The sequence below is a fragment of the Pseudomonas triticifolii genome (assembly GCF_014358015.1).
Taxonomy (GTDB): domain Bacteria; phylum Pseudomonadota; class Gammaproteobacteria; order Pseudomonadales; family Pseudomonadaceae; genus Aquipseudomonas; species Aquipseudomonas triticifolii.
The window spans coordinates 1-115343 of record NZ_JACONV010000005.1 but is presented as its reverse complement, the minus strand read 5'-3'; the positions used below and the strand labels follow the sequence as shown (position 1 = coordinate 115343).

108 protein-coding genes and 1 pseudogene (1 of these 109 running past the window's edge) are annotated in these 115343 nt (G+C 58.9%); 36 read left to right on the top strand and 73 right to left on the bottom strand.

Annotated features, from left to right (window positions below; translation table 11 throughout):
* The 5 genes from mtnC to aroC all read right to left on the bottom strand — a co-directional run.
* Nucleotides 1-77, bottom strand: partial view of an acireductone synthase gene (gene mtnC / locus H8S56_RS10725; RefSeq protein WP_187518618.1) — the start only. The gene continues 616 nt to the left of window position 1, outside the view; only the first 77 of its 693 coding nucleotides appear in the window; the start codon lies at nucleotides 75-77; its stop codon lies off the left edge, out of view.
* Nucleotides 78-104: 27 nt separating this feature from the next.
* The gene (locus H8S56_RS10720; RefSeq protein WP_024688137.1) at nucleotides 105-650 is read right to left on the bottom strand and encodes a 1,2-dihydroxy-3-keto-5-methylthiopentene dioxygenase; all 546 of its coding nucleotides are present in this window, start codon (nucleotides 648-650) and stop codon (nucleotides 105-107) included.
* An 86-nt stretch (nucleotides 651-736) separates the two neighbouring features.
* Nucleotides 737-1351: a methylthioribulose 1-phosphate dehydratase gene (locus H8S56_RS10715; RefSeq protein WP_187518617.1), complete on the bottom strand. Its 615-nt coding sequence runs from the start codon at nucleotides 1349-1351 to the stop codon at nucleotides 737-739.
* Nucleotides 1348-2511 carry an MFS transporter gene (locus H8S56_RS10710; RefSeq protein ID WP_187518616.1) on the bottom strand — a complete coding sequence of 388 codons (1164 nt, stop codon included), beginning with the start codon at nucleotides 2509-2511 and terminating at the stop codon, nucleotides 1348-1350. Before H8S56_RS10710 ends, H8S56_RS10715 begins: the two co-directional genes overlap by 4 nt.
* Nucleotides 2512-2541: 30 nt before the next feature.
* Nucleotides 2542-3633 (bottom strand): chorismate synthase, encoded by a 1092-nt coding sequence (aroC, locus tag H8S56_RS10705; RefSeq protein WP_024688134.1) that lies wholly within the window; start codon nucleotides 3631-3633, stop codon nucleotides 2542-2544.
* Nucleotides 3634-3776: 143 nt separating this feature from the next.
* On the opposite strand from aroC, the gene H8S56_RS10700 reads away from it, so the two are divergent.
* Both H8S56_RS10700 and H8S56_RS10695 read left to right on the top strand, forming a co-directional pair.
* Nucleotides 3777-4784 carry an alpha/beta hydrolase gene (locus H8S56_RS10700; RefSeq protein WP_187518615.1) on the top strand — a complete coding sequence of 336 codons (1008 nt, stop codon included), beginning with the start codon at nucleotides 3777-3779 and terminating at the stop codon, nucleotides 4782-4784.
* 112 nt (nucleotides 4785-4896) lie between these two features.
* Complete coding sequence (locus H8S56_RS10695) at nucleotides 4897-5697, top strand: hypothetical protein (RefSeq protein WP_080266906.1); 801 nt, start codon at nucleotides 4897-4899, stop codon at nucleotides 5695-5697.
* Between the two features lie 36 nt (nucleotides 5698-5733).
* Here the strand turns inward: H8S56_RS10695 and prmB are convergent, their stop codons facing one another.
* Entirely contained in the window at nucleotides 5734-6642 is a 909-nt protein-coding gene (prmB, locus tag H8S56_RS10690) for a 50S ribosomal protein L3 N(5)-glutamine methyltransferase (protein ID WP_187518614.1), read from the bottom strand.
* 247 nt (nucleotides 6643-6889) lie between these two features.
* Between prmB and H8S56_RS10685 the strand changes: the two genes are divergently transcribed.
* The 5 genes from H8S56_RS10685 (at nucleotide 6890) to H8S56_RS10665 (ending at nucleotide 9989) form a co-directional block, all read left to right on the top strand.
* Nucleotides 6890-7480 (top strand): cysteine hydrolase family protein, encoded by a 591-nt coding sequence (locus H8S56_RS10685; RefSeq protein WP_024688131.1) that lies wholly within the window; start codon nucleotides 6890-6892, stop codon nucleotides 7478-7480.
* Nucleotides 7481-7615: 135 nt separating this feature from the next.
* The gene (locus tag H8S56_RS10680) at nucleotides 7616-7936 is read left to right on the top strand and encodes a hypothetical protein (RefSeq protein ID WP_024688130.1); all 321 of its coding nucleotides are present in this window, start codon (nucleotides 7616-7618) and stop codon (nucleotides 7934-7936) included.
* Between the two features lie 45 nt (nucleotides 7937-7981).
* Nucleotides 7982-8539 (top strand): Smr/MutS family protein, encoded by a 558-nt coding sequence (locus H8S56_RS10675; RefSeq protein ID WP_024688129.1) that lies wholly within the window; start codon nucleotides 7982-7984, stop codon nucleotides 8537-8539.
* A 458-nt stretch (nucleotides 8540-8997) separates the two neighbouring features.
* Nucleotides 8998-9543 (top strand): GTP cyclohydrolase I FolE, encoded by a 546-nt coding sequence (gene folE / locus H8S56_RS10670; RefSeq protein ID WP_024688128.1) that lies wholly within the window; start codon nucleotides 8998-9000, stop codon nucleotides 9541-9543.
* Nucleotides 9544-9617: 74 nt separating this feature from the next.
* The gene (locus H8S56_RS10665) at nucleotides 9618-9989 is read left to right on the top strand and encodes a glutathione S-transferase N-terminal domain-containing protein (RefSeq protein ID WP_032610752.1); all 372 of its coding nucleotides are present in this window, start codon (nucleotides 9618-9620) and stop codon (nucleotides 9987-9989) included.
* A 19-nt stretch (nucleotides 9990-10008) separates the two neighbouring features.
* On the opposite strand, the gene H8S56_RS10660 is transcribed toward H8S56_RS10665, so the two are convergent.
* From H8S56_RS10660 to H8S56_RS10650, 3 genes are all read right to left on the bottom strand, one after another.
* Nucleotides 10009-10395 (bottom strand): lysozyme inhibitor LprI family protein, encoded by a 387-nt coding sequence (locus H8S56_RS10660; RefSeq protein WP_024696040.1) that lies wholly within the window; start codon nucleotides 10393-10395, stop codon nucleotides 10009-10011.
* Nucleotides 10396-10485: 90 nt separating this feature from the next.
* On the bottom strand, nucleotides 10486-11088 hold the full coding sequence (locus tag H8S56_RS10655) for a glutathione S-transferase family protein (RefSeq protein ID WP_024688125.1): 603 nt from the start codon (nucleotides 11086-11088) through the stop codon (nucleotides 10486-10488).
* Nucleotides 11089-11133: 45 nt separating this feature from the next.
* The gene (locus H8S56_RS10650) at nucleotides 11134-12300 is read right to left on the bottom strand and encodes an aminotransferase-like domain-containing protein (protein ID WP_024688124.1); all 1167 of its coding nucleotides are present in this window, start codon (nucleotides 12298-12300) and stop codon (nucleotides 11134-11136) included.
* A gap of 81 nt (nucleotides 12301-12381) precedes the next feature.
* Here H8S56_RS10650 and H8S56_RS10645 point away from each other — a divergent pair, with 81 nt between their 5' ends.
* The gene (locus H8S56_RS10645; RefSeq protein ID WP_024688123.1) at nucleotides 12382-12852 is read left to right on the top strand and encodes a MarR family transcriptional regulator; all 471 of its coding nucleotides are present in this window, start codon (nucleotides 12382-12384) and stop codon (nucleotides 12850-12852) included.
* Between the two features lie 129 nt (nucleotides 12853-12981).
* Entirely contained in the window at nucleotides 12982-14175 is a 1194-nt protein-coding gene (locus tag H8S56_RS10640) for a benzoate/H(+) symporter BenE family transporter (RefSeq protein WP_187518613.1), read from the top strand.
* A 19-nt stretch (nucleotides 14176-14194) separates the two neighbouring features.
* Here the strand turns inward: H8S56_RS10640 and H8S56_RS24855 are convergent, their stop codons facing one another.
* The 3 genes and pseudogenes from H8S56_RS24855 to H8S56_RS10630 form a co-directional block, all read right to left on the bottom strand.
* Complete coding sequence (locus tag H8S56_RS24855) at nucleotides 14195-15058, bottom strand: methyl-accepting chemotaxis protein (protein ID WP_408003805.1); 864 nt, start codon at nucleotides 15056-15058, stop codon at nucleotides 14195-14197.
* Nucleotides 15056-15280: pseudogene (locus H8S56_RS24850) on the bottom strand (HAMP domain-containing protein); the annotation flags it as partial. The gene H8S56_RS24855 and the pseudogene H8S56_RS24850, both read right to left, overlap by 3 nt.
* A 1062-nt stretch (nucleotides 15281-16342) precedes the next feature.
* Entirely contained in the window at nucleotides 16343-17278 is a 936-nt protein-coding gene (locus H8S56_RS10630; RefSeq protein ID WP_187518611.1) for a S66 peptidase family protein, read from the bottom strand.
* Between the two features lie 226 nt (nucleotides 17279-17504).
* On the opposite strand from H8S56_RS10630, the gene H8S56_RS10625 reads away from it, so the two are divergent.
* The gene (locus H8S56_RS10625) at nucleotides 17505-18515 is read left to right on the top strand and encodes an NADP-dependent oxidoreductase (RefSeq protein WP_187518610.1); all 1011 of its coding nucleotides are present in this window, start codon (nucleotides 17505-17507) and stop codon (nucleotides 18513-18515) included.
* Nucleotides 18516-18689: 174 nt separating this feature from the next.
* Here H8S56_RS10625 and pyrF read toward each other — a convergent pair whose 3' ends face one another.
* A complete protein-coding gene (pyrF, locus tag H8S56_RS10620; protein WP_187518609.1) occupies nucleotides 18690-19388 on the bottom strand; it encodes an orotidine-5'-phosphate decarboxylase in 699 nt (232 codons plus the stop codon).
* A 274-nt stretch (nucleotides 19389-19662) separates the two neighbouring features.
* Here pyrF and eat point away from each other — a divergent pair, with 274 nt between their 5' ends.
* Nucleotides 19663-21027 (top strand): ethanolamine permease, encoded by a 1365-nt coding sequence (gene eat, locus H8S56_RS10615; protein ID WP_024689425.1) that lies wholly within the window; start codon nucleotides 19663-19665, stop codon nucleotides 21025-21027.
* Nucleotides 21028-21153: 126 nt separating this feature from the next.
* Nucleotides 21154-21321 carry a DUF2897 family protein gene (locus tag H8S56_RS10610; RefSeq protein WP_032610734.1) on the top strand — a complete coding sequence of 56 codons (168 nt, stop codon included), beginning with the start codon at nucleotides 21154-21156 and terminating at the stop codon, nucleotides 21319-21321.
* A 52-nt stretch (nucleotides 21322-21373) separates the two neighbouring features.
* Here H8S56_RS10610 and H8S56_RS10605 read toward each other — a convergent pair whose 3' ends face one another.
* Nucleotides 21374-22201 (bottom strand): substrate-binding periplasmic protein, encoded by an 828-nt coding sequence (locus tag H8S56_RS10605; protein ID WP_024689426.1) that lies wholly within the window; start codon nucleotides 22199-22201, stop codon nucleotides 21374-21376.
* Between the two features lie 256 nt (nucleotides 22202-22457).
* On the opposite strand from H8S56_RS10605, the gene H8S56_RS10600 reads away from it, so the two are divergent.
* Nucleotides 22458-23000 carry an exonuclease domain-containing protein gene (locus H8S56_RS10600; RefSeq protein ID WP_024695918.1) on the top strand — a complete coding sequence of 181 codons (543 nt, stop codon included), beginning with the start codon at nucleotides 22458-22460 and terminating at the stop codon, nucleotides 22998-23000.
* A 101-nt stretch (nucleotides 23001-23101) separates the two neighbouring features.
* Complete coding sequence (ppnP, locus tag H8S56_RS10595; RefSeq protein WP_024689428.1) at nucleotides 23102-23383, top strand: pyrimidine/purine nucleoside phosphorylase; 282 nt, start codon at nucleotides 23102-23104, stop codon at nucleotides 23381-23383.
* 54 nt (nucleotides 23384-23437) lie between these two features.
* On the opposite strand, the gene H8S56_RS10590 is transcribed toward ppnP, so the two are convergent.
* Entirely contained in the window at nucleotides 23438-25216 is a 1779-nt protein-coding gene (locus tag H8S56_RS10590) for an ABC transporter transmembrane domain-containing protein (RefSeq protein WP_187518608.1), read from the bottom strand.
* 307 nt (nucleotides 25217-25523) lie between these two features.
* Here H8S56_RS10590 and H8S56_RS10585 point away from each other — a divergent pair, with 307 nt between their 5' ends.
* Nucleotides 25524-25700, top strand: a complete 177-nt coding sequence (locus H8S56_RS10585; RefSeq protein ID WP_032610735.1) for a PA1571 family protein — start codon at nucleotides 25524-25526, stop codon at nucleotides 25698-25700.
* Between the two features lie 91 nt (nucleotides 25701-25791).
* Here the strand turns inward: H8S56_RS10585 and pdxB are convergent, their stop codons facing one another.
* From pdxB to rlmM, 3 genes are all read right to left on the bottom strand, one after another.
* Complete coding sequence (gene pdxB / locus H8S56_RS10580) at nucleotides 25792-26934, bottom strand: 4-phosphoerythronate dehydrogenase PdxB (RefSeq protein WP_187518607.1); 1143 nt, start codon at nucleotides 26932-26934, stop codon at nucleotides 25792-25794.
* A 69-nt stretch (nucleotides 26935-27003) separates the two neighbouring features.
* Nucleotides 27004-27258 carry a sulfurtransferase TusA gene (tusA, locus tag H8S56_RS10575; RefSeq protein ID WP_024689431.1) on the bottom strand — a complete coding sequence of 85 codons (255 nt, stop codon included), beginning with the start codon at nucleotides 27256-27258 and terminating at the stop codon, nucleotides 27004-27006.
* Between the two features lie 50 nt (nucleotides 27259-27308).
* The gene (gene rlmM, locus H8S56_RS10570; RefSeq protein WP_187518606.1) at nucleotides 27309-28391 is read right to left on the bottom strand and encodes a 23S rRNA (cytidine(2498)-2'-O)-methyltransferase RlmM; all 1083 of its coding nucleotides are present in this window, start codon (nucleotides 28389-28391) and stop codon (nucleotides 27309-27311) included.
* A gap of 188 nt (nucleotides 28392-28579) precedes the next feature.
* On the opposite strand from rlmM, the gene acnA reads away from it, so the two are divergent.
* The 5 genes from acnA (at nucleotide 28580) to H8S56_RS10545 (ending at nucleotide 35792) form a co-directional block, all read left to right on the top strand.
* Nucleotides 28580-31324: an aconitate hydratase AcnA gene (gene acnA / locus H8S56_RS10565; RefSeq protein ID WP_187518605.1), complete on the top strand. Its 2745-nt coding sequence runs from the start codon at nucleotides 28580-28582 to the stop codon at nucleotides 31322-31324.
* Between the two features lie 102 nt (nucleotides 31325-31426).
* Nucleotides 31427-32218 (top strand): CPBP family intramembrane glutamic endopeptidase, encoded by a 792-nt coding sequence (locus H8S56_RS10560; protein WP_187518604.1) that lies wholly within the window; start codon nucleotides 31427-31429, stop codon nucleotides 32216-32218.
* 98 nt (nucleotides 32219-32316) lie between these two features.
* Nucleotides 32317-33882, top strand: coding sequence for a methyl-accepting chemotaxis protein (locus tag H8S56_RS10555; protein WP_159372205.1), 1566 nt, complete (start codon nucleotides 32317-32319; stop codon nucleotides 33880-33882).
* Nucleotides 33883-34180: 298 nt separating this feature from the next.
* Nucleotides 34181-34840: a hypothetical protein gene (locus tag H8S56_RS10550; RefSeq protein ID WP_187518603.1), complete on the top strand. Its 660-nt coding sequence runs from the start codon at nucleotides 34181-34183 to the stop codon at nucleotides 34838-34840.
* Nucleotides 34841-35264: 424 nt separating this feature from the next.
* Nucleotides 35265-35792 (top strand): hypothetical protein, encoded by a 528-nt coding sequence (locus H8S56_RS10545; RefSeq protein WP_235986768.1) that lies wholly within the window; start codon nucleotides 35265-35267, stop codon nucleotides 35790-35792.
* A 66-nt stretch (nucleotides 35793-35858) separates the two neighbouring features.
* Here the strand turns inward: H8S56_RS10545 and H8S56_RS10540 are convergent, their stop codons facing one another.
* On the bottom strand, nucleotides 35859-37670 hold the full coding sequence (locus tag H8S56_RS10540) for an autotransporter outer membrane beta-barrel domain-containing protein (RefSeq protein WP_328803386.1): 1812 nt from the start codon (nucleotides 37668-37670) through the stop codon (nucleotides 35859-35861).
* Nucleotides 37671-38468: 798 nt separating this feature from the next.
* On the opposite strand from H8S56_RS10540, the gene H8S56_RS10535 reads away from it, so the two are divergent.
* The 3 genes from H8S56_RS10535 (at nucleotide 38469) to H8S56_RS10525 (ending at nucleotide 42876) form a co-directional block, all read left to right on the top strand.
* Nucleotides 38469-40349, top strand: coding sequence for a hypothetical protein (locus H8S56_RS10535; RefSeq protein ID WP_187518602.1), 1881 nt, complete (start codon nucleotides 38469-38471; stop codon nucleotides 40347-40349).
* A 49-nt stretch (nucleotides 40350-40398) separates the two neighbouring features.
* On the top strand, nucleotides 40399-42306 hold the full coding sequence (locus tag H8S56_RS10530) for an Ig-like domain-containing protein (protein WP_187518601.1): 1908 nt from the start codon (nucleotides 40399-40401) through the stop codon (nucleotides 42304-42306).
* Nucleotides 42307-42417: 111 nt separating this feature from the next.
* Nucleotides 42418-42876 carry a hypothetical protein gene (locus tag H8S56_RS10525; protein ID WP_024689477.1) on the top strand — a complete coding sequence of 153 codons (459 nt, stop codon included), beginning with the start codon at nucleotides 42418-42420 and terminating at the stop codon, nucleotides 42874-42876.
* A 1-nt stretch (nucleotide 42877) separates the two neighbouring features.
* On the opposite strand, the gene H8S56_RS10520 is transcribed toward H8S56_RS10525, so the two are convergent.
* Nucleotides 42878-43555: an alpha/beta family hydrolase gene (locus H8S56_RS10520; protein ID WP_187518600.1), complete on the bottom strand. Its 678-nt coding sequence runs from the start codon at nucleotides 43553-43555 to the stop codon at nucleotides 42878-42880.
* A gap of 565 nt (nucleotides 43556-44120) precedes the next feature.
* Between H8S56_RS10520 and ccoN the strand changes: the two genes are divergently transcribed.
* From ccoN to hemN, 10 genes are all read left to right on the top strand, one after another.
* The gene (gene ccoN, locus H8S56_RS10515; protein WP_187518599.1) at nucleotides 44121-45566 is read left to right on the top strand and encodes a cytochrome-c oxidase, cbb3-type subunit I; all 1446 of its coding nucleotides are present in this window, start codon (nucleotides 44121-44123) and stop codon (nucleotides 45564-45566) included.
* The gene (gene ccoO / locus H8S56_RS10510) at nucleotides 45563-46171 is read left to right on the top strand and encodes a cytochrome-c oxidase, cbb3-type subunit II (protein WP_187518598.1); all 609 of its coding nucleotides are present in this window, start codon (nucleotides 45563-45565) and stop codon (nucleotides 46169-46171) included. Before ccoN ends, ccoO begins: the two co-directional genes overlap by 4 nt.
* 5 nt (nucleotides 46172-46176) lie before the next feature.
* Entirely contained in the window at nucleotides 46177-46359 is a 183-nt protein-coding gene (locus H8S56_RS10505) for a cbb3-type cytochrome oxidase subunit 3 (protein WP_187518675.1), read from the top strand.
* A complete protein-coding gene (gene ccoP, locus H8S56_RS10500) occupies nucleotides 46356-47333 on the top strand; it encodes a cytochrome-c oxidase, cbb3-type subunit III (protein ID WP_187518597.1) in 978 nt (325 codons plus the stop codon). Before H8S56_RS10505 ends, ccoP begins: the two co-directional genes overlap by 4 nt.
* Before the next feature lie 64 nt (nucleotides 47334-47397).
* Nucleotides 47398-48813: a cytochrome c oxidase accessory protein CcoG gene (gene ccoG, locus H8S56_RS10495; protein ID WP_187518596.1), complete on the top strand. Its 1416-nt coding sequence runs from the start codon at nucleotides 47398-47400 to the stop codon at nucleotides 48811-48813.
* Nucleotides 48814-48823: 10 nt separating this feature from the next.
* Nucleotides 48824-49363: a FixH family protein gene (locus H8S56_RS10490; protein ID WP_187518595.1), complete on the top strand. Its 540-nt coding sequence runs from the start codon at nucleotides 48824-48826 to the stop codon at nucleotides 49361-49363.
* A gap of 1 nt (nucleotide 49364) precedes the next feature.
* Nucleotides 49365-51815, top strand: a complete 2451-nt coding sequence (locus tag H8S56_RS10485; RefSeq protein WP_187518594.1) for a heavy metal translocating P-type ATPase — start codon at nucleotides 49365-49367, stop codon at nucleotides 51813-51815.
* Nucleotides 51794-52012 carry a cbb3-type cytochrome oxidase assembly protein CcoS gene (gene ccoS, locus H8S56_RS10480; protein WP_187518593.1) on the top strand — a complete coding sequence of 73 codons (219 nt, stop codon included), beginning with the start codon at nucleotides 51794-51796 and terminating at the stop codon, nucleotides 52010-52012. Before H8S56_RS10485 ends, ccoS begins: the two co-directional genes overlap by 22 nt.
* Nucleotides 52013-52020: 8 nt before the next feature.
* A complete protein-coding gene (locus H8S56_RS10475; protein ID WP_187518592.1) occupies nucleotides 52021-52704 on the top strand; it encodes a sulfite exporter TauE/SafE family protein in 684 nt (227 codons plus the stop codon).
* 105 nt (nucleotides 52705-52809) lie between these two features.
* On the top strand, nucleotides 52810-54192 hold the full coding sequence (gene hemN, locus H8S56_RS10470) for an oxygen-independent coproporphyrinogen III oxidase (RefSeq protein WP_187518591.1): 1383 nt from the start codon (nucleotides 52810-52812) through the stop codon (nucleotides 54190-54192).
* A gap of 13 nt (nucleotides 54193-54205) precedes the next feature.
* Here the strand turns inward: hemN and H8S56_RS10465 are convergent, their stop codons facing one another.
* Nucleotides 54206-54673 carry a chemotaxis protein gene (locus H8S56_RS10465; RefSeq protein WP_187518590.1) on the bottom strand — a complete coding sequence of 156 codons (468 nt, stop codon included), beginning with the start codon at nucleotides 54671-54673 and terminating at the stop codon, nucleotides 54206-54208.
* Nucleotides 54674-54824: 151 nt separating this feature from the next.
* On the opposite strand from H8S56_RS10465, the gene fnr reads away from it, so the two are divergent.
* Nucleotides 54825-55559: a fumarate/nitrate reduction transcriptional regulator Fnr gene (gene fnr / locus H8S56_RS10460; protein WP_187518589.1), complete on the top strand. Its 735-nt coding sequence runs from the start codon at nucleotides 54825-54827 to the stop codon at nucleotides 55557-55559.
* A 62-nt stretch (nucleotides 55560-55621) separates the two neighbouring features.
* Nucleotides 55622-56170, top strand: a complete 549-nt coding sequence (locus H8S56_RS10455) for an adenine phosphoribosyltransferase (protein ID WP_024695941.1) — start codon at nucleotides 55622-55624, stop codon at nucleotides 56168-56170.
* 74 nt (nucleotides 56171-56244) lie between these two features.
* On the opposite strand, the gene H8S56_RS10450 is transcribed toward H8S56_RS10455, so the two are convergent.
* The 50 genes from H8S56_RS10450 to H8S56_RS10205 form a co-directional block, all read right to left on the bottom strand.
* Entirely contained in the window at nucleotides 56245-56646 is a 402-nt protein-coding gene (locus H8S56_RS10450) for a DUF2802 domain-containing protein (RefSeq protein ID WP_024689492.1), read from the bottom strand.
* Nucleotides 56647-57126: a chemotaxis protein CheW gene (locus H8S56_RS10445; protein ID WP_003370201.1), complete on the bottom strand. Its 480-nt coding sequence runs from the start codon at nucleotides 57124-57126 to the stop codon at nucleotides 56647-56649. It abuts the gene before it with no gap.
* Nucleotides 57127-57182: 56 nt separating this feature from the next.
* On the bottom strand, nucleotides 57183-58052 hold the full coding sequence (locus tag H8S56_RS10440; protein ID WP_187518588.1) for a CheW domain-containing protein: 870 nt from the start codon (nucleotides 58050-58052) through the stop codon (nucleotides 57183-57185).
* A gap of 102 nt (nucleotides 58053-58154) precedes the next feature.
* Nucleotides 58155-58943 (bottom strand): ParA family protein, encoded by a 789-nt coding sequence (locus H8S56_RS10435; protein ID WP_024689494.1) that lies wholly within the window; start codon nucleotides 58941-58943, stop codon nucleotides 58155-58157.
* A 45-nt stretch (nucleotides 58944-58988) separates the two neighbouring features.
* On the bottom strand, nucleotides 58989-59876 hold the full coding sequence (gene motD / locus H8S56_RS10430) for a flagellar motor protein MotD (RefSeq protein WP_187518587.1): 888 nt from the start codon (nucleotides 59874-59876) through the stop codon (nucleotides 58989-58991).
* A gap of 6 nt (nucleotides 59877-59882) precedes the next feature.
* A complete protein-coding gene (locus tag H8S56_RS10425) occupies nucleotides 59883-60623 on the bottom strand; it encodes a flagellar motor protein (RefSeq protein WP_024689496.1) in 741 nt (246 codons plus the stop codon).
* Nucleotides 60623-61786 (bottom strand): protein-glutamate methylesterase/protein-glutamine glutaminase, encoded by a 1164-nt coding sequence (locus tag H8S56_RS10420; RefSeq protein WP_187518586.1) that lies wholly within the window; start codon nucleotides 61784-61786, stop codon nucleotides 60623-60625. Before H8S56_RS10420 ends, H8S56_RS10425 begins: the two co-directional genes overlap by 1 nt.
* Before the next feature lie 51 nt (nucleotides 61787-61837).
* Entirely contained in the window at nucleotides 61838-64117 is a 2280-nt protein-coding gene (locus H8S56_RS10415; RefSeq protein WP_187518585.1) for a chemotaxis protein CheA, read from the bottom strand.
* A 32-nt stretch (nucleotides 64118-64149) separates the two neighbouring features.
* Nucleotides 64150-64935, bottom strand: coding sequence for a protein phosphatase CheZ (locus tag H8S56_RS10410; protein ID WP_024689499.1), 786 nt, complete (start codon nucleotides 64933-64935; stop codon nucleotides 64150-64152).
* Between the two features lie 19 nt (nucleotides 64936-64954).
* A complete protein-coding gene (locus tag H8S56_RS10405; RefSeq protein ID WP_161627625.1) occupies nucleotides 64955-65329 on the bottom strand; it encodes a chemotaxis response regulator CheY in 375 nt (124 codons plus the stop codon).
* A gap of 263 nt (nucleotides 65330-65592) precedes the next feature.
* Complete coding sequence (gene fliA, locus H8S56_RS10400) at nucleotides 65593-66333, bottom strand: RNA polymerase sigma factor FliA (protein WP_002554271.1); 741 nt, start codon at nucleotides 66331-66333, stop codon at nucleotides 65593-65595.
* Entirely contained in the window at nucleotides 66330-67163 is an 834-nt protein-coding gene (gene fleN, locus H8S56_RS10395) for a flagellar synthesis regulator FleN (protein WP_003412391.1), read from the bottom strand. The genes fliA and fleN overlap by 4 nt, the downstream gene beginning before the upstream one ends.
* Nucleotides 67164-67278: 115 nt before the next feature.
* Nucleotides 67279-68607 carry a flagellar biosynthesis protein FlhF gene (flhF, locus tag H8S56_RS10390; protein ID WP_122695970.1) on the bottom strand — a complete coding sequence of 443 codons (1329 nt, stop codon included), beginning with the start codon at nucleotides 68605-68607 and terminating at the stop codon, nucleotides 67279-67281.
* An 11-nt stretch (nucleotides 68608-68618) separates the two neighbouring features.
* Nucleotides 68619-70748 (bottom strand): flagellar biosynthesis protein FlhA, encoded by a 2130-nt coding sequence (gene flhA, locus H8S56_RS10385; protein ID WP_187518584.1) that lies wholly within the window; start codon nucleotides 70746-70748, stop codon nucleotides 68619-68621.
* A 247-nt stretch (nucleotides 70749-70995) separates the two neighbouring features.
* Entirely contained in the window at nucleotides 70996-72132 is a 1137-nt protein-coding gene (gene flhB / locus H8S56_RS10380) for a flagellar biosynthesis protein FlhB (RefSeq protein ID WP_024689502.1), read from the bottom strand.
* A gap of 1 nt (nucleotide 72133) precedes the next feature.
* Entirely contained in the window at nucleotides 72134-72910 is a 777-nt protein-coding gene (fliR, locus tag H8S56_RS10375; protein WP_187518583.1) for a flagellar biosynthetic protein FliR, read from the bottom strand.
* A 15-nt stretch (nucleotides 72911-72925) separates the two neighbouring features.
* Nucleotides 72926-73195: a flagellar biosynthesis protein FliQ gene (gene fliQ, locus H8S56_RS10370; RefSeq protein ID WP_024689504.1), complete on the bottom strand. Its 270-nt coding sequence runs from the start codon at nucleotides 73193-73195 to the stop codon at nucleotides 72926-72928.
* Nucleotides 73196-73220: 25 nt separating this feature from the next.
* Nucleotides 73221-73973: a flagellar type III secretion system pore protein FliP gene (gene fliP / locus H8S56_RS10365; RefSeq protein WP_024689505.1), complete on the bottom strand. Its 753-nt coding sequence runs from the start codon at nucleotides 73971-73973 to the stop codon at nucleotides 73221-73223.
* Complete coding sequence (fliO, locus tag H8S56_RS10360; RefSeq protein WP_187518582.1) at nucleotides 73973-74410, bottom strand: flagellar biosynthetic protein FliO; 438 nt, start codon at nucleotides 74408-74410, stop codon at nucleotides 73973-73975. The genes fliP and fliO overlap by 1 nt, the downstream gene beginning before the upstream one ends.
* Nucleotides 74411-74872: a flagellar motor switch protein FliN gene (fliN, locus tag H8S56_RS10355; protein WP_024689507.1), complete on the bottom strand. Its 462-nt coding sequence runs from the start codon at nucleotides 74870-74872 to the stop codon at nucleotides 74411-74413.
* A gap of 62 nt (nucleotides 74873-74934) precedes the next feature.
* Nucleotides 74935-75903 (bottom strand): flagellar motor switch protein FliM, encoded by a 969-nt coding sequence (gene fliM / locus H8S56_RS10350; protein ID WP_024689508.1) that lies wholly within the window; start codon nucleotides 75901-75903, stop codon nucleotides 74935-74937.
* Nucleotides 75904-75912: 9 nt separating this feature from the next.
* Nucleotides 75913-76413: a flagellar basal body-associated protein FliL gene (fliL, locus tag H8S56_RS10345; protein ID WP_024689509.1), complete on the bottom strand. Its 501-nt coding sequence runs from the start codon at nucleotides 76411-76413 to the stop codon at nucleotides 75913-75915.
* Nucleotides 76414-76737: 324 nt separating this feature from the next.
* Nucleotides 76738-78156: a flagellar hook-length control protein FliK gene (locus tag H8S56_RS10340; RefSeq protein ID WP_187518581.1), complete on the bottom strand. Its 1419-nt coding sequence runs from the start codon at nucleotides 78154-78156 to the stop codon at nucleotides 76738-76740.
* A gap of 92 nt (nucleotides 78157-78248) precedes the next feature.
* Nucleotides 78249-78605 (bottom strand): Hpt domain-containing protein, encoded by a 357-nt coding sequence (locus H8S56_RS10335; RefSeq protein WP_187518580.1) that lies wholly within the window; start codon nucleotides 78603-78605, stop codon nucleotides 78249-78251.
* A gap of 43 nt (nucleotides 78606-78648) precedes the next feature.
* Nucleotides 78649-80346: a SpoIIE family protein phosphatase gene (locus H8S56_RS10330; protein ID WP_187518579.1), complete on the bottom strand. Its 1698-nt coding sequence runs from the start codon at nucleotides 80344-80346 to the stop codon at nucleotides 78649-78651.
* 3 nt (nucleotides 80347-80349) lie between these two features.
* Nucleotides 80350-80652 (bottom strand): STAS domain-containing protein, encoded by a 303-nt coding sequence (locus H8S56_RS10325; protein WP_187518578.1) that lies wholly within the window; start codon nucleotides 80650-80652, stop codon nucleotides 80350-80352.
* 60 nt (nucleotides 80653-80712) lie between these two features.
* Nucleotides 80713-81162, bottom strand: coding sequence for a flagellar export protein FliJ (fliJ, locus tag H8S56_RS10320; protein WP_024689513.1), 450 nt, complete (start codon nucleotides 81160-81162; stop codon nucleotides 80713-80715).
* A gap of 6 nt (nucleotides 81163-81168) precedes the next feature.
* Complete coding sequence (fliI, locus tag H8S56_RS10315; protein ID WP_073166593.1) at nucleotides 81169-82527, bottom strand: flagellar protein export ATPase FliI; 1359 nt, start codon at nucleotides 82525-82527, stop codon at nucleotides 81169-81171.
* Entirely contained in the window at nucleotides 82517-83347 is an 831-nt protein-coding gene (gene fliH / locus H8S56_RS10310) for a flagellar assembly protein FliH (RefSeq protein ID WP_187518577.1), read from the bottom strand. The genes fliI and fliH overlap by 11 nt, the downstream gene beginning before the upstream one ends.
* 15 nt (nucleotides 83348-83362) lie before the next feature.
* The gene (gene fliG, locus H8S56_RS10305) at nucleotides 83363-84379 is read right to left on the bottom strand and encodes a flagellar motor switch protein FliG (RefSeq protein ID WP_024689516.1); all 1017 of its coding nucleotides are present in this window, start codon (nucleotides 84377-84379) and stop codon (nucleotides 83363-83365) included.
* On the bottom strand, nucleotides 84372-86156 hold the full coding sequence (fliF, locus tag H8S56_RS10300) for a flagellar basal-body MS-ring/collar protein FliF (RefSeq protein ID WP_024689517.1): 1785 nt from the start codon (nucleotides 86154-86156) through the stop codon (nucleotides 84372-84374). Before fliF ends, fliG begins: the two co-directional genes overlap by 8 nt.
* Nucleotides 86157-86171: 15 nt before the next feature.
* Nucleotides 86172-86501 (bottom strand): flagellar hook-basal body complex protein FliE, encoded by a 330-nt coding sequence (gene fliE / locus H8S56_RS10295; RefSeq protein ID WP_024689518.1) that lies wholly within the window; start codon nucleotides 86499-86501, stop codon nucleotides 86172-86174.
* A 241-nt stretch (nucleotides 86502-86742) separates the two neighbouring features.
* Nucleotides 86743-88161: a sigma-54-dependent transcriptional regulator gene (locus H8S56_RS10290; protein WP_187518576.1), complete on the bottom strand. Its 1419-nt coding sequence runs from the start codon at nucleotides 88159-88161 to the stop codon at nucleotides 86743-86745.
* Nucleotides 88161-89375, bottom strand: a complete 1215-nt coding sequence (locus H8S56_RS10285) for a sensor histidine kinase (protein ID WP_408003793.1) — start codon at nucleotides 89373-89375, stop codon at nucleotides 88161-88163. The genes H8S56_RS10290 and H8S56_RS10285 overlap by 1 nt, the downstream gene beginning before the upstream one ends.
* A gap of 121 nt (nucleotides 89376-89496) precedes the next feature.
* A complete protein-coding gene (gene fleQ / locus H8S56_RS10280) occupies nucleotides 89497-90972 on the bottom strand; it encodes a transcriptional regulator FleQ (protein WP_024695952.1) in 1476 nt (491 codons plus the stop codon).
* Between the two features lie 182 nt (nucleotides 90973-91154).
* A complete protein-coding gene (gene fliT / locus H8S56_RS10275) occupies nucleotides 91155-91451 on the bottom strand; it encodes a flagellar protein FliT (protein WP_187518575.1) in 297 nt (98 codons plus the stop codon).
* Nucleotides 91452-91480: 29 nt separating this feature from the next.
* Nucleotides 91481-91870 (bottom strand): flagellar export chaperone FliS, encoded by a 390-nt coding sequence (gene fliS, locus H8S56_RS10270; RefSeq protein ID WP_187518574.1) that lies wholly within the window; start codon nucleotides 91868-91870, stop codon nucleotides 91481-91483.
* 131 nt (nucleotides 91871-92001) lie between these two features.
* Complete coding sequence (fliD, locus tag H8S56_RS10265; RefSeq protein WP_187518573.1) at nucleotides 92002-93474, bottom strand: flagellar filament capping protein FliD; 1473 nt, start codon at nucleotides 93472-93474, stop codon at nucleotides 92002-92004.
* Nucleotides 93475-93557: 83 nt separating this feature from the next.
* Nucleotides 93558-93950: a flagellar protein FlaG gene (locus H8S56_RS10260; protein ID WP_024695954.1), complete on the bottom strand. Its 393-nt coding sequence runs from the start codon at nucleotides 93948-93950 to the stop codon at nucleotides 93558-93560.
* Nucleotides 93951-94022: 72 nt separating this feature from the next.
* Nucleotides 94023-94871, bottom strand: a complete 849-nt coding sequence (locus H8S56_RS10255) for a flagellin domain-containing protein (RefSeq protein ID WP_187518572.1) — start codon at nucleotides 94869-94871, stop codon at nucleotides 94023-94025.
* Nucleotides 94872-95180: 309 nt separating this feature from the next.
* Nucleotides 95181-96107 carry a ketoacyl-ACP synthase III gene (locus H8S56_RS10250; RefSeq protein WP_024695956.1) on the bottom strand — a complete coding sequence of 309 codons (927 nt, stop codon included), beginning with the start codon at nucleotides 96105-96107 and terminating at the stop codon, nucleotides 95181-95183.
* A 308-nt stretch (nucleotides 96108-96415) separates the two neighbouring features.
* Nucleotides 96416-99319 carry a glycosyltransferase gene (locus H8S56_RS10245; RefSeq protein ID WP_187518571.1) on the bottom strand — a complete coding sequence of 968 codons (2904 nt, stop codon included), beginning with the start codon at nucleotides 99317-99319 and terminating at the stop codon, nucleotides 96416-96418.
* A gap of 125 nt (nucleotides 99320-99444) precedes the next feature.
* Nucleotides 99445-103026: a glycosyltransferase gene (locus tag H8S56_RS10240; RefSeq protein ID WP_187518570.1), complete on the bottom strand. Its 3582-nt coding sequence runs from the start codon at nucleotides 103024-103026 to the stop codon at nucleotides 99445-99447.
* Nucleotides 103027-103117: 91 nt separating this feature from the next.
* Entirely contained in the window at nucleotides 103118-104731 is a 1614-nt protein-coding gene (locus H8S56_RS10235; RefSeq protein WP_024689530.1) for a flagellar hook-associated protein 3, read from the bottom strand.
* Between the two features lie 13 nt (nucleotides 104732-104744).
* Nucleotides 104745-106805, bottom strand: coding sequence for a flagellar hook-associated protein FlgK (gene flgK / locus H8S56_RS10230; RefSeq protein ID WP_187518569.1), 2061 nt, complete (start codon nucleotides 106803-106805; stop codon nucleotides 104745-104747).
* Nucleotides 106806-106815: 10 nt separating this feature from the next.
* Nucleotides 106816-108051, bottom strand: coding sequence for a flagellar assembly peptidoglycan hydrolase FlgJ (gene flgJ / locus H8S56_RS10225; protein ID WP_187518568.1), 1236 nt, complete (start codon nucleotides 108049-108051; stop codon nucleotides 106816-106818).
* Nucleotides 108052-108061: 10 nt separating this feature from the next.
* Entirely contained in the window at nucleotides 108062-109171 is a 1110-nt protein-coding gene (locus H8S56_RS10220) for a flagellar basal body P-ring protein FlgI (protein WP_024689533.1), read from the bottom strand.
* Nucleotides 109172-109184: 13 nt separating this feature from the next.
* Nucleotides 109185-109901: a flagellar basal body L-ring protein FlgH gene (gene flgH / locus H8S56_RS10215; protein WP_187518567.1), complete on the bottom strand. Its 717-nt coding sequence runs from the start codon at nucleotides 109899-109901 to the stop codon at nucleotides 109185-109187.
* 84 nt (nucleotides 109902-109985) lie between these two features.
* Nucleotides 109986-110774 carry a flagellar basal-body rod protein FlgG gene (gene flgG / locus H8S56_RS10210; RefSeq protein WP_187518566.1) on the bottom strand — a complete coding sequence of 263 codons (789 nt, stop codon included), beginning with the start codon at nucleotides 110772-110774 and terminating at the stop codon, nucleotides 109986-109988.
* 46 nt (nucleotides 110775-110820) lie between these two features.
* Entirely contained in the window at nucleotides 110821-111561 is a 741-nt protein-coding gene (locus H8S56_RS10205) for a flagellar basal body rod protein FlgF (protein WP_024689535.1), read from the bottom strand.
* 283 nt (nucleotides 111562-111844) lie between these two features.
* Between H8S56_RS10205 and H8S56_RS10200 the strand changes: the two genes are divergently transcribed.
* Nucleotides 111845-112036 (top strand): hypothetical protein, encoded by a 192-nt coding sequence (locus H8S56_RS10200; RefSeq protein ID WP_187518565.1) that lies wholly within the window; start codon nucleotides 111845-111847, stop codon nucleotides 112034-112036.
* Here the strand turns inward: H8S56_RS10200 and H8S56_RS10195 are convergent, their stop codons facing one another.
* Together H8S56_RS10195 and H8S56_RS10190 are read right to left on the bottom strand one after the other, a co-directional pair.
* Nucleotides 112037-113785, bottom strand: a complete 1749-nt coding sequence (locus H8S56_RS10195) for a flagellar hook-basal body complex protein (RefSeq protein WP_187518564.1) — start codon at nucleotides 113783-113785, stop codon at nucleotides 112037-112039.
* A gap of 477 nt (nucleotides 113786-114262) precedes the next feature.
* Nucleotides 114263-115343: calcium-binding protein (locus H8S56_RS10190; RefSeq protein ID WP_268946020.1), on the bottom strand; the 1081-nt coding region annotated here is incomplete at its 5' end.

Genomic DNA, 115343 nt, shown 5'->3' with positions numbered 1-115343 from the left:
GGAAACAACACGTCGAACACGAAACTCACCGCACTGGTCGTGCCTTCGATATCCGTGAGGATGGCTTTGATGGGCATCAGGTGTGGCTCCTTTCAAGCAACAAGTCAGTCTTCAAGCCTTGGAAAACGACCGGCGATGTCTTCGCCGGTGAAGTTCGCCACCCAGCCTTCAGGATTATTGAACAGGCGGATGGCGACGAAATGAGGGTTCTCGCCCATGTCGAACCAGTGCTTCGTTCCGGCAGGGACGGAAATCAGGTCATTCTTTTCGCACAGCACGGCGTACACATAATCGTCGATGTGCAGCGTGAACAAGCCACGGCCCGCGACGAAGAAACGTACTTCGTCCTCGCCATGGCGGTGCTCTTCAAGAAATTTTGCACGCAACTCGGCTTTCTGCGGGTGATCGCTGTTGAGGCTGATGACATCAACGGTCACATAACCGTGCTCGGTCATCAGCGCGTCGATCTGGCTGCGATAGGCATGGATGACCTCTTCCTGAGAGGCACCCGGCGTGATTGGCGTAGCGGCTTCCCAGCGCGCAAACGAAACGCCCTGCTCGGCCAGGGTCGACGCGATGTCTTCAAGGTGAGTCAGTACCTTGTTGGGGACCTCGGGGCTTGAAACGTGATAAACGGACAGGCTACTCATGGTATGAATCCTCGGCTCAAGGCTTGGCAACGCCTTCCGGCTTTTACAGGCCGGTCAGGCACACACTCTTGTTTATCGCGTGACGCTCAGCGGTTCAATACCGCACGCATCTTCAATTCGCATTCGAACAGAAACTCGAAGGCCTCGATCTGACGCAATGCATCGCTCATTTGCGCTCCCCAGGTATACAGGCCGTGGCCGCGAATCAGATAACCGGTGCAATCGGGATGAGCGTCGAGCCACGGCTGCACCTTGGCGGCCAGGCGGGCGATATCCTGATCATTGTCGAAGATCGGCACCATCACCCGTGACTCGTGAGTGACCACGCCCTGGAAAGCCTTCTGCAGTTCGTAATCCTCAAACACCAGATGATCGGCATCGGTCAGCCTGGACAGTACCGTCGCGTTCACCGAATGGGTGTGCAGCACTGCGCCTACCTGCGGCTTGCAGCTGTACAACTGAGTGTGCAACAGCGTTTCGGCAGACGGCTTCTTGCCTGGCTCCAGGCTGGAGCCGTGCAGGTCAGTGGCCAGCACATCGTCGGTGCCCAACTGGCCCTTGTGCTTGCCGGACACAGTCAGCAGCGCTTCGCTGGCCGACAATCGCACCGAATAATTGCTGCTGGTGGCAGGCGACCAGCCGCGGCCATACAGAAAACGGCCGGCCTCGATGATCTGCTGTGTCAATTGTTCGCGGGTCATACACCTTCCTCTTTCCTGGGTGTGACAATCATGATGGCTGCGGCCAGTGCCGCAACGCTGGCAATGGCAAAGGTCCAGAATGAACCCAGCGCATTCCAGCTGTAGCCTGCGTACAGCGCGCCCAGCGCACCGCCAACACCGGACAGCGCGGCATAGAGCGCTTGCCCCTGACCTTGCTGACGCGGGCCGAAGCTACGTTGCACGAAATGGATGGCAGCGGCGTGAAAGCTGCCGAATGTTGCAGCGTGCATGACCTGAGCGATCAGCAACACCGCCAGGTACTCGGCAAATGCGCCCAGCAACAGCCAGCGCAGTGCCGCCAACAAAAAACTGGCCAGCAGCACCTGACGCACGGAAAAATGCTGCAGAACCCGACTCATGACCATAAACATCAAGACTTCAGCCACCACGCCCACGGCCCACAGCAAACCGATCAGGCCGCGACCGTAACCCAGCGCCTCCAGATGCAGCGTGAGAAACGTGTAATAGGGCCCATGACTGAGCAGCATCAGTGCCACACTGATATAGAACGCCAGTACACCGGGTCGCATCAATTGCTTGAGAAAGCCGCCCTCTTCTGCTGGCCGGGCCGAGACCTGCGGCTGCGCATTGGGCACCCACCAACTGCTGACGGCGATACCGGCCATGATCGCCAGAAGAATGTAGGGAAACAGGTCCAGAGTGAACCACTCGAACAGACGACCGAGCACCACCACGGCAAGAATGAACCCGATCGAGCCCCACAGCCGGATCTGGCTGTAACGTGCCGTCTGGCCTTGCAGGTGTGCCAGCGTGATGACTTCAAACTGCGGCAGAATCGCGTGCCAGAAGAACGCGTACAAGGCCATAACCAACGCCAGCCAGGCATAACTGTGGTCAAGCAAGATGAGCGAGAACGCCAGCAGCGTGCAGATCGCGCCAAAGCGGACAATGGTCAGCCGCCGCCCGGTGTAGTCGCCCAACCAGCCCCATATATTGGGTGCCACACAGCGCATCAGCATGGGAATGGCGATCAGCTCGCCAATCCGCGCACTGGAAAACCCGAGGTGATGCAGGTACAGCGCCATGAAAGGTGCCGCCGAACCCAGCAAGGCGAAGTAACACAGATAAAAACCGGACAGCCGCCAGTAAGGTAACTGTCCGCCGGGAAGTGGCGCCACGTTAGCAGTCCGCGACAGTGGCAACGCCCATTACAACTGAGCCAGCACAGGCGTATTCACGCTGACGTCGGCATTCTGACCGCGATGGCGCAGCAGATGGTCCAGCAGCACGATTGCCATCATGGCTTCGGCAATCGGTGTGGCGCGAATGCCGACGCACGGATCGTGACGACCTTTGGTGATGACGTCGGCAGCGTTGCCATCGACATCGATGGAACGGCCCGGCGTGGTGATGCTGGACGTCGGCTTGAGCGCCAGGTGCGCGATGATCGGCTGACCAGACGAGATCCCGCCCAGAATGCCGCCCGCCTGATTGGACAGAAACCCTTCAGGCGTCATTTCGTCACGATGCTCGGTGCCACGCTGGGCAACGCAATCAAAGCCTGCGCCTATTTCCACGCCTTTGACGGCATTGATGCTCATCAGCGCATGGGCCAGTTCGGCATCCAGGCGATCGAAGATCGGCTCGCCCAGACCCGGCATGACGCCCTCGGCAACGACAGTAATCTTCGCGCCGACCGAATCCTGATCACGACGCAACTGGTCCATATAGGCTTCCAGTTCCGGCACCTTGTCAGGGTCGGGGCAGAAGAACGCGTTGTCCTCTACCGAATCCCAGGTCTTGAACGGAATCTGGATAGGACCCAACTGGCTCATGTAGCCACGAATGACAATGCCCTGGGTCGCCAGGTATTTCTTGGCAATGGCACCTGCTGCCACGCGCATGGCGGTTTCACGCGCCGAGCTGCGACCGCCGCCGCGATAATCGCGGATGCCGTACTTGTGGTGGTAGGTGTAGTCGGCATGAGCGGGCCGGAACAGATCCTTGATGGCCGAGTAGTCCTTGGACTTCTGATCGGTGTTGCGGATCAGCAGGCCGATGGAAGCGCCGGTGGTCTTGCCCTCGAAGACACCCGAGAGAATCTCGACCTCATCGGCTTCCTGACGCTGCGTGGTGTGCCGGCTGGTGCCCGGCTTGCGGCGATCCAGGTCGCGCTGCAGGTCCTGCAGGTCCAGCTCAAGCCCTGGCGGGCAGCCATCGACGATCGCGACCAGCGCCGGGCCGTGGCTTTCGCCGGCAGTGGTGACAGTGAACAGCTTGCCGAAAGTGTTGCCGGACATGCGGGCGCTCCGAAAAATCAGTCAAAAAACCGGATCATTGAATCAAGCGCGCCAGTATACGCAGGCTCGTCGCTCAGTTCATCCTCGAACCTTCCGTGATGGCGTGCGTCCAAGCGAGACCCCGCCCCAATGATGGCCTTGCGATGTTATCTGGTAATCCCTTGATGAAAGCTCCAAACCTGCTGCGCCTGATGGTTCTGCCGATGACATTGATGCTCAGTCTGCTGAGCGGACTGGCCAGCGCAGCCACGCCCAGCGTGGTGCAACGGCCCATGAGCGTGGACACCGGCAATGGCAAGCTCTATGGCACGCTGCTGATGCCCCGCGCGGACAACCCTGTTCCCGTGGTCCTTATCATTGCAGGCTCAGGCCCGACGGACCGCGACGGCAACAACCCGGAAGGCGGACGCAACGACAGCATGAAACGCCTGGCAGTCATTCTGGCCACCCATGGCATTGCCAGTGTGCGCTATGACAAGCGCGGCGTTGCCGCCAGCAAGGCGGTGACCCCAGACGAACGCGACCTGAGTGTCGAACGCTATGTTGCCGACGTTCAGCTCTGGGTCAGGGCGATCAGAGCTAACCCGCGCCTGGGCCAGCTAATCCTGCTGGGGCATAGCGAAGGCGCATTGGTGGCGAGCCTGGCTGCGGAGAAAGCCAACGCTGCGGCGGTGATTTCGGTAGCAGGCACCGGGCGCCCGGTGGATCAGGTGCTGCGCGAGCAGTTCCAGGAACGCCTGCCGCCCGAATTGTTGCAGCGCAGCAACGAGCTGCTCGATGAACTGAAGGCAGGCAAGACCGACGACAAGGTGCCGCAAGAACTTGAGGTGGTGTTCCGCCCCAGCGTGCAGCCTTACCTGATCTCGCTGTTTCGCCCGGATCCGGCCGCCGCATTCGGCGAACTGAAAATGCCCGCATTGATCGTCCAGGGTCGCAACGACATTCAGGTCGGTGTGGGCGACGCCCTGCTGCTGCAGAAAGCCAGGCCTGACGCCGAGCTGGCACTGATCGATGGCATGAATCACGTGCTGCGCATTGTCCCGGACGATCTTGAGCAACAACTGCTGTCCTACCGCGACCCGACGCAGCCTCTGGCCAAGGAAGTGACGGCCCGGATCCTGCGCTTCATCAAGGCATTGCCACCCGCTTGACGGAAGATTGGACGCCAGCAAACCGTAAACCCTTCAGTCTGGCAAAAGGCTGCCGATAGCGGAGTGCTGGCGTTGTGTTTGCTGCACAGCGCCAAGGACAGGACCGCCACTGATGACTGACACGACTATGACCGACACCATCGCTGAACCCGAGAACGCGGAAGCTGCCGCGCCTGCGCCGCCGCAGCCGTGGGAAGACGTGGTGCCCGAGCAGTTCCAGATGCTGCGTCTGTCACCCTTACCGACCGACCGGGCCACGGGCGGCCGACCGCTGCGCTTCGTTCAATTCGGACGCGCCGAGCGTCACAGCAAAGAGCTGAGCCTGCTGCGCATCAGCATTCAACTGCCCGGCCAGCGAGTGCGCAAGGAGCAAAACAACCTGGATATCTGGGTCGATCACGAAAAACGCATGGTGCGCTTCGGACCCGAGTCCGGTCTGCAGATCGAGCCCTGGAACCGGGGTATCGGCCGTTTTCTGATTGCCCATGGCGTGCACTGGGCTCAGCGCAAATGGTCATCGTATAAGATCGAGAGTGTGGCGCTGGCGAGCAAGGACGGCCTCAACGAAGACACGCGCCTGCGTCGTGACCACTTTCTGCGTACGTTGGGCTTCGAAGTGGTCTACGCCGATGCCCAGCACATGAAAGGCAGCATCAAGGACGTCCACGTCGGCAATCTGCACAGCACCTGGAACAACGACAAGGTGCAGATCATCGAGATCCTTGAAGCCTCGCAGATGCTGGAAAAAGCCGAGAAGAATCTGCTGGAGCAGGAAGTCACCATTCGCCAGCATGAGGATCGGGTCAGCAAATACAAGCGTGAAGACAGCAGCCTGCGCTTCACGATTGCGTGCCTGGTCACTTTCGCCGTGTTTCAGGCGGGCCTGCTGATCTGGATCGCCACTCACCGCTGAAGAGGCGGCACTGCAGTGCCGCCGCTACGGGTTCACTCAGACGCGCGACTGAAACAGCGCCTGATGCGCAAGGCACTGCTCGGCAGTCAGCATGAATACCCCGTGACCGCCGCGCTGGAAGTCCAGCCAGGCGAAATCGACTTCCGGGTACAGCGCCTGAACATGCACCTGGCTGTTGCCTACTTCGACGATTAACAGCCCTTTCTCGGTCAAATGATCCGCCGCCTCGGCAAGCATGCGACGCACCAGATTCAGCCCGTCGCTGCCACAGGCGAGCGCCAACTCGGGTTCGTGCTGATATTCCTCGGGCATGTCGGCAAAATCCTCGGCATCCACATACGGCGGATTGGAGACGATCAGGTCGAAACGCTGCCCGGGCAAGCCGTCAAAGCCATCGCCCTGCACGGTATAGACACGGTCTTCCATGCCATGGCGCTCGATGTTCTGATTGGCCACTTCAAGCGCGTCGTATGACAGGTCGGCCAGCGCGACCTCGGCGTCCTTGAACTCGTCCGCGCACGCAATGCCGATGCAGCCAGAGCCTGTGCACAGATCCAGAATACGGGCTGGCTCGCTGGCCAGCCAAGGCGCGAAACGGTCTTCAATAAGCTCGGCGATGGGCGAACGCGGAATCAGCACGCGGTCATCGACAATGAACGACATGCCACAAAACCAGGCCTCGCCCAGCAGGTACGATGTGGGAATACGTTCGTCGATACGGCGCTTGATCAGGCGCTGCAACTCGGAGATCTCATCGACTTCCAGACGGCAATCCAGGTAGCTGTCAGCAATTTCCCACGGCAGGTGCAGAGCCCCCAGCACCAGTTGCCGCGCTTCATCCCAGGCATTGTCGGTGCCATGACCGAAAAAAACATCTTCCTCGTGAAACCGGCTGACAGCCCAGCGAATGTGGTCGCGCACCGTACGCAAGCGGGAAGTGATCATGGGCAGACTCCTTAGAAACGACGCGTCACTTGGGTAGAACGAATGCAGAACAACGCCGCACCCTTCGTACCTGGCAGGCGTAGAAGTTTCCATCATTCACGATCCGTCATCAAGGCAAACCGCCAGTAACGGCACCTCCCGACTGCCCTGCAGGCCAGAAAAACCGCGACTTGTGATCGTTGCCATTCCCATAAGCCTTCAGCCAGAGGACAATGCTGCAAAAGCCCCACTCAAAAGGAGCCCTTGAATGCCTTCCCTCAAGACCATGTTTCAACTCAGCGGCCGTGGTCATGCACCGGCCAATCTGAGCAATGCCACACTGATCATCATCGATGCACAGAAAGAGTACCTCAGCGGCCCTCTGGCCCTGACCGGCGTCGATGAAGCCCTGGCCAATATCGGCCAACTGGTTGCCAAGGCCCGTGCGGTGAAATGCCCGATCGTCCACGTCCGTCATCTCGGCACGGTGGGCGGTCTGTTCGATCCGCAGGGCGAGCGCGGACAACTGGTCCCCGAACTGCTGCCACTGGGCGATGAGCATCTTGTGGAAAAGCGTCTGCCCAATGCCTTCAACGGCACCGGACTGCACGACCTGCTGCAACGGCTGGGGCATCTTGACCTGATCGTGTGCGGTTTCATGAGCCATTCAAGCATCAGCACCACCGTTCGCGCCACCAAGGATTATGGCTACCGCTGCACGCTGGTCGACGACGCCTGCGCAACCCGTGACCTGCCGAGCCCGCATGGCGTGGTGAGCGCGCAGGTCGTGCACCGTACCGAGATGGCGATCATGGCCGACAACTTTGCGACCCTGGCGCTGACCAAAGACCTGATCTGAAACAAGCCCGACCCACCGGTTGTGTGAACGCATCCACATAACCGCCCATCCTTTACTGCCCTCCTTTGCTTCCGGAACGGGAACCCACTCATCCCTGTTCAGGTCAAAGCGCCCATAAACATTGAGGAAACCGGAATGAAAATATCCGATGGTTTCGACGCCCGCAGGCTTCGCCCCAAAGGCCCGCGAAACTGGCGGACACGGATAGGCACTGCGATTGCCTTCGTGCTTCTGGTCTCCGGCATGCTGCTGGCACTGGCGGGTGTGTCCAGCCTGATCATGCATCCGCAGGCGCTGGCCGAACTGAACGCCAACCCCGCAGGCGCGACGGTGGTTGCGGTAGTCGGCCTGATGGTGCTTTTGCTGGGGTTATGGCTGTGGCGCAGATGCCGTCGCGGCCCTGGCAGGTCCAACGGCCTGAGCATGTCAGCCCACCTGATGAAAAAACACGACTGAGCTGCTCGTCTTAGCGGTTAAACTACCCTCCTTCGCGGAGGCCCCATGCAAGACGACGACTTTTCCCTGTTCAGAAGCGAGACGCGTGGCGTCAAGCCTATCAAGCACGAACATGCCGATGTCGGCAAACCCAAAACCGACCGTAAATTACTGGCCCGCCTGCGCCAGTCCGCCACCGTGCGCACCGACTCGGTGACGGTCGATGGCCTGTCGGATCAATTCGTGATCGATGTCGGTCCTGAGGACGTTCTGGGCTGGTCACGTGATGGCGTTCAGGAAGGCCAGATGCGCAAGCTCAAGCTGGGGCAGATCAGCTTTGAAGGTAGCCTGGACCTGCATGGCATGAACGTGGAGATGGCTCGGGAAACACTGTGGGAGTTCCTGGCCGAAGCCACGAAACTGGAAATCCGTTGCGTGCGTGTTACCCATGGCAAAGCAGTCCGGCTGGACGGCAAGCGTCCGATGATCAAAAGCCACGTGAACACCTGGCTGCGCCAGCATCCTCAGGTGCTGGGTTTCTGTTCATGCCTGGCCAAACATGGCGGCGCGGGTGCGGTGTACGTGATGCTCAAGCGCACCATGATGGAAGGCCGCGACGAATAGCCGCGGCAGCCTCCCTCAGCCAGCCGGACCCGTGTCCGGCTGACAGCTTCAGCGGTTGCCGCCTCCTGGCGCAAAGCCAGGGCCAGGACCGCCACCGCCCGGCCCCTGATGATGACCTCCGCCGCCGCCTCCGCCACCACCATGCCCGCCCGGACCGGGCCAGAACGGCCAGCAGCCCGACATTGAAGACAGCACGATGGCAAACATCGCTACTTTGACTATTCGACTCGACATCCCGGATTCGCTCTCTCAGACAGTTATTTGAAGACCTGTCCATCAGACCGCGTGGCGCACACAAAGTGGGTAGCCAACGGGTTGCCATCGGGTAAGCAAGACGATACAAAGCGTCGTTTTGCAGCAGCGCCGTGCACCTGTCCCCGCCTGTAAGTTACTATGTGCGACTCGGCGAAGGGCTCATGCCTTAGCGTTTATCGAAACCCACACGGAAACACAGTCCTGTGACACTGGAACAGAATTACACGGCCATCCTGGGACAACTGGGCGAAGACGTCTCACGCGAAGGCCTGCTCGACACCCCCAAGCGCGCAGCCAAAGCCATGCAGTACCTGTGTCGCGGTTATACGCAGACCCTCGAGGAAGTGACCAACGGGGCGCTGTTCAGCTCTGATGCCAGTGAAATGGTCATGGTCAAGGACATCGAGCTGTACTCGCTGTGCGAGCACCATCTGCTGCCGTTCATTGGCAAGGCTCACGTAGCCTACATTCCAAAGGGCAAGGTGCTGGGCCTGTCGAAAGTAGCGCGCATCGTCGACATGTATGCCCGCCGCCTGCAGATTCAGGAAAACCTCAGCCGCCAGATCGCCGAAGCCATCCAGCAGGTCACCGGAGCGCTGGGCGTTGCAGTGGTCATCGAAGCCAAGCACATGTGCATGATGATGCGCGGCGTCGAGAAGCAGAACTCGGCCATGATCACCTCGGTGATGCTGGGTGAATTCCGTGAGAACGCAGCGACCCGTAGCGAGTTTCTCAGTCTGATCAAGTGACGCTCGGTCGGCAGCCCTTATCCCATGGCTTGGGGGCTGCTGCTCCACATCCCTTTTCGCAAGAGGTTCTGATCGTGTTCATGAAAGCCCTCAGGGTCGGTCTCGGCCAACTCGTCATCGGCATCGATTTCCTCACCCGCCCGAGCAAAAAGAAGCGTGATCCACAGGCTCAGGCTGCGGTGGACCAATCAGCCCGGGACCTGACGCTGTACCAGTTCCACGCCTGCCCGTTCTGCGTGAAGACCCGTCGCACCCTGCGTCGCCTCAATGTGCCAGTCGCCCTGCGCGACGCGAAGAATAATGAGCTGGATCGCCAGACACTGCTCAACGAAGGCGGCAAGATCAAGGTGCCCTGCCTGCGCATCGAAGAAGGCGACAAGACGGTCTGGATGTACGAGTCCAAGGTCATCATCGACTACCTGGACAAACGTTTCGGCGCTGTCTGAACCGAATGCCCGCGCATCGCTAGCGTGGGCAACCTTCCTGCCGACAAGCGACGTAGGCTTTCAACTGCGTAACCCGCACTCTGGTCTGCTCGGCCAGACATTGCGTTTGAAGCAGCGGCCAGATGGATCCTGAACCCTCCCGCTTACCGACCTGATACAGGCAATCAGCATCGCGCAGGGCGATCCATTTGCGCTGGGCGTCCTTGAGCGCCTGTTTCTTTGCAGGGCTTTTAAGCCAGCTCATCTGCGCGTTGTACTGCGTGTTCAGATCAGCATCGAGTGCCGCCAGTTCTTTGGCTGCGCACTGATTCATGCTCGCCTGACTGGCATCGCAATCCTGCGCCTGGGCCGAACAGCCGATGCCCAGTGCCATCAGCGCGGCGAGAAGGGTTATGGCGAAGCGCATGGACGTATTCCTTTTCAAGGTCTGCCACCCCTTCCAGGGAGGCAGGCGGCAAGCTGCGATAAAGCGCAGCGCTTGTTACATAACAGAAGCTCAGTCCAGCATTCCCACATACCCCGGCTGATCCTTGACCCGATCCAGCCACTTGCGGATGCCCGAATAAGGCGCCAGGTCGAAACCGCCCTGATGCGCCACATGGGTATAAGCATAGAGCGCAATGTCTGCGATGGAAAAGCTGTCGCCCACCAGGAACGGCGTGCGATCCAGTTGCTGCTCCATCACGGCCAGTGCCCGATAGCCGGATTTCTGCGCGGCGCGGTATTCAGCCATGCGCTCGGCGGGCAGGCTCAAGTAGAACTGGATGAAGCGGGCAACCGCCACCGAGGGCTCATGGCTGTACTGCTCGAAGAACTGCCATTGCAGCACTTGAGTGCGCAAACGCGGCTCGGTGGGCAGGTAGGCCGTACCGTCGGCGAGGAAATTGAGAATCGCGTTGGACTCCCACAGGCACGTCCCATCATCCAGTTCAAGAACGGGGATCTTGCCGTTGGGGTTCTTTTCCAGAAACGCGGGGGTCTGGGTCTCGCCCTTGAGAATATCGACAGGTACCCACTGGTACTCGCTGCCCAACAGGTTGAGCATCAGCTTGATCTTGTAGCAGTTGCCCGAATTGTAATCGCCGTAAACCTTGTACATTGCCCTACCCCTTTGATTGCTGGAGTCCCTGTTGATCGAAGCGACTCAAACGACCTTGAGATTCTGTGCGGTGCGCACGACACACGCCAGCCGTTTCACGCCTTCATCCAGCCGCGCAGGATCAATATGACTGAAGTTGAGCCTGAGATGGCCATGATTGGCATCCGGGTCGGCGAAGAACGGCTCACCCGGCATGAACGCCACGTCCTGAGCCAGCGCGGCATCCAGCAGCGTGCGAGTATCCAGTGGCTGACGCAAGGTCAGCCAGAAAAACAAGCCGCCTTGCGGGCTGTTCCATTCGGCCAGATCGCTGAAATGCGCCTGCAAGGCGCTCTCGAACGCATCACGTCGGCTGCGATAGAACTCGCGCAGCGTCAGCAAGTGCTCACGATAGTGGTCAGTGCCGATCCACTGCAAGGCCTGCCACTGCCCGAGACGGTTGGTGTGCAGGTCAGCCGACTGCTTGAGGCGCAGCAGATGCGGAAAAAGATCCGCACTGGCAATCAGATAACCGACGCGCAAGCCCGGCAGCAAGGTCTTGGAGACCGTTCCGGTGTAGATCCAGCTGGATGTCTTCAGGCGGCTGACAATCGGTCGGGCACTGCCGCCGTCGAAGCTCAGTTCACGATAGGGTTCGTCCTCGATCAGGGTCACGCCGAACTCATCGAGCAAGGCGGCGACGGCCTCACGGCTGGCCTCGCTGTAGCGCACGGCCGACGGGTTCTGAAAGGTCGGGATCAAGTAGGCGAACGCTGGCCTGTGCTGCTCAAGACGCTGGCGCATCGCAGCCAGGTCCGGGCCGTCGGCCTGCAACGGGACAGTGATGCAGTCTGCACCGAACAATTGAAAGATCTGCAAAGCGGCCAGGTAGGTCGGCGCTTCCAGCAGGATTTCAGTGCCTTTGTCGATGTACAGTTTGGCTGCCAGATCCAGCGTCTGTTGCGAACCGCTGACCACCAGCACCTGACTGGCGTCACAGGCGATCCCCAGCGCTCTGGCCTCCGCCGCCAGCGCTTCGCGCAGTGCCGGCTCGCCTTCGCTCATGCCGTATTGGCCCAGCGCCACAGGCATTTGCGCCCATTGCACCTTGGGTAGCATCGACTCGGCAGGCAGGCCACCGGCAAACGACATCACTTCCGGACGCTGTGCAGCGGCGAGAATCTCGCGGATCAAAGAACTTTTCAGGCGGGAAACGCGTTCGGAGAATGGCATGACAATATCCCTGGCCGAGCCGAATAAAAATGAGTCAAACTTGTTGACTCAAATTACGCCGCACCACCCGGATACGTCAATATGCTTGACCTTAAAAACACTGCCGACCAACAACGTGCCATGGAAGCTTTCTTCTTCGGCTATCAGGCATTCACCGCCAAAGCCGACGAGATGCTCGACAAACGCGGGTTCAGCCGTGTGCATCAACGCATCGTGTTTTTCATCGCGCGCTATCCAGGTCTGAGTGTCAAAGAGTTGCTGACGGCGCTGGGCGTCAGCAAGCAGGCGCTCAACGCACCCTTGCGGCAACTGATCGCCATGGACCTGGTGCGCAGCACAGCCGGGCAGAGCGACAAACGTAAACGCCTGCTTGAACTGACCGAAGAAGGGATGAAGTTCGAGCAATCCCTGCGCCGCGAGCAGGTGAAACTGCTGCAAAGGGTATTTGCCGACGCAGGCCAGGCGGCCGTCGATGGCTGGATGGCCGTCAATGAAGCGCTCGGCCTGACCCTGCAATCCAGCGCCCGACCGTCCGGGCCTGACATCGACTGATTGCGCGGCGCAAAGCCCTATGCCAACTGTTCTGGCGTTTAGTCGGCTCGCTGTATCGTAGGGTGATTCGACGATACGTTTAGGCTGAGCGCTCTTTGCCACTGCCTGCCTGTTCAAGGAAAGACCTGCATGAACGAGACCCTCAAGCTGCCTTTGCGCCCATTGGCAGACTCGTCACCCTCAGCCGTGGTTGCCGGCTTCATCGCCATGATGACCGGCTGCACCAGCTCGCTGGTGCTGATGTTCCAGGCCGGGCAGGCCGCAGGCCTGACCAACATGCAGATTTCGTCGTGGCTGTGGTCGTTGTTCATGGGCATGGCGGTGTGCAGCATCGGTCTTTCGCTTCGCTATCGAGCGCCCATCACGGTTGCCTGGTCGACGCCAGGGGCTGCCCTGCTGATCACCAGCCTTGGCGGCGTGACCTACCCGCAAGCCATCGGCGCATTCATCACCTGCGCGATTCTGGTCACGCTGTGTGGCCTGACCGGCAGCTTCGAGCGGATGGTCAAGCGTCTCCCGGCATCGCTCGCAGCGGCATTGCTGGCCGGGATTCTATTCAAGATCGGCAGCGAGATTTTCATTGCTGTCCAGCATCGCACCAGCCTGGTACTGGGCATGTTTGTGACGTACCTGGTCATCAAACGCCTGTCGCCGCGCTACTCGGTTTTGGCCGCCTTGCTGGTCGGCGTGGTGCTGTCGGGCATGCTTGGGCTATTGAATTTCAGCGGCCTGGCGCTGGAAGTGGCGGTGCCGGTCTGGACAACACCTGAATTCTCGCTGGCGGCGACCATCAGCATCAGTATCCCGTTATTCGTGGTCGCCATGACCTCGCAGAACATGCCAGGTATCGCGGTGTTGCGCGCCGACGGCTACCACACGCCCTCCTCGCCGCTGATTTCTGTGACGGGTATTGCATCGCTGCTGACGGCCCCGTTCGGCGCCCACGGGGTTAACCTGGCGGCAATCAGCGCCGCGATCTGCACTGGCCCACACGCCCACGAGGACAAAGCCAAGCGTTACACGGCAGCCATCTGGTGCGGGATTTTCTACGGCATCGCCGGGATCTTTGGCGCAACCCTGGCCGCTCTGTTCAGCGCCTTTCCAAAAGAGCTGGTGCTGTCGATAGCGGCGCTGGCCCTGTTCGGATCGATCATCAACGGCCTGACCGTGGCGATGGCCGAACCCAAAGAGCGCGAGGCCGCATTGATCACCTTTATGGTCACCGCTTCGGGGCTGACGCTGTTTTCGATTGGCTCGGCCTTCTGGGGCATCGTGGCAGGCGTATTGACCCTGCTGATTCTCAGCCCGCGCAAGGCAGGATGAGCACAGCAAAGCAGGCATGTCAGAGCCGGAAATGCCCAACCATGCCCTTGAGCTCGTTGCCCAGTGACGCCAGTTCGATACTCGATGCCGTATTGCCCTGCATCGCCAGCGCCGACTGATCGGCACTGGCGCGAATGCTGGTCACGCTGCGATTGATTTCTTCGGCCACCGAACTTTGCTGTTCGGCAGCAGCTGCAATCTGCTGATTCATCTGCTGAATCATCGACACCGCATCCGCAATACTGCCCAATGCACTCTCAGTTTGCAGCGCATCGCTGACGGCCAGCTTCACCAGCTCGCCACTGCTCTGAATCTGCAGAACCGAGGACTGCGCGCCGTTGCGCAGGCTGGTGACCAGCGTTTCGATTTCCTCAGTGGACTGCTGAGTACGTTTGGCCAGTGCACGCACCTCATCGGCCACCACCGCAAATCCGCGGCCCTGTTCACCGGCGCGTGCAGCTTCGATGGCTGCGTTCAGCGCCAACAGGTTGGTCTGTTCGGCAACACTTTTGATCACGCCCAGCACCTGACCGATGTTCTGGATTTCAGCGCTCAGGCTTTCAATGCTTTGACTGGCGGACGCCGAAGAACTGGCCAATTGCTCGATACGCTGCAGGCTCTGACGCACGATGGTCTGTCCGCTGCCGACCTTGGCGTCAGCCGTTTGCGCCGCCAGCGCAGCCTCTTCGGCGTTACGCGCCACGTCATGGACGGTGGCCGTCATCTGGTTCATGGCCGTTGCCACCTGTTCGGTCTCTTGCTTCTGGCTGTTGACCTCCAGATTGGTCTGCTCAGTGACAGCCGACAATGAGTGCGCCGAGCTGGACAGTAACTCGATTCCCGATTGCAGCCCGCTGACAATGCTGCTCAGACCCGCGCCCATCTGCTGCATAGCCGTCATCAATTGGCCGATTTCATCGCGTCGGGTAACGGGCTCGCTGCTGCGCAGATCCCCGGCAGCGATACGCTGTGCAAAGCCGATCACCGTGCGCAACGGCGCGACGATCAGCCGGGTGATCAACCACGCGGCAAGCAACCCGACCAGCAACGCAACCACAGAGAAACCAATGATCTGCAGCGTGCTGTCGGCAATCTGGGTCTGCATGGATTGATCTTCAGCGGTATAGACCTGTTGCACCAGGTCCGTTACCTGCCGTGCATTGGAGGCCAATTGGCCTGAAATCTCGGCTTCTGTGGCCAGCAGACCGGTGTATTCGCGAAGTTTTTCGGTGAAGTTGACGATGTGTGTGCTGACCTCACCCAGTACCGTCAGGTAGCCGTCGTCCTTGATCAGACCTTTTAGCTCCTCGGCCAGCGCACTGGCCTGATCAGCCTGCTCGATCGTGCCGGTTTTCGCGGCATCACCTGATGCGGTGCGACGGCTCTTGTCCAGCCGGACTCTGGCCTCGTCCATGGCCTGCAACATCAGGCGAGACACCTGACTGACCTTATTGGCTTGCTCGATGAACTCTGCGCCCTGCTGTCCCTGGGAATCCTTGAGCGTCCAGGTACCATCATCGGCAAGACCGGCCTGCAACACATCAAGATTATTGGCCACGCTGGACACCGACCAGTTGGCCATTTCCAGGGCCAGATCCTTACTCTGACTGATGTCCACGAACTGATCGAAAGATTTGCGGTATGCCGCCAGCGCCTGCTGCACTTGGCCCATCATCGCTTCGTTGGCGGGCGACCGGGCCTTGACCGCCTCGGCCAGCGCGCGCAATTCCTCGACACCGGCATGCAGCTGTTCGACCGTTTTGGGGTTGCTGTGCAGGGCATAGTTCTGCTCAAGCAAACGCACGTTGAGCAGGCCGTTGTTAAGCGACGACATCTGCTTCAGATCGTCGAAACGCAGCCCGACGTTCTTGAGCGACCACACCCCGATGGACGCGACCCAAGCCGTCAACAGCAACACCAGGACGAAACCCAGGCCCAGTTTTTTTGCCATGCCCAGATGGGCAAGTCTGCGTTGCACAGCTGAAATCATAGCGCTCGACCCCTGATCGAAGAGGCAAGGCATCGTCGCCTCGCGTGGCCTACATGACTGGATCACTAACAGTCTTGCAGATTCTCAACGGCTAGAGCCGGGCACAAGTCTTTGGCGTCGAAATAATGGCAAAGAGCTATGTAAAGGTCGCTTTCAGAATGGTCGAAGGATAACGCCTCAATCGCGGGAGGCCGAAGACACCAACAGCGTGCCCGCCTCTGCATCGAGAACGGCTTGGGTCCCCAGTGGAACCGCCTGGTTGACGTCGCCATGGCCCACCGGTAAACCGCCAAGCACGGGAATACCCAAATGGCCAAGGCGCTCTGCCAGGACATGAGCAGGGCTGATGGTTCCACCGGTGTTGGCAGCCGGGCTGAACTCGCCCAGCGCGATACCTGCCAGACGCTCAAGAATTCCGCAGTTGCCCAGATGCGTGAGCATACGGTCGACCCGATACGCGGCCTCACCCACCTCTTCTAGCAATAGAATTGCGCCAGTGAGGTCGGGCATGAAAGGCGTACCCAGCGACGTGCTGAGGATGCAGAGATTGCCGCCCAGCAGAACACCCTGCGCGGTTCCGCGGGTTCGTACGCTGGCCGTCGGCGCAGCAGGGTCTGATGTGAGCAGAACCGGCTCGGTACTCATCAATACGTGACGCATGCCGCTGGCGAACAGCCCGCCGCGCTCCAGTTGGGTTGCAACCGGGCCGTGAATACTCGCCATCCGCGCATGACTCCAAAGCGCGCCGTGCAAGGCGGTGATGTCGGAAAAACCGGTGACCAGTTTCGGGTCACGGCGAACAGCGTCCATGTCGACCTGCTGAACGATGCGCTGCATGCCATAGCCGCCCCGGCTGCAGATCACAGCCCGGATTTCAGGATCGGCCAGCGCAGCATTGAGGTCGGCAAGGCGCTCTTCGTCCGTGCCTGAATAGAAAGAATGCTTGCCCAGTGCATGGGGATAGACCCGCGGCCGCAGGCCCCAGCTTTTGAGGACCTCGACAGCCGATTCGATCTTGCGCGGATCCACAGGCCCGGCAGGCGACACCAATGCGACGGCGTCGCCTGTACGCAGAACCTGAGGGTAAAGGGTGTTCGAATTCGTGGAGGACATGCCTGTGATCCGTACTTCAATGAACGGCCAATGTAGAGCAGTGAGCGGGACGACTCAAGGCGCAGGGTTCTTTGGCACTGAGGGCATGTGTATCAATTTGAACGCAGCCGTCCGAACGGACTCCTATCAAGCATATGGATCAGATGGCATTCGCCCAACGACCGCCGCTTGCCTCAGCTATCGTCCGGGGCTTGAATCACTTTTTAATCTTTCAGGAGACCCAGCTATGACAGACCAGACCAATCGCCAGTTCCTGCTCGCCAAACGCCCTTCCGGGGCTGTGCGCCGTGATGATTTCACCTATCAGGAAGTGCCTGTCCCGGCCTTGGCAGAGGGTCAGATTCTGCTCAGAAACAAGTACCTGTCGCTGGACCCAGCCATGCGTGGCTGGATGAATGAGGGCAAGTCCTACATCCCGCCTGTGCAGCTTGGAGAAGTGATGCGCGCGCTGGGTGTGGGTGAAGTCATCGAGTCGAAAAACCCGAAATTCGCCAAGGGTGATCACGTACAAGGCGCCATTGGTGTTCAGGATTACTTCATCGGCGAACCCAAGGGGTTCTACAAGGTCGACACCAGCCTCGCCCCGCTGCCGCTGTATCTTTCGGCGCTGGGCATGACGGGCATGACGGCGTATTTCGCGCTGCTGGATGTTGGCCTGCCAAAAAGCGGCGACACCGTGGTGATTTCCGGTGCAGCCGGTGCCGTGGGCAGCATTGCCGGACAAATCGCCAAGCTCAAAGGGTGCCGCGTAGTCGGGATCGCCGGCGGCAAGGAAAAATGCAATCTGCTGACTGAAGAGCTCGGATTTGATGCGGCCATCGACTACAAGGCCGAGAACGACATTCACAAGGCATTGAAGCGCGAATGCCCGGATGGCGTAAATGTGTACTTTGATAATGTCGGTGGCGACATTCTGGATGCCGTGCTCAGCCAACTGGCCGTGGGCGCCCGGGTGGTGATTTGTGGCGCGATCAGCCAGTACAACAGCACCACTGCGGTCAAAGGGCCGGCCAACTACCTGTCCTTGCTGGTGAACCGTGCGCGGATGGAAGGCTTCGTGGTTCTGGACCATGCTGCTCGCTTTGGCGAGGCCGGCAAGGAACTGGCAGGCTGGGTCAAGGAAGGCAAGATCAAGAGCAAGGAACACATCGTGGAAGGCCTTGAGACCTTCCACGAAACCCTGCTCAAACTGTTCAGCGGCGAAAACTTCGGCAAGCTGATGCTGAAAGTGGATTGAAGTCACCGCAACCAGATAACCATACCAACGTGTAGCCATACCAACGTGTGACCATGCCAACGTGCTTCGTTGGCATCACGCCCTGGGCGCTGAGCGCCTGGGGCTACCTCACTGAAACATCACTAACACATCGCCTTCGCAAGCAGGCTGATGACCGTCAGTCACGCCCGCCCGTTACGCCAGCTCGGCAACTACCGCCGCCAGTGCCTTGGCCGGGTCAGCCGCCTGGCTGATCGGGCGGCCGATAACGAGGTAGTCCGAACCTGCGTCCAGCGCCTGACGCGGGGTCAGGATGCGACGTTGGTCGTCCTGCGCGCTGCCAGCTGGACGAATGCCGGGGGTGACCAATTGCAGTGACGGGTGAGCCGCCTTCAAGGCTTGTGCTTCAAGCGCCGAACACACCAGACCGTCCATGCCCGCTTTCTGCGCCAGTGCCGCGAGACGCAGTACCTGCACCTGCGGATCGATATCCAGACCGATACCTGCCAGATCCTCTCGCTCCATGCTGGTCAGCACGGTAACGCCGATCAGCAAAGGTTGCGGGCCAGTGCGTTGATCCAGCACTTCGCGGCAGGCTGCCATCATGCGCAGGCCTCCCGAGCAGTGAACGTTGACCATCCATACGCCCATCTCTGCAGCAGCTTTCACTGCCATGGCGGTGGTGTTGGGAATGTCGTGGAATTTGAGATCGAGAAACACTTCAAAACCCTTATCTCGCAGGGTTTCGACGATGTCCGATGCACAGCTGGTGAACAGCTCCTTGCCGACCTTGACCCGGCACAGCGTGGGATCGAGCTGATCAGCCAGGCGCAGTGCGGCTTCACGGGTCGGGTAATCCAGGGCGACGATGACAGGAGTCTGGCAGGCGGACATGAGCGGGTTCTCAGGTAAGTCGAAATCGGCGCGCATTGTAGCCGAACCCGAGGACGCACGGGACCCATAGATCGGTATTTACCGTCATCCCTCCCCTGCACTTGCAGCGAACACGGCGATGCCTGCGCGCACCAAAGCCGCACACCCAAGTGAATCGATTCACTTATACGTTCTGCAAACGACCTCTTTTGAAGCAATACGACGGTTGGTCGTGCACTGGCACGGGGTCTGCAACAAGATATTTCGACAGTTTTTGAACCTCAGGGAGATAACAATGAGTACTCAACTCAAGCCAACGCTAGGCACGCTGCACTTATGGGGGATTGCCGTCGGTCTGGTGATTTCCGGCGAATACTTCGGCTGGAGCTACGGCTGGGGCGTGGCCGGTACCTTGGGGTTTCTGGTAACAGCGCTGATGGTCGCGACGATGTACACCTGCTTCATCTTCAGTTTCACTGAGCTGACCACTGCCATTCCCCACGCGGGCGGCCCGTTTGCCTACAGCCGTCGTGCCTTCGGAGAAAAAGGTGGCCTGATCGCCGGCATGGCGACGCTGATCGAGTTCGTGTTCGCGCCACCGGCCATCGCTCTGGCGATCGGCGCCTACCTTAATGTGCAGTTTCCAACGCTCGACCCCAAACATGCAGCCGTCGGTGCCTACATCGTGTTCATGGCCCTCAACATCATGGGCGTGAAGCTGGCGGCGACCTTCGAGCTGGTGGTGTGCATTCTGGCCGTCGCCGAACTGCTGGTGTTCATGGGCGTGGTCGCGCCAGCGTTCAGCTTCAGCAATTTCGCCCTCAATGGCTGGGCAGGCTCCCAGACGTTCGGTCCTGAAGCCATCGCAGGCATGTTCGCAGCGATCCCGTTCGCCATCTGGTTCTTCCTGGCCATCGAAGGCGCGGCCATGGCGGCAGAGGAGGCGAAAGATCCGAAACGTACCATTCCCAAAGCCTACATCAGCGGTATCCTGACCCTGGTGGTACTGGCGCTGGGTGTGATGCTGTTCGCCGGTGGCGTGGGTGACTGGCGCACCCTGTCCAACATCAATGACCCGCTGCCGCAGGCGATGAAAGCGGTGGTCGGTGACAGTTCCGGCTGGCTGCATATGCTGGTGTGGATTGGTCTGTTCGGCCTGGTCGCCAGCTTTCACGGGATCATCCTCGGCTACTCGCGTCAGTTCTTCGCCCTGGCACGCGCCGGGTATCTGCCGGCTTCGCTGGCCAAACTGTCTCGCTTCCAGACGCCTCACCGGGCAATCATTGCAGGCGGTCTGATCGGCATTGCAGCCATCTACAGCGACGGGCTGATCAACCTGAGCGGCATGACGCTGACCGCGGCGATGATCACCATGGCGGTCTTCGGCGCCATCGTGATGTACATCATGAGCATGCTCAGCCTCTTCAAGCTGCGCAAAACCGAGCCGCTGCTGGAACGTTCGTTCCGTGCTCCCGGCTATCCGATCGTGCCTGGCATTGCCCTGGCACTGGCGGTGGTCTGCCTGATCGCGATGGCGTGGTTCAACATGCTGATCGGCCTGATCTTCCTGGGGCTGATGGCAATCGGTTTCATCTACTTCAGCCTGACCGCCAAATCCCGTGCCGATGCGCCTGCCGACGCCATGCTGACCGGCCTCTGACGACGTCCCTGCGCGCAACCCTGCGGCCGCACGCGATTTGATCGCGCGCGGCCTCTGCATGACGCTTACACTTGAACCATTGAGCGGCCTCAGCGCTCAAACCGGTATCACAAGAAGGAGAGCGTTATGCCCTGGTATGCCTGGTTAATCCTGTTGGTCGCAATCGGCTCGATCGTCGGTGGCCTGATGATGCTGCGCGACACAGCAAAGAAGGTGCCTTTGACCGAAGAACAACTCAAGCGCGTCCATGAGCGCAATGCTGAAATGGATGCCAAGGAAGCCAAGGACCGCTGAAGTTGCCCGGATGACAGACCGTGTATCTGTCATCCCCCCTCTACACATGGCCTCAGTGCGCCGCCTCTACGTTATTCATATCTAAAACCTTGATATGCAGCGGCTGGAAGATGGCCGCCAATTGCCCGCCGCTACGCAACTGTTGAAACAACGAATTGAACCGGGCGGCGCTGATAGCAGCTCCAGGTCGCACCAGTGCGTACTGTCGGTAGATCTGGTCTACACGATCCGACACCAGCAGTTTGGAGGCTTCATCCTTGTTGTGCGCCATGAAATCAATCAGGTACGAGCGGGTAACAGGTGCGATATCTGCTCGTCCACGCGTCACCATCAGCAAGTTGCTGTCGTGTGAATACGTGGATGTGACGTTGAAATGCTCGCTCAGGTATTTCTGATCGGCATTGAAGTTGGCAAAGCCGTAGTGATACCCGCTGAAAATCGCCAGACGCTTACCTGACAGGTTGTCGAAATACTCCTGACCGCGCCCTTCAACCCGCATGGCCACATACACCTCGGCGTCCTCAAGACCCAGGTCCACCGTTTGATGAGCGATGGACTTCCAGCCCCATTCAGGATTTTCGAAAATCGCGATATCGAAACGGCCTTCGGAGAAATCGCGGAACCGGCGCGGCACGGAGGTGGGCACCATGATGAAGTTGTAATCGTCTTGCTCTGCATTCAGCGCCGTCACCAGCATCGGCAGCAGCCCTGCGTCTTCACCTCGTTCCGGACGCACCATGTATGGAGGGAAATGCACAGCAGCGACACGCACGATCTGCGCCGCTGCGGCCTGTGTGGCCATGAGCAGGGAAGTCACCAGAAAAAGTCCAAGCGCCGCTCTACGTGTCACGCCATCAATTACCACTGCAGGTTTCATCATAAGAACGATATCGAATAAAACCCCACAAGTTATGCGGTTTCGAAGGTTTAAACAACTGCCGTTTGAAGCGGGCAAGTATCGATTCAGCCTGAACATGCAGATCGCGCGTTGCACACCCTTGATACAAGGCACCAATACCGGATTTCAGTGTCGATGTAAGGGTTGGTCAGTGGCTGGAAATGAGGACTGCCCCGGCGGGCATCTCCGGCTGAATGTGGCTACGCTCAATGGATCAATACTGGATGGGAGCTTGACGATGCCGCATTGGCTGGTGATTGACCTGGAGGCTACCACCGAAGAGGGAGGATGGCCGGTCGCAGAAATGGAAGTCATCGAGATAGGCGCGACGCTGGTCAATCAGGACGGACGCGAACTCGATCACTTCGAGCGCTTCGTCCGCCCGGCGCGCAGGCCGTTGCTGACCCACTTCTGCCGGGAGCTGACCCACATCAGCCAGGCGAACATCGACAGTGCCGCGCCTATTACGGCTGTGTGGCCGATGTTTGAACGCTGGCTGAGCCATCACCGGGCCAGGGTCGTCGGCTGGGCAAGCTGGGGCGACTACGACCGCCAGCAACTGGAGGAGGAATGGCGACGGCACGAGATCACCAGCGCCCTGTCGGACATGCCCTACGTCAATCTGAAACAACGTTTTGCGCAGGCGCGCCAATTACAACGACCGCTTGGCCTCAATAGCGCTTTGCAACTGGCGGGCATGCAATTCACGGGACAGCAACACCGCGCGCTGGTGGACGCGCGCAATACTGCCAGACTGTTGCCGCTGATCCTGACCAACTGATGTCGGAGCGCTCTCGCACAGGGCGTTTCAATCAGGTGACGGGATTTCCTGCGTTGGGCATACTGGCCAACCCTTTTTGACCCTTTCACAAGGAATCGCCCATGTTCAAGGTTAACGAATACTTCGACGGCACCGTCAAATCCATCGCTTTCAGCCAGGCTGAGGGACAGGCAACGATCGGTGTAATGGCGGCGGGCGAGTACGAATTCGGTACAGCCCAGCGTGAAGTCATGCATGTGATCTCCGGCGAACTGAGCGTGAAGCTTCCCGACAGCACCGACTGGGAAACTTTCGTTACCGGCAGCCAGTTCAACGTTCCGGCCAACAGCAAGTTCCAGCTCAAGGTCAGCGTCGACACCGCTTACCTGTGCGAGTACCGCTGACAGGCTCAAGTGGGAGGGCCCGTCCTCCCACTGTTTGCATCACGGTGCAAAGCCCTACCCTGCCTCATCCATTCCGACATTGAACTGCAACGCTGCCAGTCTCGCGTACAACGGGTTACTGGCGATCAGTTGCTTGTGCGTGCCGACCGCCACCAGATGCCCTTTGTCCATCACCGCAATGCGATCCGCGTTCTGCACGGTGGCCAATCGGTGGGCAATGACCAGCGTGGTACGGCCTTTCATCAGGCTGGGCAGCGCCTGTTGAATCAGGTGTTCGCTCTGTGCATCCAACGCACTGGTGGCCTCATCCAGCAACAGGATGGGCGCGTCGACCAACAGCGCACGGGCGATAGCCAGACGCTGGCGCTGACCGCCGGACAACCCCAGACCTCCGTCACCAAGATGGGTCTCGTAGCCTTGGGCCATGTCCATGATGAACTCATGAGCGTGGGCGATACGGGCAGCCGCCTGCACCTGATCCCGGGTCGCTGCGGCATTGCCGTAACGAATATTGTCCTCGATGCTGCCAAAAAACAGCGCCGGCGTTTGTGAGACGAACGCAAAGCAGCGACGCAAGTCAGCCGGATCCAGTTGATTGAGCGGCAAACCTTCCAGAAGCAGGCGGCCCTGCTGAGGGTCGTAAAATCTGAGCAGCAGGTCGAACAACGTTGACTTGCCAGCCCCTGACGGGCCGACCAATGCCAGTGTCTCGCCCGCATTGATGGTCAGCGTCAGGTTATCGACCGCCTTGCGCTCGGGTCGGGACGGATAGGCAAAACTGACGTTTTCCAGCGCAAGGCGTCCTGTCACGCGTTCCGGTAAGCGTTGCAGACCCTCGACGGGTGCCGTGATTTCGCTACGCGACTGAAGCAACTCGCCAATGCGCTCGGCCGCGCCCGCAGCACGCTGCAACTCGCCGATCACTTCGCTCAACGTGCCGAATGCCATACCCACTACCAGCGCATAGAACACAAACGCGGCCAGTTCGCCACTGGAGATCCGGCCATTGATCACGTCCATCCCGCCGACCCAGAGCATGATCGCCACGGCACCCAGCACCAGCACAATCACCAAGGTGATCAGCCAGGAGCGCTGCAGGATGCGTTTGCGCGCAGTGTCGAACGCCTGTTCGGCCGTTCGGGAAAACCGCTGTTTGTCCTGCTGCTGATGGTTATAGGCCTGAACCGTCTTGATCTGCCCCAACGCTTCGGCCACATAACTGCCGACGTCCGCCACCCGATCCTGGCTTTCACGCGACAGGCTGCGCACACGCCGTCCGAACATGAGAATCGGCGCGATGATCAACGGCAGCGCGATCACCACAATGCTGGTGAGCTTGGGGTTGGTGATGAACAGCAGGATGATGCCGCCGACCACCATCAGCGCGTTACGCAGGAACATCGACAGGGACGAACCGATGACTGACTGCAACAGGGTGGTGTCTGCAGTCAGTCGCGACTGGATTTCAGAACTGCGATTGTTTTCGTAGAAGCCTGGGTGCAGCTCGATGAGGTGGTCGAAGACGCGCTTGCGAAGATCTGCCACCACACGCTCGCCGATCCAGGACACCAGATAAAAACGCGTAAAGGTGCCGATGGCCAGGCAAACGGTCAGGACCATGAACAGACCGATGGAGCGTTCGAGCAGCGCGGCCGAGCGGGTCATGAAACCCTGATCGACCATCAACTTGATCCCTTGGCCCATGGAAAGCGTGATGCCTGCCGTAACGATCAAGGCGAGCAACGCGCCAAACGCCTGCCACCGGTAAGGCGCGATGAACCCCAGGGCCAAGCGAATTGCCTGGCGCTGACGACGGGAAATCACTGAAATCATGAAGCCGGACCTGCCTGGATGTCGGGATGAAAGAATCGCCAGCCTACACCTATCAGGCTTGCGACGCTTCGGCGCACAGCACGCAACTGCGCTGAACTTGCGCGCCGCCTCGCGGGTCATGTTCTACAGGTCATGTGCAGAGGCGGCGTTACAACTGCCCTGTGAAAGATTGATCTCAACGAAGGCTGGCAGATCGATATCAATTCTGTTGGACTGAGTCAGCGCCTGAACGGTCGCCCTGTGTCATGGAGCGGTCATCAAGCGCGGCTAACTTTAAACGCTGAAACCTGATGAAAGGAGACACACCATGAGCCTGCAAGACAGCAGCAACGAAGTGACCGTCGTTCGCGCCACCCCCAACCTGCCCGTTGGCGGTGCGATTCTTGATCAGGATGGGCGCGAAGTGGTGATTACCGAAGAAATGGTCCAGGCCGCCTGCAAGGCGTGCGACCAACTCTGGGTCAAGCCTGAAAAACAAGACTGACGAACACTGAATGCCTTGAAACCCGACCTCAGCGTCGGGTTTTTTATGTGGCAGCCCAGGACCTGGCGCACCGCACGGTGCCTGCATGGGTTCAGACCGGCACGGCCCCCAGCGCAAGAACCAGACGTCTGAGCGCCTCGGACTGCCCTTCCAGTCGGACCGTCAAACCTTCGATTTCCCGACGCGGCGGATAATGCTTGCGCAGCGCGTCGAAGGCCAGACGCTGGCTGGCCGTATCGCCCATGAGGCTACGTCTGAAATCGGCATCATCCCTACGCGGGTCGTAGACACCGCGGCACACCATGTTCAAAGCCCACACCGGATCGGTCTGCTCATCGAGACTGACCTGAGCCAGCCACGGCCGGGGTAACAAATCCTCCAGACGGATCGAGGCAGGCTGGTCAAGAAACGTGCACAGCGCCTGATAGATCTGCGCCGTGCCACGCTGCCTGCCATCCAGGCTGTAACCGGCGATGTGCGGGGTGGCGATCACGCAAAGGTCGGCAAGGGCAACATTTACCTGCGGCTCCCCTTCCCACACATCGAGCACGGCCTGCAAATCTTCGCGCGCCATCAGTACGTCATGCAACGCCGCGTTATCGACCACCGCACCTCGGCTCGCGTTGATCAACCACGCGCCCTGCCTGAGCTGTTCAAGACGCTGCTTGTCGAACACGTGCCAGGTTGGCAGATTGCCGTCCCGGGTAAGCGGCGTGTGCAGACTGATCACGTCGCAGCGCTGCATGATTTCATCGAGGCTGACGAAATCACCGGACTCCATCGCCTGCCGCGGCGGGTCGCAGACCAGTACATTCCATCCAAGCGCTTTGAGCACCTTGACCAGCCGACCGCCCACCTGTCCGGCGCCGACCACGCCATAGGTGCGCTGCGCCAGGTCAACGCCTTCGATCTCGGCCAGCGTCAGCAGGCTGCCCAGCACGTAGTCAACGACACCGCGAGCGTTACAGCCCGGCGCGCTGGACCATCGGATTCCGGCTTCAAGAAAGTACGCCAGATCCATATGATCAGTGCCGATGGTGCAGGTGCCGACGAAACGCACCGCACTGCCTTCCAGCAGCTCTCGGGTGACGGGCGTCACGGAGCGCACCAGCAGGATGTCGGCGTCAGCGATGGCAGCGCGATCGATGGAGCGGCCCGGCAACCGACGAATCTCGCCAAAATGGGCAAAAAAAGCATCGAGCAGCGGAATGTTTTCGTCAGCGACAATGCGCATGGAGTTCTCTCTGAGGGCGGGGAATGACCCCTGTTCAGCGCGAGCAAGGGCGAGAGTCAGCGAAAATGATCAGTCCAGCTTCTTGCGGATCCAGTACAGAAAAGTCCCTTCACCGGCCTGCTGCTCGATCAGTTCATGGCCGAGGAAAACGCAGAACTTGGGAATGTCGCGGGTGGTCGACGGGTCGGTGGCAATCACTTTGAGCAACCCGCCGGCCGGCAAATCCCGCACTTTCTGGTGCAGCATCATCACAGGTTCCGGACAGAATAGCCCGCTGGCATCCAGAACGGCGTCAACGGTGAGGCTTTCGATGGGGTCAGACATGGGGTGCTCCAGAAACGGGTGGCCATTGTCGCTTAATTCACACGCTCAAGTCAGCCCTTGCGCGGGCGTGCGGTCTTGGCAACATCCAGCCGGCGCAAGTGGCAGGTGACTTCCTCACGATCGTGATAGAGCTGCTTGCACCCGATCGACACACGCACACCCCGTTCCTTGAAGCCTTCCTCGATCCGGTCGAGCAGACGACGCACTTCAGCGTAGCGCTGTTTCATCGGCAGCTTGAGGTTGACCACCGCTTCGCGGCACAAACCTTCACCCAGCCAGGTTTCCAGCAGCGCCGCATTGCGCGCGGGCTTTTCGACGATGTCACACACCATCCAGTCCACTGGCTGACGAGGCTTGTAGGTAAAGCCGTCAGCCATCAGGTGCTGGACCAGCCCGGTGTCCATCAGGCTTTCGGCCATCGGACCGTTATCAATGGCCGTGACCAGCATGCCGCGTCGCACCAATTGATACGTCCATCCACCAGGCGCAGCGCCCAGATCCACACCGGTCATGTCGCCCGAGAGACGCTCATCCCATTGATCCCGAGGAATGAAGTGATGCCAGGCTTCCTCCAGCTTCAATGTCGAGCGGCTGGGCGACTCGCGAGGAAACTTCAAGCGCGGAATGCCCATCGGCCACATCGCCGAATTGCCCGCGTCGGCCAGCCCCAGAAACACCTCGCGACCGCTTTTGAAGGTCAGCAGCAGACGCGGCTTGCGCGGATCGTCGATCAGCTTGCCGGCCTGAGACAGGGCCTTGCGCAGCGGCGCTTCGAACTTCTTGCAGAAATTCGACAGTTCCTTGCCGTCGTTGGTGTCCACGACTTCCAGCCACAGGCTGCCGCACACCGGAAAATCAGCCATTTGGCCGAGGATTACGCTGATGCGATCGGTCTCCGGCAGATCGAGAAACAGGCCGCGCGCCCACTGCCGAGGGAAAATCAGTTGATCGAAACGCTGGCCATTCATCATGCGCTCGGCGCCATCGGGCTCGCTGCAGATGAACTCGGCGCAAGCGGTGTTGGGCCGCGCCTTGGCGTAGCCCGCAATGTCCAGGCGTGCAGCATGGTCGGCGATCTCCGAGCAAACCTCGCTTTCGAAACCGGGCCGGCAATGCATAAACAGCGTATTCATGGTGACTCCAGGGCAACAGACACTCGGGCGTAACCCGGCGGACTTCAAAGCCGCGCATGATAACGGAATCAGGAACCACTGGCGCGGGCCGACAGTCCACTAAGCTTGAAGCCTGACGTGACGTCCACGACCTGATGCATCCGGACTCGCGCGTTGTCGCTCACAGATTATTCTACAAGGAGCCGTTCATGCCCTCCCTCGATAGCCTGAAAAGCCTGAAAACGCTGGACATCGATAACAAGACCTACCACTACTTCAGCCTTCCCGATGCCGCCCGCTCACTGGGTGATCTGGACAAGCTGCCGATGTCGCTCAAGGTGCTGCTGGAAAACCTGCTGCGCTGGGAAGACGACAAGACCGTCACCGGTGACGACCTCAAGGCCATTGCCGACTGGCTAAAGGACCGTCGCTCCGACCGCGAGATTCAATACCGCCCTGCCCGGGTGCTGATGCAGGACTTTACCGGCGTACCTGCCGTGGTGGATCTGGCCGCCATGCGCGCCGCGATGGCCAAGGCCGGTGGTGACCCGCAGCGCATCAATCCGCTGTCGCCAGTGGATCTGGTGATCGACCACTCGGTGATGGTCGACAAGTTCGGTGACTCGAAAGCGTTCGAGCAGAACGTCGACATCGAAATGCAGCGTAACGGTGAGCGCTACGCGTTCCTGCGCTGGGGCCAGAGCGCATTCGACAACTTCAGCGTGGTACCGCCGGGCACTGGCATCTGCCACCAGGTGAATCTGGAATACCTGGGCCGTACGGTCTGGACCAAAGAGGAAGACGGTCGCACTTATGCGTTCCCCGACACCCTGGTCGGCACCGACTCGCACACCACCATGATCAACGGCCTGGGCGTGCTGGGCTGGGGCGTAGGCGGCATCGAAGCCGAGGCGGCCATGCTCGGCCAGCCAGTGTCGATGCTGATCCCGGAAGTGATCGGCTTCAAGCTGACCGGCAAGCTCAAAGAAGGCATCACGGCCACCGACCTGGTGCTGACCGTGACCCAGATGCTGCGCAAGAAAGGCGTGGTCGGCAAGTTCGTCGAGTTTTTTGGTGACGGCCTGGCCGATCTGCCCTTGGCCGACCGCGCCACCATCGCCAACATGGCGCCGGAATATGGCGCAACCTGCGGCTTCTTCCCGGTCGATGACGTGACGCTGGATTACCTGCGCCTGTCAGGTCGTCCGGATGAAACCGTGAAGCTGGTCGAAGCCTATTGCAAGGCACAAGGCCTGTGGCGTCTGGCAGGTCAGGAACCGGTGTTCACTGACAGCCTGGAACTGGACATGAGCACAGTCGAGGCCAGCCTTGCAGGGCCGAAGCGTCCGCAAGACCGGGTCGCGCTGCCCAATGTGGCTCAAGCGTTCAGCGACTTCCTGGGCTTGCAGGTCAAGCCTGCCAAGGTCGAAGAAAGCCGCCTGGAAAGTGAAGGCGGTGGCGGTGTCGCGGTGGGTAATGAGGCTCAAGTCGGCGGTGAAACCTCTTACGAGCACAATGGCCAGACCCATCCATTGAAAGATGGGGCGGTGGTCATTGCCGCCATCACGTCCTGCACCAACACCTCCAACCCAAGCGTCATGATGGCGGCCGGGCTGGTGGCGAAGAAGGCGGTCGAAAAAGGCCTGCAGCGCAAGCCGTGGGTGAAAAGCTCACTGGCACCGGGTTCCAAGGTTGTCACTGACTACTACAAGGCAGCGGGCCTGACGCAGTATCTGGATGCGCTGGGCTTCGACCTGGTGGGCTACGGCTGCACCACCTGCATCGGTAACTCCGGGCCACTGCTGGAGCCCATCGAGAAGGCCATTCAACAGTCTGATCTGACAGTCGCCTCGGTGCTGTCGGGCAACCGCAACTTCGAGGGCCGCGTTCATCCGCTGGTCAAGACCAACTGGCTGGCCTCGCCGCCACTGGTAGTCGCCTACGCACTGGCAGGCTCGGTGCGCATCGACATCAGCAGCGAGCCGCTGGGCGAAGGCTCGGATGGCCAGCCGGTTTATCTGCGTGACATCTGGCCGACCCAGAAAGAAATTGCCGAAGCCGTGGAAAGCGTCAACACCAGCATGTTCCACAAGGAATACGCCGAAGTGTTTGCCGGTGACGCGCAGTGGCAATCCATCGAAGTGTCGCAAGCGGCGACTTACGTCTGGCAGGAAGACTCGACCTACATCCAGCACCCGCCCTTCTTCGATGACATCGCAGGCCCGCTGCCAGTCATCGAGGATGTCCAGAACGCGCGCGTCCTGGCGCTGCTGGGCGACTCGGTGACCACTGACCACATCTCCCCCGCCGGCAACATCAAGGCTGACAGTCCTGCGGGTCGCTACCTGAAGGAAAAAGGCGTCGACTATCAGGATTTCAACTCCTATGGCTCGCGTCGCGGCAACCATGAAGTGATGATGCGCGGCACTTTTGCCAATATCCGTATCCGTAACGAAATGCTCGGCGGGGAAGAAGGCGGCAATACGCTGTACGTGCCGTCCGGCGAGAAGCTGGCGATCTACGACGCAGCCATGCGCTATCAACAGGAAGGCACCCCCCTGGTGATCATTGCCGGGCAGGAGTACGGCACCGGGTCCAGCCGCGACTGGGCGGCCAAAGGCACCAACCTGCTGGGCGTCAAGGCGGTGATTGCCGAGAGTTTCGAACGTATTCACCGCTCCAATCTGGTCGGCATGGGCGTGCTGCCGTTGCAGTTCAAAAACGGGCAGACCCGCAAGAGCCTGAACCTGACCGGCAAAGAGACGCTGAACATCACCGGGCTGACGGATGCCGAGGTTCGTCCTGGCATGGGCCTGCAATTGCACATCACGCGCGAGGACGGCAGTCAGGAGACGGTCGACGTGCTCTGCCGTATCGATACGTTGAATGAAGTCGAGTACTTCAAGTCCGGCGGCATCCTGCACTACGTCCTGCGGCAGTTGATCGCGTCCTGATAGCCGCGAAGGCACCTGGGATATCCCAGGTGCCTTCTTTAGGCAATCCATGGCCTTTGGAGCGCTGTAGAATCACCGATTTCATTTATCGGGACTCCTCCCATGGCCTCACGGCACTGGCTCGTGTTAAGTCTTCTGGGTATAGGGTACGGGCTGGCGCTCTCATATGGCAGTCTCACCCTTGCAGCGGCGCTGGGCTTGGGCCTGCTGATCATCGCCGGCGTGTGCGTCCAGAACGCACGCCCTCGCTACGTTCGCATACTGGGTCATGGTTTGTTCATCATGACTGGGACTGCCTTGGCGGTTGGTGCTCTGCCGGGTTTTTATAACGCCATTGTCATAGATGCCGTACGGTTTACGCCTGACGCAGCGGCCTTCACGATGGACTTGAATCTGGACAAGCCTTTGATCGGCTTCTGGCTGTTGCTGGCCTGCCCCTGGATTCTGGTCAGCACACGCATTGCCCACTCACTTAAAGTCGGCGTTCTCGCACTGGTAGTCACATCGGCCTTCTGCATGACGACCGCTGTTCTGCTGGGCATGATGGGCTGGAATCCAAAGTGGCCTGCGCAAAGCACGATCTGGTGGGCAAACAATCTGCTCCTGGTGACCCTGACTGAAGAACTGCTCTTCCGCGCCTATCTTCAAGGCGGTCTGCAACGATGGCTCGGTTGTGCAAGGATGGCGACTCCACTGGCGATTACCATCACGGCCTGCCTTTTCGGACTTGCCCATTTGGGCGCCGGATGGGAGTGGGTTCTGCTCGCGGGCATGGCAGGCATCGGTTACGGGGTGGCTTTCCGTTTCGGTGGTCTGCCGGCTGCGGTCATCAGCCACTTCGGGCTGAATCTGGTGCATTTCGGACTGTTTACCTACCCCATGCTGGGCCGGTAGCTGCACCGGATTAGCCCTTCGCTGATAACACCATTCAATTTTCGGACTTACCGGTCGATAACACGCCAACGTCTTATCGATCGAAGGACCGAAATCCCATGCGCAATAACCAGCCAGTCACTCAACGTGAGCGGACCTTTCCTGCCGAACAACGCCTGATTTCCACGACCGACACCCGCGGCACCATCACCTACTGCAACGACGCCTTCGTCGACATCAGTGGGTACAGCGAACAAGAACTCGTCGGCGCCCCGCACAATACTGTGCGCCACCCTGATGTGCCGCCTGCTGTTTTCGAACACATGTGGACGACGCTCAAGTCCGGTCAGCCGTGGATGGGTATCGTCAAGAACCGCTGCAAGAATGGCGATCACTACTGGGTCAATGCCTACGTGACGCCGATGCTGGAAAACCGCCAGGTGGTGGGTTTCGAGTCCGTGCGCATCAAGCCGACCGCCGAACAGATCCGCCGCGCCGAAGGGCTCTATACACGCCTCAACCAAGGTAAAAGCGCGGTACCGAGCCGTGATAAATGGCTACCGGTGCTGCAGGACTGGCTGCCATTCATACTCGTCAGCCAGTTGGGTTTTCTCATCGGCACCTGGCTGAACTCACCTTGGGGCTTTGCCTTGGCAGCCGCACTCTCCGTGCCGCTAGGCCTGCTGGGGCTGTCGTGGCAACAACGCGGCACCAAGCGCCTGCTGCGCCTGGCCGAGCTGACCACCTCCGACCCGTTGATTGCGCAGATGTACACAGACAGCCGTGGCCCGCAGGCGCGTCTGGAGATGTCGATCCTCAGTCAGGAGGCGCGCATGAAAACCTGCCTGACGCGCCTGCAGGACACTGCCGAACACTTGAACCATCAGGCGCGCCAGTCCAACTCACTGGCCAACGCCAGCTCGACCGGCCTTGAGCGTCAGCGTCTGGAAACCGAGCAGGTGGCCGCCGCCATCAATCAAATGGCCGCCACGACTCAAGAAGTCGCCAACCACGTGAATCGCGCCGCCGAGGCCACCCAACAGGCCAACGAACTGACGCGTCGCGGCCGCGACATAGCCGGCGAGACCCGTGAAGCCATCCAGCGCCTGTCGACTTCGGTCGGCGAAACCGGCCTGACCGTGACGCAACTGGCCAAGGACAGCGATGAAATCGGTGGCGTGGTTGACGTCATCAAAGGCATCGCCGACCAGACCAACCTGCTGGCCCTCAACGCAGCCATTGAAGCCGCACGTGCCGGAGAAATGGGCCGTGGGTTTGCCGTGGTTGCTGACGAAGTCCGCCAACTGGCACAACGCACAGCTGAATCCACCGGGCAGATCCACGGCCTGATCGCCAAACTGCAGCAGACCGCCAACGACGCCGTCCAAACCATGGACGCCGGACGACGTCAGGCCGAAGAAGGCGTGGAACGCGTACTGGAAGCCGATCAGGCGCTGGTCGGCATCAGCGAAGCTGTGGCCAACATCACCGACATGACCACTCAAATCGCCACAGCCACGGAAGAACAGAGCTCGGTGGCCGAAGAGATCAACCGCAATATCGCGAACATTGCCGGCCTGGCTGACAAGACATCGGACGAAGCCCATCGCTCGGCGGTACTCAGTGCGGAGTTGACGGATACGGCCAATTCGCAATATTCGTTGGTGGAGCGGTTTAATCGGTAAGGAGAAGATGTGTGAAAGAGCCTCGGCAAACTTGGGTTTGCCGGGGCTTTTTGTTGGGTGCAGCTTAACCAGTCACACTCAATAACCCAAAATTCTTACAACATCATCCGAGGTTAATGTAGGGCATTTCCCATCCATTAAAAAAGCCAATCAGGCATTTGACACCAAAACTCTTTTCCGATTATGTAAAGTTCAAGCAGTACACAGCAGCACTTTTAAAAGCTCACTGCACACTGCCCAGGAAAGAAAAGGCAAACAGGCGTTAAACCTCGCCTACTTAAATACTCGGAGAAGAATAATGAACATCAAAAAAATTGAGCTAGCGGCTCCAACCATTCCAGCAGCCGATCATGACGGGCTTATAAAAACAGAAGACCTGCAGTCGGCTATAGAGGTGCGATTTACCATAAACGGCTTGATACGCCAAGGCGACCGGGCTGAGCTAATCATTAACGATGTTGCTACTGGAATCGAAGAAACCATTACTGACCCTAACCCCCCAGGCGAGGTTTCGTTCAGCATGAGTATGCAACCGGAGCACTTTATCAGTGACGGTGTCTACACAATCAATTATAGGTGGGTGGGATATCCTGGGTCTGTTGCGAATGATTCACGCGCAACAACCATCCGAATCGACCGCACCGCCCCCGGCGCAATCTTGCTAGCCCCCATCATCTTCCCGCAGATCAACTTCGGTGACGTCCTCAAAGGCGCGATCCCCGGCTATGCAGACATGCAGCCCGGCGACCGCATCCAGACGATCTGTAACGGCATCGACGGCCCCGCTCACGTCGTTACCCCCGAAGACCTGAGCGACCGGCCGGTGCAGATCGCCTTCCAACGCGACTTCCTGACCCGCCTGGACAGCGAACACATCACGTTCAGCTATCAGGTCACCGACCGGGCCGGCAACGTTTCGATCATGGCGCAACTTGTCGAACTGTCCATGCAACGCTGAACCGCTCCAAAAAACACTCATTTGAATACAGACTTCGCAGTCGCTCACGCAAACGCGTGAGCGATTTGAATGAGAACTTCGAATGAAATGTCCTACGCAAGAGTGGGATAAGGATGATCACACGATTTTTACCTGATTTTCAGAAAGGACTGTAGTTAACGTCCTACATAAAATCCAGCCCTTGAAACACGGAAAAAGACTCAACAATTAGTTTCACCCTGTAAATACGGGGCTCAGCACCACAACGAACACTTCCAGAGTGACATAAGACGTAACAATATCACTTCGAATAAGCAACATAGCTGGACAGTTGCCCATGACTTGATCTTAACAATGGATTGACTTGTAATATCCCAGCAATGACAACGCGTCATTGCACGCCAAACCTTACAAAACACAATCATATGGAAGACAAGGGACCACAATGAGTGAAGATGACTCGAAAACAATAACGTCTGACGATCAGCCAAAAGAAAAAACCGCACCGTTAATCGAAGAAGCGGCAGCCCATTACTCTACTAAAACGCCTCATCTCAGCCTCGTTACACCCTCCGATATCTCGGAGACGCTAAAGGCGCCCATATTGCCCAACGTGAACCCGGATGCGATTACTCAGGAACAAGCCTTCGCGGGCATATCCGTTCACATTCCTGGATCAATAAGGCTCTGTGAGGATGACGTCATTCATTTCTACTGGGGCAAGAACTCATCAGTGACCAAGGTTTATCACCGCGTAGGAGCAAACAGCATCGTGCGCGTGCTGTGCATTTCCTACAACTTTCTGCCATTCCTCCATTACGGACTGGTAGATCTGTACTACGAGGTCTATCGGGGGCAACACATGCTGGGCACATCGCCAGTCCTCAAGGTCACCGTCAACCATGCACTTCCGGTTACAGACCGGCAGCGACAACGCAAACGCTGGGTCACTCGCCGATACCCTGAAAACTAATTGAAAAGCCCCCGGCGAGTGATCGCCGGGGGCCTTGGACGGCAGAAACCTGCTGCGCTTTACGCGTCAGAACGCCAGGCGCAGCCCCACATTGGCCCCCCAGGGTTGCTCGATATGCTTGCCTTTCATGTAATCGAAGTCCGCATGCACCTGCAGTCGCTCGGACAGAGACACCGATACACCAGCCCCCAGCTCTGCTCGCGAGCCGAACAGGCTGTTGTCGAACGTCGCGTCATTGACGCTCACGTCGTTGCTGCGCGAGAACTCCTGCGCCACCGCTACGCGCACGTAAGGCTGCACCACACCGCCATCCTTGAGCGCGATGCTACGTCCGGCCGAAGTGCCGACCTTGCCCAACAGCGAGTGCGTACGATCGCTCTTCGCCTTCAGACTATTGTCCATGCGGTAGTCCTTACCCTGAACAACCACGCTGGACAATTGCGCAAAAGGCTCAAGGAAATAATCGTCCGCCAGCTTGATGTGCCGACCAAACTCCACCCAGCCGCCCATGGCACTGTTGCTGTAGTTGCCCTTGGCCTGAGTGGCATCACTCATCGCCACCTTCGCCTTGTTGCGGAAACGGTTAAGCTTGAGCACCCCATCCACGTAATAGCCATCGTCCGACAGCCAGGTGCCGTAAGCGCCCGCGTAATAGCTGTCGATCTTGCCCGACGTGCCATGGCTCAAGTTCAGGTCGGATTTGCTGTAACCGCCCAACACGCCGAACAGCAACTGACCACTGCTGACTTCGACCGGCGCATCCACACCGAGCGACAGACCGCTCAACTGCTGCTGGTAATTCACGCCATCGCCCGTCGTGGCGTTCAGACGACTGCCATAAGCGCGCATCCAGCTGCCGCCTTGGCCGCTGCCGCGGATTTCGCCCATACGCGTGCGCAGCGTCGAAAGCTCACTTGTCCAGACAACGGGTGCGGCGCTGAACAGCGCCAACGCACCTTGCGTGGATGGGCTGATCACCTTGTCCTCACCCGTGATGAACCAGTCGTTGCCTTGCTGCTTCAATTGGTAGGAAAAAGCCCCCAGGTCCACGCGGCCGCCGAGCAGACTGAACTGCGCATCGCCGCCTTCGGTATGCACGACTCTCAGCGGCTCCATGTCGGGAGACACCACTTCCAGTCCAGTGTTACGCACCCGCAATCCGAACTGCCCGTTGGCCTGACCGTTGACAGCGAGCAGGTCGCCGACGCCGTTGTCCAGATCCACCCGCATGGCAAAACTGCCCTGCCCCGACAACTCGTTCAGCGACAAGGTGTGAAACCCTTCACTCGCAAAGCCCACGCGCCCGCCGTCCATGTACAGCGACTTGATCGCGTTATCACCGACCATCTGCCAGTGGCCACCAGAGGTCACAGCCAGGGTGTTGCCGTTAACGATGTCGCCGGTCAGGCTGGCATTGTTCTGCAGGGTGACCTTCAGGTTGCTGGTGTCATCGGAGACCAGATTACCCTCGAGCGTGCTGTCATCCACTTTAAAGTCAACGAGGCTGCTTTCAGAGACTTCCAACAGGTTGCCGTTACCCGAGAGCAACTGAGAATTATTTTTTACCGTGATGTCTGCATGAATATCCAGCAAACTGCGACGATCCACTCTGATGGCTGCACCGCGCAGGCCCTCAACGACCGAGTTATCGATAGTTACAATAGAGTCACTTTCCAGCAATTGACCAATAGCTGGATCGACTATCCCGATGCCAACTTCATCACCCGCAACATAGCTGTTTTCAGCGATAACAATCTTCGAACCCGCTGAATAAACGCCATGGCCTTCCCCACGCAGCCCACTCGCTGTATATCCCTGTACGCGGGTGTCTCTGATATCAACATCAACAAACACACCGGCTGCGATACCTCTCCCCATCCCCGCTACATCACTCGAACCAATACGCAACACGGAGCCCGTTCCCGGCACAGCATAACTGCGAACCGCCAAACCTACACCGGACAAATTTTTTATAGTGGCGTTATCGATACGCGCGTTGCCATTAGCGATGGTGATACCACTGTCTACAGAACCCGTTTGCATTATCAACTTTGAATCATTGACTGTAATCTCCTTCAATCTTGCGTTATCAATAACATTTAGTACCCCTCCCTGATTGACAATATAGTGTTCATAGGGTGCATTCGAACCCACCGTTACCGGTTTTCCGGAGACATTAATCGCCATGATTGTTTGCCCGTCGGGCAAAGTAAATTCTTTTTTTACGAGGTCTACACCGCCTCGATCTTCACCCGCCGAAACACTATTCGCCAGCACCGCCAAAAACAACACCAGTGAGCACTGCACAATCAGATTAATTTTTTTTTCACTTTCCAACGAATAATTCACCGCCATCTCCTCAGTTATTGAGGCCGGCAATTTAGTGTGATTAACCTCTCGAAAATTCATCAACCCACGTTAAGATTTGTAGTACCACTCCTGAATAACCATAAGAAACATCTTACATTTTTTTCACTCGAAAAGACTCAACTCTCCTAACACTAAAAATGACGAATAAAACCTCAACAAAGGGGTTGACATGATAGCGAAAACCCTATTACTTCCAGTCGTGAATGAGGGTCAAAACCTTCACGCAAGGACTGTTTTAACTTTTTAAACTCATTCCAGAAAGACACCTATCAGGGTGTTAAAAATCATATAACAAGGGTACAACTCATGAACAAAACATTTAAAAATGTATCGCCAACGCCTGTTCGCTTTTCAAAAAAACGCTACCGAGACTTACCATTGGAACTGGCCGCACCCGATATTGCGGAAGCCTTCCATGACCAAGACACTCCAGGGCTGATTCCCATTGCTTACTTGAACGCCCCCCTGACCGTAACGCTTGAGGTCTGGCCAGGTGCGATTCCAGGCTACACTTATCAGCTTATCTTCGACAATACAAAAGTAGAACCCATGAAGTTCATTCTGGAATCGGACAAGCCGGGAGATATCCTGACACTCGAGATTCCGACAGAGCATTTTTCCGAGGGCTTCCACAACGTCCAATACCTGATCACTAATCCGGATAACCAGACAGAAGCACTTTCGGACAATTTCAGAATCCAGATCGACAAAACCCCTCCGGGTGCTCCAGAACTGGCGGCCATACAGTTCCCGCCCGAGATCCAGAATGGGCTGACTGCTGCAGAACTCGATGAACTGGGCGGCAAACTCGACGTACAGATCGCGGGTTATACCGGCATGAGAAAACACGACTTCATTCAAACCTGGTGGGGCGATACCGAAGGTCCAACCGCGGTGGTCAATGAAGATGACATGGGGCTGGATAAGGTGGTCATCACCTTTACACGCGACTTTCTGAACGGCATCGGAGAAGGCGAACAGTTGGTGAAATACCAGATCTTTGACAGGGCTGGAAACGCATCCATGTTTTCCAATCCCGTTCCGGTCACGCTTAAGCTACAAGATCTACCTTCAAACTACCCGGCTCCGGTCATTGATCCTGCGGCAGGTGATTTGATTGATTACACAGAGGCAAAAGCGGGCGTACTGGTTGACATCCCTCACTATCCGGGTGCTGCGGCGCTTGACCACATTCAATTGTTCTGGGGCGATGACAATCCTTTGCTGCCGGTTATTGTGCCGGCGGGTGATGAGAATGAAGACATCGTCATGACGCTGCGAGTGCCTTACGAAGCCATCATGCGCACACCGGAAGGTAAAGTGAGTGTGCATTATGAAGTCTCACGAAAAGACGAAATCACAGGCTTTTCGTTGTATACGGACATTGATGTCTTCGCTGTTCTGCCTCTTCCAGCGCCTCTGGACAGCCTTATCATCCAAGGCACCAGTGTCGCCAACCCGAACAAGGACGACAACTTCATTGATGAGGACGACTACGAACTGAACGGACGAGGCATTGTCAGCTGGAATACCGACCTGGCAATCAGTGATGACTTGAATCTCTATTGGGGGGATCAAGTAAAGCTACAGTGGTATCAGATCAAGTCCAGCGATATCGCCAATCAGAAAGATCTGATCATCCCCATTGACGGCGACATCATGAGAAGCCAGGGAACTGGTGCTGCCATCCCGGTACACTTTACCGTGACACGAGCAGGCAATCCCAACCCAGTCAAGTCTCCGGTACAGCCGGTGACTGTTCGGTCCAAAGAGGAACAGCCCGGAGGCTCGGATGGCTTGAATGGCCCCACTTTCAATCTAACGCCGAATGGGGTTTTGGGGCCTAACGAAAACCCGGATGGTGCCTATGTCACTGTCGCGCCTTACACCAATATTGCTGAAGGACAGCGTATTACGTTCACATTCAAAGGTTTTGACACGTCGAATAACCCAATCGAATCTGCGACGTATGTTGCGACTCGCAAGCTGGATGAAATCGACAGCGTTGAAGGTTATAAATTCAAGGTTCCTTACATCAATACCCGTCGGATCTGTACCGGCTTTGCAGAAGCCAGTTACACGGTTAATCCAGTAGAGGGCAGTAATCAAAGCCCGGCGAACTCCCGGACGACGCGAGTGGTTGTCAATATGCTCAACCCTATTGAGATCACGTGCTACCTGCGTTAATCCATGCGGGCCTTGCGGCCCGCAACCACTCTATTAAAAGGATGTTTATATGCTTAACACCATGGCACTCGATTCTGACGCCCCCTCGTTAGAAGCCCCCACTGTTCCGGTCGCCTTGAGTAATGGTGTCGTACCGATTATTTATCTAGGCAAACCGCTTAATGTGGAGTTAAAAGTCTGGCCAGGAGCGATGCCGGGTTACACCTACCAGCTTTACGTTAACCAGGCACCTGTAGGCCCTAAAAAAGAAATCCTCAACAGTCATCAACCTGACGATCTCTTGAGTCTGGAGATTCCTTCTGAGTTGCTTAAAGAAGGCAATTACGTCATCGCTTATGAAGTCGAAAACCCCGTCAACATGGTCACAGAGCTTTCTCAGGAAGCCCGGTTCTCCATAGACCTTACGCCTCCAGGCAGCCCGGTGCTCGCGCCGATTCTATTTCCAAGTCTGGTTTACAACGGTCTGACCTCTGATGAGCTGGAAAACCTGGGTGATGTATTGTCAGGAACGATCGCCAGCTATAAAGGTATGGAAGAAGGCGACGTTATCCGCACTTACTGGAACAACGTGCCTGGACCAATGGCTGTTGTCACCGCTGATGACATGGGGTTGAAGCGAGTCATGGTCGACTTTGTCAGGCCATTCCTCGAGCTGATCGGCGACATTGAAGCCCCGGTTCACTACACAGTGACCGACCTTGCAGGCAATGTGTCCATGAACTCGGAACCGCTGGTGATCAAGCTACAGCTATCCGTAGCAACTCCGTTGCCCACCCCTACCATCAAAGAAGCCACCGGCAACACCCTCAACCCGGTCAACGCCCCTGACGGCGCAACTGCGGTCATCGCCGCCAGTGCTGCTTTCAAAGCCGGTGATCGCGTCACGGTGCAATGGCAAGGTCCCAAGGGCAGCGACACCAAAGAAAAGACCATCGTCGGCAGTGAAGCGGGCAAATCGCTGGAGACGGTGTTTGCCGCTGCGCTGGTCGTTGCCAACGCCGGACAGGTCGTGCAAGTGTCCTACACCGTCAACCGCGCCAACGGCCTGGTACAGACTTCCGAGACGCTGACCCTGACGGTTCTCGACGGACTGACCGACCTCCCCGCGCCGCGTATGGACTCGGTCGGCGCAGACGGAGTCGTGACGCCTTCGCTGATTCCAGATTCCGGGGCAACGGTGCGGGTCAGCTACCCAGGCATGAACAGTGCCGACAGCGTGGTACTCAACTGGCGCGGCCGGACGAGTTATGACACACCGGCACAGTCTGGAAACACCAGCGAGTTGCAGTTCACCGTTCCCAAGGCCCTGATCCTTGCGGTAGAAGGCGACTCTGCCAGCATCACCTATACGGTGACGCGGGCAGGAACAGCAAAGAAATCGGTTCCGTTGTGGCTCACGGTCAAGAAGGAACTGGAGTTCGGCACCTCACCCGTCAAGCTGGCAGGCAAGGTCTATCTGATCCCGAGCATGCCGGATTTGCTGCCGGCATTTCCAGCCGGGACCAGCGTTCAACGCCAGGCCTCGGGTGGGCAGGCGCCTTACCGCTACGCGACGAGCAATCCGTTGGTGGCAAAAGTGGACGGCAACGGCCTGACGACAGTCCGCGGCAACGGGACAGCAACCATTTCGGTGACCGACGCGCTGGGCTCGACCAAAAGCTATCAGGTCACCGTCACAGGCGTTATCCATTGCCTTGGGCTTGGCAGCGGCAGTCTGGCGCAAATGACCAGCGCCGCGCATGCCAGGAACGCAAGGATTCCGTCCATTCAGGAGCTCAACGAGATCTACGCCACCTACCGCAATCGCTGGCCGCTGGGCAAAGGCAACTACTGGTCCTCGACCGTCGCCGCGGTGAATCTGGTGGGCTGGAAGTGGTACTTCGTGAAAAATCTGGTCACAGGCGCAGACTTCAAATTGCTGCACCACAATGCCAGTCTTGGCATCGCCATCCGCTAAGCCATCGCTGAAGCGTTAGTCAGGAAACCTCGGGGCGTTACGTGAAGACGTAGCGCCCTCCTTTCATGTCTGCGCACAGGTTTACCGCCATCCTGCTTCAAGAGCCAGCCCATGCGCCGCACCGTCACTCCCGCCAAACGCTTCGTCCGCCCTCCTTCCAGCGAAGGGACCTTTGCGGCGAGCGTCAACCAGAAGCCCTTTGTTTTGTCTTCGCTCGTGGGCCGGCTGACCAAACGCCCCGAATTGTCAAACGCTCCCGATCACTGGATATGGAAGGTGATCGCCGACGGCAAGGTCGGCAGAAAGCGCACCAGTATCGGCCTGTTCTTTGACCATGACTTACGGGTGGGCAGCCATAACCTGATCGGTCATAACCGAATCAAGGTGATCTACAACGAAACGCCTCACTGGCAGAGCGTTATCTATCACTCGGGGCACTTCCAGACCGGCGTGCTTACGCTGATCGAGGCCAATCCGCGCACAATGCGCCTGAAAGGTCATTTCAGCTTTGCCATCTCGGCCATGGCATTCGAGGTCACGGAGGGTGCCTTCGACGTGCAGTGCAAGTGACTCAGGCACGCAGGAATGTGGCAATCGCCTGAGCGGATTCAGCCAGGTATTGCTCATGCGTGGCACCCGAGGCCTTGAGCGGTTTAAGGTCATGATTGGCCGTTGCCAGCCAGTACAGGTCAATGGCGCTCGACAACTCATAATCCTCAACTGCCTTGCGATCACCCAGCGCGTCACGCTCACCCTGAACGATCAGGGTTGGCGTCTGCAGATCGGCCAGATGCGCCACCCGCGGTTTTTCCGGTTTGCCCACGGCATAGAACGGATAGCCCAGACACACCATTGCATCGACCTTCAACTCATCGGCAATCAGGCTGGCCATCCGGCCACCCATGGACTTGCCGCCAATGGCCAGACGTCCTTTCACATGCGGCATTAGCTGTTCACACACCTGACGCCAGCAATCGAGCAACTGTGCCTGCTGATTGGGTGGACGCTTGCTGCCACCCTCACGTCGCTGGGCCATGTAAGGAAACTCGAAACGCATGACGTTCACGCCCAGCGCTGCGAGGTGAGCGGTTATACGGTTCATGAAATCACTGTCCATCGGTGCCCCGGCCCCATGCGCCAGTACCAGCGTGACAGGTTCGTGCGTCGTATCACGCTGGCCTGCCGTCCACAGCCATCCATGGCCCTGCGCCAGCTGTGCGCACTGAGCCTGTGCTGCGTCATCAATCATGCGTGCGTCCTTATGATGGGTGTTCGAGGGGCCGAACTATACCCGACAGCAACCGTTCAGCCGCAGTGGCGTAACGTATAGATGCGATGCATTGACAGGTGCCGGGACACTGAACGCCCCAACATTAAGCAACCGGGCAGTTTACTCGTGACACCCTGATCGCATGGCAATAAAGCATGGTGGTTTCGTTCACCAGGTCATTCGCCTGCTCAGGCCAATTTGCTGGGCAATGACACAAGCAATCACGAACCACAGGCGTGAGCCGCTTTCCCAGGAGTCCTGATCAACTCCTGCTTCGGGATAGGCTGTATTGTTGACGCCGCATGAAGTCCGCGCCTTGCAATGAGGTGCGGACTTTTTTTGACCACGCGGACAACTTTTACTCATCGACTTCCCACACTCCTGTTTCAAAGTTAAGCTTGCCGACGGCGGTCTGCGGCGAACACCCTGCTCCAGAGCGCCTTGCCTGTTCCACATGCCCCGCCCTTTCGGTCTGCCCTGGCGCTGTCGTGCGACGATGCCCAGCGTCGAATGCGCCTGTAAATCTGAACCCTGGAAGTGTGTCATGAGCGCAGCAATCAGCCCAACGGCCTACAACTACAAGGTGGTTCGCCAGTTTGCCATCATGACCGTGGTCTGGGGCATTGTCGGCATGGCGCTGGGTGTGTTCATCGCCTCGCAACTGGTCTGGCCCGAGCTGAACTTCAACCTTGAATGGACAACCTTCGGACGCCTGCGTCCCCTGCACACCAACCTGGTGATCTTTGCCTTTGGCGGTTGCGCGCTGTTTGGCACCTCTTATTACGTGGTGCAGCGCACCTGCCAGACCCGGCTGATCTCTGACCGGTTGGCAGCCTTCACGTTCTGGGGCTGGCAAGCGGTCATCGTCAGCGCCATCGTCTCGTTGCCCATGGGCTACACCACCACCAAGGAATACGCAGAACTCGAATGGCCCATCGCAATCCTGCTGGCCATCGTATGGATCGCCTACGGCGCAGTGTTTTTCGGCACCATCGTGCAACGCAAGACCCGCCACATTTATGTCGCCAACTGGTTCTACGGCGCTTTTATCGTGGTGACCGGCATGCTCCACGTGGTCAACCACATCGCCCTGCCGGTCAGCCTGTTCAAATCCTACTCGGCCTACGCGGGTGCCACCGACGCGATGATCCAATGGTGGTACGGGCACAACGCGGTCGGCTTTTTCCTGACGACAGGCTTTCTGGGGATGATGTATTACTTCGTGCCCAAACAGGCCGAGCGCCCGATCTACTCGTATCGCCTGTCCATCGTGCATTTCTGGGCCTTGATTACCCTGTACATCTGGGCAGGCCCGCACCACCTGCATTACACCGCGCTGCCCGACTGGGCGCAGTCGTTGGGCATGGTCATGTCGATCATCCTGCTGGTCCCGAGCTGGGGCGGCATGATCAACGGCATGATGACCCTGTCCGGTGCCTGGCATAAGTTACGGACCGACCCGATTCTGCGCTTTCTGGTGGTCTCGCTGGCGTTCTACGGCATGTCGACGTTCGAAGGGCCGATGATGGCCATCAAGACGGTCAACTCACTGTCGCACTACACCGACTGGACCATCGGTCATGTGCATTCGGGCGCACTGGGCTGGGTGGCGATGATCACCATCGGCGCGACCTATCATCTGATCCCCAAGGTTTTCGGACGCCCGCACATGCACAGCACCGGCCTGATCAACGCGCATTTCTGGCTGGCAACCATCGGCACCGTGCTGTACATCACCTCCATGTGGGTCAACGGCCTGACCCAGGGGCTGATGTGGCGCGCGATCAACAACGACGGCACCCTCACCTACTCCTTCGTCGAAGCCATGCAGGCCAGTCATCCGGGCTATGTCGTGCGCGCCATCGGTGGTGCGATCTTCACCAGCGGCATGCTGTTGATGGCATACAACGTTTGGCGCACCGTGCGTGCGTCCAGCCCTGAAGAGGCAGAGGCGGCGGCACGCATCACCGTTGCAGGGGCGCACTCATGAAACATGAAGTGCTGGAAAAAAACATCGGACTGCTGGCCTTCTTCATGGTGATTGCCGTCAGCATCGGCGGCCTGACGCAGATCGTGCCGCTGTTCTTTCAGGACGTGACCAACCAGCCCATCGAAGGCATGAAGCCGCGTACCGCGCTGGAGGTGGAAGGCCGCGACGTCTACATCGCCAACGGCTGCGTGGGTTGCCACTCACAGATGATCCGCCCGTTTCGTGCGGAAACCGAGCGCTACGGCCATTACTCGGTCGCAGGCGAAAGCGTCTGGGATCATCCGTTTCTGTGGGGTTCGAAACGGACCGGGCCTGATCTGGCGCGGGTTGGCGGCCGCTACTCGGACGACTGGCATCGCGCGCACCTGTATAACCCGCGCGACGTCGTCCCTGAGTCAAAGATGCCGGCTTACCCGTTTCTGGTCGAAAAGGTGCTAGACGGCAAGGACACCGCCAAAAAGCTTGAAGTACTGCGCGCGCTGGGCACGCCCTACACCGATGCAGACATCGCCGGAGCAGCCGCAGCCGTGCAAGGCAAGACCGAAATGGACGCACTGGTCGCGTACCTGCAAGGCCTCGGCACCCTCATCAAGAGCAAACGGTGAACACGATGGACATCGGAATGATTCGAGGCCTCGGCACACTGGTGGTGATGGTGGCGTTCATTGGCCTGACGCTATGGGTGTTTAGCCCGAAGCGCAAGGCTGAGTTCGACGACGCAACGTTGCTGCCTTTTGCCGATGATCCCGAGGCCATCAGCAAGGTCGAGCCGTCCAGGAGCGAAAAGCGATGAGTACCTTCTGGAGCCTGTATGTCACGGTGCTGACGCTGGGTACGCTGGTCGCGCTGGTCTGGTTGCTGATAGCGACCCGCAAGGGCGAGCGCAAGGATCAGACCGACGAGACCATGGGCCACGCCTTCGATGGTATCGAGGAGTACGACAATCCTCTGCCTGGATGGTGGTTCAAGCTGTTCATAGGCACCATTGTGTTCGCTGTGGGTTATCTGGTGCTGTATCCGGGATTGGGTAACTGGCAAGGCCTACTGCCGGGTTACACCTATCTGGACAAGGACAAAAAGCTTGAATTTGCCGACGGCAAGCAAGGCTGGACCGGTGTTCATGAGTGGGAAAAGGAAGTCGCGAGTGCCGAAGCCCGTTTCGGGCCGTTGTTTGCCAAATACGCCGCCATGCCCATCGAGGACGTTGCCAAAGATCCCAAAGCGCTGGGCATGGGTGCGCGACTGTTTGCCTCCAACTGCTCGGTCTGCCATGGTTCTGACGCTAAAGGCGCCTATGGCTTTCCGAACCTGACCGACGCTAACTGGCGTTGGGGTGGCGACACTGAATCCATCAAGACCTCCATCCTGAACGGCCGTCACGCGATAATGCCCGCCTGGGGCGAGGTGCTGGGCGAGCAAGGCGTGCGCGACGTGTCGGCCTACGTCCTGACACTCATGAACGGTCGAGCCCTGCCGGACGGTGCCAAAGCCGATCCGGTTGCCGGACAAAAGCTTTATGCCTCCAGTTGCATCGCTTGCCACGGAGCCGAAGGCAAAGGCCTGGCTGTGCTCGGGGCTCCGGACCTGACACAGCCCGGCGGTTTTATCTATGGAACGAGTTTCGCCCAGCTTCAACAAACCATTCGTTACGGCCGTCAGGGGCAGATGCCTGCGCAGAAGGCGACGCAGGGCGATGACCGGGTGCACATTCTGGCGGCGTATGTGTACAGCCTGTCGCGCCAGGAAAAACCGGCGGTCTCGCAATGACCATGCATTGTCAGCAAGCGACCCAACGGCGACCCGTTGAATACCTTCGCTGCTGGACCGCGCAATGAGTGAACGGATCCCGGTACACAATGTCACGCCCCCGAACGATGACGAAGACGCATTCGTCGATCTCTATGCCTCGCGCGAAAAAATCTACACCCGTGCGTTCAAGGGTTTGTATCGCAACCTGCGCATGACGGCCGGGGCGCTGCTGCTGCTGATTTACTTCGGTACGGTCTGGCTCAATCTCGATGGGCATCAGGCCGTATGGTGGGACCTGCCCGAGCGGCGGTTCTACATCTTCGGCGCAACCTTCTGGCCACAGGACTTCATCCTGCTGTCCGGCCTGTTGATCGTTGCGGCGTTCGGGCTGTTCTTCGTGACGGTTTACGCAGGGCGCATATGGTGCGGTTATACCTGCCCGCAGAGCGTATGGACGTGGATCTTCATGGCGTGCGAGAAGCTCACCGAAGGCGACCGCAACCAGCGCATCAAACTCGACAGCTCGCCCATGAGCAGCGAAAAACTGCTGCGCAAACTGGCCAAACACAGCCTGTGGCTATTAATCGGCTTTGTTACCGGACTGACCTTCGTCGGTTATTTTTCGCCCATTCGTCAACTGAGCATCGACCTGTTCACCGGGCAGGCCGATGGCTGGGCGTATTTCTGGGTTGGGTTCTTTACCCTTGCGACCTACGCCAATGCGGGCTGGTTGCGCGAACAGGTGTGCATCTATATGTGCCCGTACGCGCGCTTCCAGAGCGTGATGTTCGACAAGGACACCCTGATTGTGTCCTACAACCCGCAACGCGGTGAGCAGCGCGGCGCGCGGAAAAAAGAGGCGGATTATCAAGCGCAGGGGCTGGGCGATTGCGTCGACTGCACGATGTGCGTTCAGGTGTGCCCGACCGGTATCGACATTCGCGACGGTTTGCAGGTCGAGTGCATCGGCTGCGCGGCCTGTATCGATGCCTGCAATACGGTCATGGACAGAATGGCGTATCCACGCGGGCTGATCAGCTACACCACCGAGCACAGGCTGTCCGGGCAGGCAACGCGTACACTGCGTCCGCGCCTGATCGGCTACGCGCTGGTGCTGCTGCTGATGATCGGCCTGCTGGTCAACGCCTTCATGACCCGCTCACTGGTGGGGCTGGATGTCAGCAAGGACCGCACGTTGTATCGGGAAAACGCCGAGGGGCGTATCGAAAACGTCTACAGCCTCAAGATCATGAACAAGGATCAGGTCGCTCATACCTATGGGCTGGAAGCCCGTGGACTGCCGGATCTGAAATGGCAGGGGCTTCGCGAAATCACCGTCAAGGCAGGCGAGATCATCAGCATCCCGGTGCAATTGTCCAGCGCGCCTGAAGCCCTGCCGTCGAGTACGCAGGAGATCACCTTCATACTCACGGATGCCGACCACGACGACACCCGCATCGAAACCCGCAGCCGGTTCATCGGTCCGTCCATTCGCTAAGAGCCTCGCCATGCCAGCCGCAACCGCTGCAAGTCCCTGGTACAAGCACCTCTGGCCCTGGATCATCATTGCCATGTTGAGCGGTTCGGTGCTGCTCAGCCTGACCATGGCGGGCATCGCGATCAATCATCCGGACAATCTGGTCACCGACAACTATTACGAAGCGGGCAAAGGCATCAATCGCTCGATCAACCGTGAGGTACTGGCCCAGACCCTCATGCTGCGTGCCAGCCTTCATCTGGACGACGTCACCGGCGAAGCCGAACTGCGCCTGAGCGGCAACAGCAACCCTGAAAGGCTGGAGATTAACCTGATATCACCGACTCAGCCGGAGATGGATCGCCGCGTATTCCTGACCCGAAGCCCGTCAGAAGCGGGTCGCTACGTCGGGCAACTTCAGGACCGGGTCGAAGGCCGGCGCTTCGTCGAATTACTGGGCACCGAAGGCGGCCAGACCTGGCGCCTGTTCGAAGAAGAATGGATCAGACCTGAACGAACCTTGACGCTGGGCGACGAACCGCTTCAAGCGGCTCAAGGCCCAAAGGACTGACGTGAACGCGCCCCTGCTCTGCTATCACTGCGCCCTGCCCGTGCCTGCGGGCAGCCGCTTTAACGCCGTGGTGCTTGGCGAAACCCGCGCGCTGTGTTGTCCGGGCTGTCAGGCGGTGGCCGAAGCCATCGTTGCAGGCGGGCTTGAACACTATTACAGCCATCGCAGTGAGACCTCAACGAACCCGGAATACCTGCCCACGCCAGTGCCCGATGAACTGGCGCTCTATGATCGCCCGGACGTACAGGCGCCTTTTGTGCACCATAACGCAGAGGTTTCGCAAACCACCCTGCTCATTGAAGGTATCAGTTGTGCGGCCTGTGGCTGGCTGATCGAACAGCGGCTCGGCAAGCTTGCGGGCGTGGTCGAAGCGCGGCTGAACCTGTCCAATCATCGCCTGACGGTGCGCTGGGTCAGCCATCAGGTCGCCTTCAGCCAACTGCTGCACGCGCTGCGCGGCATCGGCTACGTTGCACATCCCTGGCAGGCGGATCGTGCTGCCGAACGGCTGGCCCGCGAGAACCGCCTGGCGCTGCGGCAACTGGGCGTCGCCGGTCTGCTGTGGTTTCAGGCGATGATGGCGACCATGGCAACTTGGCCAGAATTCAATATCGACCTGAGCCCACAGATGCACACGATCTTGCGCTGGGTGGCGCTGTTTCTGACCACGCCCATCGTGTTCTACAGCTGCGCACCGTTCTTGCGTGGCGCGCTGCGTGATCTGCGCAGCCGCCACCTGACCATGGATGTGTCAGTGTCGCTGGCCATCGGCACCGCCTATGTCGCAGGCATCTGGACCGCTATAACCGGAACAGGAGAGCTGTACGTCGATGCCGTCGGCATGTTCGCGCTGTTCCTCCTGGCCGGGCGCTATCTGGAGCGCCGGGCACGTGAACGAACTGCTGTGGCGACGGCACAATTGGTCAATGTACTGCCTGCCTCCTGCCTGCGACTGACCAAGGACGGCCAGGCCGAGCGCATTCTGCTCAGCGAGCTGGGCTTGGGTGATCGTGTACTGGTGCAGCCCGGCACGGTGATTGCGGCCGATGGCACGATTCTCGAAGGGCAATCCAGTGTCGACGAATCCCTGCTGACGGGTGAGTACCTGCCCAAGCCAAGAAGTGCAGGCGACCGCGTCACGGCGGGCACGCTCAATGTCGAGAGTGCGTTGACGATTCAGGTGCTCGCCCTGGGGCATGACACTCAACTGTCCGCCATCGTTCGCCTGCTGGAACGTGCCCAGGCGGATAAGCCACGACTGGCCAGCGTGGCAGACCGCGCGGCGCAGGTGTTTCTGCTGCTTTCACTGATCGCCGCCGCTGTCATCGGCCTCGTCTGGTGGCAACTTGATTCGTCACGCGCTCTTTGGATCGTTCTGGCCATGCTGGTCGCCACTTGCCCCTGCGCCTTGTCGCTGGCAACGCCGACGGCACTCACTGCAGCGACCGGCACGCTGCACAGGCTCGGCCTGCTGCTGACCCGCGGCCATGTGCTGGAAGGCCTGAACAGGATCGACACCGTCATCTTCGACAAGACCGGCACGCTGACCGAAGGACGCCTGACGCTACGAGCGGTTCTTCCTCTGGGAAGACTGGACGCAGACACCTGCCTGAAACTGGCCGCCGCGCTGGAAAGCCGATCCGGGCACCCCATCGCACGCGCCTTCGGCCAAGCACCTTGTGCTGCTCGTGATGTACTGACTACACCCGGACTCGGTCTGCAGGGCTGTGTAGACGATCAACGCCTACGCATCGGCCAGCCAGCCTTCGTCTGCGCGCTGAGCAATGCCGACGTACTGCAGATGCCGGACGACACCGGCCAATGGCTGCTGCTGGGCAACACTGAAGGCCCGCTGGCCTGGTTCGGCCTGGACGACCGACTGCGCGACGACGCGATCGAGTTGCTGCAAGCCTGCCAGGCACGTGGCTGGAAGACCCTGCTGCTGTCCGGAGACAGCTCGCCGATGGTGCAGACGGTGGCAACGACGCTGGGTATCGACGACGCACGCGGCGGCCTGCGACCCGAAGACAAGCTGGCCGTGCTGCAGCAATTGCAGGCACAAGGGCACAACGTGCTGATGATTGGCGACGGTGTGAATGATGTACCGGTCATGGCAGCCGCTAACATCAGCGTGGCCATGGGCTCGGCCACCGACCTGACCAAGACCGGCGCTGACGCGGTACTGCTCTCCAACCGCCTCCACAGCCTGATCGACGCTTTTGGTCTGGCGCGCCGCACCCGTCGAGTGATTATCGAAAACCTGTTATGGGCCGGTTTGTACAATGGCCTCATGTTGCCTTTCGCGGCGCTGGGCTGGATCACCCCGATCTGGGCGGCCATCGGCATGTCCGCAAGCTCGCTGATCGTGGTGCTCAACGCCCTGCGCCTGACACGCCTTCCACACGCTGCACGATTCGCCCAGGAGGTATCATGCCCGCGCTCTACATCATGATTCCTGCCGCTTTGCTGCTGGTCGGCGTGGCGATCTATGTGTTTTTCTGGGCGGTGGACGATGGGCAATACGATGATCTGGACGGTCCGGCCCACAGCATCCTGTTCGACGATCAGGATCCCGATCATCAGGCTGCGGCACAAAGCACCGTGCCTGATCGCAAACGGTCAGACAGCGACGGAAAACCCCATGCCTGAAGCTCATCATGTCTGACCTGATACCCCTGCTGTTTTCCGCTCTGATACTGGGGCTGCTGGGCGGCGGGCATTGCCTGGGCATGTGTGGCGGGCTGATGGGCGCATTGACCCTGGCCATTCCCCGAGAACAGCGTGGACAGCGACTGCGGTTGTTGATGGCCTACAACCTGGGACGTATCGTCAGTTACGCAATTGCCGGTTTCTTCAGCGGCATGGTCGGCTGGGCGGTGGCGAACAGTCCAGGGGCGACGACGATGCGCGTCGTCGCCGCGCTGTTGTTGATCGCCATGGGCCTGTACCTTGCCGGCTGGTGGAGCGGCCTGACCCACATTGAACGCCTGGGCCGAGGCCTGTGGCGCCATCTACAACCCATCGCCACCCGTCTGCTGCCTATTTCGAGCATCCCCCGCGCGCTTCTTCTCGGCGCGCTGTGGGGCTGGCTGCCCTGCGGGCTGGTCTACAGCACCCTGCTCTGGGCCGCGAGCCAGGGCAACGCTATCGACAGCGCCCTGCTGATGCTGGCGTTCGGCGTGGGCACCTGGCCCGTCCTGCTAGCCACCGGCCTCGCCGCCGAACGCACCACCGCACTGCTGCGTAAACGCAGTGTGCGTGCGACGGGTGGCGTGCTGGTGATTGTGTTTGGAATATGGACGTTGCCGGGGCCTCATCAGCATTGGTTGATGGGTCACTGAATGATCAGACTTGCTCGCTGCAAAGCCGGTTGACCCACATCAACACCCCATAAACACGCCCCTCGTATGCTCCCGCCATCATCACCCCATCCGGGAAACATGCGCATGCTGGACGTCATTCGTTGGGATTCAGACCTGATCCGCCGTTACGATCTCACCGGGCCGCGTTACACCTCGTATCCGACTGCCGTGCAGTTCAAGACCGATGTAGGGGCTTTCGAGCTGCTGCATGCGCTGCGCGACAGTCGAAAGGCGATGCGCACTTTGTCGCTGTATGTGCACATCCCGTTCTGCGCCAACGTGTGTTACTACTGCGCCTGCAACAAGGTCATCACCAAGGATCGTGGTCGGGCTCAGGTTTATCTGCAGCGTTTGATGCAGGAGATTCAGATGCTCGGCTGCCACGTCGATGCGGGCCAGGTGGTCGAACAGTTACATCTGGGCGGCGGAACGCCGACGTTTCTCAGTCATGACCAGTTGCGGCACTTGATGGCGCATCTGCGTGAGCACTTCAATTTGCTGGACGACGACTCGGGCGACTATGGCATCGAGATTGATCCTCGCGAAGCGGACTGGGCAACCATGGGGCTGTTGCGTGAACTGGGGTTCAACCGGATCAGTCTGGGCGTCCAGGACCTGGAGCCCGCCGTGCAGCGGGCAATCAATCGTCTGCAAAGCCTGGAGCAAACCCGGACGTTGATCGAGGCGGCACGTACGCTGCAGTTTCGCTCGATCAACATCGACCTGATCTACGGGCTGCCCAAACAGACCCCCGACAGCTTCGCCCGCACGGTGGATGAGATCATCCAGCTGCAGCCAGATCGGCTGTCAGTGTTCAATTACGCTCATTTGCCAGAGCGTTTCATGCCGCAACGGCGCATCGACAGCGCCGACCTGCCCAGCGCCGAAACCAGACTGCTGATGCTGGAACGCACGGTTTCACAACTGACCCAGGCGGGTTATCGCTACATCGGCATGGATCACTTCGCCCTGCCCGACGATGACCTGGCCGTCGCGCAGGAAGAACACACGCTGCATCGCAACTTTCAAGGCTATACCACGCACGGGCATTGCGACCTGGTCGGTCTGGGTGTGTCGGCGATCAGTCAGGTGGGCAATCTGTACAGCCAGAACAGCAGCGATCTGAACGACTATCAGGCGTTGCTCGCCAGCGATCAATTGGCAACCAGACGCGGGTTGGTCTGCACTGAAGACGATCGGATCAGACGTGCCGTGATTAAACAGCTGATCTGCCATTTCCGGCTTGATTACGCCGATCTGGAGCAGACCTTTGCAATCGATTTCGAGCGCTACTTCAGCGCCATCTGGCCGCAACTGATCGAGATGGCAGACGACGGGGTGATCGCTCTGGAGCAGAAAAGGCTCAAGGTCTTGCCTGCCGGACGCTTGCTGGTCCGATCGGTATGCAGGGTGTTCGATACCTACCTCACCCGGCAGAATCGCCGACGATTTTCCCGGGTGATCTGAGTGACGCGCGCTGCTATCCCTTGACGGTCATCAGTGACCGCGCCAAGGTCTTGCTTCCTTCATCCAGCTTGAGCTGATTCATCATGACCGCGAGATCGGAACTGGAACTGCTGATCTGTTGTTGCACAGCACCGAGTGCGGTCTGCAGTGCGGCGACCTTGGTTTGCCGCTCGTTGTCACTGAGACTCTGGTCGGCGATCACTTGCTGGATCTGCTGCTGTATCTCTTCGATCTTGCGTTGCAATTCGCGAATGGCCTTGAGGAGCTTTTGCACACCTTCGGGCAGTCCACTGCGCTCGATATCCGCATCTCGTGAGGCAGAGGAAGCGGCTGTCCTGCCCTCGGATGAAAGGTTGACCTCCACCCCTGTGCCAGGGGTTGCCGAGGGCTCGGCGTCCGCAATTGATGACTTGCCTTGGTTCATCTGCGCTGCCGAAACAGGCAAATTGATTGTCAGACTGAGTGGTCCTATGGTCGTCATGGGGCAGCTTCCTGCGTCAGGTTAGAGGTTGAAAGGCTATCGCCTATCGCGCTGAAAGCTTGATGCCATGAGATTTTTCCAGACTGGCCCTACTTGCCTTGGGTGAGTTACCCTTACGACCTATGTGTGATTTCCCACAAGGAATTAAGTGATGTCCGAGCCCGCCAAGTCCCGTGCTTCAACCCAGGCTCATTGCAAGGATTGCAGTCTCGCCCCGCTCTGCCTGCCGCTCTCATTGAACCTTGAGGACATGGATTCGCTTGACCAGATCGTCAAGCGAGGCCGTCCTTTGAGAAAGGGCGAATTCCTGTTTCGCCAGGGCGATACCTTCGAGTCGGTATACGCGGTTCGCTCCGGGGCTCTGAAAACGTTCAGCATCAGCGATTCGGGTGAAGAACAACTCACCGGTTTTCATTTGCCCAGCGAACTGGTGGGCATGTCCGGGATGGACGCCCAGGCATACCCCGTCTCGGCGCAAGCGCTGGAAACCACGTCGGTGTGCGAGATTCCTTTCGAGCGTCTGGACGAATTGTCCGTGCAGTTGCCTCAACTGCGCCGCCAGTTGATGCGCGTCATGAGCCGCGAAATCCGCGACGATCAACAGATGATGTTACTGCTGTCGAAAAAGACTGCTGATGAGCGCATCGCCACTTTTCTGGTCAATCTCTCGGCGCGCTTTCGGGCACGAGGCTTTTCTGCCAATCAGTTCCGTCTGAGCATGTCGCGCAACGAAATCGGCAATCACCTGGGCCTGGCGGTCGAAACCGTCTCCCGTGTGTTCACCCGTTTTCAGCAAAACGAGCTGATTAGCGCAGAAGGCAAAGAGGTGCATATCCTGGACCCGATTCAGCTCTGCGCGCTGGCGGGCGGCGCAATTCAAAGCTGAGGGGTGCGATCCGGGACGCGTCGGCTTAAACTGTCGGCCAATCTTGCACCGGATCAACTCTGATGATTTTCGATGAATTGAGCTTTAAATCCCTGATACGCCCGGTTGTGGACTTTCCCAAGCCGGGTGTCGTCTTCCGCGACATCACCCCGCTCTTCCAGTCCCCCAAGGCTACCCGCCAGGTGATCGACAGCTTTGTGCAGCGCTACATCGAGACCGACTTCAGCCACATCGGCGTCATGGACGCGCGCGGATTTTTGATCGGTTCGGTTGTGGCTTACGCCTTGAACAAGCCACTGGTGCTATTCCGCAAGCAGGGCAAGCTGCCCGCTGATGTGCTGTCAGAGGCGTACCAGACCGAATACGGGGAGGCCTACCTGGAAGTGCACGCCGACAGCCTGTGCGATGGCGACTCGGTGGTCATGTTCGATGACCTGATTGCAACCGGCGGCACGCTGGTCGCCGCCGCCAACCTGATTCGCCGCATGGGCGCGCAGGTTCACGAAGCAGCCGCGATCATTGATCTGCCAGAACTGGGTGGTTCGAAGCGTCTGCAGGCGATGGCGGTTCCAACCTTCTGCCTGACTGAATTCGCGCTCGACGAACAGTAAGGCGCTGCCGGAAAAGCGGCTCTGCGAGAAATAAAGCCTGATCGCGAATGTATCAGGCGGGGTCGATACGGCGGTCAGCCCGCCGTATTGCTGTGCAACTTGGTCATCAACTGCGCTTCAGCCTGAGTCAGCCCGCAGGACTGGGTCAGTTCGTCAATGCTGGCGCCCATGCCGACCAGGCGTGCAGCCTGAGCGAAGGACAGCGTGGAGGGATCGCGCTGTTCCAGCGCCGTCAGCTTGTCCGGCAACGGCGCAACGATGGCGCGCAGTTCGTGAAGCGCTTCACCCATACGTACCGTGCCATTCTGGAAGTTGTCCACGCGCCGGGCCAACTCCTTGATACGCTGATCACGCAAGGCAGCTGCCTCGTCACGCTCGGCGTCGAGCTTGCGCTGACGCTTGGTATGGGCCAGAAACATTCCCAGGGAAACGACCCAGAGAATGCCCAGGAAGACGACAGCTACCTCAAGAATCAATCAGATGTTCTCCAGCTCGGACCACTCTTCTTCGGACATCATTTTGTCCAGCTCGACCAGAATCAACAGTTCGCCGTTCTTGTTGCAAACGCCCTGAATGAACTTGGCCGATTCATCGTTACCGACGTTAGGTGCGGTTTCGACTTCGGACTGACGCAAGTAAACCACTTCCGCCACGCTGTCGACCAGAATACCGACCACTTGCTTGTCGGCTTCGATGATAACGATACGGGTGTTATCGCTGACTTCCACCGGTGCCAGGCCGAAGCGCTGACGGGTGTCGATGACGGTTACAACGTTACCGCGCAGGTTGATGATGCCCAGCACGTAGCTTGGCGCACCCGGTACCGGAGCGATTTCGGTGTAGCGCAGCACTTCCTGGACCTGCATTACGTTGATGCCATAGGACTCATTGTCCAGGCGGAACGTAACCCATTGCAGGATAGGATCTTCAGAACCTTGTGCAGACGACTTATTCATACCCTAACCCCTCACGTGTGTACTCTGCGGGCGACGCGACTGGCGACGACCCATGATTATTTTGACTTGTTCAACTGCTTGACCGCGCCACTGGCAATCAGCTCGGCCAACTCTGCAACATCCAGCAATGCACACATGTGCTCAATCACTGTGCCCGCCAGCCATGGGCGTTGACCACGGTGTGTACGCCACTTGATTTCATTCGGATCAAGGCGCAGCGAGCGACTGACCTGATGTACCGCCAACCCCCACTCGTAACCCTGAACCGAAATCACGTACTGCAAGCCCTGACGAAAATCATCGCGGTAGCGATCAGGCATGATCCAGCGCGCGGTATCCAGCACCTTCAGGTTGCCTGCCTGACACGGCAGGATCCCCAGAAACCAGTCCGGCTGACCGAACAGAGGCGTCAGCTCCTGCCCTGCCAACGGATAAATCGATCCAAGGCATACCAGTGGCACTGCCAGTGTCAGCCCGGCTACGTCGAACAACAGGCACTCAAACGGCTCGGCAGCCCAGGCCGGACGACCATCGCTGGTCGGCGGCGGCGTTGGTGTTCGCTGAGCCACCAGCGTACTGAGTTCGGCAACAGGCTCGACCCAGTCAACGGTCGGTACAACGACCTCCACAACGGGCTCGGCCACAATCACCGGCGCCATTTCCACCACCGGCGCGGGCGTCACCACCGGCGCGGCGACCGCAACAGGCACTGCCACGGCAGCAGGTGCCGCCACTGCGACAGCAACCGGCTTGATCTGCGCCTTCATGCGCGCGTCAAAAGCCTGCTCTTCGAGCACCGCGGCCTGAAACTCGTCGATGGTGCTTTCAGGTTCTTGCAGCTCTTCGGTCGCGTCCTGAAGCAAGGCATCCAGATAAGACTGCAAAGCCAGCTTGGGTCGTGTTGCAACTTCTACAGGGCGGTTCATACCGGGGCCCAACAATAAATAGAGCGAGTGCAGCCTGATAGAGTTATCGGCCGCATTGAGGCATCACTTGAGCTGACAGCAAAGAAAGAATGAGTGCGCATGTCAGGCCACCTGAGCATTGAGTTGCTCGGCGAGCATATGTTTGAGCAGCGCCCGATACGCGATCACGCCGCGGCTCTTGCTGTCGTTCTGCGACGGCGTGAGACCCGCTCGGCTGGCATCACGCAAACGCGTGTCCACCGGCACGTAGGCCTGCCAAACATGTTCGGGGAAGCTGTCGCGCAGCAGTTTCAACGTGCCCATCGAAGCCTGGGTGCGACGGTCAAACAGCGTCGGCACGATGGTGTAAGGCAGCGGCACCTTGCGTGAACGGTTGATCATGGTCAGCGTGTTGACCATGCGTTCCAGGCCCTTCACGGCCAGAAATTCGGTTTGCACCGGAATCGCCAACTGCTGACTGGCCGCCAGCGCGTTGACCATCAACACACCGAGCAACGGCGGGCTGTCGATCAGCGCATAGTCAAAATCCTGCCACAACTGCGCGAGGCTTTTGGCGATGACCAACCCCAGGCCGCTCTGGCCAGGCGACTGACGTTCCAGCGTCGCCAACGCCGTACTCGACGGAATCAGCGAAATACGCTGGTCGCTGGTCGGCAATAGCAGCTGTCCCGGCAAACCGTCAGGCACCTGGCCCTTGTGCAGGAACAAGTCGAAGGCGCTGTGCTCCAGCTCATCAGGATTGTGCCCGAAATAGCTGGTCATGGAGCCGTGGGGGTCCAGATCGACCACGACGACGCGCTTGCCCGCATCGGCCAGCAAACCGGCCAGGGCAATGGTCGTGGTGGTCTTTCCGACTCCACCTTTCTGGTTGGCTACTGCCCAGACTCTCATTGATGATTTTCCTTCCGTACAGCGACAATCGTACCGAGACGACAGTCAGGGAGCGGGTGACGGAGAATTGACAGTGTTCGCACGTACCGGCGGCTTTGCTGGCACCGGTGCAGTTTGTGTGCCAGCACGCCTCAAAGCGGCGTCCGGCTGCGCATTGGCCGTGCCGGTGCTGGTCAAACTGCGACGCACATCCAGGTTACGCGAGATTACCAGCACCACGCGGCGGTTCTTGGCGCGCCCGGTGGTCGTCGTGTTGGGCGCAATCGGCTGGAACTCGCCATACCCCACAGACGCCAGGCGCGCAGGGTTCACACCGTCCATGGCCAGCATGCGTACGATGCTGGCCGAGCGGGCGGAAGACAGCTCCCAGTTGGTCGGAAACTGCGACGTGCTGATCGGTTGGTCGTCCGTGAAGCCTTCGACGTGGATCGGGTTATCGAAGCGCTTGACGATACCCGCGACCTTTTCAATGATCGTGAATGCCTTGTCGCTGGGCATCGCATCGCCGCTGCCAAAGAGCAGGCTTGAATTGAGTTCGATCTCGATCCACAACTCGTTGCCGCGCACGGTCATCTGGTCGGACTTGATCAGGTCGCCAAACGCGTCACGCACATCCTGAGCGATGGTCTGCAGCGGGTCGCTGGCCGACGAGGCGATGCCTGCATCGGTTTCTTCGCTGTCCTTGAGCAGCGGCTCGGACGGCTTGACCGACACCGGGCGCTGCTCGCCGATGGGGATCGGCTTCATGGTGCGCTCGGCGTCGTTGAACACACCGACCAGCGCTTGAGACAGGATCTTGTACTTGCCTTCGTTGATCGACGAAATCGAGTACATCACCACGAAGAACGCAAACAGCAACGTGATGAAGTCGGCATACGACACCAGCCAGCGCTCATGATTTTCGTGTTCTTCGGGCTGACGACGTCGAGCCATGACGGGTTACTCCATGAAGCCTTGCAGCTTGAGTTCGATGGAGCGCGGGTTTTCACCCTCGGCAATGGACAGCAGACCTTCAAGCAGCATCTCGCGATAACGCGCCTGGCGGTGGGCAATAGCCTTGAGCTTGTTCGCCACCGGCAGCAGGATCAGGTTGGCCGACGCGACGCCATAAATAGTGGCAACAAAGGCAACGGCAATGCCGCTCCCCAGCTGGCTCGGATCGGCGAGGTTACCCATCACGTGAATCAACCCCATCACCGCACCGATGATGCCCACGGTCGGCGCATAACCGCCCATGCTTTCGAACACCTTGGCGGCCTGGATATCGCGGGTTTCCTGGGTGATGAAGTCCACTTCCAGAATACTGCGAATCGCTTCAGGCTCGGCACCATCGACCAGCAGTTGCAGGCCTTTTCGGGAGTAGCTGTCGGGCTCGGAATCGGCAATCGTCTCAAGGCCCAGCAAGCCTTCCTTGCGGGCCGTCATGCTCCAGCCAATGACACGATCAACACCACCCGGCAGATCGACGCGCGGCGGGAACAGCACCCAGCGAATGATTTTCATGGCGCGCATGAAAGCGCTCATGGGCGATTGCAGCAACGACGCACCCAGCGTGCCACCAATCACAATCAGCGCCGCCGGACCATTGAGCAACGCGCTGAGATGCCCGCCTTCGAGAAAGTTACCACCGATGATCGCAACGAACGCCAGGATAAGACCGATAAGACTCAGTACATCCATCAGAGACACGCCTCGACCAGATGACGCCCTATGTCGTCCAGGCTATAGATCGCGTCCGCGAGCTCCGCCTTGACGATAGCCATCGGCATACCGTAGATCACGCAGCTTGCTTCGTCCTGCGCCCAGACCGTGCTGCCGGCCTGCTTGAGCAAACGGGCACCTTCCCGGCCGTCTGCGCCCATACCGGTCAACACCACGGAGAGCACCTTGTCGCCGTACGACTTGGCGGCCGATCCGAAGGTGATGTCCACGCACGGCTTGTAATTGAGGCGCTCATCACCCGGCAGAATTTTCACCGTGCCACGACCGTCGATCATCATCTGTTTGCCGCCAGGAGCCAGCAAGGCAAGCCCCGGACGCAGCACGTCGCCATCCTCGGCTTCCTTGACGCTGATCTTGCACAGCTTGTCCAGGCGCTCGGCGAACGCCTTGGTGAAAGCGGCAGGCATATGCTGGATCAGCACCAGTGGCGCCGGAAAGCTGGCGGGCAGTTGCGTCAGCACGCGTTGCAACGCCACCGGACCACCCGTTGACGTACCAATGGCAACCAGCTTGTAGGCCTTACGCTTGGGCGCACCCGACGTCGCCGGATGAGCAGGTGCGTGAGACTGAGCCTGCGCAGCATGAAGCGCAGGCGCTGCGGTACGTGGCGCAAAGGTACGGGCAGGCGCAGACGAGGTCGGCGCAGGTGCGGCAGCACGAGCAGCGGGCGCTGCGGCTGGAGCAGCTATCGACGGCGTCGATACCGCACCGGTAAAACGACGATTGCTGCGCGAGATGCTATTGATCTTCTCGCACAGCAGTTGCTTGACCTTCTGCGGGTTACGCGAGATGTCTTCAAAATTCTTGGGGAGAAAGTCCACGGCACCAGCGTCCAGTGCATCCAGCGTGACGCGGGCACCTTCGTGCGTCAGCGAGGAGAACATCAGTACGGGGGTCGGGATGCGCTGCATGATATGGCGAACGGCAGTGATGCCATCCATCATCGGCATCTCGTAGTCCATGGTGATCACGTCAGGCTTGAGTGCAAGTGCCTGCTCTATCGCTTCCTTGCCATTGGTTGCCGTGCCGACAACCTGGATATTGGGGTCCGAAGAAAGAATTTCCGTAACGCGGCGGCGGAAGAAACCGGAATCATCCACCACCAGGACCTTGACTGCCATAAACACTCCAATAGGTGCTGCAGGCAGACCAGGCTGCCCGCAACCCCAGAATCAAATACGCCGTGCGGCGTAACGCTTGAGCATGCTCGGTACATCGAGAATCAGGGCAATGCGACCGTCACCGGTGATGGTGGCGCCCGACATGCCTGGCGTACCTTGCAACATCTTGCCCAGCGGTTTGATCACCACTTCTTCCTGCCCGACCAGTTGATCGACGACAAAGCCGATGCGCTGGGTACCGACAGACAGAATCACCACGTGCCCTTCGCGCTGTTCTTCGTGCGCAGCCGAGCTGATCAGCCAACGCTTGAGGTAAAACAGTGGCAAGGCCTTGTCACGCACGATCACCACTTCCTGACCGTCGACGACGTTGGTGGTCGAGAGGTTCAGGTGGAAGATTTCGTTGACGTTGACCAACGGGAAGGCAAACGCCTGATTGCCCAGCATGACCATCAGGGTCGGCATGATCGCAAGCGTCAGCGGAACCTTGATGACGATCTTCGAACCCTGACCCTTGGTCGAGTAGATGTTGATCGAGCCGTTGAGCTGGGAAATCTTGGTTTTCACCACGTCCATGCCCACGCCACGGCCGGACACATCGGAAATTTCCGTCTTGGTCGAAAAGCCCGGCGCGAAGATCAGGTTGTAGCAGTCGGTGTCGCTCAGGCGATCGGCTGCATCCTTGTCCATCACGCCGCGCTTGACGGCGATGGAGCGCAGAACGTTGGGATCCATACCCTTGCCGTCATCGGAGATCGACAACAGGATGTGATCGCCCTCCTGCTCGGCTGACAGAATCACACGCCCGCCGCGGGACTTGCCCGTAGCCTCGCGCTCTTCCGGCGTCTCGATGCCGTGGTCGACTGCGTTACGCACCAAGTGGACCAGCGGGTCGGCCAGCGCCTCGACAAGGTTTTTGTCCAGGTCGGTTTCTTCACCCACCAGTTCCAGGTTGATCTCTTTCTTGAGCTGGCGAGCCAGGTCACGAACCAGACGCGGGAAGCGGCCGAAGACTTTCTTGATCGGCTGCATGCGGGTTTTCATCACTGCGGTCTGCAGATCAGCTGTCACCACATCCAGATTGGAGACCGCCTTGGACATGGCTTCGTCGCCACTATTGAGGCCAAGACGAACCAGTCGGTTACGCACCAGCACCAGTTCGCCGACCATGTTCATGATCTCGTCCAGGCGCGCTGTATCAACGCGTACAGTGGTTTCGGCTTCCGACGCGGCAGGCTTGTCGCCACCGGCCGCCGGAGCGCGTGCAGGTGCCGGAGCCGCTGCTGCGGGCTTGGCCGGAGCTGGCTCGGCTTTCGCTGCTGGCGCTGGCGCTGGCTTGGCTACAGGAGCTGGTGCTGGTGCCGCAGCTGCTGGCGCAGGTGCTGCCGCCTTGCCGACGACAGCATCAGGCTCGAATTTGCCCTTGCCGTGAAGCTCATCCAGCAGGCTTTCGAATTCGTTATCGGTGATTTCGTCAGAGGCAGCAGCAGGTGCCTTGGCTGCAACGGCAGGCGCGGCAACCGTTGCAGCAATTGCGCCATCGAACGAACCCTTGCCATGCAACTGGTCAAGCAGGGCTTCGAACTCGTCATCGGTGATTTCATCGCTCGCCGGCGCAGCGCTGCCCGCCTTGGCTGTCGCCGCCGGGGCCTGAACCGGGGCGGCGTCAGGGGCGAACTTGCCTTTGCCGTGCAATTGATCGAGCAGGGATTCGAACTCCTGATCGGTGATCTCGTCGCTGGCCGGTGCCTGAGTCACTGGCGCGGCAGCAACGGGTGCGGCAACCGGACTGGACCCGTGCAGCGAGTCGAGCAGTTGCTCGAACTCATCATCCGTGATGTCGTCGCTAGCCGATGACTCGGCGATCGGAGCGGCAGCCTCGACAACCTCTTCCACCACGGGTTCTGCAACCGGTTCTGCAACCGCAACTTCATCGGCAGACTGTGGCTCGGCCAGACGTGCCAGCGCAGCCAGAAGCTCTGGCGTTGCAGGCGTTACGTCCGAACGTTCACGCACCTGACCGAACATGCTGTTGACCGTGTCCAGTGCTTCCAGAACCACGTCCATGAGCTCGGAGTCAACACGTCGCTCACCCTTGCGAAGGATGTCGAACACGTTCTCGGCGATGTGGCAGCACTCCACCAGCTCATGCAGCTGGAGGAAGCCGGCGCCCCCTTTAACAGTGTGAAAACCGCGAAAAATTGCATTGAGCAGGTCAGCATCATCCGGTCGGCTTTCCAGCTCGACCAATTGTTCTGACAACTGCTCCAGAATCTCGCCGGCCTCTACCAGAAAATCCTGAAGGATTTCTTCATCGGCGCCGAAGCTCATGGGGTGCTCCCTATAATTATCCGTCAACAGACCTAGAAGCCGAGGCTCGATAGCAGATCGTCTACATCATCCTGTCCGGATACGACGTCTTCACGTTTATCGGCATGAATCTGCGGACCTTCACCCTTGGCGAGATGTTTTTTAGGATCTTTTTCAGCAAGGATGGATTCTTCGTCATGTTCGATGCCTGCAAAGCGATCGACATGGCTGGCCATGAGCACCAGTTTGAGCAAATTGCCTTCAACTTCAGTGACCAGTTGCGTGACACGCTTGATGACCTGACCGGTGAGATCCTGGTAATCCTGAGCAAGCAGAATGTCATTGAGGTGCGCGGAAACCTCATGGGTTTCCTTCTCGGTACGCGTCAGAAATCCATCGACCCGCTTGGCGAGATCACGGAATTCTTCAGCACCGATTTCGCGGCGCATGAAACGTCCCCAGTCTTCGCTCAACGCCTTGGCGTCGGAACTCAGACCGTTCATGAGCGGCGTGCTTTCCTCGACCAGATCCATGGTGCGGTTGGCCGCATTTTCGGTCAGCCGAACGACGTACGACAGGCGTTCGGTGGCATCTGTGATCTGCGACACCTCCTCGGCCTGAGGCATGTGCGGATCAATCTGAAAGTTGACGATTGCACTGTGCAGCTCACGAGTCAGCTTGCCCACTTCCTGATAAAGGCCGCGGTCGCGTGTCTGGTTTAGCTCATGGATCAATTGCACAGCTTCGCCGAAACGGCCTTTTTCAAGGCTGGTGACGAGTTCCTGCGCGTGTCTTTTCAGGGTCGACTCAAAGTCGGCCATCGAATCAGTGTTATCCATAGCGCCCTCACGGCTTGCATCAGCTATTGACGCGTTCAAAGATCTTTTCGATCTTTTCTTTCAGCGCTTGAGCCGTGAATGGCTTGACGACATAACCGTTCACCCCGGCCTGGGCAGCTTCGATGATCTGCTCACGCTTGGCTTCAGCAGTGACCATAAGCACTGGGAGGCTCTTGAGGCGCTCGTCCTGACGGACCTGACGCAACAGATCGATACCGGACATGCCAGGCATGTTCCAGTCAGTCACCAGGAAATCAAACGCGCCGCTCTGCAGCATCGGCAATGCGGTCAACCCGTCATCCGCTTCCGAGGTGTTGGTAAACCCAAGGTCACGCAACAGGTTTTTGATGATCCGCCGCATCGTTGAGAAGTCATCAACGATGAGGATTTTCATGTTCTTGTCCAATTCGACCTCCAAGCAGTCTTTAACGCGTTCAGCACCTGAACGCGCTGTTCAATCAATACCGGCAATACTGGCACAGCACACCCCCGGCTGTACGAAACGACGACGGGCTTGGCGAAAAGACAGGCACAACCCCTGACCGGCAGAACCTTGAGCACTGCCGACAAGCCTATGCCTTGTCTATCCTGTTACCACGTAACGCTCTGCACAGCCGGCTTGCAGACAACCCGCGGCCTTGAGCCGCGCATTGACTGTCAACGCGCTCGCCACTCCCCCAAACGCCCTCGCAAACGAGCTGCGCACTGGCTGTGTAACTGACTGACCCGCGATTCACTGACCCCCAGGACCTCTCCGATTTCCTTGAGGTTCAGCTCTTCGTCGTAGTACAGCGCCAAGACCAGACGCTCACGCTCCGGCAGATTGGCAATCGCATCGGCCAGGGCGGCCTGGAAGCGCTCGTCTTCCAGGTCCCGTGACGGTTCGAGCGAACCGCTGGCACCATCCTCATGCAGCCCTTCATGATCGCCGTCCTGAAGCAGGTCGTCGAAACTGAAGAGGCGGCTGCCCAAGGTATCATTCAAAATCCCGTAATAATCATCGAGACTTAACTGGAGTTCGGCCGCAACCTCGTGATCTTTAGCGTCACGCCCGGTTTTCGCTTCAATTGCGCGAATTGCGTCGCTCACCATACGGGTATTGCGGTGGACCGAACGTGGCGCCCAGTCACCCTTGCGAACTTCATCGAGCATTGCACCACGAATGCGGATGCCTGCGTAAGTCTCGAAGCTCGCCCCCTTGGTGGAGTCGTATTTGGTCGACACTTCCAACAGGCCGATCATGCCAGCCTGGATCAGGTCCTCGACCTGCACGCTGGCAGGCAAGCGCGCCAGCAAGTGGTAGGCAATGCGCTTGACCAACGGGGCGTAACGCTCGATCAACTCGTACTGGGAGTTACGCGAAGCCTTGCTGTACATCTGGTAGCCGCTCGCAGTCATTGGACAGGCCCCGCGCTGGTCTGGTGAACGAGTCGCTCGACGAAAAACTCCAGGTGACCCCGCGGGTTGGCAGGAAGTGGCCAGGTGTCGACCTTCTGAGCGATGGCTTTGAATGCCAGTGCGCACTTGGAGCGCGGGAAGGCTTCGTACACGGCGCGCTGCTTCTGTACGGCCTTGCGCACGCACTCGTCGTACGGCACGGCGCCCACATACTGCAGCGCCACGTCCAGAAAGCGGTCCGTGACTTTCGTCAGTTTGGCAAACAGGTTGCGACCTTCCTGCGGGCTCTGGGCCATATTGGCCAGGACACGGAAGCGGTTCATGCCGTAATCGCGATTCAACAGTTTGATCAGTGCGTAGGCATCGGTGATCGAGGTAGGCTCGTCGCAGACCACCAGCAGTACTTCCTGGGCCGCGCGTACGAAGCTGACGACCGACTCACCGATACCGGCGGCCGTGTCGATGACCAGCACATCGAGGTTGTCGCCGATCTCGCTGAACGCCTGGATCAGGCCGGCATGCTGGGCAGGCGACAGGTGAACCATGCTCTGGGTGCCGGACGCGGCCGGTACGATACGAACGCCGCCCGGCCCTTGCAGGAGCACGTCACGCAGCTCGCAACGACCTTCTATGACATCGGCGAGCGTACGCTTGGGCGTAAGCCCCAGCAGAACGTCAACGTTGGCCAGACCCAGATCGGCGTCCAGCAGCATGACGCGCCGGCCGAGCTCGGCAAGGGCCAGTGAAAGGTTCACTGACACGTTAGTCTTACCGACGCCACCTTTGCCGCCAGTCACCGCGATAACCTGTACGGGATGCATGCTGCCCATGTTATTTCTTTACCTTGTCTTGCGTAGACCGAAGCCACATTGGGGGCTGCACGTTCGCGAGCGAACAATGCCTGGCAGACCATCGATGCAGGGACATTTCAATGATATCCATCACTTAACCCACCCTTTTGCCAGGTGTGTGATAGAGGTCGGCAAACATATCAGCCATCGCTTCCTCGCTCGGCTCGTCCTGCATCTGGACACTCACTGCACGACTCACCAACTGGTGACGGCGGGGAATGTGCAGATCGTCCGGAATGCGCGGCCCGTCAGTCAGGTAGGCCACCGGTAATTCATGACTGATCGCCAGGCTCAGGACTTCGCCCAGGCTGGCGGTTTCATCCAGCTTGGTCAGAATGCATCCGGCCAGGCCACAACGCTTGTAACTGTGATACGCAGCGGTCAATACCTGCTTCTGACTGGTTGTCGCCAGCACCAGGTAGTTGCGCGCCTTGATACCGCGACCTGCCAGGCTTTCCAGCTGCATGCGCAACGCAGGATCGCTGGCTTGCAGGCCTGCGGTATCGATCAACACCACACGCTTGCGCAACAGAGGCTCAAGTGCCTGCGCCAGCGACTGCCCCGGATCGACGTGAGTAACCGGGACATTGAGGATCCGGCCCAGCGTCTTGAGCTGCTCCTGAGCGCCAATGCGGAAACTGTCCATGCTGACCAGTGCAATATTCTGTGCGCCGTACTTCAGCACATAACGGGCTGCCAGCTTGGCGAGCGTGGTGGTCTTGCCCATGCCGGCAGGACCGACCATGGCGATCACACCACCCTCTTCCAGCGGCTCGACGTCAGGTACGGCAATCATGCGCGCCAGGTGAGCCAGCAACATGCGCCAGGCCTGACGAGGCTCGTCGATATCGGGAATCATCGACAGCAGATCGCGCGACAGCGGACCTGAGAGACCCACGCGCTGCAGACGACGCCACAGGTTGGCCTGCTGCGGGCGGCTGCCTTGCAACTGGGTCCAGGCCAGAGAGCCCAGCTGGACTTCCAGCAGCTCGCGCAGGCCATTCAATTCGGAACGCATCGAGTCGAAGGCGCGTTGTCCGCCAGCAGGCTCGGCAGCCGGGGTCGGCGCGTAAGCGGACGGGCGTGGCGGCTCTTCGAGCGTGGGCTCGATGTGCGTGTCGGCGGCACTGATCGACTTGCCGGAAAACAGCTGAAGATTGACCGAGGCATCGCTGTCGCTGCGGTTGTTCAATTCAGCCTGAGCGGAGACGATGCGCGACTGGGTTTTGCGCAGTTCGTCTTCAAGCTCCATGTTCGGAACGCGTGGGGCCAGGGCCGACAGCTTGTAATCCAGCGCGGCGGTCAACTCGACGCCACCGGCGATGCGGCGGTTGCCAATGATGGCCGCCTCAGCGCCCAGCTCATCGCGAACCAGCTTCATGGCTTGACGCATATCGGCGGCGAAAAATCGCTTAACTTGCATGACTCACTACCTCAGCCGTTGGGCCCGACAGTCGCTACGATGGTAACTTGCTTGTTGTCAGGAATTTCCTGATACGCCAGAACATGCATGTTCGGTACAGCCAATCGTCCAAATCGTGACAGCATGGCCCGAATCGGACCTGCTACCAGGAGTATTACCGGCGACCCTTGCATTTCCTGACGCTGGGCGGCCTCAATCAACGAACGCTGGAGCTTTTCAGCCATGCTCGGCTCAAGAAGAACGCCTTCTTCCTGACCCTGACCAGCCCTCTGCAAACTATTGAGCAATATCTGTTCCAACCTTGGTTCCAGCGTGATGACAGGCAGCTCCGGCTCAACGCCTACAATGCTTTGGACGATTGCGCGACTCAAACCAACGCGCACCACCGCCACCAGCGCGGCGGTATCTTGACTCTTCCCGACGTTATTCGCGATGGCCTCGGCGATGCTGCGGATATCACGCACCGGCACATGCTCGGCCAACAGCGCCTGCAGCACATTGAGCAGCGCCGACAGCGACAGCACACCCGGCACCAGCTCTTCAGCCAGCTTCGGCGAGCTCTTGGCAAGCAACTGCATCAGTTGCTGGACCTCTTCATGGCCGATCAGCTCATGCGAGTGCTTGTACAGAATCTGGTTGAGGTGGGTCGCCACTACGGTGCTGGCGTCTACCACGGTGTAGCCCAGGGACTGCGCCTGGCTGCGCTGACTGATTTCAATCCACACCGCTTCCAGACCAAACGCCGGGTCTCTGGCGGTGATGCCATTGAGCGTGCCGAACACCTGGCCCGGGTTGATCGCCAGCTCGCGATCCGGGTAGATCTCGGCCTCGGCCAGGATCACGCCCATCAGCGTCAGGCGGTAGGCGCTGGGCGCCAGATCGAGGTTGTCGCGAATGTGAACCGTCGGCATCAGAAAGCCCAGTTCCTGGGACAGCTTCTTGCGCACACCCTTGATCCGCGCCAACAGTTGACCACCCTGATTGCGATCCACCAGCGGAATCAGGCGATAACCCACTTCCAGACCGATGATGTCGATAGGCGTCACGTCATCCCAACCCAGCTCCTTGGAGTCCTGGATGCGGGTTGGCGCTGGCAGCAGGTCCTGTTGACGCTGAACCTCGGCCAGCGCCTCGACTTTAACCTGGTTCTCTTTCTTCCATAGCAGGTAAGCACCGCCGGCCGCCACCAGCCCCAGACCGATGAAGGCGAAGTGCGGCATACCCGGCACAAGGCCCATCACGATCATGATGCCAGCGGATACAGCCAGCGCCTTGGGCGAGGCGAACATCTGACGATTGATCAGCTTGCCCATCTCTTCCGAACCGGAAGCACGGGTCACCATGATCGCAGCGGCAGTGGACAGCAGCAGTGATGGCAATTGCGCCACCAAACCGTCACCGATGGTCAGCAAGGTGTAGACACGGCCTGCGTCGCCAAAGGTCATGTTGTGTTGCAGGATGCCGACCAGCATGCCGCCAATGAGGTTGATGAACAGAATCAGCAAGCCGGCAATCGCATCGCCGCGCACGAATTTGCTGGCACCGTCCATGGAACCGTAGAACTCCGCCTCTCCGGCCACTTCAGCACGACGGCGCTTGGCTTCCGGCTGATCGATGAGACCAGCGTTAAGGTCGGCGTCGATTGCCATCTGCTTGCCTGGCATCGCGTCGAGGGTAAAACGTGCGCTCACCTCGGAGATACGCCCGGCGCCCTTGGTGATTACCACGAAGTTGATGATCATCAGAATCGCGAACACCACGATACCGACGACATAGTTACCGCCGATCACCACCTCACCGAAGGCCTGGATCACCTTGCCCGCAGCAGCGTGCCCGTCCTGGCCGTGCAGCATGACCACACGGGTCGACGCGACGTTCAGGGCCAGACGCAGCAGCGTGGCGACCAGCAGAATGGTGGGGAAAACCGAGAAATCCAGTGGCCGCAGGGCGTACACACAGACCAGCAGCACGACGATGGACAATGCGATGTTGAACGTGAACAGCACGTCCAGCAGGAACGGCGGAATCGGCAACATCATCATTGCCAACATGATCAGCAACAACAGCGGCACGCCCAACTGGCCACGGCCCAGGCCTGCGATATTGTTGCGTGCGCTACTGAATATCTGAGAGCGTTCCACTGATTCTTTACCTGCGCACTAGATCAAAACTTTGACGCCTTAGGCGACCTTGAACTGACCTATTGCAAGAACCTGTCCAACTTTACCAAAGCCAGTGATTGCAGGCGCAAAACGCAAAAAAAGAGGTGCCAGGCACACATTTCGGGAAGCGATCGGCTTATTCAGAAGGTATGCACGCGACGGGACTGACGCTATCGCCGGCAAGACGCCTGCGAACGTCCGATGTTGACGGCGAAACCGTGCGCGATCAGGAATCGCGCTGCAGGTCTGGCGGGATCGTGATGTCGCCCAGCGGATCGGGCCGCCTGCCCTGCCCCGCATGGTACTGACGGATCTGGTACACGTAGGCCAACACCTGCGCCACGGCCAGATACAGACCTGCCGGGATCTCCTGATCCAGCTCGGTGCTGTAATAGATAGAACGCGCCAGGCCAGGCGACTCCAGGATCAGGATCTGGTTGTGCGCGCCGATCTCGCGGATCTTCAGGGCCACAAGGTCGGTACCTTTGGCCAGCAGCATCGGCGCACCGCCCTGCTCGGGATCGTATTTGAGCGCCACGGCAAAGTGGGTCGGGTTGGTGATGATGACGTCCGCCTCAGGGATCGAAGCCATCATCCTGCGCTGGGACATCTCGCGTTGCAGCTGGCGAATGCGCTGCTTGATCTCGGGACTGCCTTCGCTGTTCTTGTGTTCGTCACGCACTTCCTGCTTGGTCATCAGCAGTTTCTTGTGTGCTTCCCACAACACGAATGGTACATCGGCGGCGGCAATGAATATCAGACCGCAGGCCATCCAGAAGCTGCTCCAGCCCACCACCTGCAGGCTGTGAATGATGGCCTGCTCCAGCGGCTCATGGGCGATGGCCACCAGGTCGTTGCGCTCCTTGCTCAACACCACCAGCGCGACCGCCAGGATGATCAGAAATTTGGCGAACGACTTGAGCAGCTCGACCAGCGCATGGGGCGAGAACATGCGCTTGAGCCCCGCTGCCGGGTTCATCCGACTGAATTTAGGGGCCAGCGACTTGGTTGCGAACAGCCAGCCGCCCAACATGATCGGGCCGACCAGCGCGGCAACGAGCATGGCAATCAGAAACGGCAGCACGACCACCAGGGCGTGCAGACCGGAACTGAGCAACGCCTTGCCCATGTAGTCCTGATCCATGATCGTTTCGCGGGTGATGGTGAAGTTGTCGCGCATCAACTCAAACATCATTTGCGCAATGCCACCGCCAAACATTAACAACCCGCCCGCGCCCATCAGCATCACCACCAGCGTGGTCAGCTCCTTGGAACGCGCAATCTGACCTTCGGCCCGGGAGTCCCGGACCTTTTTATCCGTGGGGTCTTCTGTCTTGTCCTGGCCATTCTCGTTTTCAGCCATCTCAACGAGCCCTCACCATGTCGCGCACCCTTTGCAGGGCCTCGACGGCCATGGGCTGGTACTGATTGAGAATGTCGCCCATGGTCATCCATAGAATGACCATGCCCAGCACCAGTGTCAGCGGAAAACCAATGGAAAAGATATTGAGCTGCGGTGCAGCGCGCGTCATGACGCCGAACGCGATGCTGATGACCAGCAGTGCAGTGATCGCCGGCAGCACCAGCCTCAGGCCCGAACTGAGCACCCAGCCAAGCCCGTTCGCCAGTTCCCAGAAATTGTTGACCAGCAGACCGCTGCCCACCGGCATGGTCGTAAAGCTCTCGACGAGGATTTCCAGCACCACCAGATGGCCGTTCATGGCCAGGAACAGCAGCGTCACGAGCATGGTGAAAAACTGCCCGATGGTGGCGGAGGAAACGCCGTTGGTGGGGTCGACCATGGACGCGAAGCCCATCCCCATCTGCATAGAGATGATCTGCCCCGCCACTACAAAGGCGTGAAAGAACAGCTGCAGCGAGAGCCCGAGCCCGGCACCGATGATGATCTGCTCGCCGATCAGCAACAACGCACTGAGATCGAGGGCTTGCACCGGCGGCATCGCTGGCAATACCGGCGCCACGACCACGGTGACGGCAACCGCAAAGTAAAGACGCACACGCCGGGGGACCAGCGTGGTACCGATGATCGGCATGGTCATCAGCAAGGCAACGATGCGAAACAGAGGCAGCATGAAGCTTGCGACCCAGGTACTGATCTGGATGTCGGTCAGCGCCAGCATCGGCTGCACGCAGCGTTAACCGATCAGTGTCGGAATACTGTTGTACAGCGACAACATGTATTCCATGAAGATTTTCAACAGCCAGGGGCCGATCACGATGAGCGTCACCAACATGACAATCAGGCGCGGCAGAAAGCTCAGGGTCTGTTCGTTGATCTGGGTGGCCGCCTGAAACATGGCCACCAACAGACCGCAGATCAGGCTCGGCACCACAAGAATCGCCACCAGCACCGTGGTCAGCCACAACGCTTCACGAAACAGATCGACCGCTACTTCCGGCGTCATCGGGCAGACTCCTCAGCAAAACGATTCATACGCCACCAAAACTGCCAGCCAATGTGCCGACGATCAGCGCCCAGCCATCCACCAGCACAAACAGCATGATTTTGAACGGCAGGGAAATGATCAGCGGCGACAGCATCATCATACCCATGGCCATCAGCACACTGGCCACGACCAGGTCGATAATCAGAAACGGAATGAAGATCATGAAGCCGATCTGGAACGCGGTTTTCAGCTCGGAAATCACAAAGGCCGGAACCAGAATGGTCAGCGGTGCCGCATCTGGAGACGCAATGTCGGTACGCTTGGACAGGCGCATGAACAGTTCAAGGTCGCTGGTACGTGTCTGCGCCAGCATGAAATCCTTGATCGGCACCTGCGCCTTGGCGACCGCATCCTGCGCCGTCAACTGCTCGGCCAGATAAGGCTGCAAGGCATCCTGATTCACCCGATCGAAGACCGGTGCCATGATGAACATGGTCAGAAACAGCGCCATGCCGGTCAGGATCTGGTTCGACGGGGTCTGCTGCAGGCCGAGCGCCTGACGCAGAATCGAAAAGACAATGATGATCCGCGTGAAACTGGTCATCAGCATCACGAACGCCGGAATGAAGCTCAGCGCGGTCATGATCAGCAGGATCTGCAGACTGACCGAATACTCCTGCTGCCCATCGGTACCGTTGGACAGCGTGATCGCCGGGATCGACAGCGGATCGGCCGCCAACGCAACAGGCGCGGCCATTGCCACCAGCAGCAGTATCAGCAAACGCAAGGCGCCCATTACTTCTTGTCCTTATCCTTGCCCATCAATTCCAGCAGACGCTGAGCGAACTCAGGCGTGGTCTGTTCACGGACCGGTACCTGCACGGGCTCTTTGAGCACGTGCAGGGTGGTGATGTTGCCAGGGGTGATCCCCAGCAGAACCTGCTCACCGCCCACCTGAACCAGGACCAGACGATCACGCGGCCCGATAGCCCGAGAGCTCACCAGTTCGATAACCTGGCTGTTGTTCGGCCCGATCCGCTGCACCCGACGCATGACCCACGCCAACACAAAGATCAGACCGACCACCAACAACAGACCGAACAGCAACTGCACGATCTGCCCGCCCATCCCGCCGGTGACGGTATTGGCCACCACAGGAGCTGTCTGTGCAACCGGTTCGGCCGCCCACGCCAACGAAGGCAGGAGCGGCAACAGCGCCATGAGCCGCTTCATTCAGCGTAACTTCTTGATGCGTTCACTCGGGCTTATCACGTCGGTCAGACGGATGCCGAATTTCTCGTTGACCACGACCACTTCGCCATGGGCGATCAGCGTGCCGTTGACCAGCACATCCAGCGGCTCACCTGCCAGACGATCCAGCTCGATGACCGAGCCCTGGTTGAGCTGCAACAGGTTGCGGATGTTGATATCGGTGCTGCCCACTTCCATGGAAATCGATACCGGAATGTCCAGAATCACGTCCAGGTTGGGACCGTCCAGCGTCACAGGTGCGGTGTTTTTCGGCACGCTGCCGAACTCTTCCATGGTCAAGCGACTGGTCGAGTTCCCGGCATCGGCTGCCAACAGCGCGTCGATATCAGCCTGACCGCCCTCACCTGCCTCACCCAGTGCCGCAGCCCACTCATCGGCCAGTGCCTGATCTTCAGCAGACGTCATATCGTTTTCATCAGCCATCGGTAATCCTCTGCGAGCAATGATTCAATTACGCAATAAAGTTGCAACGCCATCCTGACAGGTCAGCGTCGCGCTATGGGTTCGATGACCTGCAGGGCCATCTTGCCCTTGTGCGAGCCTAGCTTGACCTTGAAGGACGGCACGCCGTTGGCGCGCAAGACCAGCGAGTCGGAAAGTTCTATCGGGATCACGTCGCCAGGACGCATGTGCAGAATGTCGCGCAGCGGCAACTGCCGTTGCGCAATGGTGGTATTCAACGGCACGTTGACATCCAGCACGTCTTCCTTAAGCGCGTTGACCCAACGCTCGTCCTGATCATCAAGATCCGACTGGAAACCGGCGTCGAGCATTTCGCGGATCGGCTCGATCATCGAGTACGGCATGGTCACGTGCAGATCGCCGCCACCGCCATCAAGCTCGATGTGGAAGGTGGAAATCACCACCGCCTCGCTCGGCCCGACGATGTTGGCCATGGCCGGGTTCACTTCGGAGTTGATGTACTCGAAGTTCACTTCCATGATCGCCTGCCAGGCTTCCTTCAGGTCGATGAACGCCTGATCCAGCACCATGCGCACCACGCGCAGTTCGGTGGGCGTGAATTCACGACCCTCGATCTTCGCGTGACGGCCATCGCCGCCAAAGAAGTTATCCACCAGCTTGAACACCAGCTTGGCATCGAGAATGAACAACGCCGTTCCGCGCAGCGGCTTGATCTTGGCCAGATTGAGGCTGGTAGGCACGTACAGCGAATGCACGTACTCACCGAATTTCATCACCTGCACGCCGCCCACCGCCACATCCGCCGAACGGCGCAGCAGGTTGAACATGCTGATGCGGGTGTAACGGGCGAATCGTTCGTTGATCATTTCCAGGGTCGGCATGCGACCCCGCACGATCCGGTCCTGACTGGTCAGGTCATAACTTTTGACGCTGCCGGGCTCGCTGGCGCTTTCGGTCGGGACCATACCATCGTCAACGCCATGCAGCAGCGCGTCGATCTCATCCTGGGACAGCAGGTCTTGCACGGCCATGTCAGGGTCCTACTGCAATACGAAGTTAGTGAAGAGCAGCTGTTCGATCACAGTCTTGCCGAGTTCTTTCTGTGCCACTTCCTGAATACTGGCGGTCGCCTTCTGACGCAGCATTTCCTGGCCGATTGGCGAGGCTAGTGATTCGAAAGGGATGGCGGCAAACAGCATGACCAGGTTGTTGCGGATCACCGGCATGTGCACCTTCAAGGCCTCCATGTCGGCTGCATTGCGGCCCAGCATGGTGATGCTGACCTGCATGTAGCGTTGACGGCCATTGGCGTTGAAGTTGACCACGAAAGCAGGAGTCAACGGTTCGTAAACCGCCACTGGCTTGACGTTGGCAGCGGCCGCCGCGGCTGCAGGGTCGGGCTTGGTTTCACCCTTGTGCATGATGAACCAGGTAGCCCCCACCGACAGGCCAACGGCGAGCAGCAGCGCCACAACCGCGACGATAATGAGCTTGAGTTTGCCTTTGGAAGCGGGGTCTTTAACTTCTTCGCTCTTCGCCATGCCAATAATCCGTCACTATTCAAGGGGTCTTCAATACGTGACAGGGGAAGAGCAAGTGTTATGCCAGAGTTGTATCAACAGGGAGGTATTGGACACAAACAGTTACCAGCCGCTTGATCGCCCTACTGGATGCACGACGGTATTTCTGATGAAGCCGTGCATAACCGGCTGAAGAAAACCTGTTGTGCGCATATGAAAGCGCCGGAGCCGGGCGGCAATCCGACGATGAGGGCGACGCGGTCTTAACCCTCATACCGCGTCACTACTCATCGCCAGCAGTCGCGCGCCTGTGGCTCTCTGTTAGCTGCGAAGACCGGCACACGGTCAAGCGTAGTAATCGATCTCGCTGGTGCCGATCACTCGTGCCGCTGGCTGGCTGACAGCAACGGCCGCATCGGCGATACCGCCGTCATCGGAACCATCACCCGCCCCCATTCCTCCGCTGCGCCCGCCACGCTGAGCCCTGCTGGCCTGTTCCTGCGCCTGCTGCTGAGCCTGCTGTTGCGATTGATCGGAGACGTTCACGTCAACCTGACCGAGGCCCTGCTGGTTGAACGACTCGCGCAAACGCGACATCTGGTTTTCAAGCGCTTCACGAACGCCCAGATGGGCACTCATGAACGTGACCTGAGTCTGCTGGTCCGGCGCCATGCTCACGCGAATATCCAACCGGCCCAGCTCGGCTGGCTCAAGCTTGATCTCGGCCGATTTCAGGTTTTGACTCGACAGGTACATGACGCGATCCACAACGCCCTCAGTCCAGCCGCTCTGGTGCATGGCCAGTGGCTGACTCATCAACGGTGTGGACGCGGGCGCGGCTGCGACCCTGGCGGGCTGCGCAGCCTGGCTCAAGGCGGCCAGGCGGTCGGCGAAGTTGTCGACACGGGTATCGCCTGCTGCTGCTTTGACATCTTTGAGGCCTTCACCAATCAGGCCACTGAAGGACTTGTCGCTGCTCTCGGTGCTGCTGCCTTCGGACGGAAGCTGCTCGCTCAATGCCGACAGGTTATTGGCGATATTCTGTGAGGGATCGGCTTCTGCGTTGGAAGGCGTCGCTTTGCTGGCGGCCTGAGCATTCTGGCCGGCCAGGTGTGTTCGGGCGCTGGCGTTTTCCAGCGCAAGCTGTACCGCCTCCAGACCATCCAGCGGGTCGGCGTCGGGATTGAAGGCTTCTTCGGCTAATGCTGGAGCGGCGGGCAAGGTTGCCGTAGTCCCCGTAATCAGCTGGGCTGCAGAGGCTGCCTTGGGATCGGGACTGACTGGCTTGGCGGCAGCGGATTGCACAGGCACCGGCACCGTCGGTGTCTGTGCTGCCAGCGCTTGCAGCGCAGGGTCCAGCACAGGATCGGTTACGACCAGCGCTGCCTCGTCGGAAGCCTGCGCATCCGCCTGCGCGGTATCTGTGCCTGCCTTGTCAGCATCGGCAGCACTGGCCTGTACAGGCAAACCATTGCCGCTATCGGCAACCGTTGACGAGTCGGCGGCAGACGATGAGTCGGTGGAGGCATTGTCCTTGCCAGCCGCGACCTTGTCTTTATCCGGACCAGGCTTGTCACGAGTCGATTTGACCGGGGCGTCATCGCGTGCCGGAGCGGCGTCCTTTGCCTGCTTGGCATACACGTTAGAGAAGCTCGAGGCCTCGTCCTTGCTGCTGTCCGCAGGTTTGATCGCATTGCTGGCCGCACCAGACCGGTTGGTCGAGGTGGCAGTGGCCTGAAGAAGCGCGTTGGTGGCGAGGGGCATTTCGGTCTCCGCATAAGCAGCTGGTTACCGAAGAACATAGCAAGAGTCGGGCCAATACGCAGACTGCGCCTCTGAGAGAGGCGGATGTCACGTCAGCCGACGAACAACTGGCGTTCTGCGGCGAACAGTCGGCGGATGGTGACGTACTCGCTGTCAATCTTGCCGATCAGTTCCTCGAGTCCTGCCGTCTCCTGCTGGCGGGCACGCTCTTCCAACTGACGACAGAGTTCGGAAAGCTGCAACGCGCCCATATTGCTACTGCTGCCCTTGAAGCTGTGAGCCGTCAAACTCAGCGTTTCAAGGTCCAGGCCCTGAGGCTCCAGTGCCATACGCAGATGCGAAAGACGCTGCTCGGAGTCCTTTAGAAACACATCCAGCAATGTCGGATATTCATCCTCCATGACTTCCTGCAAAGCGCTCAGCACGCTGTAATCCAGATGAACCGACACTTGCTCACTCCTTGATCAAGACTTTAGGGCGCGATTATGCCACTCACTCCCAGGAAAATTCCACGCAGGCGATCCTGCCATCCGCGGACCATCTGGCCTCTCGGCTCAACTCACACACAAGTCTGATACCCCGACCATACAGGCCGTCGTCAACAGGAACATGACCCACCACCTGCTGCACATCAAACCCGTTGCCACTGTCTTCGACACTCAGCGTCAGGAGACCGCCACTCGCTGCCGGCTCGATCTGCAGGTTCACGCGAATGAACCCCGCCTGCAGCCTGTCCAGGCGCTCGGCCCGCAGCTCATAGTAGCGAGCAAACCCCGAGGCATCCTGTTTGAGCGCCGAGTCCAACCCTAGCACACCGTGCTCCAGGGCGTTGCTGTACAACTCTCCCATGACTGCATGCAACGCGCCGCCCTGATTACGCAGGCCATGTACTTCAAGCAGCAATTGCAGGATGTAAGGCACCGGATTGAAACGCTTGAGCGTCGAGGCGCGGAATTCAAAACTGACAGACCAGTCCAGAGGACTCGACGCACCGCTGTCGAAATGGGTCGGAGTGGGCAGCGGACCCTGCGACTCGTCGATGATGGTGATTTCCAGCAGGCTGACGTCGTCGCGGGCCTTGCCGCCAAAATCATTCAGCGCCTGAAGAATTTCCTGAATGAGTAGCGACGACTGATGGTTGGCGGCCAGCACATCATGAAGTCGCTGCACGCCGAAGCGCTGATCGCGGCTGTCACTGGTATCGAGCACGCCATCAGAAAGCAGAAATATACGGTCACCCGGAGTCACGGGATAGACGTCGGTGCGCACCTCGAAGGCCTCCACACTCAACACCCCCAAAGGCAGGTGCCGGGAAACCAGCGGCACTGAATCACCCTCGACCCCGCGCAACAGGTAGCCGTCCGGCAAGCCGCCACTCCAGACCTCCACCTGGCGCTGCTCGGAATTGACGCACAGCAAGGTCGCGCAGCAGAACATGTCGATCGGCAGGATACGCTTGAGCTTGGCATTCATTTCACGGAGGATTTCGACCAGCCCGAAGCCCTTCGCCGTCATGCCGTAAAACACTTCAGCCAACGGCATCGCCCCCACCGCAGCGGGCAGCCCATGCCCCGTGAAATCGCCCAGCAGGACGTGCATCTGCCCGGCAGGCGTGTAAGCCGCCAGCATCAGGTCACCGTTGAAGAGCGCGTACGGCGATTGCAGATAACGGATATTCGACGCACCCAGACAACCCGAATGCGCCACCTGATCGAACACCGCCTTGGCGACACGCTGCTCGTTGAGCAGGTACTCATGGTGGGTGGCGATCAGATCTCGCTGCTGCAGGACAGTAGCCTGCAGTACCCGGAGCCGGTTCATGGCATTGATCTTGGCGGCTAGCACGGATGGGTTGTAGGGCTTGGACAGGAAATCGTCGCCACCAGCATCCAGACAACGCGCCAGCGCTTCGCTTTCGGTCAGGGACGTGAGGAAGATGATCGGCACCAGCGACTCGCCCGCCATGGCCTTGATCCGTCTTGCGGCCTCGAATCCGTCCATCAGCGGCATCATCGCGTCCATCAGAATCAGGTGTGGACGCTCGACACTGAAGATGGCGATAGCCTCCAGTCCATTGGCCGCGCTCAGCACTCTATGACCCTGACGACCGACAATGGTCGACAGCAGCAAGCGGTCACTGGCGCTGTCGTCGGCAATCAGAATGCACAGGCCCTTCGACGGAGACTGCAAACGTCAGCTCAACTGAAACAGCTTGGAGAAATTGGAGATCGTGAGAATCTTGAACACATCGGCTGTGCAGTTGATGAGCCGCACCTTCGCCCTGTCGCCACCGGCATGGTCACGCAGCAACAGCAGCATGCCCAGCGCCGAGCTGTCCAGATAGTGGGTATCGCGAAGGTCGACGACATAGCTGAGGTCTGCGGCTTGCCCCTCGTAGGCGCTGCGAAAGGCCTGATGCGTAGCAAAATCAAAGCGCCCCGCAATATAGAGGGTCAGTTGCCGCCTGTCCGGGGAAAGCTCGGAAGTGACTGTCATAGGAATTCCTGAAATGTTTCATCGCCGAGACACTAATGAGCGTAGACCAGTCGGCGGCAGTCAGTATTGTTCGTGTCTTGGCAAACGCTGGGATAATTCGTCCAGCAACTTCTGCTCGCGCTTGTCTTCAAGCTTGCGCGCCTCGTCGATGTAGCGCTGGACCAGTTTGCGCAGGCCTTCCACGCGCGCGTAGGCCTCCTGCCATGAACCACGCGCCTTTTCCAGGTTGACCTTGTGCCATTCCAGACTCTTGTGCTGCTGGGCCACTGCAACGTCGAGCTGACTGAGAAAGCGCTGATAACCCAGCAACCATTGACCAGAGACGCCCGCACTGCCGCGCTGCAGCCATTGCTGCTGATAATCGTGGCGAAACTGATCCAGTTCCTGCAGCTTGTTGTTGGCCAGATTGACCTGCCCCTGGAAATGCCCGAGACGCTGCGCCGCCGAACGTTCGGCGGCTTCTGCCATCTCGACCACAGGCGCCAGACGCGCCGCTCGACTCTGCGCCATGGTCTATCAGCCGCCCGGAGCCGGGCCGAATACCGCAGCCAGCGCCTCGCCACTGGCCTGCATGCTTTCATTATCGTGCAGGCCCTGACGCTGATAGCGCACCAGCATTGGCTGCAAGGCAATGGCCATGTCCGTCTCGCGATCACCACCGGCGACATAGGCGCCCACACTGATCAGATCCCGAGCCTGCTGATAACGTGACCACAGCTGTTTGAAATGCTGCGCGCGCGCCATGTGCTCGGCCGTCACCACCGCAGGCATGACCCGGCTGATCGACGCTTCGATATCGATAGCCGGGTAATGCCCCTCCTCGGCCAGCCGCCGCGACAGCACGATATGGCCATCGAGCACGCCACGTGCAGAGTCGGCAATCGGATCCTGCTGATCATCGCCTTCCGACAGTACGGTATAGAACGCGGTAATCGAACCGCCGCCCGCTTCGGCATTACCGGCACGCTCCACCAGCTTGGGCAAACGCGCAAACACTGAAGGCGGATAGCCCTTGGTGGCAGGCGGCTCGCCAATGGCCAGCGCGATTTCACGCTGGGCCTGGGCGAAACGGGTCAGGGAATCCATCAGCAACAGGACGTTCTTGCCCTGATCACGAAAATATTCGGCGATGCGTGTGCAGTACATGGCCGCACGTAGACGCATAAGCGGCGCGTCGTCGGCTGGCGATGCCACAACCACCGAGCGCTTGAGGCCTTCTTCGCCAAGAATATGTTCGATGAATTCCTTCACCTCACGGCCCCGTTCACCGATCAGACCCACCACGATGATGTCCGCCTCGGTAAAGCGCGTCATCATGCCCAGCAGCACGCTCTTACCAACGCCCGTACCGGCGAACAGCCCCAGACGCTGGCCTCGGCCGACCGTCAACAAACCGTTGATGCAACGAATACCGACATCCAGCGGCTGACTGATCGGGTTGCGCTTGAGCGGGTTGATGGTCGGGCCATCCATCGGCACCCAGTCTTCGGCCTTGATCGGCGGACGTCCATCCAGCGGGCGGCCCGCACCGTCAAGCACGCGACCCAGCATGCTCATGCCCATCGGCAATCGCCCGGTGTCCGCAAGTGGCACCACGCGCGCGCCTGGCGCAATGCCCGCGACGCTGCCAACCGGCATCAGGAATACCTTGCCACCGGAAAACCCCATCACTTCGGCCTCGACTTCGACCGGATGATGACTGTCGTCGTTGATCACCACACAGCGACTGCCCATGGCAGCACGCAATCCTTCGGCTTCAAGTGTCAGACCCACCATGCGCAGCAGGCGCCCTTCCACCACTGGCTGTACCGGCAGGCTGATGGAGTCGGCATACGAGCCAAGCCGCTTGCCGAAACTGGTGCGATCAAGGCGCATCGAGGTTGTCCACGTCAGGCGTAGCCGGTGTTGTAACAGGCTTTGGCGCCTCAACCGGCGCGATGTCCAGTTCGACGCTGACATCAGGCGCAGCAGGATGCGTCACCTGCCCATGCAATTGATCGTGCATTTTCGAAATCGCCAGGGCAATCCGGGTTTCGACACTGGCATCGATACGGCTGTGCTCGGTTTCAATCCGGCAGCCGCCCGGCAACAGCGCTTCGTCCTCGACGATCTTCCACGCCTCTTCGTGACGTTCACGCATGGCTTTGACCAGCGCAAAATCCTGAGGATTGATAAAAATGCGCAGATTATTGGCACCCATCGGCAGCAGCTTCAGGGCGTCGCGCAACACATGGGCGATCTGCGCCGAATCGGTCGACAGCTCACGCTGGATCACCTGGCGAGCAATGTGCTCGACCAGGTGGATGACCGCTTTTTCGATCTGCGTGTCCTGCTCGGCAATCGGATCAAGCAGGCTGACCATCAGCTTTTCAAGGCTGCCGATCTTGCCGGCCAACGCCACTTCCGCTTCCTGCCTGACCTTGAGCTGAGTGCTGTGAAAGCCCTCTTTTTCGCCGGTGGCGAAACCCTCGTTCCAGGCTTCCTGGCGAATGCTTTCCAGCTCTTCCAGGGTCAGCGGCTGGACTTCATCCAGCGGCACTTCTTCCATCTCGGCCGGTTCGTCGACCGGTTCAGGTTCGGGCTCCGGCTCAGGCTCTACATGCGGGTCGAAACTGGGCAATGCCCAGAGATCAAGACCGCTGACGTCCTTGGCCCGAATGAGGTCGCTGGCCGATTCTTTATTGGAACTGGACATGAGTCGGCTGAATCCTTAGATCATTTCCTCGCCACCCTTGCCACCGAGCACAATCTCGCCGGCTTCGGCCATGCGACGCGCAATGGTGAGGATTTCTTTCTGGGCAGTTTCCACATCGCTGACGCGCACCGGACCCTTGGCTTCCAGGTCGTCGCGCAGCAGTTCTGCGGCTCGCTTGGACATGTTCTTGAAGATTTTTTCCTTGATCGCCTCGTCCGAACCCTTGAGCGCCAGCACCAGCACGTCCGAAGACACTTCGCGCAGCAGCGCCTGGATACCGCGGTCGTCCACGTCGGAGAGGTTGTTGAAGACAAACATGAGGTCTTCGATCTGCACGGAGAGGTCTTCGTCGACCTCGCGGATCGAGTCCATGAGCGCACCTTCGATGGAGCTGTCGAGGAAGTTCATGATGTCGGCCGCACGCTTGATACCACCCAGGGTAGTACGCGACGTGTTGGCGTTACCGGAGAACTGCTTCTCGAGAATCTGGTTGAGCTCTTTGAGTGCCGCGGGCTGCACGGTGTTCAGCGACGAGACGCGCAGGATGATGTCCAGACGCACCTTGTGGTCGAAGTGCCCGAGCACCTCACCAGCCTGATCGGCATCCAGATACGCCACCACAATGGCCTGGATCTGCGGGTGTTCGAAGCGGATCACATCGGCAACCGCACGCGGCTCCATCCACTTGAGGCTGTCCAGACCGCTGGTGTTGCCGCCCAGCAGGATGCGGTCGATAAGGCCGTTGGCCTTGTCCTCGCCCAGCGCCTGGGTCAGCATCTTGCGAATGTAGCCATCGGAACCGACGCCCAGACTGGTCTGGTCGCCAACGATGTCAACGAATTCGCTCATCACTTCTTCGACCTGCTCGCGATGCACGTTGCGCATCTGAGCCATGGCCACACCCACTTTCTGTACTTCCTTGGGACCCATATGGCGCAGTACCTGCGCCGCATCGGTTTCACCCAGAGAAAGCAGCAGCACGGCTGCCTTCTCGACCTTGCTGAGTTTGGCTACGACGGCTCGATCATTCATCAGTGTTAATCCACTCTTTCACGACCTGGGCCACACGACCCGGATCTTCGGCCACCAGACTCTTGATTGCGTTGAGCTGTGCGTCATAACCCTCGGTCGGGCTAGGCAACAAAATACTCTGCGGACCACCCAGGCTGACACGGTCGTTGGACAATTCGCCATCCAGACCGCCCATGCCACCCAGCTCTGCATCGCCGCCGTAACCGGCCAGCTCGCGGCTCTTGCCAGAGGTGATGTTGTTCAACACCGGACGCAGTACGCCAAACACCAGAATCAGGATAAAGATGACGCCCACCGCCTGTTTGACGATGTCCCAGAACCAGGGTTGCGAGTAGAACGACGCTTCCGGCAGGGCTTCGGCGCGCTCGCTGGAGAACGGCACATTGATAACGCTGACACTGTCGCCACGGCTGGCATCGAAGCCCACGGCATCCTGAACCAGACGTGTGAAGCGCGCCAGATCGGCAGCACTCCAGGGCGCGCGGGTCACTTCACCGTTGGCAGCATTGGTCTTGACCATGTCATCGACCACCACCGCAACCGACAGGCGAGTCAGGCGACCCTGCTGCTGTTTGGTGTGGCTGATGGAACGGTCGAGTTCGAAATTCTTGGTGGACTGCACACGCTTGTCGGCCGGGTACGGCGCCAGCGCAGGCTGACCGGTGGCCGGGTCCATGATCTGCTGACCATTGGCGTCGAGCAGCGGCTGACCCGGAGCAATCGCGGCAGCAGCACCGGCGGCACCTGCAGCGGCGTTTTGCGGCGCAGTCGCAGGGCCTGGCGGCTGGTTGCTCAAGGCACCCGGAACACCTTGCGGCCCCAGGCTGCTGGTGCGTTGTTCGTTCACCGATTGCTCACTGCGCAGCGCCGGCTGGTCAGGATTGAAGCTTTCGGCAGTCGACTCGACGGCGCTGAAATCAACCACGGCAGAGACTTCAGCCTTATAGCGGTCAGCGCCAAGGATCGGTTGCAGAATGTTCTGGACACGCTGCGTCAGCATGCCTTCCATGCGGCGGCTGTAATCGAACTGCTTGCCGGCCATGGTGAGTTCGGAGTTCTCGCCCTGATCCGAGAGCAGGTGGCCCTTCTGATCGACGACGGTAATCTGTGATTTGCTCAGTTCCGGAACGCTGGTTGCCACTAGATTGACGATGGCCAGGACCTGACTCGGTTCCAGCGAACGACCGGCATACAGCTCGACGAGTACCGAGGCGCTTGGCTTGCGATCATCGCGAACAAACACCGAGCTCTTCGGAATGGCCAGATGCACACGCGCACCCTTGACGTTGTTCAGGGCTGAAATCGTACGTGCCAGTTCGCCTTCAAGACCACGGCGATAGCGCGTGGCTTCCATGAACTGACTGGTCCCCAGACCCTGGTCCTTGTCGAGGATTTCGAAACCGATATTGGCGTCGTTCTGCACCACGCCCGCCTGGGCCAGTTGAATGCGTGCGCGCTGCACGTCATCGGCCTTGACCAGCAGAGCGCCAGAGTTGGGCTCGACGGTGTAGTTGATGTTCGCAGCAGTCAGCGTGTCCATGATCTGCTTGCTGTCCATGCCCGCCAGGCTGCCGTACAGCGGACGGTAGTCCGGCTGCTGCGACCACAGCACCACGGCAAAGCCGATGGCCACGCTTGCAGCCAGACCGACCATAAGGCCGATCTGACGCAGCATGGTCATTTCGGAAAGGTTTTCCAGAAAAGAAAGCCCGAACAGCGGCTTCTTGTCAGGTGCGCCCGCTCGTGCAGGAACAGGATCGGCTGTTGCTTCGGCCATGACTCAGTACGTCCCTTAAACCGGCATCTGCATGATGTCTTGATAAGCCTGAACCAGCTTGTTACGAACCTGGGTCAAGGCCTGAAACGACACACTGGCTTTCTGCGAAGAAATCATGACATCGGTCAGATCGACGCCGCTCTTGCCGACTTCAAAGGCGTTGGCCAACTGGCTGGAGGCCTGCTGGGTGGACGCAACCTTGTTGACCGCCTGACCCAGCAAATCGGCAAAGCTGCTGGCACCTGCTTCCTGAGGACCGGACACAGGCTTGGGTGCAGCCATGGCATCCATCTGCATGGCCCGCATATCCAACATCAAGCGATTAAATTCAACACCTTGGCTCATGGACATTTTCTCTCGTAAGGCCCGCAAATTTTTGACACTGATTCAGCGGATACAGAAGACATAGCAACAACGGTGCCAGTTAGATGGCGGCAAAATGCCATATCCTACTTGAATATCATGTCGCTCGACATGACATTGCCACCGAAAACTCCCTGCACCGCGGGTTTGCAGCCATGCAGCGCACAGGAGACATACGAAATATCAGGGGCAACAGATCATTGCCGCCCGTCTGCCTTCCTTGTCAGGTGGCAAATAAATAGCCTTCCACATCCATGCCAGCGTCACGCATCTGCGCCAGCTTGTATCGCAACGTGCGCGGACTGATGCCCAGGCGCTCGGCTGCTTCCTTGCGACGACCCCGCTCGGCACGCAAGGTGTCGATGATCATCTGAAACTCACGACGCCTGAGGTCGTCACCCAGCGCCCCTGCGGACTCCGCTGTACTGCCGGTTGCCGCCGTATTGTCCGCCACCAACGTGACAGACGTAGGTGGCGCAGATGCCTGCACGGTGACCGGAGGCGCAAGGCCGACCGCCCCCGAGAGACAGAAATCCTGTGCCTGAATCACCCCGCCCTGCTGCAGAATCAATGCGCGCTGCACGGCGTTGTCGAGTTCACGCACATTGCCAGGCCACGGGTAACTGATCAGGCATGCCTGAGCCTCGGCAGACAGGCGCACGGGCGCGTGCTTCATTTTATTGACGTGCCTGGCCAGCAGTCGCTCAGCCAACGGCAAAATATCGGCAGTCCTTTGACGCAATGCCTGCCAGGCCAACGGAAACACCGAAAGCCGATAAAACAGATCCTCACGAAAACGCCCTGCCGCGACTTCTCCGGCCAGATCCCGGTTGGTGGTGGCCAGCACGCGAATATCCAGAATGATCGGCTTGCGCGCTCCGACCCGCTCGACCTCACGCTCCTGCAACACCCGCAGCAGCTTGGCTTGCAAGCCCATAGGCATTTCAGAGATCTCGTCGAGCAGGATCGTGCCGCCATCGGCCTGTTCGAATTTGCCCGCCTGCGCCGCGATGGCGCCTGTGAACGAGCCCTTTTCATGACCGAACAGGGTCGCCTCGAGCATGTTGTCAGGGATGGCCGCACAGTTGATGGCTATAAAGGGCTTATCGGCACGCGGTGAGTTTTGATGAATGAATCGCGCCAGCACTTCCTTGCCGGTGCCGGACTCGCCGGAAATCAGCACGGTGGAGTCGCTTTTCGCCACGCGGCTGGCCAGGTTGAGCAACTGAATGCTGGCCGGTTCAACGGCGATCGGCCCTTCACCTTCGGCAGGCCCCAGGCGGCCCAGGGCGTGACGGGCGACCAGCGCGAGCAAAGCCTTGGGTTCGAACGGCTTGACCAGATAGTCCGCCGCGCCCTGACGCATGGCATCGACGGCACGCTCGACAGCGCCATGCGCCGTCATCAGCAGCACCGGCAATTGCGGGTGGCGATTGCGCAACAACGCCAGCAACTGGTGACCGTCCATGCCAGGCATGTTCACATCACTGATCACCAGACTGAATGGCTCGGCCGCGGCCGCAAGCAGCGCCTCTTCGGCAGACCCGACCGTGCGATAGCCATAGCCGGCCAACTCAAGGGTCTCACCCAGCGCTTCGCGCAATGAACGGTCATCCTCGACCAACAGCACTTTGATCGACATCAGGTATCACTCACTGAACTGGACGCGGGAATCAACGGCAGGCTGACAATCGCACAGGTGCCACGCCCTATGCGGGAGCGGTAATGCACGCCACCCTGATGCGCACGCGTCACTGCCGTCACCACCGCAAGCCCAAGGCCCGTGCCGGTTGTCTTGGTGGTGAAGAACGGCTCACCGATACGCGACAAGGCGGCCTGATCCATGCCATCACCGTTATCACTGAAGCACAGCCGCAAGGTATTGCCACGGCTGTACGCATGAACTTTCAAACGCGTGCGACCGGCACTGGCCTGCACAGCGTTTTCCACCAGGTTGAGCAACGCCCCGACCAGCGTATCGCGATTGCACAGCAACTCGCCGTCGATGTCCTCGCACTGCCAGCGCACCGAAACACCCTGTACATGGGTCACGGCAGCGCTTTGCAGCGCCTGGAAAAGCTGGCCTGCCGAAAGCCGGTCCGTCAACGGCAGCTCACCCCGAGCAAACACCAGCATGTCGCGAACCTGATGCTCAAGCTCGTGCAAACGCTCCTTGAGGCGGCCGGCGAACCGCTGCTGGGTTTCCACAGGCAGCTCCTGCTCGGCCAGATGACTGGCATAAATCATGGCGGCCGACAGCGGCGTCCGAATCTGGTGAGCGAGCGAGGCAACCATCCGCCCCAGCGAAGACAAACGCTCATGACGCGCCAACTGCTCTTGCAGGCGACGGGTTTCAGTCAGGTCATTGAGCAGCACCAACTGGCCCGGCTCGGCGTCCAGCGAACGCGTCGCAATGGACAGCCTGCGACCATCCTTCAGAGAGACTTCATGTCCGTCATCGTCACGCGGCGCAAAGCAGCGGCTGATCACGTGCCGCCAGAGCATGCCGATCAAAGGCTGGCCCAGCAGGTCGATTGCCGCCGGGTTGGCCTCGCGGACCACGCCCATACCGTCGATTACGATGACGCCGCCCGGCAACAGGTCGAGCAGGTTCTGCAACCGATTGGCCAGACGCTCTTTCTCCGCAAGCTCCTGAAGGCGCTGTGCACCGGCATGAGCCAGTTCGCCCTTGAGTTCGGTGACTCGGGCTTCCAGCAATCCGTAGGAATCGGTCAGTTGCGACGACATCTGATTGAACAGCGAGAACGCCTGCTCAAGCCCCTGACGACTTTCCAGCTCCGGGGTGAGCAGTACCTGAACAGATAGGTCGGAAGACATGTGAGCAGCGTTGGACATGGTCATCTCTCGCGTGGCGGACCGTCAGTAAACGGTATGTTGAGAGAGACTTAGCAATCCCCGTGCCGAAAAAAAACCTCTGAAAATTCAGAGGTTTATTTTTTGGCGGTTTGGTCAGGCGTCAATCATCTGCCTGTTCATCACCTTCACGACGACTCATACCGTACTTGCGCATCTTTTCCACCAGCGTCGTACGACGGATCCGCAAACGCTCGGCGGCACGCGCCACGATGCCACCGGCATCGTCCAGCGCCTGCTGAATCAGGCCCTGCTCAAGCCCGCCCAGATAATCCTTCAGATCCAGACCTTCAGGCGGCAGCAGAGCGCCAGACGCGAAGTTAGGCGTGTGGCCGTTGATGGCGACGCGCTCTTCGATGTCGCTGCGCAGGCTGTCGACCATCTGCTCGTCTTCGTCATCGACGTAGCGAAATTTCTTCGGCAACTCGGCCACACCAATCACCCCGTACGGGTGCATGATCGCCATGCGCTCAACCAGATTGGCCAGCTCACGGACGTTGCCAGGCCAGGCATGGCGACACAGCGACATGATCGCCGCCGAGTTGAAACGAATCGAGCCACGTTTTTCGTGCTCCATGCGCGAGATGAGTTCGTTCATGAGCAAGGGAATATCTTCAACACGCTCGCGCAGCGGCGCCATTTCAATCGGGAATACATTCAAACGGTAATAAAGGTCTTCACGGAAACTGCCAATCTCGATCATGTTTTCGAGATTCTTGTGCGTCGCCGCGATAATGCGCACATCGATGCTTTGAGTCTTGTTACTGCCCACACGCTCGAACGTGCGCTCTTGCAACACACGCAACAACTTGACCTGCATCGGCAACGGCATGTCGCCGATTTCGTCGAGAAACAGAGTGCCGCCATTGGCCAGCTCGAAGCGACCGGCACGACTGGTGATCGCGCCGGTAAAAGCGCCCTTCTCATGGCCGAACAATTCGCTTTCAAGCAACTCGGCCGGAATCGCACCACAGTTGACCGGCACGAACGGCGCGTCGCGGCGCTTGGAATGGTAATGCAGGTTGCGCGCAACGACTTCCTTGCCGGTGCCCGACTCACCCAGAATCAGGACGCTGGCGTCAGTGTCCGCCACCTGCTGCATCATCTGGCGTACGTGCTGGATGGCACGGCTGGTGCCTACCAGGCTGCGAAACAGGTTGGGCTCGCGATGACGGCCGCGCTCACGCGCCTGGTCGTACATCTCGCGATAGACCTGGGCACGGTGCAGGGAATCCAGAAGTTTGCTGTAGCTGGGCGGCATTTCAAGGGCAGAAAGCACGCGCCGGCGAAGGTCTTCAGGCAGGTCGATGGAAGAATTTTCGCCCATCAGCAAAACAGGAAGGAACTCATCCCATGCAGCCACTGTCTTAAGAAGCCCTTGCAGACTGCCGGGAGCGCTTACGCTGCCCACGAGCACGCACAGTACTTCTCGAGTGGACCCAAGGGAACCAACCACCTGCTGCCAGTCCTGACTTGAGCAGGACAGATTTTCTTCGCCAAGAAAATTGAGGATGACCGCCAGATCCCGGCGGCGCTGGCTATCGTCATCAATTAGCAGAATCTTGATTTCACGCCACATGCAATAGCAACTTCCCTAGTCAACTCAATGCCCATGATTGGGGGGGCAGCTTGGCTTCTCAGCCTGTGTATCAAGGTTGAGACGCCAGAAAATAGTAAACATCACTAGTTAAGTCAAAAAAACGCACACAGTCAAATTTATGGCGAACTTCTTGTCGGATATTTAAAACGACAATTTAAACGCTAACCGAACAGATGGTATACCTTCGTTGCGTTTTTGGCATTCTGCATTTGCGTCATTTCATCGACGATTGCTTGACGCTCGCCGGTTGCAACGTCAATCAACTGCCGATAAACCCCTAATAACTCTTCAAGATTGCTGCGCAAGGCAGATTCATCTGCGGGCGCTTCGCTCACCACGGCATCGACACATTCTCGACAGGCCAGATCAAGTTTGACGATAGTTTCCCAGTCACGCTCGGCCAACGCCCCAACCAAGGCTTCACGGGTTTCTTCGATACGCTTGAGCGCAGCACTCATGGTGTTTATCTCCTCAGGGTGCAGCAGACTTATTGCACAGCGCCGATTGCGTCCCAGCCTTCCTTGACCGTGATCAAAAGACCTGCGACTTCATCGAGCATTTTCTGGTCATTGCGCGCGTTGGCTTCAGCCAGGCGCGTCATCATGTAGTGATAGAGGCTGTCCTGCCTGATCAACGCTTCGGAAGGCTCGTTTTCGAGATCCAGACCTTCGCGCAAGCCACCGACAATGCCGATCGCCTTGCTGATGAAGATACCCTTGTTGGCGATGTCCTTTCGCGCCATGGCGCCCTTGGCCTGAGCGATGCGGTCCAGACCGCCTTCCATCAACATCTGGACCAGACGATGAGGGCTGGCTTCCGAGGTCTGTGCCTGGGAACCAATCTTCTGATACTGCCGCAACGCTAACATCGGATTCATAAGGGGCCTCGTGACAAATCCAGATTACTCATACCCACGCTATCGACGCCCGACGAAAAAACTTTAGCCCAAAAGCAACAACCCGACACAGGGTCGGGTTGTTGGCAAGCTTAATAAGCGGCAAAAAAGAATTATGAAGCGTTCTTCTGCGCGTTCATGGCTTCGAAGATCGACGTAATGTTACTACCCGTGGCCTTGAGCTGACCCACGATAAGGTCCATGGCGTTGTACTTCTTGGTCAGGGTCGCGGTCAGGCTCTCGATCCGACGATCCAGGGCGTCCTGGTCGTTGGCCAATCGCTTTTGCGCCGTGGTCAGGGTGCTTGTCTTAAGGGCAAGAACGCCCTTGCCGTCTTCGCTGTACGGTTTCACGGCCTTGGTGATGCGCTGAAGCAAACCGCCCTCGCCGGTGAACAGGGTCTGAATCTCGTTGCCCAGCTTTTTGTCGCTCAACGCCGCCGTGAACGTGGCAGTGTTCAACGACAACGTGCCGTCACTCTGCTGCGTCTGGATGCCCAACTGGGCGAGAGAGCCAAGCCCTGTCATTTTACCCGGTCTTGCGATCTCGTCGCGAATCGTCGCCAGCAAGCCGCGAGGCGTTGTATCACCGGTCAGCGAGGCCGGGGTGAACACGTCCTTGCCATCGACGGTGCTGACCGAACCTTTGGTCAGGGTGGTCACAAGCTTGGCCAAGGTGTTGTAAGAGTCCACAAAGCTCTGCAGCGAAGCTTTCAAACCGTCCGTGTTGGTGGCCACGGTAATGTTGGTATTGCTGGTGCTGTTTGCACTGGGCGCGATCAGCTCGAATGTCAGCCCCGAAATGGCGGTACTGACCTTGTTGGATGGGCTGGTCATGCTCAGGCCGTCAACGCTGAATTCGGCATCCCCTGCCAACGCAGTAATCGCGCCAGCTCCACCAATGGGCTTGCCATTGGCATCGGTACTCGTACTGGTGGCCGACATCAACTTGGAGCCGTCGATGTTGAACATTTCCAGCCCGGAACTGCCCGATACCGAAATATCAGTGCCCAGGCCAGTGGTGGTCGAGCTGAACACCAGACGCGCGCCGTTGTTGTCATTGATGATGTTGGCGGTAATACCTTTGCCCTGAAGCGTGGTATTGATCTTGTCGCGAGCCTGTTCAAGGGTCGAGTTTGCGTCAATCACGACGCTCATCCCCGTCGAGCTAGTGCCATTCTGAGTGATAGTCAGGGTACCACTCGGAATAGCACTGGTCTGCGCAGGGGTCAGTACGGCTGTCGCAACTTTCGAAGGCGTCGCCAGCTTGGTGACATTCAGAGAATAAGTACCGCCGACTGCGGTATTGCCTGCCGTCGCCTTCACCACCGCTTCATTGGCCGAAGAGGCCGCAAAGCCGTTGAACGCAAGCGTGGTAGTACTGTTCAGCGTGTCCATGGTTTTCTGGAACGCAGCCAGCGCCGACGTCAACTGACTGACACCCGACAAGGATGCAGTAGTCGAGGCGGTCTGCTTGTCGATCTGATTCTGCTTGGGTGCTTTCTCAGCAGCCACCAAACCCTTCACGATGTCACCAATCGCCAGACCCGAACCAATACCTACACTCGATGTAATCGGACTTGCCATTTCGCTTCTCCCTTCCTAGTGTGCTGCCGGATTCAGAACCCTTGAAGGGCGCTGAAAACCTGCAACCAATACCTTACCGGCGGTCACGCCCTGGCGCGGAACAACAAACTGTTCGCATCACTCAGGCTATCGGCCAGCTTCAGGATTTCTGCATTCGGAATCTGCCGGATGACTTCACCGGAATCACTGGCAATGACCTTGACGATCACTTTGCCAGAACCCTCATCAATCGAGAATTCAAGATTACGCTTCACCGAATGAAAAAACTTCTGAATATCTTCCGCAGCCGCTTTGACCTTCGCCTCTTCCTGAGGGTCGTCCTTTTTCAGATCAGGACCTTTACTTTCTTCAGTGGCCGTAACACGCTCCACTGAGGGGCTGTCGACAGGCTTATCAACAGGCTTGTCCACGACCGAAGCCTGGCCAGCCGGTTGAGCGGCAGGATAGGACAGGTTCAACTTTACACTCATATCCATGACCATCACCTCCGAAAGCAAAAAAGCGAGAGAGCACAATTAAGCACTCCCCCGCCAAAACTCATTCCGATATTACTGAAGCAGTTTCAGTACAGCGGATGGCAGCTGGTTAGCCTGAGCCAGAACAGAGGTGGAAGCCTGTTGCAGAGTCTGTTGCTTGGTCAGCTGTGCAGTTTCAGCAGCGAAGTCGGTATCTTGTACGCGACCCAGTGCAGCACTGGCGTTTTCGTTGATGTTCTGCAGGTTGGAGATGGTGCTCGACAGACGGTTTTGAGCAGCACCGAGGTCAGCACGCGTGGAGTTGATGGTCTGCAGAGCAGAGTCAATTGCGTTCATCGCTGCGGAGAAGCTACCTTCTGCTTCATCGCTGGTGGTGCCAGTGATGGAGATCGCCGAACCCACACCCAGAGTATCTGCGTCGAAGCTTGCGCTCAGGGTCAGAGTGATCTGGTTCGAAGAACCGATGTTGGAACCCACCTGGAACGTCATGGTGCTGGCAGTGCCGTCGATCAGGTTCTTGCCGTTCAGGTTGGTGCTGTTGGCGATACGAGTCAGTTCGGAACTCATCGCGGTGAATTCTTTGTTCAGCGCTTCACGGTCAGCGGCGCTGTTGCTGTCGTTTCGGGACTGAACAGCCAGTTCACGCATACGCTGCAGAATGTTGGTCGATTCCTGCAGAGCGCCTTCAGCGGTCTGAGCCAGGGACATACCGTCGTTGGCGTTCTTGATGGCCATGGTCTGGCCTTTGATCTGCGAGTTGATCTTGGTGGAGATCTGCAGACCGGCGGCGTCGTCTTTGGCGCTGTTGATTTTCAGGCCGGAAGACAGGCGAGTCATGGAAGTCGACAGTGCATCAGAGGCGCGGCCCAGGTTCTTCTGAACGTTCAACGATGCAACGTTGGTGTTTACTGTTAAAGCCATGATGAATTCCTCGTGGGTTGTGTACTACGTGGCTTCCGGCCCCTGCAAGCGCCGGGTGTGCCTAGAGAACCTTCGTAATAGTTATCGTCGCGATGGCAGGTTGCTTGAGTGTTTTTTTTGAAATTTTTGCTAGCAGTCTGCCAGCCCTTGTAAAACAAGGGTTTGAAGCACAACCCGGAATAAAACCAGAGCGCCTGGATCGCTGCCATGTGCTTGATACACACGACGCGGCCCGGATATTTAAACAATAGCCCATAAAAAAAGACGCCTGCGCGGTCATTCGCAGGCGTCTTTTTATATCGGCAACAATCAGGCTTTATAGATGATCGCCGAACCCCACGACAGACCGACACCAAATCCACTCAGCGCGACGCGCTTCCAGGAGGAGTCGAGCACATGCTTCTCGATCAGCAGAGGAATACTCGACGACACGGTGTTACCGGTCTCGACCATGTCCTTCAAAAATTTCTCGGGTTTGTCTTCAAAACGACGCGCAACAGCGTCCACAATCGCCGCACTGCCCTGGTGAATACAGAACGCGTCGATATCATCCGGCTGCAGGCCAGACTCGCCCAGTAACTCGTGCAGGTGTGCAGGCACCTTGAGCAAGGCAAAGTTGAAGACCTGACGGCCGTTCATGAAAAACACCCCGTTGCTGACTTTCAGGTGCGGCGCACCTGAGCCGTCAGTGCCGAACCTGGCCTTACCCAGCTGCCACGGCGCGTCTTCGCCCATCCAGGTCGCAGTGGCCGCGTCGCCAAACAGCATGGTGGTGTTGCGATCTTCGGTGTCGACGATCTTCGAATAAGGGTCAGCGGTCAGCAGCAGGCCATTTTTCAGGCCTGTGGCTTCCATGAAGCCCTTGATGGCATAAATGCCATAGACGTAACCCGAGCAGCCGAGCGAAATGTCGAACGCTGCCACGTTGGTCGACAACCCCAGTTTGTCCTGCACGATGGCCGCCGTGTGCGGCAGGCCTTCCTCGTCACCGTTCTGGGTGACGACGATCACCACATCGATACTTTCGCGCGTCAGCTGCGGATTATTGGCAAACAACGCATTGGCCGCTTCGACACACAGATCCGAGGTTTCCTGACCGTCGTCTTTGCGCGGCAGGAACGTGGAGCCGATTTTCCCGAGAATGAATTCTTCATCCTTGCCGAATTTGGCACCTTGAGCATAGTTATCCACGCCGGCAGTGGGCACGTAACTCGCTATGTTTTTTATGCCAATCATCATGGCTTCCCGATCAGTAAACAGGTAAATGTTCGTCCCAAAAAAAATCAGGGCGCTATCGAATAGAGGCGATTTTGCGGACATTTTCAGGGGTCGGGGCGCGTTTAGGCAAGTCAGGCGCTCGTCATTCCCTGTAAAACAATACAGTGGAGATGCACTTTATGACCTGTAGGTCACTCAGGTTCGCACGCTTTGCGATCTTTGGTCACCGAAAAGAGTGACCCGTGCCTGGCTGGCGACCCAAGGCAGGTCCGCGTTGCAGGGGTAATCCGGCTGGCCGCCAGCCGGACCCAGGGGGAATGCGCGTTCTAGAGCGACGCGAGGGTGAAGCCAGGACCGCTGAGCGACAGGTTGGCGCTGTAGGCTTCATCCTGAGCGAATTGAGCTGACCACCTATCGAGCAGCGCCGCCAGCGCCCGATCAGTCGTATTCACGTGTCCCGGGTGAACCACCTGAACGTGCGGCGTCCAGACCGTCAGATAACCCGCCTGGCCAGCCTTGAGACACAGGTCGACATCGCCTAGCACCTCTGCGAATTCGCCTTCATCAAGGCCACCCACGGCATTGAAGAGCTCCTTAGAGATCATCAGGCATGCCGAGGACACCGCCGAATAATTCTGCTCGACCACCAGGCGCTGCATGTAGCCTCGGGATTTCTTCGACTCGCCCACGAACGCAGAACCAACGCCGCCGTTGAACCCCAGAATCAGACCCGCCTGCGTCACCACGCCCTCCTTGTCCACCAATCTGACACCGACCACGCCCACTTCCGGACGCTGAGCCTGATTGAGCAGCGACTCGATCCAGCCCACATTGACAATCTGGCTCTCGGCATCCAGCAGTATCAGGTACTCGCCCTTGGCCTCCTGGCTGACAAGGTTACGCAGTGCCGCCGTGCTCATGCGCTGAGGCGCCTTGAATACGCGAACGCGACCGGACTGCTGCTCCTGCTGATCGAGCCAGGTGATCAGCTCGGGAGTTTCACTGCAGTTATCCGCGATCAGCACTTCAAAGCGCTGATAGCGTGTGCGTTGCAGAATGCTTTGCAGGCAGCGCTGCAACTGCGCGAGATTGTCCTGGCTGTGCAGCAGGATTGACACCATCGGGCGATGCGCATGACGGTAGTCGATCCTGTAGGTGCCCTTGAACGCCGAGGTGACCTCGGCCTGATAGCCACGCTGCCCCAGATGGCGGGTCAGCGCCTTCTGCTCATCCTTGTTCTCTTCAAGCTCGGGCGCGTCGCAGATCAGTAACGGCTCACTCAGGTGCGCCAGACCGTTCATGCCGCCCTGCTCGACCAGACGCAGAAGCAGATCGAACTCAAGCGCCTTCGGATAATCGCGGCTATAACCCCCCGCCTCGACCAGCAGGTCGCGACGAACCAACCAGTGACGCGCCATCAGGGTTGGCGCGCTTTGCAGCAGATCAAGGTTGAAGCCAGGACGGAACAGCGGTGCAAGGGTGCCATTGGGCTGACGCTGGATCTCGTCTACTGCCACGGCGCGGCACTGTGCAGCGTCGACCAGTTCGGCACTGGCGAGCAGCAGGCCACTGCGAGTGAACTCGTCACCGGCCTGCGCCAGCATCAACCAGTCGCTGGATGCCTGTTTCACGATCTGATTGATCTTGTCGACGTAGTTGCTCTCGGTGACTTTCACGAAGTGCAGCGTGTTCTGCAGTGTGGTCGTGGCAGGCAGCTCGCCCGTGGTGAAGACAACCACCTTGAAGGCCCGATAATAACCATTCATGAGGCTGTCGAACGTGGCCTGCAACTTGAATACATCGGCATCCAGATCCAGCAACAGAATGCCGATCCGAGAGCCCGCGGGCTGTTTCGACAGCCGGGCAACAAGCTTTTTCAGCTGGGCAGGTTGCGGATCGCGCCCCTCCAGCCAAGTGAGCAACTGCCCGGATGGCATGCCGTCGAGCAGCCTGCCGTTATCGGCACTGGACGCCGCCTGCACACGCTGCCCCCAGGCGTTGATGCGTTCGAACTCTTCGTGATCATCTTCGACGTGAGCCAGCTCTCGCGCCAGCCTCTGGACGACATTGAGACTGAAAGCGTAGGTGGCATAGGCTTGCCACAGACGGCTCAGCTCCGTTTCGGCATCAGGGTTGCTCTGTGGGCGCAGCAGTTCGGCCTGCCTGAGCAGTGCCGCTTCCAGCCCTTCCAATTGCACGGGACCTGCCGGCAGAACGTGAATCAGAAACTCGATCCTGGCCAGTTCATCGAAGAACGGCTGAGTGTAGAACGGCATTTCGACAAATTGCCGAGGCTCGAAGTGCGCTTCAGACTTTTCCAGCCCGACATTCCAGACGGCACTGAACAGCTTTTCGTCAGCCTGATAGCGTTGAGTCTCCAGGCATTGCGCCATGGCGCGTAGCCCGGCCAGAATCTGCTCGACGCCCTGTTCGCCTTCAAACCCGGACGCCTTGCCCAACACAGACACCAGCGACTGAGCAAACGCTTCGCGCCCGGCACGGGCCTTCGGGTCGATATGTTTGACCGCCCCCGCGATGGCCGCGCCGTGACGCGTCTGCAGGTCTTTGCCCAGCGTGTGGTGCAATGCATAAGGGATTGGCAGGATGCGCAGTTTTGCTGCAGCAACCAGGTAGTTCATGTGCCCCAGCTCCTGCCAATGCAGGTCGGTCTGCCCGGGGACTGAAGCGAACCCGCGACGCGCCAGATCGGTCCGCGTGACGGCGCTCAGCAGCGACATGCCCTGCCCCATGAAACTCAGCACCCGGTCAGCGGCCTGCTCCTGCGCGTAATCCTCATCAATCTTGCGATCCCGACGAAAGAAATCGACATGGCCGACATGGGCTTCATAGCTCAGGCTGTAGCCTTGGCAGGCGCCGTAAGCATCATGGGCCTGGAGAAAACCTACCGCATCATGCAGGGCGTCCGGCAGCAAGAAGCTGTCGACGCTGGCATACGCCACGAATGGCGTGGTCACGCGCTCAAGGCCATGGGCAATGAGCGCACTCAGGTCTTTGCCTGCCAGTGCTACATCGTGCACGTAGTCAAGATGGGGAGCACTGGCAACACCCGGACAAGGCTGAGCGGAGACATCCACGACCACCAGGCTGCAGGGGAAGCTGCTGTAGTAGCTCAACGCCCGGCGCAGGAAATCCGGCTGATCCTGATTCAGCAACAGCAGAGTCAGACGCTGATTCAAGGGTGTGGCTTCATTCCCGACGTGGCTTTGCATACTTTTTCCCATAGCGAATCGATAACACCCTCAACCCGGTCAGACCCGGCGTTGAAGCAAGAACAGAACATGGCAGCTCCAGCGATCCCGACCCGGATTCAGCTCAAGCGTATCCACTGACAACGTCAGTCCGGCAGCCAGCCGTTGGCCCAATATTGCAGATTGTCCCCGCGCAACATGAAATCGCGCAACACGGTTTCGCGCAGCTCGTCACCCATGCGATAGCTGGCGTTAGGGTCGGACAAATGCATGCGGATCGCCTGCAGCCACTCTTCAGGGCGATTGGTCAATACGCGAGTCGCAGGCAGGTGCCCACGGTAGGCTTCGGTGTCCGAACAGATCACAGGATAGCCGCACGCGCCGTATTCAAGCAGCCGCAGGTTGCTCTTGCAGTCGTTGAAAATATGAAATTCCAGCGGCGCCAGGGCCAGATCAAGATCCAGGCTGGCCAGCTTGGCGGGATAACTATTCAAGCTCACGGCAGAGTGGAACTCGTGAATGTATGGCCTGAGCAAATCGGGGCACATGCCGAAAAATATCCATTCGACTTCGTCGGCCAGTTCGCGCACGACATCGGCAATCAACTCGAGATCCCCACGGTGACTGGTGCCACCACCCCAGCCGACACGCGGTTTACTGGAGGTGCGACGCTTGCTCTTCAGGTTGCTCCACAGATGCGGAGCCAGCATGTTGGGCACCACCCGAATATCGCTGTGCATGCTGGACAGCGCCTGGGCCAGCGGGTGGGTCGACACCACCACACGATCACACAGACCAACGCCTTTACGCAGCATTTGCGCAATGTTGTCCGGCATGTTGCGGCGATGCTCATTGAGCAGCGGAATGTCGGCGATGTAGTCGTCCAGCTCAAAGATCCGCATCGCGCTGGAGAAATTTTTCACCTGAATGATGTCGAGCACTTTGGCTTCGCTGTAACGCCCCTGGAAAACCACGACGTCCGGAGATTGACGCTCGACCTCTACCACCGTAGGTGTGTGATACGCCACTTGTCCCACTACACGTCCGGCGGCCATCAGCTCGATAAGCGGCTGGCTGACACGATAGTGCCCCACCGCCGAGGAGTTGACGACCATCCCCAAGATGGAGGGAAGATGCCGGGAGCAAAACGGGTTCCATCCCTCCAGCAAACCCGGCTCCAGGTTAAACGAGAGCCCCTCGTGCAGACTCTGGTTAGGGTTGTAGGCCGGATCCAGCGCGACTTTTGGCAGCCATTTGCGATAGAACGCGTTCTGCTCATCCTTCAGCAGGTCGCGCGACACGTTCGAACGCTCGACAGCCGCAGGCTCGGCCAGTACCACGCTTGCGTCTGGCGTGCCGACAATCAGATAGCCCTCGCGCCCGACCCGCATGCACAGATCCAGGTCGTGCAGGCCCTGGGTGAAGGTCGTTGCCTCCAGTGCGCCAACGCTGTCAAACACCTCCTTACGAATCATCAGGCAGTTGCCGATGACCGCTGACCAGTTCTGCGTCAGTTGCAGACGCTGCATGTAGCTGCTGGCACCTGCCGGATAATTGTAGAACGGCCTACCGGCCAGCCCCTCCATCCCCATGACCATGCCGGCATACAACACGTTGCCTTGGGGGTTGATGATGCGCGGGCCGACCACACCGACTTCCGGGCGCTGGGCATGATTGAGCAGCGCCTCCAGCCAGTCAGCCTGGAGGATGACCGTATGCGGGCTGAGCATGACCAGGTAATCACCACGCGCCTGACCGGCGGCAACGTTCAGCGCCGTCGCGTCACTCCCCAATTCAGGCAGTGTGATGATCCGCAACTTGTCGGTGCCCAGCCGGTTCATGGCCGCAAACCAGTCCCGCGCCTCGGCAGTCTCGCTGGCGTTGTCGACAATCAGCACTTCGTAGTTCAGGTAGGTCGTTTTGCTGAGCAGGCTGTCGACGCAACGCTCCAGCGCAGCCAACTGGTCGTGCGTGGTGATGATGACTGACACGGCCGGGCGATCCGGGTGCAGGTATTCGATACGATTGAGCAGCGGCATCTCGTCATGATGAATGACGTGATCTCTGCCGATGCGCGTGAGGTGAGCCGAAACAAGCGGCTCATTGCGCTCGATCACTTCCGGCAAGGACAGCCACTGGGCGAAGGAAAGGCGTGATTCGACCTGAATCTCGGCGATGTGCTCGATCGTCTGCAGGCCAGCGCCTTCTACCAGACGCCAGATCACGTCATGGGGCGCCAGCTCGCCATGCGTGGAGTCGAACCCGCCCATGGCCAACAGGTTGCTGCGTTCGAAGGCCAGGGCTCTTCCGACGTAGGGGTAGGCGCGCATCAGATCAAGATTGAAATCTGGCTTGAAGACCGGCTCCTGCGGCTCATCGTCAACGCGGGCACCCTCATCACTGTACACGCACAATACGCCCGGCAGGTGGGCGATACGTTCCGCCAATACCAGCAAGGCAGGAGACGTCAGAGTGTCACCGGCGCGCAGCAGATACACCCAGTCCGCCTGCTCCAGCAGGGGCAACACGTCGTTCAGTTGCCGCGCCCAATCCGCTTGCAGGGCGAAACGCAGCACCTGCGGATCGTTGAGGCTGGTCGCGGTGGTCAGCACAACGACGGCTTCGGCGGCGTAGTCCTGCTCGGCAATGCTGCGCAGCGTGGCATCCAGGCGCTCGGCATCGCCCTCGGCGTCGATGATCACCGGGACAATACGCGGCTGCCGGGGCCAGCTTTCCAAGCGTCGTTCCAGAAGCTTTTTTTGCGGCCTGGAGAACTGCCTGCAGGACAACCACTCGGCATAAAGCTCGGCATAGCTTTGGCTTTCAGACCCGACCCGACTGCGCAACACGCCTTGGCGATTGGCCGTGATGCCGTAAATCCCCACCTCGTCCCACTCTTCGCGGGGCTCTTCTGACGCCTTGCGCAGTGGCAGGAAACGCACCCAGCCCTTCGCAGGGGCTTGTTCGCCACTGCGCGCCTTGAGCATTTCTTCGAGCCAGCCCCACTCGATGGTTGCCTTCTGATACATATCAGGCTGACTGCTGAGGCGGCCGGGGTGCAAACGCTCAACGTTTTCGACACTGTGCAGCGCGACCAGATTGCCGCGCCGCAACAGACAGACGAACAGTGTGAAATCCAGCAGGGCGACAAAACCCTGACCGGTCTGTGCAATGGATGGCAGGTATTCAAGCACTTCAGCACGACGCATCAGCGCACCACTGAACCCCCCCAGATTATTGCGTGGCGCGCTCTCGAAAATGGCGAGCATGTCTTCGCCTTTATACAACGCGTCGTAAGGCGCCAGCCCGATGTTCTCCAGACGCGCAGGCAGAACATAGTCGTTGATGTCTACCAGATGACGCCTGCTTACCACCAACTGCACGTCAGCAAGGTCCTGCAGCACGCGCGCCTGGTTCTTGACGCAATGAGTGTAAAGGCGATCGTCGTCGCACAGAAACTTGATGTATTCGCCCTGGGCTTCTTCCAGGCAGTTGAGGATATTGCTCTGAAAACCCAGCCGCTGAGGGTTACGCACATAGCGCGCTCTGATATCGGACGCTGGCACCAGATCATCAAAAATTACCTTGATGTCATCGTTACGGCAGTCGTCGCAGACGATGATCTCCAGGTTTTCATAAACCTGATCCAGCGCGCTCTGCAAAGCGGCACGGAAAAAGCGGGGGTTGTAGGCAGGGATGACGAGGCTGACGAGGGGAGCTGGATTCACTATTGCAAACTCGTGAGCGGCGGAGCGACAGCCAGACGGCTGCCGCTCCTCACCGCTGAAAAAAGACGGCGGATGCTCAACGCCCGTTCGATTACAGCTGGCTGAACAGATTCAGCCTGGACAGCTGGATGAAGACCTGCTGCGAGGCGTCCAGCATGGTTTTCTGCAGTGTCAGCCGGGTCGTGGCTTCGACCAGGTCAGCGTTCACGTACGTGCCCTGCTCTGTGGTGTTGTTGCCCTTGAGCAGGTCGTTGGTCACGCCTTGCGCGGTGGCCGCGAGCTGACGTGCGCCGCCATTGGAGCGCGCCGTGGACGCCTGGTCGATGCTGCTGGTCAGGTTGCCCAGCGCCGAGGTCAGCGAGGCGTTCAGCTTTTGCGAGGCGACAAGGTTGCCATCGGTGGGTGTCGAGAGCGCCTTGATGGCGGCCGACAAGGTGTTCAGGATGTTTTCAGTCTGGCGTGTACCGGACTGGACCACAAACTGATCACCCGCATCCGGCGTACCGCTGACGGTGAAGTTGACGCCCGAAGCGTTGGCCGTGGTGCCGCTCATGGTGCCCGTGGACACCGGCTTGCTGCTGCTGGTCAAAGGTGTCGCGTACAGCTCGTAATCAGTCGAGCTGGTGAACTTCAGAATGGCGCCGCCACTGGGGAACGTGGTGTTGAACGCAGTCAGGTCAGCGGCCGTCGTGCCTACGGCGGAGCTGCTGATCGCCGCAGCAGACGTATTGCCCGGACTGCGGGCAGTCGTGATCGCGTCCGGCGTGGAGGCCAGACGGTATTCGCGGTTCGCCAGAACGGTGTCCGCCGATGAAGGCGCGGTGGTATCGGCGGCAGTCAGGTTGATGTTCATGGTCAGCTCGACGCCACGGAACGTGAACGTCTGATCGGCGAACGAACTGGAGCTGAACTTGCCGGCTGACGACGCCTCGGTGGTCACGTCGGCACCGGTCGCGTCGGTGATCTTGAATTGCGTACCGCTCAGAAACGATAACGTGTACGGCTCACCCGCCTGATAATTGGCGTTGTAGGCGGCCGTGGATTTCACCAGACCACCGGTCAACCCTACCTTGCCGTCATCCACGACCGGCGCGGTCGGCGTTGCAGCCGGAGGCAGCAGGGTCGAGGACGTGCGCGTGGTATTGACCGCCTGCTCGAACGCTTCAAAACCGGTGATGTTACTGGCCAGAACCAGGCCATCGCCCACAGCCAGATTGATGCTGGTCTGGTCACCGTTGTAGCTGTAGGAACCGTCGGCATTCGACGTGTAGGGCGGTGCCGACGATTTTGAGCCGCCGAAAATGTACTGCCCATTGGAGTCCTGACTGTTCATCAGGCCCAGAATCTGGCTCTGGTACTGCTTGAGCTCGCCCGCCTTGGCGAGACGATCGGCATCGGTGTAAGCGCCGTTGCCCGAGGACACAATCACTTCGCGAGCTGCCTGCATGGTATCGACAATGCTGGTCAGTGCAGTCTCGGAGTTGACGACGCTGGTGTTGATAATGCCGATGTTCGACTCGTACTGGGTCAACATCGAATTCTGCTGAGCCAGTTGCAACACGCGCGCAGCACCCACCGGGTCGTCACTGGCGGTATTGAGCTTGATACCGCTGGATACTTCTTCGCTGGTTTTGGACACGTTCGCGTAGCTGCGCTGATAGTTGGCAGCTGTGGACTCGTAGAACTGTGTAGTTGAGATACGCATGGTTCACGACTCCTTAAAGACTGTTGATCAGCGTGCTGAAAATGGTTTGCGCCGCCTTGATGATCTGCGAAGAGGCGGTGTAATACTGCTGGTACTTGATCAGGTTGGCCGCTTCTTCATCCAGCGACACGCCCGACACGGCATCACGCGCCGCCTTATTGGTTTCGACGACTGCGGTGGTCGCGGTCACATCGCTTTTTGCCTGGGCGGAGCGTGCGCCCATGGTGGACACCAGATCCCCGTAGGCGCCAGACAGGCTGGTGCCGACGCTGCCATTGGTGACATCGACGGTCTTGGCGGTCTGCAGGCCAACCACTGCCAGCGCGTTGCGGTTATCGGCAGAGCCGGCACCGGTCAGGCTGATGCTGAAGGTGTCGTTGACGACGGGCGTGCCCGACAGCGTCATCTGGACTTCGTACGCGGTTTTGGTGCTCGGCGTGGTCCGGGTGTCGTCATAGCCGATGCTCAGTTTGACCGTGTTGCTCTGCCCCTGAATGATCGTGCCGCCTATCGCGTTGCCATTCTGGTCCAGAACGGCAGCGCCGGTTGCACTGACCAGCGTATAGCTCTGAACGCCGCCACTGCCGACCGCGCCCATCACCAGCTTCATGGGTGTGGAATCTTTGATCGCGTTGCGCAGGTCGGCGGTCTGGGTGCTGTCGTAGACGTTGGATTTGGTGTTGAGCACCGGTTGAGTAAAACCGCCCGTGCCCGAGTTGCTGGCACCGGCTGCTGCGGTCAACGGTGCAGCGGCCGCAATGTCCTTGGAGTCGGTCAACGCCACTGCGATACCGCTGGCACCGTTGCGGGTCGGGGACACCTTGAACACGTCATTGGCAGAAATAGCGCTGCCATTGAGGCTCAGGCTGAAGCCTTCGAACTGGTCTGGCGGAGTGTTACCCAACACACCGGTGCCCACGCTTTCGCCATTGGGCAAGCGGCGCACGGTGAAATTGGTCGCGTCGCTGAACGTGACTTCGTAGTCGTCAGCGGTCAGCTTGCTGGTGTCGGAAATCGTGACATCCAGATTGCCGGAGCCCGACTGGTTGGTCGACTTGCCGATGCTGCGCTGGGAAATGTTTTCAGCGCTGTTGATGCTGGTGTACAGGCCGGAACCAAAATTGCCCTTGCTGTCGATGCCCTGGCTCATCTGGCTGTTGACCTGATCGGCCAGCACCATGGCCACACGGCCCAGTTCGTTGGCCGACGGGATCAGCACCTCGGAACGGTAGTTCAGCAAACCGCCCATCGCGCCGTGCTCAAGCACTGACGTAACGTCGGTCTGGGTCTGGCCGTAGGTGATCTGCACGTTGTACTGCAGCGGGTCGGTGCTGCTCGGCGTGGCGGACATCTTGTAAGACGTCGCGTTGCTGACCAGCGACTGCCCGGAACCGGTATAGATGTCGTAGTTGCCGTTGTTCTCGACCACCTTGACGCCCACCAGCTCGTTGAGCTTGCGAACCGTTTCGTTGCGCGTGTCCAGCAGCGAGTTGGGGCTGGTGTTACCCGCCGATGCCTGGGTGATCTGCTTGTTCAGGCTGGCAATGGTGGTCGTCAGGTCGTTGACCTGAGTGGCGTAGGTATTGAGTTGCGCGTTGACGTTGTCATTCTGCGAGGACAACTGCGACGCCACGGAATTGAACCGTGCACTCAACGCCGACGCCTGGGTCAGGAACGCAGAACGCTCGGCTGACTGGGTAGAGTTGGTGGCAATGGCCTGCATCTTGGTGAAGAAGTCAGCCATCTGCGCGGCAACACCGGTGGTGTTGTCGGACAGCAGCTTGTCGGTCTTCGACGCCTGCCCCGCATAAGCGTTGGCCTCGGCACTGAGCGCGGTACTGGTTTGCAATTGGGCATCAAGGTAGCTGTTGTAGATGCGACGCACGTCGGACAGCGTGGTACCGGTGCCGATGTAGCCGACCCCCAGACCGATGTTGATCTGTGCCGACGCCGTGGTCATGACCTGCTGACGCGAGTAACCCGCGGTGTCCACGTTAGCCGTGTTGTTACCGATGGTGTTGATCGCGGCACTGCTGGCATTGATACCTGAGAGCCCAATTGAAATCAGCGACATGATTAAAACCTTATAAAGTCGTGGAAGAGCCCGTTGCTGCGGCGTACGTCTGGTAACTCTTCATCTGCTTCGCAATCTGCGAAATCTTGCTGGCATAGTCCGGGTCTGTTGCGTATCCGGCCTTCTGCAACTCTTTTACAAACTGTTCCGGTTTATCGGCCGAATTGACCACTTCTTTATAACGATTGTTGTTCTGCAACAGGCTGACCAGGTCGTGGAAGCTGTCGGCGTAGGAATTGTAGGAACGGAAGTCTGCCGTTTCCTTGACCATCTTGCCGTCGCGGAACTCGCTGGTGATCGCCCGCGCCTCAGGGCCTTTCCAGCTCCCGGCGGCCTTGATCCCGAACAGGTTGTGACTGCTGCTGCCATCCTGCTGACGCATGATGGATTTGCCCCAGCCAGTCTCCAGCGCAGCCTGAGCGACGAGCATCACCGGATCGACGCCAATGCGTGCAGCGGCTTCCTTGGCGAGCGGCAACATGGTTTCGACGAACTGGTCAGCGTTGCTGAACGCGCGCTTGGCCGGAGCCAGCGGCGGCTGGGCCATGGTGCGTACATATTCCGGCGCAGGTGCCAGGTTGGGATCCATTGTCCAGTCGCCATTCTTGCCGCTGGTGCTGGCAACCGCACGCGACGGCATCGGGCTATTGGCAACGTTGGCCGTGGCCGACGGCACGATACCCGCCAGCAGCCTGTCGGTCAGTTTGGTCGGCAGCGACAGACGACGCGAATTAAGCGACGCCATGTCATTACGCCCCTCACCGGAAGCCGACGCAGCGGCTGCTGCCTGATCCGCTACCGCCGAACGCGTGGCCCAAAGCGGACGCTGATAAACGCTGGTCGCAAGACCGGTCTTGGCGGTCGCAGCGGTATCGGCAGGTGCTGCTGCCTGATCGGCAGGCGCGTGCTGAATGCCCTTGTCCTTCGACAACTGACGCATCAACACATCTTGCAGGCCGATGCCGTTGCCACGGGTCGACAGGGTCACGGCCAATTGCTGGTCGTACATGTCCTGATACTGCCGCGTTGCCGCAGTATTCATCGGGTTGTCCTTGGCCAACACCTCGTTGGCCGAGCGCATGGCCTTGAGCATCTGGCTGACAAACAGCGACTCGAATTCCTGAGCAACCTTTTTCTGGTTGGCCACACTGTCCTTGTCGCCGTGTTTCAGCGCTGCCAGACGATTGACGTCGGTGTAGGCACCCGAATCAACCGGCTTGGAAATTCCGCTCTTGAGCATGTCCATGTGCCAGCCCTCAGATCACGATCAGGTCGGCTTGCAACGCGCCGGCCTGCTTGAGTGCTTCAAGGATGGCCATCAGGTCGCCCGGCGCAGCGCCGACCTGGTTGACCGCGCGAACGATCTCGTCAAGCGTGGTGCCAGGACCGAACTTGAACATCGGGTGCAGTTCCTGCTCGGCGTTGACCCTGGAACGCGGAACGACAGCAGTCTGGCCACCGGACAGTGCGCCCGGCTGGCTGACAATCGGATCTTCAGTGATGGTCACCGTCAGGCTGCCGTGAGTCACGGCCGCGGGCGACACTTTCACGTTCTGACCGATCACGATGGTGCCCGTGCGCGAGTTGATGATGACCTTGGCGGCGGTCTGGCCTGGATCGACTTCCAGGTTTTCCAGTATCGACAGGTAGTCAACGCGCTGACCCGGATCCAACGGCGCGGTGACACGCACCGAACCGCCGTCCAGTGCCTGAGCAACGCCTGGGCCGAGCAGGTCATTGATCTTGTCAACGACACGCTTGGCCGTGGTGAAGTCGGAACGGTTTAGGTTCAGGGTCAGTGTGTTGCCCTGATTGAAACCGCTCGGCACCGAACGCTCAACCGACGCACCGCCAGGAATACGACCCGAGGACGGGACGTTTACCGTGATCTTGGAACCGTCTCGGCCTTCCGCGTCGAAACCGCCGACCACCAGGTTGCCCTGAGCGATGGCATAAACGTTGCCGTCGACACCTTTCAGCGGCGTCATCAACAAGGCACCGCCACGCAGGCTCTTGGAGTTACCGATCGAAGACACGGTGATGTCCACGGTCTGGCCTGGCTTGGCGAACGCAGGCAGGTCAGCGTACACCGCAACTGCTGCAACGTTTTTCAGCTGCACAGTGCCCGAACCGGATGGCACCTTGATGCCGAACTGCGACAGCATGTTGTTGAAAGTCTGCAGCGTGAACGGCGTCTGGGTGGTCTGGTCGCCCGTACCGTTCAGACCCACCACCAGACCGTAACCGATCAATTGGTTGGCGCGCACACCGGAGATGCTGGCGATGTCTTTCAAGCGCTCGGCGTGAGCGCCGAACGCGGTGGACAACAACAGGGTTGCCGCTATCAATTGCTTGAGCTTGATCATGTCTATCCCGCTATCAGAAAGGGAACAACGGGCTGAGGAAGAACCTGTCGAACCAGCCAGGCTGGCTGCTATCGGCAAAGGCTCCGGTCCCCGAATAGGTGATACGGGCATCAGCAATACGTGTCGAGGAAACCGTGTTGTCGGTCGCGATATCGTCAGCGCGCACCAGACCTGCAATGCGGACCAGTTCATCACCGGTGTTGAGCGTCATCCACTTCTCGCCGCGAACCGCCAGAATGCCGTTGGGTAGTACGTCGGCCACGGTCACGGTCACGGAACCGGTGAGGCTGTTGCTCTGAGCAGCCTGACCGCTGCCATCACTGGCACGCGATCCGTTGTAACCGGCGTTCAGACTCAAGTCGTTGCCGCCAATGGGGTTGTTGGTGGTCAGGCCCGAGCCGAACAATGAGGTCAGCCCGATGCTGTTGGTGCTGTCTTTTTTCAACGCCGAACTGGCCGCCTTGCTCGCCGCCATACGCTCCGAGAGCGTGATGGTGATGATGTCGCCGACACGGAACGCCTTGCGGTCGCCATAGAGGTTCTGCTCAAAACCTGCCTGATAAATCGCACCGTTGTTGGCGGCAGCCGACATCGGTGTGCGCGGCAACACCGGCGCGTAGTAAGGGTCATTGGGCTTGGCGGACGGAGCCACGCAGCCCGACAGCAAAGCGATCCCGCACAATGAAGCGATCAACACTGAAAAACGCGGAACAACACTTAGGTGTTTCATGACACTTGAAACCTCGCGGTGTAACAGACGCTTATCAGGCGCCGCATCGGATTGAGCATGTGCAACAACAAATACGTCAGGGGCTTACAGATTCTGAGTCAGGTTCTGCAGCATCTGGTCAGCCGTCGAAATCACCTTGGAGTTCATCTCATAAGCGCGCTGAGTGGTGATCATGTTGACCAGCTCCTCTACGGTGCTCACGTTGGAGTTTTCCAGGGTGTTCTGCAGCGTCGGGCCCAGACCGTTCAGGCCAGGCGTACCGATCTGCGGCGCGCCGCTCGAACCGGTTTCCAGGTACAGGTTTCCGCCGATGGCTTGCAGGCCAGCCGGGTTGATGAAGTCGGCGGTCTGGATGTTGCCGATTATTTGTGGCGTAGCGGTTGCGCCTGCCAGGGTCACCGACACGGTACCGTCCTGACCAACCGTAAACGTCTGGGCATTCTGCGGAACGACGATTGCCGGCTCCAGCGCGTAGCCGTTGGCCGTGACGATCTGGCCGTTGGCATCCAGGTGGAACGTACCGTCGCGGCTGTAGGAGATGGTGCCGTCAGGCTGGGTCACCTGGAAGAAACCGCGACCGTTGACCGCCAGGTCCAGCGGGTTGTTGGTGGTCTGCAGGCTGCCCGCCGTGAAGTTCTTCTGCGTGCCGACGATGCGCACACCGGTACCCAGTTGCAGGCCGGAAGGCAGTTCGCTGTCCTGCGTGGACTGCGCGCCTGGCTGACGCTTGATCTGGTAGAGCAGGTCCTGAAATTCGGCACGGTCACTTTTGAAACCGGTGGTCGACACGTTCGCCAGGTTGTTGGAGATCGTGGTCAGGTTGGTGTCCTGAGCGGCAAGGCCGGTTTTAGCGACATATAGTGCAGGAAGCATGTGTGTTCTCCTCGAGCGCCGGATTGTCGGCGCAAGCTGTCAATGGTTAGCCGAGTTGCAAGACGCGAGCCATCGACTGATCGTCTTCTTCAGCGGTCTTCATCATCTTGACGTGCAGCTCGAACTGGCGGGACAAGGCCAGTACTGACGTCATCTCTTCAACCGCGTTTACGTTGCTGGCCTGCAGAAAACCGGACTCGACCTGAACGTTCGCGTCCACCGCAGCAGGCTGGCCGCTCTTGGTGTGGATCAGACCGTCAGGGCCTTTTTCCAGGGTGTTCAGGTCAGGATTGACCAGCTTGATACGGTCAACCTGAGCCATCACCTGCGGGCTCTCACCCAGCGAGCGAATACTGATGGTGCCGTCAGCGCCAATCTCGATCTGCTGTTGAGGCGGCACGGCAATCGGACCACCGTTGCCCATAACCGGCAAACCGCTGCCGTCGCGCAACACGCCGAGTGCGTCGATATTCATGCCGGAGCTGCGGGTATAAGCCTCACCGCCGTCGGGCGTCTGGACCGCGATCCAGCCATTGCCCTTGATGGCGATGTCCAGTTCGCGACCGGTTTCAACCATGGCACCGCCGGAGAAGTCAGTACCCGGACGCTCACTCATGGCATAGGCACGCGACGGCATGACCTCGCCAAACACGGGCATCGAGCGGGCCTGTTCAAGGTCGCGCATGAAGCCGTTGGTCGAAACGTTCGCCAGGTTGTTGGCATGAGCCTTTTGCGCTATCGCGTTTTCGGATGCACCGCTCATTGCGACGTAAAGCAACTTGTCCACAGTCTTCCTCCTCCGACAGACGCTTGCCGCCTGTAGCTGTTCTGAGAGGGAGAAAGCAATTTTTGAACCAACTTGGCCAGATCAATACAAATGCCTGATTAGCCAGCAAAAACGGCGACCTGCGAGACAGCGCTTGCGACGTGAATCGACGAGAGCGGCGGCGGACTGCCGCCTGACCCGCTTGCGGCTGGGAACACCGCCAAAAAAACTTCACATGCACACCGTGAACAACAACGCGCAGTGATAATCTTGCAGCCATCGTCCTTCGCACACGGAAATCGACATGCCTGTTCGTACCTGCATCCTCGGCATTGTCACCGCCAGCCTGGCCACGCTTGCCCTGATCGCCCAGGCCGCGCCCGCCCATTACTACAAATGGCAGGGTGACAGCCGGATCGTCTGCGCCCAGACCAGCCCGGGGCCAGGCTGGACGCGATTGAAGGGGCACTTCATCAAGTCCGACTGTTCGATCTGATCAGGTCGACTGAATCAGCGTCTGCATGAGCGTCACCTCTGTCGAGATGGCCTTGGAGTTGGCCTGATAGGCCGTCTGCGCCTGAATCAGCGCAATCAGCTCATCGGCCAGAATGACGTTAGAGCCCTCCAGCGCTCCCCCGATGATACTGCCCAGCGTACCTACGCCTGGCTCGTCAAAGTCCGCCACCCCCGACTCGCCGGTTTCACCCCAGCGCGTATCGCTGCGCGGCTGCAGGCCGTGAGGATTGGCGAACGAGGCCAGCACGACCTGACCGATATTCTTGCTCATGCCATTGGTGAATCCGGCGCGCAGGATGCCGTCTCGACCTACCGCCAGACTGCTCATCTCGCCCGCCGAATTCCCGTCGACCTGCTGCGACACGCGCGAGGACGCAGCATTGTGCTGACGTAACTGGGTGAAATCGATCGCGATGCCGTTTGCGCTGCCTGCCGCCCCGTTGGATAACCATTTCTCGCGTCGGGTACCAGGATCAGTTGCCATCGCTGGCACCCACCCATCCAGCTGCAAGCTATTGCCAGTGCCGCTGCTCAGGCCGGGCGAGCCCGCCAGTGACTGTATCGAGCCGTCAGAGCCGAACACCACAGTGGCGGTCAACGGATCCGTGGATTCCGGCCTCTGCGGATTTCGCCCATCGACCAGAACATGCATGCGCCAGTTGTTGGTCCCCTCTTTAACGAAATACTGCGTCAGTTGGTGCCGATTGCCTTGGCTGTCATGGATGGGCGTATCGAAGGCACGCGTGTATGTCTTCACATCTGAAACGCGGAACGCCGGAACAGGACGCGCCATCACAGCATCATCCGGATCGAGCATGTTGGCGGAGCCATCGGTCAAAGGCAGAGAAACCGCTGCGGCACCCGCCGCATCACTGCTCACCCATTCGCCATTGACCTGCGTCGCAGGGCGCCAGCCGAGCAGGGAAAACTCGCTGTCGGATACCTTGTGAATATGCTGGTTACTGCCGTGGTAAGTCAGGGTGCCGTCCGGTCTTTGCTCAAGTGCAACATGCAACGGCGTGACGCTGGCCGGATCCACCGGATTGCGCCCATCGACCAATACATGCATCGACCATCGGTTAGCGTCGGTCTTGACGAAATACTGTTTGAGCTCATGATCAGCGCCCGGCAACGAACCCACACCCTGATCCTGAACAGTATGACTCGCCACCCGGGTATACGTCGTCGGGTCAGCCGGATCGAACACCGGAAGTTGCGCGAGCGATGGGGCCGACGCATCCAGATTGATGGTTTCGGCAATGCGCGTCGTTGCCTTGGGCGCAACATTGGACGTATCGATCTTCAGGTCCGTACGGATACCGCTGATCACTTCACCCTGTTCATTCGCAGCATAGCCCTGCAACCGCCCGCCCTCGCTGTCGACCACAAAGTCCTCTGCGTCCTTTATAAAGGCACCGGCACGGGTATAAGCCAACGACCCACGATCACTGACCACAAAAAAGCCGTTACCCTGAATCCGCATGTCCAGCGGATTGCCCGCCGTGGTCACGCTGTCACCCTGATTGAAGTTCTGCTGCACCCTGGCCAGGCGAACCCCGTCACCGACGGCATGCTGCCCACTGCCCAGATGAGCAGCAGAATACAACGCGGCAAATTGCGCACGGGATGATTTGAAACCGATGGTGCCCGCGTTGGCGATATTGTTGCCAGCCACCTCCAGGCGCTTGTTTGCCGCGTGAATACCACTGATCGCTATATTGAATGACATGAGTACTCCCTTGCCGTAAACGGCACTTCAAATAGGAGTTTTGATTCTCACATCATTGCGTGTAGGAAGTTTCTATATAGCCTGAGGGACGAATCTGCAAGTAAGTTAATCCAGAAAAAGCGCAACAACCTACCGTTACAAAAAGGCAAATTGAAAACCAGATCCTAACTCACCGACTGCAGAAAACCGAAACCTCTTCATTACCCACATGCTCAAGACTTCAATCTGAGGCCCGATGCTGCGCATTCGGAAAACGTTAGAACGCTTATAATTCCCAAATCATGGATATGCATTAAAAAGTTTTGAATAGCGGAAATATGCAACACTGAAAGCGCTATTGCCCGGATAAAGCAATCCCGGGCAATAGCGAACTACTCAAGAAAAATTATGAATGCGTCACCGTCATGGAGTGTGTTTTCCTTTGGCGACCTATCCAAAGCGACAAAAGACACCCCCCCAGCGGCTCAGGCAAGCAAATCAAATGGCATACTCCTGAACACCCGTCAGACTGATAAGCTGCATATCAGCGGTCTGGATCTGTTCAATAGTGGCGTAACCTGCATACCAATCCTTGAGTAACACACCTTCTTGCGACGTCGATTCTGTAACGTAACTTCGATGCAGATAGAGGTCATCACCGACGCGATCAGCCCGCAGCTCACCACTGTTTATGTATGACAAAATCAATTTGTCGCTGCGGCTGATGCCGTCATCCTTAATCATCACTAAAGTTGAAGTATTGATGGTGTAGATATCGTCACCCTCACCACCGTTGGCGAAACCGCTGGCCTGCAATATCAGTCGGTCATCTCCCTGACCGCCCGACAGTGAAAAGCCCACGCCTGTGCCCGTCAATACGTCGTTGCCTTCACCACCATCAGCCATGCCACGTACCACAGTGATAGTGTCACTTCCGGCCTCACCGAAGGCTTGACTACCCTCGTCGCTAATAGCCGTGACAAGGGTATCGTTACCACTGCCGCCGTACAAAATGTCTACCTGTGGCCCATTGGACGGGCTATCAAGCGTGAAAGGTCCTATCGACGAAACCAGCCCGCCATAGAGGTAATCATTGCCGTCTCCGCCGTCGATGACGTCATTGCCCAGTCCGCCTTCCAGATAATTAGCGCCCGTATTCCCGACCAAAACGTCGTTATAGTGACTGCCCAGGACGCGCTCAATGTTGAGTAATACATCACCCTCGGCATCGCCGCCTTGATTGACCTGGGACTGCAAGTTGATCGAGACACCTGCAGCGCTTGTGATGTACCAGACGCCGTCCTGACCTTCACGGCCATCGATTAAATCTGCCCCGGCGCCCCCAACGAAGGTATCCGTCAAACGAGAGCCTGACAGCGTGTCGTTAAAACTACTGCCTCGAAGAATTTCAATGTTGGCGTAGGTATGACCGGCTGCCTCCCCGATGTTGGTGCCGTTGATAAGATCGATCGTCACCGCACTGTCGGACTGTTCGTAAGTCACCAAATCCTGGCCACCCGCGCCATCCTGCATCATGGACGAACTACCGCCATAGAAAATGTCGTTGAAATTCGATCCT

Excerpts from the sequence above, each read along its gene's own strand:
- H8S56_RS10720 (WP_024688137.1), bottom strand. The coding sequence starts at position 650 with ATGAGTAGCCTGTCCGTTTATCACGTTTCAAGCCCCGAGGTCCCCAAC.
- H8S56_RS10715 (WP_187518617.1), bottom strand. The coding sequence starts at position 1,351 with ATGACCCGCGAACAATTGACACAGCAGATCATCGAGGCCGGCCGTTTT.
- aroC (WP_024688134.1), bottom strand. The coding sequence starts at position 3,633 with ATGTCCGGCAACACTTTCGGCAAGCTGTTCACTGTCACCACTGCCGGC.
- H8S56_RS10700 (WP_187518615.1), top strand. The coding sequence starts at position 3,777 with ATGTTATCTGGTAATCCCTTGATGAAAGCTCCAAACCTGCTGCGCCTG.
- H8S56_RS10695 (WP_080266906.1), top strand. The coding sequence starts at position 4,897 with ATGACTGACACGACTATGACCGACACCATCGCTGAACCCGAGAACGCG.
- prmB (WP_187518614.1), bottom strand. The coding sequence starts at position 6,642 with ATGATCACTTCCCGCTTGCGTACGGTGCGCGACCACATTCGCTGGGCT.
- H8S56_RS10685 (WP_024688131.1), top strand. The coding sequence starts at position 6,890 with ATGCCTTCCCTCAAGACCATGTTTCAACTCAGCGGCCGTGGTCATGCA.
- H8S56_RS10680 (WP_024688130.1), top strand. The coding sequence starts at position 7,616 with ATGAAAATATCCGATGGTTTCGACGCCCGCAGGCTTCGCCCCAAAGGC.
- H8S56_RS10675 (WP_024688129.1), top strand. The coding sequence starts at position 7,982 with ATGCAAGACGACGACTTTTCCCTGTTCAGAAGCGAGACGCGTGGCGTC.
- H8S56_RS10660 (WP_024696040.1), bottom strand. The coding sequence starts at position 10,395 with ATGCGCTTCGCCATAACCCTTCTCGCCGCGCTGATGGCACTGGGCATC.
- H8S56_RS10655 (WP_024688125.1), bottom strand. The coding sequence starts at position 11,088 with ATGTACAAGGTTTACGGCGATTACAATTCGGGCAACTGCTACAAGATC.
- H8S56_RS10650 (WP_024688124.1), bottom strand. The coding sequence starts at position 12,300 with ATGCCATTCTCCGAACGCGTTTCCCGCCTGAAAAGTTCTTTGATCCGC.
- H8S56_RS10645 (WP_024688123.1), top strand. The coding sequence starts at position 12,382 with ATGCTTGACCTTAAAAACACTGCCGACCAACAACGTGCCATGGAAGCT.
- H8S56_RS10640 (WP_187518613.1), top strand. The coding sequence starts at position 12,982 with ATGAACGAGACCCTCAAGCTGCCTTTGCGCCCATTGGCAGACTCGTCA.
- H8S56_RS24855 (WP_408003805.1), bottom strand. The coding sequence starts at position 15,058 with ATGGGCGCGGGTCTGAGCAGCATTGTCAGCGGGCTGCAATCGGGAATC.
- H8S56_RS10630 (WP_187518611.1), bottom strand. The coding sequence starts at position 17,278 with ATGTCCTCCACGAATTCGAACACCCTTTACCCTCAGGTTCTGCGTACA.
- H8S56_RS10625 (WP_187518610.1), top strand. The coding sequence starts at position 17,505 with ATGACAGACCAGACCAATCGCCAGTTCCTGCTCGCCAAACGCCCTTCC.
- pyrF (WP_187518609.1), bottom strand. The coding sequence starts at position 19,388 with ATGTCCGCCTGCCAGACTCCTGTCATCGTCGCCCTGGATTACCCGACC.
- eat (WP_024689425.1), top strand. The coding sequence starts at position 19,663 with ATGAGTACTCAACTCAAGCCAACGCTAGGCACGCTGCACTTATGGGGG.
- H8S56_RS10610 (WP_032610734.1), top strand. The coding sequence starts at position 21,154 with ATGCCCTGGTATGCCTGGTTAATCCTGTTGGTCGCAATCGGCTCGATC.
- H8S56_RS10605 (WP_024689426.1), bottom strand. The coding sequence starts at position 22,201 with ATGATGAAACCTGCAGTGGTAATTGATGGCGTGACACGTAGAGCGGCG.
- H8S56_RS10600 (WP_024695918.1), top strand. The coding sequence starts at position 22,458 with ATGCCGCATTGGCTGGTGATTGACCTGGAGGCTACCACCGAAGAGGGA.
- ppnP (WP_024689428.1), top strand. The coding sequence starts at position 23,102 with ATGTTCAAGGTTAACGAATACTTCGACGGCACCGTCAAATCCATCGCT.
- H8S56_RS10590 (WP_187518608.1), bottom strand. The coding sequence starts at position 25,216 with ATGATTTCAGTGATTTCCCGTCGTCAGCGCCAGGCAATTCGCTTGGCC.
- H8S56_RS10585 (WP_032610735.1), top strand. The coding sequence starts at position 25,524 with ATGAGCCTGCAAGACAGCAGCAACGAAGTGACCGTCGTTCGCGCCACC.
- pdxB (WP_187518607.1), bottom strand. The coding sequence starts at position 26,934 with ATGCGCATTGTCGCTGACGAAAACATTCCGCTGCTCGATGCTTTTTTT.
- tusA (WP_024689431.1), bottom strand. The coding sequence starts at position 27,258 with ATGTCTGACCCCATCGAAAGCCTCACCGTTGACGCCGTTCTGGATGCC.
- rlmM (WP_187518606.1), bottom strand. The coding sequence starts at position 28,391 with ATGAATACGCTGTTTATGCATTGCCGGCCCGGTTTCGAAAGCGAGGTT.
- acnA (WP_187518605.1), top strand. The coding sequence starts at position 28,580 with ATGCCCTCCCTCGATAGCCTGAAAAGCCTGAAAACGCTGGACATCGAT.
- H8S56_RS10560 (WP_187518604.1), top strand. The coding sequence starts at position 31,427 with ATGGCCTCACGGCACTGGCTCGTGTTAAGTCTTCTGGGTATAGGGTAC.
- H8S56_RS10555 (WP_159372205.1), top strand. The coding sequence starts at position 32,317 with ATGCGCAATAACCAGCCAGTCACTCAACGTGAGCGGACCTTTCCTGCC.
- H8S56_RS10550 (WP_187518603.1), top strand. The coding sequence starts at position 34,181 with ATGAACATCAAAAAAATTGAGCTAGCGGCTCCAACCATTCCAGCAGCC.
- H8S56_RS10545 (WP_235986768.1), top strand. The coding sequence starts at position 35,265 with ATGAGTGAAGATGACTCGAAAACAATAACGTCTGACGATCAGCCAAAA.
- H8S56_RS10540 (WP_328803386.1), bottom strand. The coding sequence starts at position 37,670 with ATGGGGAGAGGTATCGCAGCCGGTGTGTTTGTTGATGTTGATATCAGA.
- H8S56_RS10535 (WP_187518602.1), top strand. The coding sequence starts at position 38,469 with ATGAACAAAACATTTAAAAATGTATCGCCAACGCCTGTTCGCTTTTCA.
- H8S56_RS10530 (WP_187518601.1), top strand. The coding sequence starts at position 40,399 with ATGCTTAACACCATGGCACTCGATTCTGACGCCCCCTCGTTAGAAGCC.
- H8S56_RS10525 (WP_024689477.1), top strand. The coding sequence starts at position 42,418 with ATGCGCCGCACCGTCACTCCCGCCAAACGCTTCGTCCGCCCTCCTTCC.
- H8S56_RS10520 (WP_187518600.1), bottom strand. The coding sequence starts at position 43,555 with ATGATTGATGACGCAGCACAGGCTCAGTGCGCACAGCTGGCGCAGGGC.
- ccoN (WP_187518599.1), top strand. The coding sequence starts at position 44,121 with ATGAGCGCAGCAATCAGCCCAACGGCCTACAACTACAAGGTGGTTCGC.
- ccoO (WP_187518598.1), top strand. The coding sequence starts at position 45,563 with ATGAAACATGAAGTGCTGGAAAAAAACATCGGACTGCTGGCCTTCTTC.
- H8S56_RS10505 (WP_187518675.1), top strand. The coding sequence starts at position 46,177 with ATGGACATCGGAATGATTCGAGGCCTCGGCACACTGGTGGTGATGGTG.
- ccoP (WP_187518597.1), top strand. The coding sequence starts at position 46,356 with ATGAGTACCTTCTGGAGCCTGTATGTCACGGTGCTGACGCTGGGTACG.
- ccoG (WP_187518596.1), top strand. The coding sequence starts at position 47,398 with ATGAGTGAACGGATCCCGGTACACAATGTCACGCCCCCGAACGATGAC.
- H8S56_RS10490 (WP_187518595.1), top strand. The coding sequence starts at position 48,824 with ATGCCAGCCGCAACCGCTGCAAGTCCCTGGTACAAGCACCTCTGGCCC.
- ccoS (WP_187518593.1), top strand. The coding sequence starts at position 51,794 with ATGCCCGCGCTCTACATCATGATTCCTGCCGCTTTGCTGCTGGTCGGC.
- H8S56_RS10475 (WP_187518592.1), top strand. The coding sequence starts at position 52,021 with ATGTCTGACCTGATACCCCTGCTGTTTTCCGCTCTGATACTGGGGCTG.
- hemN (WP_187518591.1), top strand. The coding sequence starts at position 52,810 with ATGCTGGACGTCATTCGTTGGGATTCAGACCTGATCCGCCGTTACGAT.
- H8S56_RS10465 (WP_187518590.1), bottom strand. The coding sequence starts at position 54,673 with ATGACGACCATAGGACCACTCAGTCTGACAATCAATTTGCCTGTTTCG.
- fnr (WP_187518589.1), top strand. The coding sequence starts at position 54,825 with ATGTCCGAGCCCGCCAAGTCCCGTGCTTCAACCCAGGCTCATTGCAAG.
- H8S56_RS10455 (WP_024695941.1), top strand. The coding sequence starts at position 55,622 with ATGATTTTCGATGAATTGAGCTTTAAATCCCTGATACGCCCGGTTGTG.
- H8S56_RS10445 (WP_003370201.1), bottom strand. The coding sequence starts at position 57,126 with ATGAATAAGTCGTCTGCACAAGGTTCTGAAGATCCTATCCTGCAATGG.
- H8S56_RS10440 (WP_187518588.1), bottom strand. The coding sequence starts at position 58,052 with ATGAACCGCCCTGTAGAAGTTGCAACACGACCCAAGCTGGCTTTGCAG.
- H8S56_RS10435 (WP_024689494.1), bottom strand. The coding sequence starts at position 58,943 with ATGAGAGTCTGGGCAGTAGCCAACCAGAAAGGTGGAGTCGGAAAGACC.
- motD (WP_187518587.1), bottom strand. The coding sequence starts at position 59,876 with ATGGCTCGACGTCGTCAGCCCGAAGAACACGAAAATCATGAGCGCTGG.
- H8S56_RS10425 (WP_024689496.1), bottom strand. The coding sequence starts at position 60,623 with ATGGATGTACTGAGTCTTATCGGTCTTATCCTGGCGTTCGTTGCGATC.
- H8S56_RS10420 (WP_187518586.1), bottom strand. The coding sequence starts at position 61,786 with ATGGCAGTCAAGGTCCTGGTGGTGGATGATTCCGGTTTCTTCCGCCGC.
- H8S56_RS10415 (WP_187518585.1), bottom strand. The coding sequence starts at position 64,117 with ATGAGCTTCGGCGCCGATGAAGAAATCCTTCAGGATTTTCTGGTAGAG.
- H8S56_RS10410 (WP_024689499.1), bottom strand. The coding sequence starts at position 64,935 with ATGGATAACACTGATTCGATGGCCGACTTTGAGTCGACCCTGAAAAGA.
- H8S56_RS10405 (WP_161627625.1), bottom strand. The coding sequence starts at position 65,329 with ATGAAAATCCTCATCGTTGATGACTTCTCAACGATGCGGCGGATCATC.
- fliA (WP_002554271.1), bottom strand. The coding sequence starts at position 66,333 with ATGACTGCGAGCGGCTACCAGATGTACAGCAAGGCTTCGCGTAACTCC.
- fleN (WP_003412391.1), bottom strand. The coding sequence starts at position 67,163 with ATGGGCAGCATGCATCCCGTACAGGTTATCGCGGTGACTGGCGGCAAA.
- flhF (WP_122695970.1), bottom strand. The coding sequence starts at position 68,607 with ATGCAAGTTAAGCGATTTTTCGCCGCCGATATGCGTCAAGCCATGAAG.
- flhB (WP_024689502.1), bottom strand. The coding sequence starts at position 72,132 with ATGGCTGAAAACGAGAATGGCCAGGACAAGACAGAAGACCCCACGGAT.
- fliR (WP_187518583.1), bottom strand. The coding sequence starts at position 72,910 with ATGCTGGCGCTGACCGACATCCAGATCAGTACCTGGGTCGCAAGCTTC.
- fliQ (WP_024689504.1), bottom strand. The coding sequence starts at position 73,195 with ATGACGCCGGAAGTAGCGGTCGATCTGTTTCGTGAAGCGTTGTGGCTG.
- fliP (WP_024689505.1), bottom strand. The coding sequence starts at position 73,973 with ATGGGCGCCTTGCGTTTGCTGATACTGCTGCTGGTGGCAATGGCCGCG.
- fliO (WP_187518582.1), bottom strand. The coding sequence starts at position 74,410 with ATGAAGCGGCTCATGGCGCTGTTGCCGCTCCTGCCTTCGTTGGCGTGG.
- fliN (WP_024689507.1), bottom strand. The coding sequence starts at position 74,872 with ATGGCTGATGAAAACGATATGACGTCTGCTGAAGATCAGGCACTGGCC.
- fliM (WP_024689508.1), bottom strand. The coding sequence starts at position 75,903 with ATGGCCGTGCAAGACCTGCTGTCCCAGGATGAGATCGACGCGCTGCTG.
- fliL (WP_024689509.1), bottom strand. The coding sequence starts at position 76,413 with ATGGCGAAGAGCGAAGAAGTTAAAGACCCCGCTTCCAAAGGCAAACTC.
- H8S56_RS10340 (WP_187518581.1), bottom strand. The coding sequence starts at position 78,156 with ATGCCCCTCGCCACCAACGCGCTTCTTCAGGCCACTGCCACCTCGACC.
- H8S56_RS10325 (WP_187518578.1), bottom strand. The coding sequence starts at position 80,652 with ATGACAGTCACTTCCGAGCTTTCCCCGGACAGGCGGCAACTGACCCTC.
- fliJ (WP_024689513.1), bottom strand. The coding sequence starts at position 81,162 with ATGGCGCAGAGTCGAGCGGCGCGTCTGGCGCCTGTGGTCGAGATGGCA.
- fliI (WP_073166593.1), bottom strand. The coding sequence starts at position 82,527 with ATGCGCCTTGATCGCACCAGTTTCGGCAAGCGGCTTGGCTCGTATGCC.
- fliH (WP_187518577.1), bottom strand. The coding sequence starts at position 83,347 with ATGTCCAGTTCCAATAAAGAATCGGCCAGCGACCTCATTCGGGCCAAG.
- fliG (WP_024689516.1), bottom strand. The coding sequence starts at position 84,379 with ATGAATGATCGAGCCGTCGTAGCCAAACTCAGCAAGGTCGAGAAGGCA.
- fliF (WP_024689517.1), bottom strand. The coding sequence starts at position 86,156 with ATGGCCGAAGCAACAGCCGATCCTGTTCCTGCACGAGCGGGCGCACCT.
- fliE (WP_024689518.1), bottom strand. The coding sequence starts at position 86,501 with ATGAGCCAAGGTGTTGAATTTAATCGCTTGATGTTGGATATGCGGGCC.
- H8S56_RS10290 (WP_187518576.1), bottom strand. The coding sequence starts at position 88,161 with ATGTCGATCAAAGTGCTGTTGGTCGAGGATGACCGTTCATTGCGCGAA.
- H8S56_RS10285 (WP_408003793.1), bottom strand. The coding sequence starts at position 89,375 with ATGTCCAACGCTGCTCACATGTCTTCCGACCTATCTGTTCAGGTACTG.
- fleQ (WP_024695952.1), bottom strand. The coding sequence starts at position 90,972 with ATGTGGCGTGAAATCAAGATTCTGCTAATTGATGACGATAGCCAGCGC.
- fliT (WP_187518575.1), bottom strand. The coding sequence starts at position 91,451 with ATGAGTGCTGCGCTCAAGCGTATCGAAGAAACCCGTGAAGCCTTGGTT.
- fliS (WP_187518574.1), bottom strand. The coding sequence starts at position 91,870 with ATGAATCCGATGTTAGCGTTGCGGCAGTATCAGAAGATTGGTTCCCAG.
- fliD (WP_187518573.1), bottom strand. The coding sequence starts at position 93,474 with ATGGCAAGTCCGATTACATCGAGTGTAGGTATTGGTTCGGGTCTGGCG.
- H8S56_RS10260 (WP_024695954.1), bottom strand. The coding sequence starts at position 93,950 with ATGGATATGAGTGTAAAGTTGAACCTGTCCTATCCTGCCGCTCAACCG.
- H8S56_RS10255 (WP_187518572.1), bottom strand. The coding sequence starts at position 94,871 with ATGGCTTTAACAGTAAACACCAACGTTGCATCGTTGAACGTTCAGAAG.
- H8S56_RS10250 (WP_024695956.1), bottom strand. The coding sequence starts at position 96,107 with ATGATTGGCATAAAAAACATAGCGAGTTACGTGCCCACTGCCGGCGTG.
- H8S56_RS10245 (WP_187518571.1), bottom strand. The coding sequence starts at position 99,319 with ATGCAAAGCCACGTCGGGAATGAAGCCACACCCTTGAATCAGCGTCTG.
- H8S56_RS10235 (WP_024689530.1), bottom strand. The coding sequence starts at position 104,731 with ATGCGTATCTCAACTACACAGTTCTACGAGTCCACAGCTGCCAACTAT.
- flgK (WP_187518569.1), bottom strand. The coding sequence starts at position 106,805 with ATGTCGCTGATTTCAATTGGGCTCTCAGGTATCAATGCCAGCAGTGCC.
- flgJ (WP_187518568.1), bottom strand. The coding sequence starts at position 108,051 with ATGGACATGCTCAAGAGCGGAATTTCCAAGCCGGTTGATTCGGGTGCC.
- H8S56_RS10220 (WP_024689533.1), bottom strand. The coding sequence starts at position 109,171 with ATGATCAAGCTCAAGCAATTGATAGCGGCAACCCTGTTGTTGTCCACC.
- flgH (WP_187518567.1), bottom strand. The coding sequence starts at position 109,901 with ATGAAACACCTAAGTGTTGTTCCGCGTTTTTCAGTGTTGATCGCTTCA.
- flgG (WP_187518566.1), bottom strand. The coding sequence starts at position 110,774 with ATGCTTCCTGCACTATATGTCGCTAAAACCGGCCTTGCCGCTCAGGAC.
- H8S56_RS10200 (WP_187518565.1), top strand. The coding sequence starts at position 111,845 with ATGCCTGTTCGTACCTGCATCCTCGGCATTGTCACCGCCAGCCTGGCC.
- H8S56_RS10195 (WP_187518564.1), bottom strand. The coding sequence starts at position 113,785 with ATGTCATTCAATATAGCGATCAGTGGTATTCACGCGGCAAACAAGCGC.